Origin of the sequence: Micromonospora sp. NPDC048935 (genome assembly GCF_043197875.1) — a bacterium.
Lineage (GTDB): Bacteria > Actinomycetota > Actinomycetes > Mycobacteriales > Micromonosporaceae > Micromonospora.
Genome location: NZ_JBICTZ010000001.1, coordinates 1 through 114,102, shown reverse-complemented (window position 1 = coordinate 114,102; position 114,102 = coordinate 1). Strand labels below are relative to the sequence as shown.

Below are 114,102 nucleotides of genomic sequence, written 5' to 3'. Positions count from 1 at the left end.
CGCCCACTGCGTCGGCGCGGTCGGGCCGGTGCTGCGCGGGCGAGAGGTCACCCAGCCACTGTGGCTGGGCCGCGTGGCGGTGCCGCACGCGGCTGCCGGCGGGTCGACGATGTGCGGCGCGTCGTGGCGAGGTGGGTGCGTCGCCCGCACGCAGCAACTCGCGCAGCACCAGCGGCGGCACCGCCGCGAGGGCCAGCAACACGCTCGTCCGGTCCGGCGCGTGACCGGAGCCCAGGTGCAGGCCCGTCGCCAGCAGCAGCACCGCGGCGGGGAGCACCGACCGGGGCCAGGCCGAGGCGATCGGCTCCGGCGGCCCGCTGTCGCCGGTGCCCGCCGCGTCGGCCGCACCGACCGCGACGAGCAGCATTCCGAACACCAACGGGGGTACGGCAAGCAGGGCCACCCGCCCGGTCGGTGCGGACGGCAGCGTGGCCAGCAGCACCAACCCGCCCAGGGTGAGCAGGACCCCGCCCCGGCAGACCGCCGTCGCCGCGTGTCGCCGCGGCCCGGCGAACGCGTTGAGCGCGGCCATGCCCAGCCCGCCGAGCGCCAACGCGGCCACCAGCCGGGCCGGAACCGGCAGGCCGTCGTGAGGCAGGAGGAGCCAGCCGGCGAGGGCCGACCCGAGGGCCGGGCCGGCCGACTCGACAAGCCACCGCAGCCGGAGCCCGGTGGGCTGCCGCGTCCGGCCGGGGAGCTGGCACAGCCCGGCCCCGGCCAGGGCCGCCACGACCAGGGCCCCGACCAGCACGGCAACTGTGTGCCCGCCGCCGACCAGGGGCAGTGCGACGGCGGTGAGACCAGCCGTCACCACCGCCGCGTCGAGCAGCACGCCTGCGGCACGTGGTGATCTGTCGATGCGGTGCCGGGTGGCCAGCCGGGAGAGCCGCACCCCGGCGAGCGTGGCACCGGCGCCGGCCGCCAACGCGATCACCACCGGGGTCGGGACCAGGCCGAGAGCACCGGCGGCGAGAAGCAGCGCCACCGCCGTGGACGTGGCGGTTTCCGGTGCCGAGCGGCGGAGGACGAGGACGCGGAACGGGTACGCGAGGAGCACGGCGGTCGCCTTCGTGAGGGGGCACGGGGCGGTACGACGGTGCAGGGGCAACGGAAATCGCTGGTCCGCTGCCCAACAAATGAGAACGATCGGTGGCCGAATTGGTTACGTGTCGGTCACCCAGAGGTGACAACGACCTGTGTCACTCTACGACGTTCCGCACCCTCGGCACCGCCCGCCGCCAGCCGGATCGGCCGGGAATGGGATCATCGGAGGGTGAGTAAGCCCGACACGGTCCGCTTCCGGTACAACCAAGCCATCCTGGTCGCCGCGGTCATCGCCTTCATCGGTGCCCTGCCGCTGGCCAACGCCCGGGCCTACCTGCTGTCGGTGCTCTTGGTCCCGCTCGCGGTCGGGGTGTGGGCCTGGCGGGCCGGCACCGATGCCGACGCACGTGAGCTGCGCGTACGGGCGTTGTTCGGGCAACGCCGCATCGACTGGGACCGGGTCCTCGAGTTGACCGCCGACCAGCGCGGGCGAGCGGTCGCCCGGCTCGACGACGGCCAGCAGATCACCCTCCCGGCCGTCCGCAGCGTGGACCTGCCCCGGCTGGTCTCGGCCACCGGCCAGACGCTCCCCCACCCCGGCTGAGGCACCCGGGGCGGGTGTCAGTAGCCGTCGACGACCGCGTTGATCAGCGGCTGCCCGGCGGCGAACCGGCGAACCTGATCACCGACCAGCCGGTACGCCCGCGGCAGCAGGCCGCGCACCGACCCGGCCACGTGCGGGGTGAGCAGCACGTTCGGCATCGCCCAGAGCGGCGAGTCGGCGGGCAGCGGCTCCGGGTCGGTGACGTCCAGCGCGGCCGAGATCCGGCCGGTGCCCAGCGCGGCCACGAGTGCCTCGGTGTGCGCCACCGGCCCGCGGGCGGCGTTGACCAGCAGTGCCCCGTCCGGCATGGCGGCCAGGAAGTCCTTGTCGATCAGGCCACGCGTCTGGTCGGTGAGCGGCACCAGCACCACCACGACGTCCGCCTCGGGCAGCAGCCGGGGCAGTTCCTCGACGGCGTGCACCCCCTGCTCCGGGCGGGCCGTCCTGGCGACCAGGGTGAAGCTCACCTCGAAGGGGGCGAGCCGGTCGCGCACCGCGGTGCCGATCGAACCGGCCCCGATGATGAGCACCCGCTTGCCGGAAAGCTCGCCGGTCGGGGCGTTGCCCTGGTACGCCCAGCGCCGCTCGGCCTGGGCCCGGACGAACGCCGGGAACGCCCGCAGCTGGGCGAGGATCGCGGTGACCACCCACTCGGCGGTGGACGGGTCGTGCACGCCCCGCGCGTCGCAGAGGGTGACGCCCGGCGGCGTACGGCCGGCCCAGGCGTCCGCCCCGGCGGAGAGCAACTGCACCACGGCCAGGTCGGGCAGCTCACCCAGCAGCGCCGTCGCGTCGCCGCCGGTCAGGAACGGTGGCACCCACACGCGGACGTCGGCCACCGACGAGGGCAGTCGGTCGGCGTGCTCCAGGACCTCCACCGTCACGTCCGGGGGCAGCTCGCCCATCAGGTTGAGGCCGGCCTGGTTCGGGATCCATACCTTCACGTCAGCCGACGATAGTCCCCGTCGCCGCGGCGGGCGCGGGCGCGGGCGCGAACGGGCGTCCCGGGGGATGGCGCGTGGGGCCGGGGCGGGCGAGACTCAGCACACCGATGTTCGACCCGGGCCTGGACGAGGTATAACGAACTGTCGGCGGGCCGGTCGGCCTCCGTCCCAGCAGACAGGTGCTCGATGACCGACGGCTCCTCCGCCACCCCCCGGCGTTCGATCGTCGTACCGGCGGCGCTCGGCGACCCGGCGCGGCTGCGCGCGCTCGCCGACACCGGGCTCGACGCCACCCCGGACGAGGCGTTCGACCGGTTCGCCCGGCTGGTCAGCGACCTGCTGGACGTACCTGTCGCGCTGGTTTCCCTGGTCTCCGCCGACCGGCAGTTCTTTCCGGGCGCGTTCGGGTTGCCGGAGCCCTGGTCGGAGCGCCGGCAGACCCCGTTGAGCCACTCCTTCTGCCAGCACGTGGTGGACGTGGAGGTGCCGATGGTGCTGCCCGACGCCCGGCTCTACCCCCGGGTTCGGGACAATCTGGCCATCGACGACCTCGGCGTGGTCGCGTACGCCGGGATGCCGCTGACGGACCTCTCCGGGCGGGTGCTCGGTTCGCTCTGCGCCATCGACAGCAAGCCCCGCGCGTGGACCGCCGCGCAACTGCGGACACTCGCCGACCTGGCCGCCGCCTGCTCGTCGGAGCTGCGGCTGCGCATCGCGCTGGACGGCGCGCAGGAGGCGCGGCGGCGGGTCGTGCAGGCCAACGAGCGGCTGGAGCTGCTGGCCGGGGTGAGCGAGACTCTCGCCGGCACGCTGGACGTGGGCACCGCGCTGCGCCGGCTCGCCGCCGCCATGGTGCCGCTGCTCGCCGACTGGTGCCTGCTCACCCTGATCGGCCCGACCGGGCTGCCCCGCGAGGTGGTCTCGGTGCACCGCGATCCGGCCCGGGCGGCCGACATCGACCGCTTCGGTGAGTTGCTGCGTACCGGGCTGGGCCCGGACTCGATCATCCGGACGGTGCTGCGCACCGGCCAGCCCCGGCTCGGCGGCGTCGCGTCCCTGGCCGACGTGGCGAGGGGCACCACCGACCCGGAGATGTCGTCGATCGCCGCCCGCCTGGGCATCGCGTCCTACCTGAGCGTGCCGGTGCGGGGCGTCGGCGGCACCGTGCTGGGCGCGATCACCCTGGTCAACGACCCCAAGCGGCAGCAGTTCGACGACCGCGACCTGCTCACCGCTGTGGAGATCGGCCGCCGGGCCGGCCAGGCCGTCGGCAACAGCTCGATGTACGGCGAGCAGCGACACGTCGCCGAGGTGCTGCAACACAGCATGTTGCCGCGGCTGCCGGTGGTGGCGGAGTTGGAGCTGGCGGCCCGCTACCAGCCGGCGGCCGACCGGGTGCAGGTGGGCGGTGACTGGTACGACGCCTTCATCCAGCCCGACGGCGACCTGATCGCGGCGATCGGGGACGTGGCCGGGCACGACATCGAGGCGGCGGCGACCATGGGCCAGTTGCGCAACCTGGTGCGCGGCAACGCCTTCGGCCGGCCGGACACGGTCGGGGCGCTGATGAACAACCTCGACGGCGCGATCCGCGGCCTGCGACTGCCGATCGCCGCCACCGCGACGCTTGTCCGGATCTGTCCGCAGCACGCCGACGCCCACCAGGTGACCTGGTCCAACGCCGGGCACCCGCCGGCCCTGGTGGTCCGGGTCGGTGGGGCGGTCGAGGTCCTGGAGGCGACACCGGAGCCACTGCTCGGCCTGGCCCGGCCGTCCCCGCGGACCAGCCGGTCGACAAGCCTGGCCACCGGCGACACCCTGCTGCTGTACACCGACGGGCTGATCGAGCGGCGGGATCGATCCATCGACGAGGGGTTGGCCGAGCTGGTGGTCCGGCTGACCGACACCGACACGCTGCCCCTCGACAAACTGTGTGACCTGCTGCTCGCCTCGATCCGCCACCGTGAGGACGACACCGCGCTGCTGGCCGTACGGGCAAAGTGAGCGGTGTACCGGCCCGGGTCGCCGGCACCTGTCGGATCCGACGGGCCCGACCGGGCCGTCCGGCCGGCTACCCTGGGCCGGGTGAGAGCCCGTCCCTCGTACCCTCGCGTCCGTAGCCTCCGGGTGGCCCTCGCCGCATCCTGCGCGGCCCTGCTGTTCACGGCGGGTTGCAGCTTCGGCGAACCGGAGCCCGACCCGGCCGGCGAACCGCCCAACCTGCCCACCCCGTCCGCGTCGGCGAGCCCCGGCGGCGCCGGCCAGCAGGCGGTGGCGACGGTTCTCGCGAAGGGTCTGCGGGTGCCGTGGGCCATCGCCTTCCTGCCGAACGGCGCGGCGCTTGTCACCGAACGGGACAACGGCCGGATCCTCCAGGTCGGGCCCGAGTCCGGGCCGGACGGGCTGCGGGTCCGCCCGGTGCAGACGATCGCCGACGTGGCGGCGGCCGGCGAGGGCGGCCTGCTCGGCATCGCCGTCTCCCCCGACTACGCGCGAGACCGGACGCTCTTCGTCTACTACACGGCCGAGCAGGACAACCGGGTGGCCCGCCTGCAACTCGGCGGGCAGCCCACCCCGATCCTCACCGGCATCCCCAAGGCCAATGTGCACAACGGCGGCGGGTTGGGCTTCGGCCCGGACGGGCAGCTCTACGTCAGCACGGGTGACGCCGGCCAGCGTCCCCTCTCCCAGGACGTGAAGAGCCTCGGCGGCAAGATCCTCCGCATCACCCGGGACGGCAAGCCCGCGCCGGGCAACCCGTACCCCGGTTCGCCGGTCTGGTCCCAGGGCCACCGCAACGTCCAGGGCTTCACCTGGGACGCCGCCAAGCGGATGTACGCCGTCGAGTTCGGTCAGAACACCTGGGACGAGATCAACCAGATCACCAAGGGCGGTAACTACGGTTGGCCGGAGGTCGAGGGGCGGGCCGGCGACCGGCGGTTCACCGACCCGATCACGCAGTGGGCGACCTCGGACGCGTCCTGCTCGGGCCTGGCCGCCACGGACCGGCTGCTGGTCACCGGCTGCCTGCGCGGCAAGCGCCTCTGGGTGATGGAGCTGACCGACACCGGCACGCTGCTCGGTCAGCCCAGCGAATTGCTCACCAACCGGTACGGCCGACTGCGCGCGGTGGCCGCGGCACCGGACGGCTCACTCTGGGTGAGCACCTCCAACCATGACGGACGCGGCGATCCTGCCGGCGACGACGACCGCCTCCTGCGGGTGGTCCTCGCGGGTGGCGACGGCGGCCGCAGCTGATATTCGTCACCATCCGTTCAGGTTTACCAAGATCTTCCAACGGGCAGGTCAGAATTTCAGCATGGACGGGCAGCGCGACGAGCAGCACGACGACGCCGGTGACCGGGACGTCCCGGTGACCGACGGCGATCCGCCACGCCCGAGACGCTCACTTGTCGGCCCCGCCGGCCCGCTGCGCCGCATCGCTCTGGTGGTCGCCGTCCTCGCCGTCGCCCTCGCCGGGGCGGTGCTCGGGGTGCTGGCCGGCGGTCAGGTGGACACCGACATCGGGCCGTTCCGGGCCAACCTCAGCATCTCCCCCGCCCGCGACGGCGGCACCACCGTCGACATACCGCCACTCGGCGCACTGCTGCTCGACAGCCACGACGGGCCGACCCACCTCACCGTGCGGCTGGGCGCCCTTGACCAGGGACGCACCGAGGCGCTGATCGACGACCCGGCCAGCATCAGCCGGGCCAGCCAGAGCGCCGTGGAGGACGTCCGCTCCGGTGTGATGCGTCTCGGCCTGCGAGCCCTCGGCGCGTCGGTGCTGGTCACCCTGGTCCTGGCCGGGCTGATCTTCCGCAACGTCCGCCGGACCGCCTGGGCGGGTGGGCTCGCGCTGCTGGTCACCGCCGGGAGCCTCGGCACGGCGGCGGCCACCGTACGGCCCCAGGCGATCGAGGAGCCACGCTACGAGGGTCTGCTGGTCAACGCACCAGCCATCGTCGGCGACGCCCGCCGGATCGCCAACGACTACACGAAGTACGCCGAGCAGTTGCAACGCCTGGTCGGCAACGTCAGCCAGCTCTACACCACCGTCTCGGCGCTTCCGCTGCTGGAGCCGACCCCGGGCACCACGCGGGTGCTGCACGTCTCCGACATGCACCTCAACCCGACCGGCTGGCAACTGATCCGGACGGTGGTGGAGCAGTTCGGCATCGACGCGGTGATCGACACCGGCGACATCACCGACTGGGGCAGCGAGCCGGAGGCGTCCTTCGTCGGGTCGATCGGCCTGCTGAAGAAGCCGTACGTCTTCATCCGGGGTAACCACGACTCCGGCAAGACCGCCGCCGCGGTGGCCCGTCAACCCAACGCGATAGTCCTGAACAACTCGACGACGACAGTCGCCGGGCTGACCATCGCCGGCATCGGCGACCCCCGCTTCACCCCGGACAAGAACACCTCACCCGCCGGCAGTGGCCTGACCCAGCAGGTGGCCGACCAGGTGATCGGCGTCGGCGACCAACTCGCGACCACCGTGCGCCAGTCACCCCGACCGGTCAACATCGCGCTGGTGCACGACCCGGCGTCGGCCGGGCCGCTCTCCGGCACCTGCCCACTGGTGCTGGCCGGGCACACCCACGCCCAGCAGGTCTCCAAGCTGCCGCAGGCCCCCGGGCAGCAGCCCACCACGCTGATGGTGGAGGGGTCCACCGGCGGCGCCGGGCTGCGCGGCCTGGAGGGTGAGAAGCCGACCCCGCTGTCGATGAGCGTGCTCTACTTCGACCAGCAGAAGATGCTCCAGGCGTACGACAGCATCACCGTGGGCGGCACCGGGCAGGCCCAGGTCAATCTGGAACGGCACCTGGTGGAGAACCCCACCGGCGTGTCCCCCTCGCCCACCGTCAGCCCGACGGGCTGACGGCTGACGGCTGGCGGCTGGCGGCTGGCGGCTGGCGGCTGGCGGCTGGCGGCTGGCGGCTGGCGGCTGGCGCGGCGTCGGAGGGCGACCGCCGCCCCTCACGTGCGACAGAAAGTAACCAGGAACGAACCCCCACCACCCCTGCTTTTCCCCTTTGCTCTGCAGCCAAATCTGCACCAGTCACTGTCGGTGCGCCCCTCACGGCATCACGAGACAGAGCAACGGTCAGTTCGCGCTGTTCAGACCGGGTGGTGCATCGGCGGCAGCAGAGCAAAGGCGGGAGGCGGCGTGGTGTGAGTGACCGGGGCGATCACAGCGAGTGGTGAACGGATTCCTTCCTGTGCGACTCACTCAGTGTGATACCGCTCCCCGTCGCGGTCAGCGCAGGGCGATGGCCGCCAGGGCCGCGTTGACGATGCTGCCGGGCAGCAGGTCGTGCAGCTCGTACAGCTCGGCGACGGTGCCGGACTGGCCGAACTCGTCCACGCCGAGCGGCACCGCCGGCGCGCCGACCGCCGATCCGAGCCAGGCCATCGCGTGCGACGCGGCGTCGTGCACGGTCACCACCGGCACCCGGTCGGCGAACGCGGACCGCAGCGCGCCCGGCACACTGGGCACGGTGGCCGTCCGTACGCCCTGCCGCAGGGTGCGCTGCCAGGCCCGGTAGAGCCGGTCGAGACTCGTCACGTCGACCACGTGTGCGGCGATGCCCTCGTCGGCCAGCTCCGCGGCGGCGGCCAGCACCTCGGGCAGCACCGCGCCGGAGGCGGCCAGTTGCACCACCGGGGCGTCGGCCAGGTGCGGGTACGCCTGGTGCGCGTCGACCAGCCGGTACGCCCCGGCGACGACCTGCCGGCGCAGCACCGCGTCGCCGAGCCGGGCCCGGGCCGCCTCGAACGGCGCCTGGTCCAGCGGCCGGGTGCTCAACCGGAAGTAGTACGCGCCGTCCTCGGCGGGTGCGGCGGTTGCCGCCGGGGTCGACCCACCGGCGATCTGACCGAGCGCGTCGCAGAGCAGCCAGTCCAGGCTGGCGCCGTACGCCGGCTCGACGAACGTCACCCCGGGCAGCTCCAGGCCGACCGACGCGGTGATGGTGGACTGGTGGGCGCCACCCTCCGGGGCCAGGGTGATGCCGGACGGGGTGCCGGCCACCACGAACCGTGAGCCGGAGTAGGTGCCGTACAGGAACGCGTCGAGGCCGCGCAGCACGAACGGGTCGTAGACCGTGCCCACCGGCAGCAGCGGCTGCCCGGACAGGTCCCAGGACAGCCCGAGCTGGCCGAGCAGCAGGAACAGGTTCATCTCCGAGATGCCCAGTTCGATGTGCTGCCCAGCGGGGCTCTCGGTCCAGCGCAGCATCCGGTCCTCGGTCCAGGAACGCTGCTCGGTGGGGGCGAACACCCCGGTCTTGTTGATGAACCCGGCGAGATTGGTGGAGGTGGCCACGTCCGGGGCGGTGGTGACCAGGTAGCGGCCCACCTCCCGGTCCCGCGCCAGGTCCACGAGCACCCGACCGAAGACCTCCTGCGTGGAGATCGGCTTGGTTGCGCGTACTCCAGTGCTTTCCGGGACGGTGACCCCCAGCGCGCGCTGGCGGGGCGCGCGGGACAGCGCCTCCCGGCGGGCGCCGGCCCGGATCCCGGCCGGTGACGCCGGGTCCAGGCGGTCCCACTCGGTCTCCGGGGTCAACCCGTGCGCGGCGCGCAGCGTGTCGACCTGCTCGGTGCTGAGCAACGCGGAATGGTTGCGCGGGTTGCCGGCGATGGGCAGACCCCAACCCTTCACGGTGTACGCGAAGACGACGCTGGGCCGGTCGGTGACCGCGTCGCACTGGGCGTACGCGTCGAGCATCGCCTGAAGGTCGTGCCCGCCCAGGTCGGTGACGAGCGGGCCCAGTTCCTCGTCGTCGACCCCGGCGATCAACTCGTCGATACCGGCCGGCGCGCCGTCGAGGAACTGCTTGCGCAGCAGCGGGCCGGTCAACCCGAACAGCGACTGGTACTGCTCGTTGGGCATCGCGTCGATCCAGTCGCGCAGCGCCCCGCCACCCGGCCGGGCGTACGCCTCGGCGAGCCGACGGCCGTACTTGACCTCCACGACGTGCCAGCCGGCCGCCTCGAACTGACCCCGCCACTGGTTGATCCGGACGCCGGGAACCACCCGGTCCAGCGACTGGCGGTTGAAGTCGACAAGCCACATGACGTTACCCAGCCCGGTGGTCGCCGGGTCGGCGACGGCCTCCCAGATGTTGCCCTCGTCCAGCTCGGCGTCGCCGATCAACGCCACGAACCGGGAGTGCGGGCGGGCACCGAAGTGCGCGTCGACGTAGCGCCGGGTGGCGGCGGCGAAGAGTGGCGCCGCCGCGCCCAGCCCGACCGAACCGGTGGAGAAGTCCACAGCGTCCGGGTCCTTGGTGCGCGACGGGTACGACTGGAGGCCGCCACGGGCGCGCAGCCGGGGCAGGTAGGAGCGGTCCAGGTTGCCCAGCAGGTACTGGATGGCGTGGAACACCGGGGACGCGTGCGGCTTCACGGCGACCCGGTCCTCGGCGTCCAGGTGCGCGAACCAGAGCGCGGTCATGGCCGTGACCAGGGAGGCGCTGGACGCCTGGTGACCACCGACCTTCACACCGTCGCCGGTCGCCCGGTCGTGGTTGGCGGCGTCCACGATCCGGGTGGCGAGCCAGAGCACCCGCCGCTGGATCTCGTCGAGGACATCGAGGTCGTGCTGGGTCACGGTGGCTCCATTCGGGCGTCGCCGTTGACGCCCTCGCGAGGGGTGCGGGGTTGGTGTGCCGGTCAGCCCTGGACGCCGAGGCGCTCCAGGATCAGCTCCCGCAGGGTCTTCGCGTCGGCCTGGCCACGGGTGGTCTTCATGACCGCGCCGACCAGCGCGCCGACCGCCGCGACCTTGCCACTGCGGATCTTGTCGGCGATGCCGGGGTTCGCGGCGATCGCCTCGTCCACGGCGGCGGTCAGCGCGCCGGTGTCCGACACGACCTCCAGGCCCCGGCTGGTCATGATCTCGGTGGGCGAACCCTCGCCGTCGACCACGCCCTCCAACACCGTGCGGGCCATCTTGTCGTTGAGCTTGCCGGCGTCGACAAGCCCCTGAAGCTCGGCGACCTGGGCGGGGGTGGCACCGATCTCGGCCAGCTCCACGCCACTCTCGTTGGCCCGGCGGGACAGCTCACCCAGCCACCACTTGCGGGCCGCGGCCGGGGTCGTGCCCGCCGCCACGGTGGCCTCGATCAGCTCGACCGCGCCGGCGTTCAGCACCGACTGCATGTCCAGGTCCGACAGACCCCACTGCTCCTGGAGCCGACGCCGGTGCACCCGGGGCAGCTCCGGCAGGGCGGCCTTCAACTCGGCGACCCAGGCCGGATCCGGGGCGATCGGCACCAGATCCGGCTCGGGGAAGTACCGGTAGTCGGTGGCCGTCTCCTTCGAGCGACCCGGGGTGGTGTCACCGGTGTCCTCGTGGAAGTGGCGCGTCTCCTGGGTGATCCGGCCACCCGCGTCGAGCACCGACGCCTGGCGCAGCATCTCCGAGCGGACCGCCCGCTCCACCGACCGCAGCGAGTTGACGTTCTTGGTCTCGGTACGGGTGCCCCACTCCGCGCCCGGCCGGTTGAGCGAGGTGTTCACGTCGCAGCGCAGCGAACCCTCCTCCATCCGCACGTCGGAGACGCCGAGGGTGCGGATCACGTCGCGCAGCTCGGCGACGTACGCCTTGGCCACGTCGGGGGCGAGCGCACCGGTGCCCGTGATCGGCTTGGTGACGATCTCGACCAGCGGGATGCCGGCCCGGTTGTAGTCGACGAGTGACTCGGTCGCGCCGTGGATGCGGCCGGTGGCACCGCCGACGTGCAGCGTCTTGCCGGTGTCCTCCTCAAGGTGCACCCGCTCGATCTCGATCCGTACCGTCTCGCCGCCCACCTCGACGTCCAGGTAACCGTCGACGCAGATCGGCTCGTCGTACTGGCTGATCTGGAAGTTCTTCGGCATGTCCGGGTAGAAGTAGTTCTTTCGGGCGAACCGGCACCACTGCGCGATCGAGCAGTTCAGCGCCAGGCCGATCCGGATGATCGCCTCGATGGCCGCCTTGTTGGCCACCGGCAGCGAACCGGGCAGACCCAGGCACACCGGGCAGACCCGGGTGTTCGGCTCGCCACCGAAGTCGGTCGGGCAACCGCAGAACATCTTGGTGTTCGTGCCCAGCTCGACGTGGGTCTCCAGGCCGATCACCGGTTCGAAGCGCGCAACGACCTCGTCGTACGCGGGCAGTGTCGTGGTCATGAGACGCTCCAGGCGCGATCCGGACAGAACCCGTCCAGCCTAATGGGGTTGCCGGGCCGCGCTTCGCCCGGGTTTCGAGAACACCCTGCGACGGGCCCCCGCCCGGCGTGCCGGGACGGCGATCCGGGTAGGTATCGACTATGACGAACACGGGGGACTATCTGACGGAGGATCAGCGGGCCCGGTTGATCGCGGAGGCCCGGCGGCGCTCAAGCCGGCTGACCAAGGCCGCGGTGGTGCTGTTGGTGGTCACGGTCCCGGTCGCGTTCGTCGTCGGGCTGCTGATCGCCGACAGGGAGCGGGGTGCTGGCGGCCTGCTGATCCGGCTGCTACTTCTCCTCGTACCTGCGGCGGTGGGCGTCGCCATCGCACTGCTGGTGAACGCGTGGATGACGAGAAACCCGTCCATGTCGGGCGGCACCGACCCGACCAGCCTGCGGCGGGTGAAGGCGGCACTGCGTCACGGGCGGACCACTGACCCGCGGGTCGACGCGCTAGCCCGCAAGGAGGCGGAGCAGCAGATACGCCGACGGTGGCTGCCCTGGGCCATCGGTGTGGCTCTGGTGATGCAGGTGCTACTCGCAATTGGCACCGATCGAACGTCCACCCGATGGACATCCGGACTGGGGGCGGTGGCCTGGGCGGCGCTGCTCTGCCAGCACTGGCGCACCACCCAACGGGCCCGCCGCTATCTCACCGGCCCCACCTTCGGTCAGGCTGAGCGGTAACCCAGCCGGATCAGCGCGTCGCGGGTGTCAGCCCACCACCGCTGGTACGCGGGCACAGCCTGCAGACGAGCCAGCGAGACCAACTCACCAAGCTGGCCGTAGTGGTCGGTAGTCGAGCGGCTCACTCGCTGCATCACGCCGTTCAGCACGCTCTTCGGATCTGCCACTCGCTCCACCAGTCGCGGCTGTGCAGGCAGTCCCATCTCGGCATCAGTCCACCTGACTCCGAGCGCACCACGCAGCGCGTCACCATCCGCGAGAAGCCACGCCTCGGTCTCGCGCACCGGAACCACTGTTACCAGTTGCTCCGCCCGCTCCCCCCACACCTCACGCAGCGGTCGCAGCCACTCCGCATCAGTCCGCTCAGCGTTGGCGCCCTGATCGTGATGAAAGAAGATCAGGGAGAAGCTTGCCGGATTCTGCTCAACGAGCCCGATGACGTCAGCTATAGAGCACGGGCCTCTTCGGTCGCGTAACGGCTGAACGTCAGCGACCTCGACCGCGTCCTCAAATTCGGTCAAGCAGATCTCGGTCAACGCCCTGGCCAGCAACCTGGGAAGAAACTGGTCATCGGTGACGCCCTCGGAGACCAACGCGGAGGTCAGGTAACGCATCAGTTGTCCAACTCCGCCATGACCTCGAACTCGGCGATTTCTCTCGGGCTCACCACACTCCCGACATCCAACGCGTCGTCGATCGTGAGCTGCTGCGCCCCTGCAATCGCTCGCCACCGGCTGACCCGACTACGGGCTTGGCCGCGTTGCACGCGACTGACGACGTCCATGAAGACCGCGTCCGTTCGCAGCCGGGCGTGGGCGGGCTCCAACGCTCGCAGGATCGCCGGCGAGTGACTGCTCAGGATGAGCTGAGTCAGAGCGGCGCCCTCGGTTCTAGCGTCGATGGCCCGATCGACGAGATTCCGGAGATACCTGACGAACTGCGCGAGCCGTTGCGGAAAAATGCCGTTCTCAGGCTCTTCGAAGCAAATAAGACCGGCGCCCCTGGGGTCGTACAGCGCCGCCAGGAGGGCGATCGCCCGCAGTGTTCCGTCCGAGGCCACCCTGGCCGAGAACGGTGCTTCCTCCCGAGTCAGCACCTCCACCTGCCGCTGCCGGCGGGCCTCGTCCTCAGCAAGGCGCACCCGGATGACACCCGGAATGACGGCGGCCAAGTCAGCGGAGAGGTCGTTCAGCGCCCCCTCCGGCCTGTCGTCATTGCCGGTCTCGTCCGCCAACCGCCGCAACGTGTTGGCGAGGTGGCCTCCGTTGGCTGCGAGGCCGTCGGGGTCGTCGTAAGAATCAGGGGCACGGAGCGCGCTGGGATCCAGGTGCAGCAGACGCCACGACTGCATCTCCCGCTTGAGCGCGTACAACAGGGGGAAGTCTGTGGCCGTGGTCAGGCTGGACAGGACGGTGGCGGTGGCAGCCGTCGCGGGAAGCCGACGCTTACGCCCCTGATTGCCCTGCTGCCTGATGCTGAAGACGGGCCTGTTCTGCTCATCCTGCTCCGTCTCCAACGGATCGGCACCGGTGCGGTAGGCCGCCAACCGCTTACGCTGCTCGGCGTCGAACCGGGCGACCCAGGTATCGTCCGCCCGCCGGATTCTCCGAACCGCCTCACGGACGACGTACGGCCGCTGCGTGCCGCTGTGGCCGGTCGACCTGAGTTCAAGCGTCAGCTCATAACGAAGCCGCGAATGGTTGACTTCGGCCGTGTCACCAAACGCATCGGTAACCGATCTGTCCAGCAGCACTTCCACGGCAAACGACATCACCTCGACCGAGGATCCGTCGGTGTGCTTGTGGAACAGATCCACGATGTCGCCACGCATGTGCTGGGCGGCCTCAAGAACCGGGTCGCCGGCCAGTCGACCGAGGAACTGAATGGCGTCGAACAAGTTCGACTTGCCTGCCGCATTCCGTCCAATGATCACAAGGAAGGGCGGGATGTCCAACGAGAAATCACGGAAAGACTTGAACCCGTCAATCTCGATCCGCGTCAGCATCCCGCCCGCCCTCAGAGCGCCGGCGGGGTGAACGTGCCGACGGCGGACTCCAGCGCGGCGGCGACCCGGTACATCCGGTCGTCGGCCAGCGTCGGGGCCATCACCTGAAGGCCGACGGGCAGCCCGTCGGACAGGCCACAGGGCACCGAGATGCCCGGCCCGCCGTACAGGTTCGTCGGAATGGTGAACAGGTCGGCCAGGTACATCTGGTACGGGTCGGCGGTGCGGGCACCGATCGGGAAGGCCGTGAACGGGGTGGTCGGCGAGATCAGCGCGTCGACCCGCTCGAACGCGGCGGTGAAGTCCCGGGTGATGAGCGTCCGGACCTTCTGCGCCTGCCCGTAGTACGCGTCGTAGTAACCCGACGACAGCGCGTACGTGCCGATCATGATGCGGCGCTTGACCTCCGGGCCGAAGCCGGCCTCCCGGGTCAACGACATGACCTCCTCCAGCGACCGGTTGCCGTCGTCGCCGACCCGCAGGCCGAACCGGACGCCGTCGAACCGGGCCAGGTTGGAGGAGCACTCGCTCGGGGCGATCAGGTAGTACGCCGGCAGCGCGTACGCGAACGTCGGGCAGGAGACCTCGACGACCTCGGCACCCATCTTGGTCAGCGCGTCCACCGACTCGCGGAACGCGGCCATCACGCCCGGCTCCGCGCCCTCGCCGACGAACTCGCTCACGATGCCGAGCCGTACCCCGGTCAGGTCGCCTGTCGCGCCGAGCTTCGCCGCGGCCACCACGTCCGGCACCGGCTGCGGGATAGAGGTGGAGTCCCGCGGGTCGTGCCCACCGATCACCTGGTGCAGCAGGGCCGCGTCGAGCACCGTACGGGCACACGGCCCGGGGGTGTCCAGCGACGAGGAGAAGGCGACAAGCCCGTACCGGGAGGTGCCGCCGTAGGTGGGCTTCGCACCCACGGTGCCGGTGACCGCGCCGGGCTGGCGGATCGAGCCACCGGTGTCCGAGCCGATCGCCAGCGGCGCCTCGTACGCGGCCAGCGCGGCAGCGCTGCCACCACCCGAGCCACCCGGGATCCGGCTCAGGTCCCACGGGTTGTGCGTCGGGCCGTACGCCGAGTATTCGGTGGAGGAGCCCATCGCGAACTCGTCCATGTTGGTCTTGCCGAGCATCACCGTGCCGGCCTCACGCAGCCGCTGCACGATCGTCGCGTCGTACGGCGGACGCCAGCCCTCCAGGATCTTCGACCCCACCGTGGTCGGCACGCCCCGGGTGGCGAGCACGTCCTTGACCGCGACCGGCACACCCGCGAGCGGGCCCAGCTCCTCGCCGGCGGCCCGGCGCTCGTCCACCGCACGGGCCGCGGCGAGCGCGCCGTCGCTGTCGACGTGCAGGAAGGCGTGCACCCGCTCGTCGACCGCGGCGATCCGGTCCAGGTGCGCCTGGGTCACCTCGACAGCGGAGGTCTCCCCGCCGGCCACCAGGGCGGCGATCTCCGTCGCGGTCATTCTCGTCAGATCGCTCATGCCGTCACTCCGCTTCGCTCCGCGACGCCATGAGGCACCACAGCGCTGCACTGCCGATTCGCTCGCTCGCGCTCGCTCATGAGGCCACGTCCTCGCTCAGGATCCGCGGGACGCGGAACCGCTGGTCCTCCGCGTCGGGCGCGCCGGACAGCGCCTCCTGCGGGGTCAGACACGGCGTGACCACGTCCTCGCGGAAGATGTTGGTCAACGGCACCGAGTGCGAGGTCGGCGGAATGTCCGCGGCGGCGACCTCGCCGACCTGGGCAACCGCCTGGAGGATCACGTCGAGCTGGCCGGCGAACGTGTCCAGCTCCTCCTCGGTGACGGCGAGCCGCGACAGGCGCGCCAGGTGCGCGACCTCCTCGCGGGAGATGGCGGCCATCCGTGCCCCCTTCTGATGTCCTGCTGGTCGGGCGGTGTGCCGGCCGCGCGACGACTGGAGCGTGACGCGCGGTGACCGGAGCGAGTCTATTGTTCCGCTCCGGTGCCGCGTCCCCGGACTCCCCCTCCCGTCGGCCCCGTGCCGGGTCAGCGGGTGGGGCGGCGCGTGACGTCGGCCGGCGGGTGCCCGCCGGTCGGGCGCACCGGCCGGTACCGGGCCAGCCAGGTGGCCAGCTCCGCGGCGGGCATGGGCCGGGCGTAGAACCAGCCCTGCGCCGCGTCGCAACCGGCGGCGTGCAACATCCGCCAGGTCCGCTCGTCCTCGACGCCCTCGGCCACCACCCGCAACCCCAGAGCGCCGGCCAACTCGATCATCGACCGGACGATCGCCGCGTCGTCGGCGTCGTCGGCCATGCCGAGGACGAACGACCGGTCCACCTTCACCTCGGACAGCGGCAGCCGGCGCAGGTGCTGCAATGACGAGTAGCCGGTGCCGAAGTCGTCGAGCGCGATGCCCACCCCGATCCGGTGCAGTTGGGAGATGGTCGCCAACACCCGGCGCGGGTCAGCCATCAACGCGCCTTCGGTGATCTCCACCTGTAGCCGCTCGGCCGGCACCCCGTAGCGGGCCAACCGATCGGCGATCTGGTCGGCGATCTCGCCGGTGTGCAGGTCACGCACGCTCACGTTCAGCGCCGCGCGCAGGCCGATGCCGGCCGCCGACCACTTGGCGAGCTGCTCCACCACGTCGTCGACCACCCGACGGGTGAGCAGCCGCATCACGGCGCTCTGCTCGGCGACCCGGATGAGCTCCTCCGGGTCGACCATGCCCCGCCGCGGGTGCCGCCACCGCAGCAGGGCCTCGACACCGACCACCTCGCCGGTCGCGATGGCGATCTGCGGCTGGTAATACATGGTGATTTCCCCGGCGTCGTCGGCCGGCCCACCGTCCGCGTGCGCCCACCCCGTCGGTTCGAGCGGTCGCCCCGGTGCGCCCGGCCCGGTGTCCCGCCGCGACCCGAGACCGCCGTTGCCCATCGCGGCGACCGCGCTTCCGTGCGGCGACCGCCTGTCGTTGCCGAGCCCGGCGCGTCGATCCCCGGCCGGGCCCGGCCGGTTGCCGACCGTGGCGCGGGTGTTGCGGCCCCGGATCGGGTCGGCACCGGTGGCGATCCGTTTGATCAGCTCGTCGGCGTGCGCCAACTCGGCGCCGCCGCGTCGACGGCGCCCCCACCGTCGACCGGGCGGCGGTGCCGTCACGATCGCCGGCGCCGGGTCCGCGTGTGGCGCGGCCTCGGCCCCGGTGGGCAGCGCCGCCCCGTCACCGCCGCGCACCTCGGCCGTCGCATCGAGGGGTACGCCGACCGTCCGCTCCGCGCCAACCTCATCCGGTACGGAGTGCCGGCCGTTCCCGTCGCCCCGCCCGCCCTGCCCGGCCCGCTCGCTCTGCTCAACCTGCCCGGCCCGCTCGCCCTGCCCGGCCCGCTCGCCCTGCTCAGCCTGCCTGGCCCGCTCGCCCTGCTCAGCCTGGTCGACCCGCTCGCCCTGCTCGGCCGGCGTGGCCGGGTCGGCGTCGGACGGCTCGACGACCGGTGGGCCGGACTCCAGCACCCGGCGCAAATCGGCGAGGAGGCCGAGACGCTCGGCGGAGTTGTGGTCCGATTCGGGGGCGTAGACGGCCACTGTGTCGTTGCGGTGCTTGGCGTCGTACATCGCCACGTCGGCGTGGCGCATCAAGGTGGCGAAGTCCTCCCCATGCTCGGGGAAGAGGGCGATGCCGATCGACCCGCCCACGTCCAACGGAAGCCCGTCGAGCGGCACCGGCTCGGCCAACGCCTGGACCACCTGGTCGGCCAACTCCCGCGCCTGAGCGACGTCGGACAGCCCGGTCATCACGATGGCGAACTCGTCGCCGCCGAGCCGAGCGATCATCTGGGGTCGGGGCCGCAGGTCGGTGAGCCGCGCGCTCACCTCGACCAGCAGCCGGTCGCCCACCGCGTGCCCGAGGGCGTCATTGACGTTCTTGAAACGGTCCAGGTCGATCAGCAGCAGCGCCAACTGCCCGTCGGGTCCGCCGCGGGCCGTCCGCTCGGCATGCAGGTGCACCTGCTCCGCCACCTCGACCAACAGGGCCTTGCGGTTGGGCAGGCCGGTCAGCGGGTCGGCGGCGGCGAGGTGCTGCTGTTCGACGGTCAGCCGGGCCATCCGGTAGACGGCGAAGAGCGGCACCAGCACCAGCGGGATCAGCGCCGCGCTGACCCGCGCGGCGGCGACCAGCACCGGGGCGAGCAGCAGCAGCGAACCGGTGGAGAGCAACTCGAAGCCGAGCCCTTGCCGGAGGGTGGGCCACCACCGGTCGCCGAAGCGCAGCCGCACCGCCCAGCTGACCAACACGTAGTTGACGACGAACCAGGCCAGCGTCGTGCCACCGACGGCGGCCACGTCGGTCCAGTGCAACCGTCCGCCGGAGAAGATGGTGCCCGGCCCGAGCAGAATCACCCCGTACGCGGCGGCGAGCGCGCACGCGTACTGCCCGACGTTGAACGCCGTCCGCCACGCCGCGTGCCGCATCCGCCAGCCCGAGACGACGACACCCACCGCCTGCACCGCCACCGCCGGGCCGAGGCCCCAACCCAGCAGGATCGCGAAGGTGAAGCAGGTGGAGGGGAACACCGCCGAAGTTTGCCGGCGCCCCGGCGGGACGAACGGGCGGGCGTCGCACACCACGGCGAGCGCGGCCATCGTCCAGAACGCCACCGGCAGCCCGGACACCTCACCGGGCAGCGTCGCTAGTGGAACGGCGGCGGTCAGCGCGGCCACCACCAGGATGCCGGTGACGAAGGCAGCGAACGGCGCCACTCGCCCCGGGGGCAGCGAGTTGCGTGGATCGGCGACCTCCACCACACCTCCCGACCGGCCGTCGACGTGCCGGTGCGCGCGTCGTGACCCAATGAAACGCCCTCGGCCCCCGGTTTCCCGGTATGACAGTCACGAATCGGTCGTAGTCGTAATTAAGTTGGTATACGCGACCTGTCGCCGCACCGCGCGCCCACGGGTCAGCCGCCCGGTTGAGCGACCTCCCGTGCGGCATCCGGACCCGCGTCGAGCAGGAGCTGGAACCCTGCCTCGTCCAGCACCGGCACCTTGAGGCTGACCGCCTTGTCGGCCTTGGAGCCGGGGTTGTCCCCCACGACGACGAAGCTCGTCTTCTTGGAGACCGACCCGCTGACCTTGCCGCCCCTGGTCTCCACCGCCTCGACGGCCTGGTCCCGCGAGAAGCCGGCGAGCGTGCCGGTCACCACCACGGTCAACCCCTGCAACGGGCGCGGCCCCTCGTCGACCACGTCCTCCGCCATCCGTACGCCGGCCTCGGCCCACTTGCGGACGACCTCGCGGTGCCAGTCCACCGCGAACCACTCCCGGAGGCTCGCCGCGATGGTCGGCCCGACCCCGTCGACCGAGGACAGCTCCTCCTCCGTGGCCGCCTCGATGGCGTCCATCGAGCGGAAGTGCCGGGCGAGCGCCCGAGCCGCGGTGGGGCCGACGTGCCGGATGGAGAGCGCCACCAGCACCCGCCACAACTCGCGCTGTCGGGCGACCACGAGATTGTCCAACAACTTGGTCGCGTTGCTGCCGAGGGTGCCGTCCTTGTTGACGAAGAACGGGGACCGGGACAGCTGCTCGGCGTCGAGCTGGAAGAGATCGCCCTCGTCGGTGATGATCTGCGCGTCCAGTAGTGCTCCCGCGCCCTTGTAGCCGAGCACCTCGATGTCGAACGCACCCCGGCCGGCCAGGTGGAACACCCGCTCCCGCAGCTGCGCCGGGCAGCTGTGGGTGTTGGGGCAACGAATGTCGACGTCGCTCTCCTTGGCGGGGGCGAGTGGCGTGCCGCAGGACGGACAGGTGGTGGGCATCACGAACGCCCGCGCGTCGGCGGGACGCAGGTCGACCACCGGGCCGAGCACCTCGGGGATCACGTCCCCCGCCTTGCGCACCACCACCGTGTCGCCGATCAACACGCCCTTGCGTTCCACCTCGCTGGCGTTGTGCAGGGTGGCCTGGGCCACCGTCGAGCCCGCCACGTGCACCGGCTCCAGCACCGCGAACGGCGTGACCCGCCCGGTGCGCCCGACACCGACCTCGATGTCGAGCAGCTTGGTGGTGACCTCCTCCGGCGGGTATTTGAAGGCGATCGCCCAGCGCGGGGCGCGGCTAGTCGAACCGAGCCGGCCCTGGATGGAGACCGGGTCGACCTTGACCACCACCCCGTCGATCTCGTGCTCGACGTCGTGCCGGTGCTCGGCGTAGTGCGCGATGTATTCCGCCACACCGGCCAGATCCGGGACGACCCGCCACCGATCGCTGGTCGGCAACCCCCACGACTTCAGCGCCGCGTACGACTCGGACTGGGCCGTGGGCTGGAACCCCCGGCGGGCGCCGATGCCGTGCACGACCAGGCGCAGCGGCCGGGAGGCGGTGACCCGCGGGTCCTTCTGCCGCAGGCTGCCGGCGGCGGCGTTGCGCGGGTTGGCGAACGGTGCCCGGCCCTGCTCGACCAGGCTTGCGTTGAGATCGGCGAAGGCGGCGATCGGGAAGTAGATCTCGCCCCGGACCTCCAGCAGCCCCGGGACGTCTGGGAACTCGGCGGAGGCGGCCAGCTCGCTGGGCACGTCCCGGATGCTGCGTACGTTGGCGGTGACGTCCTCACCTGTGCGACCGTCACCCCGGGTGGCGGCCCGGACCAGCCTGCCCTTCTCATAGGTCAGGTTGATGGCCAGCCCGTCGACCTTCAGCTCGCACAGGTAGGGCACCGGGCCGCCCGCGTCCCGTTCGACCCGCTCGGCCCAGGCCGCCAACTCCTCGTCGGCGAAGGCGTTGTCGAGCGACAGCATCCGCTCGGCATGGGTGACCGGGGTGAAGTCGGTGGAGAACGTGCCGCCCACCCGCTGGGTCGGCGAATCGGGCGTGCGCAGCGCCGGGAACTCCGCCTCCAGCGCCTCCAACTCGCGCAGCTGCCGGTCGAACTCGGCGTCGGCGATGGTCGGCGCGTCCAACACGTAGTAGCGGTATTGATGCTCGGTCAGCTCCTGACTGAGCGTGGCGTGCCGTTCCCGGGCCTGCGGCGTCGGCTCAGCCCCGGCCGCCGCCTCCTGCTCCGGGCTGACCTGCTGACCGATCTGCTCCTCGGACACACCGCCACCTTCGGACACGCCTGCGACCTCCCTGATCACGCTACTCCGGCACGGTATCGGGCCGGTGGGACAATCCGTTGCCCGCCCGCGCCCGCTGCGATGTTCCTCGCCGCCGCGTTCCGTGATCAGTCGATGCCCAGTGGTTCTCGACGGGCCGATCCCACTACTCGGCGTCAAATGATCAAGGGGTGTCCGCCGGGTGCGGCGGGGCGTCCGGGCAGCCGCGGTGTGGTGGGCGGGCGGCACGGGCGGAGGCGTGCGAGGATCGCCGAACGGTGCGGCCCGCGAGCCGCCAGGCGGCGGAGATGCCTCCGCCGGTGGGCAGGAGGTAACGCGATGCGCGAGGCACTGCTCTGGGCGGTGGCGATCCTGCTGGCCGTGGGTGCGGGTTGGGCATGGAACAGCTGGCGAAACCGGGTTTCCACCCGCCCCTCGGGCACCCGACCGGATCGCCGTGCCACGGCCGGCACCGGTGGTCGTCGGCCCACCCCACCTCGGCCGCGCGGCACCGACCGGCCGGGCGCCAAGCCTCGCTCACGCGACACCGACCGGCGGGACGCCCCGGCACCGGGCGAGATCTGGTGGGCCGACGTGCCGTACGCCGATGGCAGCGGCTCGAAGGTACGGCCCTGCCTGGTGCTGCGGGCGGACTCCCGAGGAGCCGACGTCCTGAAGATCACCAGCCAGGACAAGAGTGACCGGGACGACCACGTGCGGATCCCCACCCGGGAGTGGGATCCCGGCGCGGAGCACGACAGCTACCTCAGCCTGACCGAGCCGATCCGACTCGACTCGGCCGCGTTCGCCGACCACGCCGGCCGCTGCGACGCCGACCTGTGGCGCAAGGTCCGCAGCCTGCGTCACCTGCCCACCCCCTGACCAGCCCCACTGCCCTGTCGGCGCAACCGCCCGACGATCCCACCCGTCACCCGGACCGTCCCGGCGAGCCCCCTACCCCGTCGCCCTGGCCACAGACGGCGTGATCGACTCGGCTTCCTGCAAAGCGCGGCATCCGACACCACGGGACACCCCGACTTCCAGAAACGCGAGTGGATCACGCCCGCGAAGCGGGGCGGCCCAGGCCCGGCGGCCCACGTCAGGCCGGCCGAGCACGGCAAGCCGGGCCAGGCCAGGCAGGCCGGGCCAGGCAGGCCGGGCCAGGCAGGCCGGGCCAGGCAGGCCGGGCCAGGCAGGCCGGGCCAGGCAGGCCGGACCGAGCAGCGCAGGGCACGCAGGCAGCAGGCAGGCAGGCAGGTGAGGGTCAGTCCCAGGCGGCGCCGAGGGTGGTGAGTTGGTCCGCGTACTCGATGCGGTCCGTCCATCCGGTCGGCCAGGCGGCCATGCCGGCGGCCGCGCCCACGAAGGCGCCGGCCAGGGCGGCGATCGAGTCGGAGTCGCCGGCGGTGGTCGCGCCCCGGGCCAGTGCCGCCACCGGGTCGTCGGCGTGCCGAATGGCGCAGAGCAGCGCGGTGGCCAGCGCCTCCTCGGCGACCCAGCCCTCCCCGGTGGCCCGGCACGGGTCGCCGCCGTCGTCCGGCTGGCTCAGGGCGGTCGTCAGTCGGCCCAGCGCCGCCAGGCACTCGTCCCAGCCTGGGGCGATGAAGTCGGCTGGAGAAGACAAGCCGGCGCGCTGCCAGAGATCACCCAGCCACCGCTCCCGGTAGACCAGTCGCTGGGCGAGCGCCCGCTCGGTGAGCAGCGCGGGTAGCTCGGGCAGTGTGGCGCCCGCGCGCAGCACGAAGACCGCGTACGCGGTCAGCTCGCTGGCGGCCAGCCCGGTCGGGTGGCCGTGGGTCAACCCGGCCTGCAACTGGGCCAACCCGGCCAGGGTGTCCAGGTCGACGTCGAGCAGCCCGACCGGGGTGACCCGCATGTTGGCCCCGCACCCCTTCGACCCCGGCACGGTCGCCTCCTGCCAGCGCAGCCCACGGCTCAGCTCCGCGCAGGCTCGCAGGCAGGTCATGCCCGGGGCACGGTTGTTGTCCGGGCTGACCGCCCAGGCCAGGAAGCGCCGCCGCAGTAGCGGCTCCACCGCCTCCGGGGTGAGCGAGGGCGCCTCGTGCAGCGCCCAGCCCACCGCGAGTGCCATCTGGGTGTCGTCGGTGACAAGTGCCGGCTCGCCGGACAGCTCACGTGGGCCGGCCGGGCCGTACCGGTGCTCGATCTCGGCGACGGTCAGGAACTCGGTCGGCTTGCCGAGCGCGTCGCCGTAGGCGAGGCCGAAGAGTGAACCGGAGGCGCGCAGCGCGGAGGTGGGGATCACGGCGGCCATGATGCCCGGCCGCCGCAACCCACGCCGGCTCAGTCCCAGCAGAGGCAGAACGGGTGGCCGACCGGGTCGGCGTAGACCCGGAAACCCTCGCCCCCGCCCGGCAGCCGCCGAGCCCCGAGCGCGAGCGCCGCCTTCTCCGCGCTCTCGATGTCGTCCACCGTCACGTCGAGGTGGAACTGCTGTGGCCGCTCCGGGTCCGGCCAGGCCGGTGGCCGCAGGTCGGGTGCCTGCTGGAAGGCCACACGCGGCTGGTGGCCGGGCGGACCGCCCAGCACCACCCAGTCGGACTCCGTCTCACTCTCGGCGATGCGCATGCCGAGCAGCTCGGCGTAGAACTCCGCCAGCGCCCGGGGATCCGGGCAATCGATCACCACTGAACGCAGCTGTCCAATCATGACCGTCATCCTGCCCACCCGGTACGACAGGAAAACTCAATCCTCGGCGAGCCGCCGACCGGCGTCCCGACAGGCCGCGAGCACCGCCCGGGCGTACTCCGGGGTGGCACCGGCGAGACCGCAGGCCGGGGTGAGCACCACCTGCTCGGCCAACTGCCGACGAGGAAAGCCGAGGCGGTCCCACACCTGGCGTACCCGATCGGCGATCTGCGCGGAGGTCGGCGCGCCACCGGCCGACGGCGGCCGGGTCGGCGCGGCCCCGGCCAGCAGCCCGAGGCCGGCGTCGATCGCCTCGCCCAGCGGGTCGAGCTTGGTGACCAGGTCGAGGTCGAGGGCGACCGCGACGGCGCCGGTGGAGCGGATCAGCTCCAGCGGCACGTCCGGGGCGCAGCAGTGCACGAGCGTCGGCACTCCGACCGCGTCCACGACCGCGCGCAGCAGCGCGGCCGCGTCCACCGAATCGACCGCCCGGTACGCGCCCAGGCCGCTCTCGGTCGGCACCCGCCCGGCCAGCACCGTCGGCAGTGACGGCTCGTCCAGTTGGAGCAGCACCGACGCCCGGGGCAGGCGCCGGGCCACCGCCGCGACGTGCGCGCGCAGCCCTTCGGCGAGGGAGCCGGTCAGGTCACGGACCGCGCCGGGGTCACGCAGCAGGCGGCCACCGATCGGTAGCTCCAGGGACGCGGCGAGCGTCAGCGGGCCGGCGGCCTGCACCTTGATCGGGCCGTCGTACTCCTCGGCCTGCTCGGCGAGCTGGTCCAGGTCGCGTTCCATGAGGTCGGCGGCCCGGCGCAGGTCACGCCCCGGGCGGGGGGCGACCCGCCAGCGGCCGGCGTACACCTCGACGGGCAGCTCGACAAGCAGCCCGGCGCTACGGCCGATGAGGTCGGCGCCGGGGCCACGGGCCGGCAACTCGGCCAGGTGGGGCAGCTCGGGAAGCTCCCCGAGGACCACCCGCTGTGCCTCGCCGATGTCGGTGCCGGGCAGCGAACCAATTCCGGTTGCCGCACCGGCCGGCCAGGGCCACGCCTGATCTGTCACGGCCGAAGGCTATCCCGCGAACCCCCGTGCCGCTCCGTCAGGCGGTGATCGTCGCCGAGCCGAGGACCACGTCGCCGGCCGGGTCAGGCCGGTACGCGACCACGGCCTGACCGGCGGCGACACCGCGGACCGGCCGGCGCAGCTCGGCGTGCAGCAGGTCACCGTCGAGGGCGACGGTCGCCGGGACCACGTCGCCGTGCGCACGCAGCTGCACCTCGCACTCGATCGGCGCGTCCGGGCGCGCACCGCCGGTCCAGACTGGGCGAACGCCACGCACCTCGGACACCTCCAGCGCCTCGGCGGTGCCAACAGTCACCGTGTTGGTCTTCGGCGTGATGGAGAGCACGTAGCGCGGCCGCCCGTCCGGGGCGGGCCGGTCCAGGTGCAGCCCGCGGCGCTGCCCCACCGTGTACGCGTACGCGCCGCGGTGACTGCCGACCACCGCACCGGTGCTCGCGTCGACCACGTCGCCGGGCGCCTCGCCGAGCCGACCGGCCAGGAAGCCGCGGGTGTCGCCGTCGGCGATGAAGCAGATGTCGTGCGAGTCCGGCTTGTCGGCCACCGCCAGGCCACGCTCGGCGGCCTCCGCACGGACCTGCGCCTTCGTCGAGTCGCCGAGCGGGAAGATCGACCGGTCCAGTTGCTCGCGGGTGAGCACGGCCAGCACGTACGACTGGTCCTTGGCGATGTCGACGCTGCGCCGCAGCAGCCCGTCCGGGCCGAGGCGGGCGTGGTGCCCGGTGACCACCGCGTCGAAGCCCAGGGCCACCGCCCGGTCCAGCACCGCCGCAAACTTGATCTTCTCGTTGCAGCGCAGGCAGGGATTCGGTGTACGGCCGGCGGCATATTCGGCGACGAAGTCGTCCACCACGTCCTCGTGGAAGCGGTCGGCCATGTCCCAGACGTAGAACGGGATGCCGATCACGTCGGCGGCCCGTCGCGCGTCCCGGGAGTCTTCCAGGGTGCAGCAGCCGCGCGCCCCGGTCCGGTAGGTCTGTGGATTGCGCGCCAGCGCCAGGTGTACGCCTGTCACGTCATGCCCGGCCGCCACCGCCCGCGCCGCCGCCACGGCCGAGTCAACCCCGCCCGACATAGCCGCCAGAACCCTCACCAGCGCACTCCCTTCCCCATCCCCACAACAACCCTATCCACCAGCCCCGAAAACCCACCGGCCCCGGCCCCGCCCCGCCCACCACCTCGCGCGATCTTGCACTTTCTGCCCCGGCAAAAGTTGCATAAAGGGCAATTTGGCGACAGAAACTGCAAGATCGCGGGGATAGAGGCGCGAGGGCGGGGCGGGGGCGGGGGTCAGCTAGCGGGGGGTGCGGAGGGCTGCGGCTCGGCGGGCTCGGTCCACCGCCGCGGGGAGGGCCGCGATGAGGGCGTCGACGTCGGCCTGGGTGCTCGTGTGGCCGAGGGAGAAACGCAGCGAGGAGCGGGCGCGGTCGTCGTCGGCGCCCATCGCCAGCAGCACGTGTGAGGGTTGGGCCACGCCCGCGGAGCAGGCCGACCCGGTGGAGCAGGCGATGCCCTGGGCGTCGAGCAGCAGCAGCAGGGCGTCGCCCTCGCAGCCCGGGAAGGAGAAGTGCGCGTTGCCGGGCAGCCGGTCGGTCGGGTCGCCGTTGTAGACCACCTCGGGCACCGCCCGACGAACCCGTTCGATCAGGTCGTCGCGGAGCGCGGCCACCCGGGCCGCGTACTCCTGTTGGCCCTTCACCGCGCTCTCGACGGCGACCGCGAAGGCGACGATGCCGGCGGTGTCCAGGGTGCCGGAGCGGACGTCGCGTTCCTGGCCGCCGCCGTGCAGCAGCGGCGTGGCCGCCACGTCCCGGGCGAGCAGCAGCGCGCCCACCCCGGTCGGGCCGCCCAACTTGTGCCCGGTGAGGGTCAGCGCGGCGACACCGCTGGCGGCGAAGTCGACGGGCACCTGACCGACCGCCTGGACGGCGTCGGTGTGGAACAGCACACCGTGCTCGGCCGCGACGGCGGCCAACTCGGCGACCGGCTGGACGGTGCCCACCTCGTTGTTCGCCCACATCGCGGTGACCACCGCCACCCGGTCGGCGTGCGCGGCCAGCTCGGCGCGCAGGTCCTCCGGGTCGAGCCGACCGGCGGCGTCCACCGGCAACCAGCCGACCTCGGCTCCCTCGTGCTCGACGAGCCAGTCCACCGCGTCCAGCACCGCGTGGTGCTCGACGGCGCTGGACACCACCCGACCGCGTTGCGGGGCGGCTCCCCGGCGGGCCCAGAAGATGCCCTTGACCGCGAGGTTGTCGCTCTCCGTGCCACCACCGGTGAAGATCACCTCGGATGGCCGCGCGCCCAGCACCGCGGCCACCTTCTCGCGGGACTCCTCGACCCGGCGGCGGGCACGGCGACCCGCCGCGTGCAGGGAGGACGCGTTGCCGACCTCGCGGGCGGTAGCGACGTACGCCTCCAGTGCCTCATCGAGCATCGGAGTCGTCGCCGCGTGATCCAGGTAAGCCATCACCACTCAGCCTACGGCCGACACCGTGGAGCCCGGATGGCGGAGGGGACCCGGCCCGGTCAGGCGGGCACCGCGGTCACGACGATGTTGTCTCGGTACCTGCGCGCCCTGGCGTCGAACGGCCCGCCACAGGTGATCAATGTCAGTCGCGGCTTGCCGTCCCGGGCGAAGTACCGGTCCAACGGAATCCTGGTCTTCGCGTACTCCTCCCGGGCGACGACCCGGTACCGCCGCGCCGCGCCGTCGCTGCCGGTCGCGGTCAGCGTGTCGCCCTGGTCCAGCTCACGGAGCCGGAAGAACGCCCCCCTGCCCTGCCTGGCGCTGTCCACGTGCCCGGCGATGACCACCGAGCCCGCGGGGGCCTCCAGGCCGGGTCCGTAGCGGTACCACCCGATCTGTTCGACGCTCGGCGGCACCTCGAACTCGTTCGTCCGCTCGTTGATGCCCACCGCGACGACGGTGGCGGTGACGTCGATCTCCGGGATCACCAGTCGTACCGGCGCGATGATCGCCGTGACCGCCGGCAACTCACCGGCGGTCACCGGGACCGACGGAACGCTGGCGGTGGTCGCCGGGGCGCTGGCCAACGCGCTCGCCTCCTCGGCGCCCACGTTCCCGGCCGGCTGGGAGCCGCACGCCACCACCGCGGCGGCGGTGAGCGCGGCAACGCCGGCGGCCAGGGCCGCCAGCGCGCCGCGGTCGCGCACCGTCACCTACGACCGGACCGCGCGGTCGCCATCCGCACCCCACCAAGAAACAGCAGGAGTACGCCGGCACCGGTGAGCGTGTACCACCACGTGCCCAGGCCCGTGCCGGCCTGACCGCCGTCACCGCTCGGCACGCCGCCCGGAGCGGAGTGCAGGCCGGTGATGGTCTGCGCCACCACACCGAGGGTCTTGCCCTCGGCGGAGCCGATCGCGTAGACGATCGTCGCGGTGCCCTCCCCGAGGTTGAGGTCGGCCGGGCCGATGGCCACGGTGTCGGTGCCGGCCAGCACCACGTCCGCCTTCACGCTGCCCGCGTCGAGGTCGCCCTTGGCCTCCTCGGGGTTGGTCAGGCCCTCGAAGACCGGGGTGCCGCCGGCGCGTACGTCCACGGACGGCGCGGCGGCGGTGTGCCGGACGATCAGCCGGGCCTTGCCGGCGTCGACCTTCGAGACGTCGTTCACGAACGGGGTGATCTTCGGCTTGCCGGCGGCGTCCAGGTGGGCCGCGATGCTGATGTTCGCGCCGCCCGGCACCGCCGCGTCGTCGACCTTGAGGATCGCGCTGCCGATCGGCTCGCCCGGCTTGGTAAGCGCGATGTCGTAGTCGCCCTTCTCCAGGGTCAGCGGGCCGGCGACGTCGCCGGGCTTGAAGTTGTCGAGCGTCTTCTTGCCGTTGACGTAGACGTCGACCGGGGTGTCCGGGATGCCGTGCACCACGGAGACCTTCGACGTGGCGGCGTACGCGGGGGTGGCGGTGAGTGCGCCAACTCCGGCGAAGGCCAGCGCGGCGACCGCGCCACCCGCCGCGACCCGCCGCAGGGATGGGAACTGCATGTCTGCCTCCTGGTGATTGGTGCTGATTCGTCAGGCCCGGTGTGCAGAACGGGTTACGCCGTCGCCCCGACGGGTGGATGCGACACCGACGCACTTTTCTTTTTCGGCCCCACCTGCATCCGAACCGGGGTCGCGAGGCGAAGAGCTGCTGAGATGACATCGACCGGGAGAGTGGGGCGGAGACTGTGGCAGCTACAGTCGGGCATGCCCCGTCGAAGGCGAGCCGCCCGATGACGGCCCTGCACGAGGAACCGGACCCTCCGGTGGACGACCTCGCACTCCGCTTCCGCGCGGGCGACGACGTGGCGCTCCGCGAGGCGTACGACCGGTACGGTCGGGCCGTGTTCCACCTGGCCACCTCCATGCTGGCCAACCGCGCCGACGCCGAGGACGTCACCCAGGCCACGTTCGTCGCCGCCTGGCTGGGTCGCGACACCTTCGACCCGGCCAAGGGATCGCTTGTCGGTTGGCTGCTCGGCATCGGCCGGCGCAAGGTGATCGACCGGATGCGCGCCTCGGCCCGGGAGACCCGGGTGGTGGAGACGGTTCGGCAGTTGCCCGAGCCGGCGCGGGCCGAGCCGGATCCGGACCGCGTGGTGGACCGGCTGGTGATCGCCGACGAGTTGGCCCGTCTCCCGGACGACCAGCGCCGGATGCTGGAGTTGGCCTTCTACGACGACCTGACCCACCAGCAGATAGCCACGGTGACGGGGGTGCCGTTGGGCACCGTGAAGAGTCACATCCGGCGCGGCATGGCGAGCTTGAAACGCAGATGGGAGGTGGACGGTGCAGCACCTGGCCCACGACCGGCTGGTCTTTCTGGCGCTCGGTGAGAGCGAGGCGGACAACGGGGAGAGCACCCACCTCGGCACCTGCGCGCACTGCCGGGCGGAGATGACGACCCTGCGGCAGATCGCCGGGCTCGGCGTGGAGACGCAGGGCCTCGTCGACCTACCCGACCCGCCGGAGCACGTCTGGCAGGGCATCCTGGCCCAGGTCAGCACGGCGGAGACCGGACAGTCGGTGACCGAGATCCACCGACCGCCGGTGCCGGAACAGGCCCCCGGCACGTCGGCAGAGCCGACCACCAACACCGTGGCGAAGCCGACCACCAACACCGTGCCGGAGCCGACGGTCACCCGGCTGGACTCGGCTCGCCGGTCGCGGCGGGGCCGTGGCTGGTCCCGTTGGGCGGCCACCGCGGTGACCGCTGCCGCCGCCGCGGCGGTCGGTGTGGTGGGCACGGTCTCGGTGCTCCGGCCGGACGACCCGGCGCCCGCACCGAAGCCGGTGGTGGTGGCGAGCGCCCCGCTGGCGGCGTACGGGTCGACGCCCCCGGCGGCCAGGGGCGACGCCCGGGTGCTGCGCGACGGCCAACTACATCTGCATGTGGCGAATCTCCCGCGCGTCCCGGGGTACTACGAGGTCTGGCTGATCAATCCGACGACGATGGAGATGTTCTCGGTGGGCACCCTGGGTGGCGGCCAGGACGCCCTGCTACCCCTGCCCCCGAATGTCGACCTCAAGAGCTACTCGGTGGTCGACGTCTCCGCGGAACGATTCGACAACAACACCCGCCACTCCGGCGACAGCCTCCTGAGGGGCGCCCTGACGGGCTGATCGGCGGGCCGGCTCAGCTCCCCGGCCCGCCGATCAGCTCCCCACGAAAAAGTGGCCGCCCGTGCGAACAGGCGGCCACTTTCTGTCACAGCGTCACTTGCGCTTGCGGATCTCCTCGGCGGCCTGCGGGACGATCTTGAACAGGTCGCCCACCACGCCGAAGTCGGCCAGCTCGAAGATCGGCGCCTCGCCGTCCTTGTTGACCGCGACGATGGTCTTCGAGGTCTGCATGCCGGCCCGGTGCTGGATGGCACCGGAGATGCCGAGCGCGACGTAGAGCTGCGGGGAGACCGTCTTGCCGGTCTGGCCCACCTGGAACTGGTGCGGGTAGAAGCCGGAGTCGACCGCCGCGCGGGACGCGCCGACGGCGCCGCCGAGCAGGTCGGCCAGTTCCTCGACCAGCTTGAAGTTGTCGGCGTTGCCGACACCGCGACCGCCGGAGACGACCACACCTGCCTCGGTCAGCTCGGGGCGGGAGCCCTTCTGCTCGGCGACCCGCTCGACGACCCTGGCCAGCTTGTCGGTGTCGGTGACCGACACGGTGAGCTGCTCGATCGCCGGGGTGGCCGCCGCCGGGGTGGGGGTGACCGAGTTGGGCCGGACGGTGACCAGCGGCAGGCCCTTGGTGACCTTGGACTTGACGATGGTGGAGCCGGCGAAGGCGATCTGGGTCGCGGTGCCGTCGGTGGCCAGGCCGACCACGTCGGTCAGGATGCCGTTGTCCAGCTTGACGGCGAGGCGGGCGGCGATCTCCTTGCCCTCCTGGGCCGAGGCCAGCAGCACGGCGGCCGGCTGCACGCGCGTGACCAGCTCGGCCAGCACGGTGGCCTTGGGGGCCACCAGGTAGCCGTCGATCTCGTCACCCTCGGCGGCGTAGATCTTCTCCGCGCCGTACTCGCCCAGCTTGCCGCTCAGCGCCTCGGCGGCCCCGGCGCCGCCGAGCACCACCGCGCTCGGGGTGCCCAGCTCGCGGGCGAGGGTGAGCATCTCCAGGGTGACCTTCTTGACGCCGAATTCCTTGGTGGCTTCGACGACGACGAGAACCTCAGACATGTCCAGACCCGCTCTCACACGAACTTTTCGGTGGCGAGGAACTCGACCAGCTTGACGCCGCCCTCGCCCTCATCGGTGATCTTGGCGCCGCCGGAGCGTGGCGGGCGCCTGGTGTGCTCGACGACGGCGCTGGTGGCCCCGTCGAAGCCCACCTCGGCGGGCGCGACGCCGAGGTCGGCCAGGGAGAACGTCTGCACCGGCTTCTTCTTGGCGGCCATGATGCCCTTGAAGGAGGGGTAGCGCGGCTCGTTGATCGTGTCCCAGACGGAGACGACGGCCGGGGTGGCGGCGGTGACCACCTCGTAGCCCTCCTCGGTCTGCCGCTCCACGGTCAGCGTGCTGCCGTCGACGGTCAGCTTGCGGGCACCGGTGAGCGCGGCGACACCGAGCCGCTCGGCGATCATGTGCGGCATGACCTGGACCCGACCGTCGGTGGACTCGGCGCCGCAGATCACCAGGTCGGCGTTCAGCTGACCGAGCGCGGCGGCGAGCACCTTCGAGGTGGCGACTGCGCAGGAACCGTGCAGGGCGTCGTCCAGCACGTGCACGGCCTTGTCCGGGCCCATGGAGAGCGCCTTGCGGATCGACTCGGTCGCCCGGTCCGGACCCATGGTCAGGATGGTGACCTCACCGCCGTGCGCCTCCTTGATCTTCAGCGCCTCCTCGATGGCATACTCGTCCATCTCGTTGATCACGTTGTTCGCCGAACCGCGGTCGACGGTGTTGTCGTCATTGCGCAGGTTGCGGTCCGCGCCCGAATCAGGCACCTGCTTGACGAGTACGACGATATTCATCGCGCTTCGACGACCCTCCTGTGTGGTGATGCGATTCGCTCGCCCGGTCTGGGGCGCAGCGTCGCGCGTCGGTCGACGCCAGGTCAACCGCGGGCTGTTGTGCAGTTGCCCACGGCGCAATGTTACCTGTCGGTAGCTTGCGCTCCCCGGGGCACTCAGAGTGACACAGCTCACCGACGGGCAGACGGTCAGGCCGGGTCGGCCAACGCATTCCGGATCTGGTCGATGGCCGCCGCCTCGGCGGGCGCCACCCCGGCGTGCGCCCGGGCCACCCGGTCCGCCGCGCCCAACACCACCGAGCGGTACGCCTCCACGTCCTGCGGTGACTTCTCGCGCAGGATCCGCACCGCGTGCCGCAGCGCCGGCAGCACCACCGACTCGATCTCCAACTGCGAGTCGCGGGGCAGCCGGGGAAGCGGGCCGGTGGTGAGTGCCTCCTTGACCGTCCCGCTGGCACTGGCGAGTGCGCTGGACGCGGCGACGCTCTCCCGGATCACCCCCAGCACCCCCGGGTCGGCGTTGGACACCAGGAAGACGGCACCGAAGGCACCGGTCTTGAGGATCGACCGCTCCTCGTCCGTCAGCCGCTGCTCCATGATCACGGAGTGTAGACGTACGGGGTGGTGGTGGTGACCGCGACGAGGCCGAGCCGTTGCAGGATCGGCCGGCTGTCCTCGGAACAGTCCACCTGCACGAGTGTCCGACCCCGCTGCTCGGCCAGCCGGGCCCGGTAGTTGACCAGCGCCCGGTAGATGCCCTTTCGCCGCCACTGCGGCAGGGTCGAACCACCCCAGAGCGTGGCGAAGCCGGTGTTCGCCAGGTACCGCACCCAGCCGGCGCTCACCACCGTGTCGTCCACCTCGGCCACCACCACGGTGATCGAGGTCGGGTCGGCGTCGATCTCCTTGGCCAGGCCCGTCACGAGGTGCGAGCGGTCCTCCTGCCAGACCTCCTCCTCCATGGCGGCGATCCGCTCCAGGTCCTCCCGAGAGGTCACCTCACGCAGGCGTACCCCCTCGGGAACCACCGGGAGCGCGGCGGCCAGCGGCGCGATCGGCCCGACCACGACGGTCTCCCGGTCCTCCGGCACGAAGCCGGCGGCGCGCAGGCGGTCCGCCAGGTCCGCCGGCTCGTCGTGCTCGTTGAGCTTCCACTCGACCGACATGCCCCGCTCGCGGAAGAACCGCACCTGCCGGGCGATCAGCTCGTCCAGCGCGGCACCGGTCAACCCACCCAGGTCGCGGTAGGTGAGGAACCCACCGGCGTCGAGCCCGATGATCCGGACCAGCGGCCCGTCCCGCTCTACCGTCACCCCGGCCGGAACCGGGTCGGGGATCTCCGGGCGGATCTGGTTGTCGTAGGCGTCGCGCAGCGTCTTCACGTCGAGATCAGTCACCGGGTCAGGCTAAGCCGGATGGGAAACGGATATTCTCCACATCGTGTGGGCGGCGATCAGGCGATGGTTCGACCCGGCGGAGCTGGGTTCGGTCGGTGAGACGCCGGACTACCGCTTCTCGCTGGCCAACGAACGGACCTTCCTCGCCTGGCTACGCACCGGGTTGGCGCTGGTCGGCGGCGGGCTGGCCGCCGCGCAGTTCCTGCCGCCCCTGCCGATGAGCCACCTGCGGGAGGCGATCGCCGTCGCGCTGCTCCTGCTAGGCGGTGCCGTCGCGGTCCGCGCCGTGGACCACTGGGCGCGTACCGAGCGGGCCATCCGGCTCGGTCAGGAGCTGCCCGCGTCCCGGTTTCCCGCCATCCTGGCCCTGGCCGTGGGTGCCGGGGCGGTGCTGCTGGTGATCGCCGTCCTGACCCGGGGGATCGGCGGGCGGTGAACACCGGACGCGACGCCGGGCTGCAACCCGAGCGCACCCGGCTGGCCTGGCGGCGCACCCTGCTCACGGTGACGGTGGTGACCGTGCTCGCCGTGCGGTTGGCGTCGACCGGCGGCCCGACCGGGGCGGTGCTCGCCGGCGTCATCGTGCTGGTGTGGGGCGTCCTGCTGGTGCTCTGCTGGCCCCGCGGCACCGGCGTCGGCCCGGCCCGCACCGGCGGCCGGACACTGCCCCTGGTCGCGGTGGGCACCGTGGGGATCGCGCTACTGGGAGTGCTGCTGGTGCTCGGCGGACTGTGGTGACGGGACTCCGTGCGCCATGATGGGTGGATGGCCCGGCTGTACGTTCTCCTCTTCCTGGTGCAGATTGTCCTCGCCGTCTGCGCGCTGATCAGTTGCCTCTCCGCCGAGGAGGGTCAGATTCGCGCCCTGCCCCGGATCGCCTGGGTGCTGATCATCCTGTTCTTCCCGCTGGTCGGCTCGATCGCCTGGTTCGTCGCCGGCCGGGAGCCCAGCGCCGGCCCCCGCAGGGGCTGGTCGGGCGGCACCGGCTCCGCCGAGCGCAAGCGCCCCCGGCCGGTCGCGCCCGACGACGACCCGGAGTTTCTCCGGTCCGTGCAGGACCGCGCCAAGCAGCAGGACGAGGAGCTCTTCCGCCGTTGGGAGGAGGACCTGCGCCGGCGCGAGGACAACCTGCGCCGGCCCGACGGTGAGCCACCCCGCGAGGGTGACCGGCCGGAGGTGTGAGCGTCGGCGCGGTCGCGTCGGCGTCGGCGTCGGCGCGGTGACTCACACCCGACGCTTGAGCGCGCGCACCGCCCACGGCGCGAAGATCACCGCGATGCCGGCGCCCCAGAGCAGCGTCTGTAGCACCGGCCCGGCCACCGGCCCGCTGACCAGGAGCCCGCGCAGCGCGTCGGCCACCACGGTCACCGGGTTCACCTCCACCCAGCTCTGCAACCAGCCCGGCATCCGGTCGGTGGGTACGAAGATGTTGCTGGTGAACGTCAGCGGGAAGATCACCATGAACCCGAAGATCTGCACCTTGTCCGGCTCGCTCACCAGCACGCCGACCAGCACCGAGATCCACGACGCGGCCAACGTGAACGCCAGCAGCAGCGCGAACGCCCCGACCACCCCGAGCAGCCCGTTGCCGACCCGGAAACCCAGGATCGACCCGACGCCCAGCAGCAGCGCGATCGACCAGGCCTGCTTGACGGTGTCGGCGAGGATCCGGCCGGCCAACGGCGCCCACCGGGCGATGGGCAGCGCCCGGAGACGGTCGAACACGCCCTTGGTGAGGTCGTTGTTGAGCCCGAACCCGGTCGTCATCGTGGCGAACAGCGCGTTCTGCACCATGATGCCGGGCAGCATGAAGGTGAGGTATTCGCCTGACGATCCGGCGATGGCGGTGCCGAAGACGTACGTGAACAGCAGCACGAACATCACCGGCTGGATGCTGAGGTCGAGCAGCTCCATCGGGTTGTGCTTGATCTGCACCAGGCTGCGCCACGCCAGCGTGAGGGTGTGGCGCAGCCCCGCGGCCGGGCTGAGCCGGCGGGCCGGTGCCAGCGGAGCGGGGAGGGTGACGGCGGTCATGCCGGAGTCCTTTCCAGGTCGGTGTCGGCCGGGGCGTCCTCGGCCCGGTGGCCGGTGAGGGAGAGGAAGACCTCGTCCAGGCTGGCGCCGCGCAGTGCCAGCTCGGCGACCGCGATCTCGGCGGCGTCGAGGCGGCCGACCACGGCGGGCAGGACACCCGGGCCGTTCACGGCGACGGTGACGGAGTTCTGGGCCACCTCCGGGGTCACACCGGACACCTCGCCGACGATGGCGGTCACAGTGCCCAGGTCGGTGCCGTCGGCCGGCCGCACCGTGAGGGTCTGACCACCGGTCTTGGCCTTCAGCTCCTCCGGCGTGCCCTGGGCGATCACCCGGCCGTGGTCGACCACGGCGATCTCACCGGCGAGCTGGTCGGCCTCCTCCAGATACTGGGTGGTGAGCAGCACCGTCACGCCGTCGGAGACCAGGGTGCGGACGATGTCCCACAGGTCGTTGCGGCTGCGCGGGTCGAGCCCGGTGGTCGGCTCGTCGAGGAAGAGCACCTGTGGCCGACCGACCAGGCTGGCGGCCAGGTCCAGCCGGCGACGCATGCCTCCGGAGAAGGTCTTGGCGGCCCGGTCCGCGGCGTCGCTGAGCGCGAAGTCGGCGAGGAGTTGGCGGGCACGCTGCCGGGCGTCGGCCCGGCTCAGCCCGAGCAGTCGACCGATCAGCAGCAGATTCTCCGCACCGGTGAGCGTTTCGTCGACCGAGGCGTACTGGCCGGTGAGACCGATCAGCTGCCGCACCTGGTGCGCGTCGCGCACGACGTCGAAGCCGCCCACCGTGGCGCGCCCCTCGTCGGCGGCCAGCAGGGTGGCGAGCACCCGCACGGCGGTGGTCTTGCCGGCGCCGTTCGGCCCGAGCAGGCCGAAGACGGTGCCGGTCGGCACCTCCAGGTCAACTCCGGCGAGGGCGGTGGTGGTGCCGAAACGCCGCACCAGGCCCTCGGCCCGGATCGCGTAGTCCATCCCAACTCCTGTCGTCGTCAGTGGGACACCACTGTGGGCGACAGGTCTGACATCCCGCCGTTCCCGCGCTGACGTTACGACGTCACGGGCTGAGATTCCGCTGATTTAGCTGCGGACAGACGCGACCGCCGTCGCCCGTGGGGGGCGACGGCGGCGGGTGCGTCTCAGGCCAGGTTCGACGACCGGGGGTACGCGTCGGTCGGGTCGGTGAGCACGTTGACCAGGTACGGCACTCCGGCGTCGAACGCCCGTTGCAGGGCCGGGCCCAGGTCGGCGGCCTTCGCGACCGTCTCCCCCGCCCCGCCGAGCGCGCTGACCACCGTGTCGTAGCGCAGCTCGGGTTGCAGGTCGGCGGCCACGTCGTAGCCGTACATGGCCCGCATCGGGTGCTTCTCCAGACCCCAGATGCCGTTGTTGCCGACGACGATCACCACCGGCAGCTTCTGGCGGACCAGCGACTCGACGTCCATCAGCGAGAAGCCCGCGGCACCGTCGCCCATCAGCACGCAGATCTGCCGATCGGGGTGGCTGACCCGGGCACCCATCGCGTAGCCCATGCCGGTGCCCAGGCAGCCGTACGGGCCCGGGTCCAGCCAGGTGCCGGGCTGGGCCGGCTCCAGGTAGCGCCCGGCGTACGACACGAAGTCGCCGCCGTCGCCGATGGTGATCGCGTCCGGGGCCAGCACCCGACGCAGTTCGCCGTAGATCCGGGCGGGGCGGATCGGGTCGGTCTCGGCGGCCATCTCGGCGGCGTCGCGGGCCTTCGCCGCGTCCTCGGCCACGCGCAGGTCGGCGATCCAGTCGGTGTGGTCGGCCTGGTCTCCGGAGTGATCGGCAAGCGCCGAGAGGATCAGGCGCAGGTCGCCGGCGGGTGCGGCGGCCGGCTGCACGTGCGTCGCCCGCTGGCTGGGCGCGTCGACGATGTGCACCACCTTGGCGTCGCCGAAGTCGCCGAAGCTGAGCCGGAAGTCCAGTGGGGTGCCGACCACGACGACCACGTCGGCGCCGGACAGGGCGGCCCGGCGGGCCTTGGCGAACGCGAGCGGGTGCGTCGGCGGGAGCGAGCCGCGGCCCATGCCGTTGGTGAAGACCGGCACCTGCAACGCCTCGGCCGCCTCGCGCAGGGCGGCGACCGCGTCGCCCGCGTACACGTCGGAGCCGGCGATGATGACCGGTCGCTGTGCCCCGGCGATGAGCATCGCGGCGTGGCCGACCTCCTCCGGGTCCGGTACGACGGGGTCGACGCCCACCACCGCGGGCAGGTCGACCTCGGCGACCGAGAACACCGTCTCCAACGGGAAGTCGAGGAAGGCCGGGCCACGGTGCGGGGTGAGGGCGGCGGTGAGCGCGGAGCCCACCGCACGCGGGATGTCGTCGGTGCTGAACACGGTCTCGGCGTGCTTGGTGACCGGGGCGACCAGCGGCAGGTGGTCCATCTCCTGGAGGCTGCCCGAGCCCCAGCGGAACGCGGGCGCGCGCCCACCGAGCACCAGCACCGGCGAGGCGTTGAAGAAGGCGCTGGTCATGCCGGAGATGCCGTTGGTGACACCGGGCCCGGCGGTGAGCACGGCGAGGCCGGGGCGGCGTTGCAACTTGGCCACCGCCTCCGCGGCGAAGACGGCGGACTGCTCGTGGCGGACGTCGTAGATCGGGAAGCCGGTCTTGTACGCGGCGTCGTAGAGCGGGAAGACGTGCCCGCCGGAGAGCGTGAACATCTCCCGTACGCCGTGCGCGCGTAGGGCCGCGAGCGCCAACTCACCGCCGTGACCCTCGATCCGCTCCGTCATCGCCGCTCCTTCTCGTCGCTCATGACCGAAGCCACACGCTACTGGCCGGTAGGCACAATGTGAACAATTCTCGGCTCGCCGTTGGGGCCGACGGTCCGAACCGCCGGCCCCGCCCCGTCAACGGCCGGTGAAGTCCGGCTTGCGCTTCTCGACGAAGGCCGTCATGCCCTCGCGCCGGTCGTCGGTGGCGAACAGCGCCGCGAAGAGCTGCGTCTCCCAGGCCAGGCCCGAGGTCAGGTCCATGTCCAGGCCGCCGTCGACCGCCAGCTTCGCCGCGCGCAGCGCCTGCGGGGGCCCGGCCAGGTACGGAGTGACGAGCGCGACGGCCGTGTCGTACACCTCGGCGGCCGGGACGACCCGGTCGGCCAGGCCGATGCGCAGCGCCTCCTGCGCGTCCACCATCCGCCCGGACATGATCAGATCCTTGGCGCGGGCCGGGCCGACCAGGCGGGCCAGCCGCTGGGTGCCGCCCGCACCGGGGATGATGCCCAGCTTGATCTCCGGTTGGCCGAGCTTGGCGTCCTCGGCGACCACCCGCCAGTCACAGGCCAACGCCAGCTCGCAGCCGCCACCGAGCGCGTACCCGGTGATCGCGGCGACCACCGGCTTGGGGATCCGGGAGATTGCGCCGAGCGCGCTGGACAGGTCCGGGGCCCGCTCGACCATGTCCACGTAGGACATGTCGGCCATCTGCTTGATGTCGGCACCGGCGGCGAAGACCTTCTCCCCGCCGTACACGATGACGGCGCGGACCTCGGGGTCGGCGGTGGCCGCCGTGGCGGCGACGCGCAACTCCTCCTGCACCTGGGTGTTGAGCGCGTTCATCGGCGGCCGCTCCAGCCGGATCGTGCCGATGCCGCCCGTGGTCTCCAGCCGAACGAACTCGCCCACGCTGCCTCACTTCCTCGTTGAAGTCGCGTGCCAACCTTACGACCCCGCTCGTTGGGGTATGTAGTGTGGTGTCAGCCTCCGGGCAGGAGTGAAGCCATGGTCACGTACTACGACGACAGGTCGGTGCAGGTCACCTCCACCACCTTCCGGGTCGACGGCCGCAGCTACGCGTTGACCGACATCACCATGATCTGGCACCGCCGCGGCACCCGTTCCTGGCGCGTCCTGGTGGGGCGCGGCGCGATCGGCGCCGCACTGGCCGGTCCGCTGGTCGCGGCGGCGCTCGGCATCGCCCTGGCCGTCTGGCTGCACCGCTCGCCCACCGTGACGATCGCGATCGTCGGTGCGTCGGTGCTGGTCGGGCTGGCCGTCGGGCCGGTCGCCGACTTCCTCTTCGAACACCTCGACCGCTCGTACACCCGAGGCAGCCGCCAGCTGGAGATCTGGGCCCGCTGGCGCGGTCAGCCGGTGCGGCTGCTGCGCACCGGCGACGCGTTGCGCTTCGGTCAGATCTACCGGGCGGTGCAGCGCGCGGTCGAGCACAGCCAACCGGCCCGCCCCGGCACCCGACGCTAGCGACCCAGGCGAGCCCGGGTCGCCGACGGCCCGGACGCCAGCCACCCTCGTGCGGCGCCCTCGGAGCTGATGTCACAGGCGGATCGGGCGGGCGGAAGAAGCCCGCGACGTCGTCGACGAGTCAGCTCCCGAGGACGGCCGCCCACCCTCCACCCGGATGCCCGCCGAAACACCTACGGACTGTCGACGGGTTGCCTACGGGTGGTTAGGCTTAGTGATGACCCTCTATTACCGGGACGACGCGGTGCAGGTGACCTCCGAGTCGATCCGGGCCGGTGGTCACGTGATCGCCCTGTCCGACGTGACGTTCGTGTGGCACGCACGGGGGCAGAGGACCCTCGCCGTGCACGGCCGGGTGCTGGGTCGCGGTGTCCTGGTCCTGCTGCTGTCGCTGCCGCCGCTTGTCGCGGTGGTCTGCGTCCTCTCGCTGGCCTGGTCGGCACAGGACCGGGGCAACTGGCAGTTGGCCCTGCTCATCCTCGCCGCCTGCGCGGTGGGGGCGCTGGTGTCGCTGCCGTTCCTGGAGATCCCCCTGGGCTGGCTGGACCGCTCCTACGAGCGCGGCAGTCATGTGCACGAGCTGTGGGTGCAGCACCACGGCCGGGAGGATCTGCTGGTGCGCACCCCGGACGCGCTACGGTTCGGGCAGATCTACCGGGCCGTGCAGCGCGCCATCGAACAGCAGGGGGACCATCGATGATCAGCACTGCGCCGATGCCGTCGAGCGGTTGCGGCGCGGCCGACGCACACTTGGTCCCATGGCGATTCCCCTCCCCACACCGACCGCCGTTGTCGGCCTGACCCGCTTCGCTCTCGACCAGGCGCTCGGCTCGGCCGCCTCGATGGCCGCCGTGCCCGCCCGCGCGTTCGCGGTGCTGGACGGGGTGGAGGCGCTGCTGGCCCGGATCAACGGCGTGGTGGACCGGATCGAGACGACCCTGGACCGGACCGATCAGGTGCTCAGCGATGCCGAGGCGGCGGTCCGCGAGGTGGCGGTCATCAGCACCGCCGCGACCACCGCCATCGACACGGCCACCGAGGTGGCGACGGCCGCCGCCGTGGTGGTCGCCGAAGCCGACCGGGTGTCCCGGTCGGCCGGCTCGGTGGTCGCCCAGGCCGACACGGTGGCCGGCCGGGCCGCCGCCACCGTGGGCACCGCGGCGGAGGCCGCCGCCACCGCCGCCGAGCTACTGGCGGCGTACGAGCCGGCGTTGCGCCGGGCCGCGCCGATGGCGCGCAAGTTCGTCGAGGAGCTGAGCCACGAGGAGATCAGCGCCGCGATCCACCTGATCGACGAGTTGCCCAAGCTCAGGGAGCACCTGACGGCCGACATCCTGCCGATCCTCGCCACCCTGGATCGGGTCGGGCCGGACCTGCACGACCTGCTCGACGTGACCCGCGACCTCAAGCTCGCCGTGGCCGGCATCCCCGGCTTGGGCATGCTGCGCCGGCGCGGCGAGAAGCTCGCCGACGAGCCCGTCGGCTGAGCCCTCCCCCGCGTGCGTCGGGGGATCAGCACTCGCAGGTGATCGTCCCGGCTGGAGCGGTCAGGTCGTCGACCGGGCGCCGGGTCAGCCCGGTCCCCGTCACCACCGGCAGCCCCTCCCGCACCCAGTACTCGAACCCGCCGAGCATCTCCTTCACCGGGTAGCCGAGCCGGGCGAACTCCAGCGCCGCCCGGGTCGCGCCGTTGCAGCCCGGACCCCAGCAGTAGGTCACCACCGCCGAGCCCGGCGGGATCAGGTCCGCCGCCCGGCTCGCGATCTCGGCGGTGGGCAGGTGCACCGCGCCGGGAAGGTGCCCCTGCGCCCAGGCGGCCGCGCCCCGGGAGTCGACGACGAACAACCCCGGGGTACGGGCCGACAGGTCGGCGTGCACATCGCTGACGTCGGTCTCGACGCGGAGCCGGTTGTGGAAGTGGGCGACGGCGGCGGCCGGATCGGCCGGCGGAACGGCGAAGGTGAAGGTCATGCACCGATCCTCGCCGGCACGCCACCTCGGGACGAGTGGCGCGAACGACTTCCTGCGCTAACATCCCGCCATGCCGACCCGCGCCGACACCACCGGTTCGCGTCCGCTGCCGACGCCCCGCCGGCCGGCGACCACGCACCGCGTCGCCGTTCTCGCGTACCCGGGGATGTCGGTGTTCGAGACCGGCATCGTCACCGAGGTCTTCGGGCTGGCCCGACCCGAGTTCGACGTCGACTGGTACGACCTGGTGGTCTGCGCCGAGCGGCCGGGGCCGGTGCCGGTGGTCGGCGGGGCCAGCCTGCACACCCCGTACGGCCTGGCGGAGCTTGCGGAGGCACGGACGGTGATCGTGCCCGGCGTGCCGGACGTGACGGGTGACCCGTCACCCGAGCTGGTGACCGCGCTGCGCCGGGCGCACCGGGGCGGTGCCCGCATCATGTCGATCTGCTCGGGCGCGTTCGCGCTGGCCGGGGCGGGGCTGCTGGACGGTCGACGGGCCACCACCCACTGGCGGTACGCGGAGCTGCTGGCGCGGCGTTACCCGCGGGTCGCGGTGGACCCGGACGTGCTCTATCTCGACGACGGTGACCTGCTCACCAGCGCCGGAAGCGCCGCCGGGCTGGATCTCTGCGTGCATGTGGTCCGACGCGACCATGGTGCGGCGATCGCCAACGCGGTCGCCCGACGGCTGGTGATCCCCCCGCACCGCGACGGAGGGCAGGCCCAGTTCGTCGAGGCACCGGTGCCCGCCGACCCGGAGGACGACCGGATCGCCGGCAGCATCGACTGGGCCCTCGCCCATCTCGCCGAACCGCTGAGTGTGGCCCAGCTCGCTGGTTGGGCGCACATGTCGTCCCGCACCTACCTGCGGCACTTCGCGCGGGCCACCGGGACCAGCCCGATCCGTTGGCTGATCGAGCAGCGGGTCCGCGCCAGCCTCACCCTGCTGGAGGAGACGGACGCCCCGGTCGAGCAGGTCGCCCGTTCCGTGGGCTTCGATACGCCGGTCACCTACCGCCACCATTTCGGCCGGGTCATGCTGACCTCGCCGTCGGCGTACCGCCGGGCCTTCCGCACCGGCACCGACCAGCCGGCGTAGCGCGGGACGCGCTCAGACCGGCGTAGCGCGGGACGCGCTCAGACCGGCGTAGCGCGGGACGCGCTCAGACCGGCGCGTACAGCTCGTCGATCTCGGCGCGTTGCGGTAGCGCCACCGAGGCACCGAGCTTGCGGACGCAGGCCGCGCCGGCCGCCGACGCCCAGCGCACGGCGTCGACCAGGTCGCGCCCCTCGCCCCACCCGACGGCCAGCGCGGCGGTGAACGCGTCACCCGCGGCGGTGGAGTCGACCACGCCGACACGTACCGCCGGCACGTGCACGTGGGTGCCGTCCCGGTCGACGTACCAGGCGCCCTCTCCACCCAGGGTGAGCACGGCCCGGGGGGTCAGGTCGAGCAGCGCCCGGGGGTTTTCGCGGCCCCGGCCGGCCAGGGCCTGTGCCTCGCCCTCGTTGACGACGAGCACGTCCACCGCGGCGAGCAGCTCGGGCGGGAGGTCCCGGGCCGGGGCGGCGTTCAGGATGACCCGGGTGCCGGCGGCGCGGGCGGCGACTGCGGCGGCCGTCACGGTGCGCACCGGGATCTCCAGTTGGGCGACCAGGACGTCCGCGGCGCGCACCGTGGACAGCTCCTCCTCGGTGAGGTCGACAAGGGCGTCGTTGGCGCCGGGGGTCACCATGATGGCGTTCTCACCCTGGGCGTTGACCATGACCAACGCGACGCCGGAGGTGCCGTAGACCACGCGTAGCTGGCTGGTGTCCACGCCGGCCGCGGTGATGCGGGCCTTCAGGGTGACGCCGAAGGCGTCCGAGCCGATCGCGCCGAGGAAGGCGCAGGAGGCGCCGGCCCGGACGGCGGCGATGGCCTGGTTGGCGCCCTTGCCGCCGGGCACCATCACGAAGTCGGTGCCGAGCGTGGTCTCACCGACCCGGGGCAGCGCGGGCGCCATCGCCACCAGGTCCATGTTGGCGCTGCCCACCACGGCGACCCGGGTCTGCGGCACTGTCGTCTCCGCCCTGTCCTGAGGCTCAGGCGGCCCGCGCGGTGTAACGGTCGCCCGACCGTTCGACAACCAGTGGCAGGCCGAAGGTCTTGGAGAGGTTGTCGCCGGTCAACGTCTCGGCGAGCAGACCCTGGGCGACCACCCCGCCCTCGCGCAGCAGCAGCGCGTGGGTGAACCCCGGCGGGATCTCCTCCACGTGGTGGGTGACGAGCACCATCGCCGGCGCGTCCGGGTCGTGGGCCAGCTCGGCCAGTCGGGCGACCAGGTCTTCCCGACCACCCAGGTCGAGCCCGGCGGCGGGCTCGTCGAGCAGCAGCAACTCCGGGTCGGTCATCAGGGCACGGGCGATCTGCACCCGCTTGCGCTCACCCTCGGAGAGGGTGCCGTAGCGGCGTTCGGCGAGGCCACCGACACCGAGCTGGCTCAGCAGTGCCCGCGCCCGTGCCTCGTCGCCACGGTCGTAGTTCTCCCGCCAGCGGCCGACCACCGACCAGGCGGCGGTCACCACCACGTCGCTGACCCGCTCGTCGGCGGGCAGCCGCTCGGCGAGCGCGGCGGTGGTGAGCCCGATCCGGGTACGCAGCTCGTTGACGTCGGTGCGGCCGATCCGCTCGCCGAGCACGTGTGCGACACCTGTGCTCGGGTGCAGCCGGCCCGAGGCGAGGTTGAGCAGGGTGGTCTTGCCGGCGCCGTTGGAGCCGAGCACCACCCACCGCTCGTCCAACTCGACGCGCCAGGTCAGGTCCTGTAGGAGGGCGGTGCCGGACCGGCGTACACCGACGCCGGCCAGGCTGACCACCAGATCCGGGTCCACAGGCGCAGCGTCGGGGATCAGGTCACCAGTCACCGCACCATCCAACCACGCAGCGACGAGGCGCCCCCCATGGGCGGCGCCTCGGCCATAGGGTGAAGCGCCGTGTCGTTGATCACCACACCCGGAGGACGGCTGATGCCCCGTCGAGGTACGGAGCCGCGCGGATGAGCGCGGTCATCGAGATCGAGGGTCTACGCAAGACCTTCCACAGCCTGCGCAACGGGCGGCGGGTGGCGGTGGACGGGTTCGACCTGCTGGTCGAGGCGGGCCAGGTCCACGGTTTCCTGGGGCCCAACGGCTCCGGCAAGACCACCACCCTGCGAGCGCTGCTCGGGCTGGTGCGCGCCGACGGCGGACGGATGACCGTGCTCGGCCAACCGTCGCCGGAACTGCTGCCCCGGGTGGCGGGCCAGGTCGGCGCGATCGTCGAGAGCCCGCAGTTCTTCGGCAACTTCACCGGGTACCGCACGCTGCGCCTGTTGGCCCGTGCCGGCGGGGTGCCGGTCTCGCGGGTGGACGAGGCACTGGATCTGGTGGGCCTGCGCGACCGGGGCGACGAGCGGGTGAAGGGCTACTCGCTGGGCATGAAGCAGCGCCTCGCGGTGGCGTCCGCCCTGTTGAAGGACCCCCGGTTGCTGATCCTGGACGAGCCGGCGAACGGTCTGGACCCGGCGGGGATCCGGGAGATGCGGGACCTGATGCGGTCGCTGGCGGCCAGCGGGGTGACGGTGCTGGTGTCCAGTCACATCCTGGGTGAGATCCAGTTGATCTGCGACCACGTCACGATCATTTCGGGAGGGCGTCGGGTGGCGGCCGGCCGGGTGGACGAGGTGCTGGCCGGCCACGACCGCCACGAGTTCCTGGTGCGGGTGGCCGAGCCCGAGCGCGCCGTGGAGGTGCTGCACGCGGCCGGGCTGACGGCGGTCGTCGACGGCGAGGCCCTGGTGGTGAGCGGGGTGAGCGACTCGACGGTGGTCAGTCGGACGCTCGGCGAGCAGGGGTTGTGGGTGGGCGAGTTGACGCCGCTTCGGCCGGATCTGGAGAGCGTCTTCCTGGAGCTGACGGGTGCGAACGCACAGCCGTCGGTGCCCCGGCAGGTCGACGGCTCGGCGCTGCCGGACGGCGAGCAGGGCGCAGCGGTGATTGACCTCGATCGGGGAGTGGACGCGTGAACCTGGTTCGTGCCGAGTTGGAGCGACTGTCGAGTCGTCGCTTCGTGCAGCTCATGGTCGTCCTGTTGGCGCTGGCGTTCGCCGTGACCGCGGCGACCACCCTGGCCGGTTCCCACAAGCCGAGCGCGAGCGAGCTGAACTCGGCGCGGCAGCAGGCCGCCGAGGCGCGGCAGAGCATGGAGGCCGCCTACCAGCAGTGCCTGGCGCGACAGAACGGCACGCTTCCGCAGGCCGACATGGACCAGTACTTCCCCCGGGAGTGCTCGGAGATCGACCCGGTCCGGCAGGAGCGGCTGCCGATCGCCGCCGACTTCCTGCCGGGGGTGTTCAGCTTCGCCCAGCAGGCGCAGCCACTGCTCTACTTCCTCATCGCGTTCCTGGTGCTGTTCGGTTTCCTGGTCGGGGCCTCCTACATCGGCGCTGACCTGAACTCCGGCGGCGTGGTGAACCTGCTGCTCTGGCGGCCACGCCGGTTGACGGTGCTCGGGGCCAAGTTGGGCACCCTGCTCGGCACGGTGCTGGTCCTGGCCCTCCTGGCGTCGGTTGCCTACCTGGCCACGTTCTGGGTGATCGGGCAGACCGCCGGGTTGCCGGGCCGGTTGGACGGGGACTTCTGGAGTTCCCTCGGTGCGGTGCACGGCCGTGGCCTGGTGCTGGTGTTGCTGGCCTCCGCGTTGGGCTTCGCGATCGCCACGCTGGGTCGGCACACGTCTGCGGCGCTGGGGGCGGCCGCCGCGTACGGGGTGGTGTGGGAGTTGGGGGCCCGGCTGGTCCTGGAGATCGTCGATGCCCGCCGACCGGATCAGCTGATGCTCTCCAGCCACATCGGGGCGTGGCTCACCGGCGAGGCCGAGTTCTGGGATCCGAAGCCGTGTGCCGGCACCGCCTACTGCGACAGCACCTACAGCCTGACCTGGGGCCCGGCCCTGCTGGTGCTTCTCGTGCTGACCGGCGGGCTGACCGCCGCGGCGTTCGCCGTGTTCCGTCGCCGCGACCTGCTCTGAGTCGCGGACCGCCGGGCTGCCCGCCTCGTCGCGCGCGGCCCGGCGGGCCGGCGGTCTGTCCGCGGCCGGCAGCCGCGCCACCCACGCCAGGTCAGCCAGACACGGCAGCCGGGCCGGGCTGCCGCCCGACCGGGTGACAAGAGCTTGCAACCTGCCAGGCTGCGGTGAAATATTCCTTCACATGACCGCCGCAGCGGGCTCAGCCGACGGTGGAGCCGAACACCTCGTCGCGTACCGCGTCCAGGGCGGTGCGCAGCGCGCCGTGCAGGATCGGCTCCTCGGTCAGCCCGGTGGGCACCACCCGTGGTCGGACCAGGGTGATCGCCGCGACCTCGTGCTGCACCCGCTCGGCGAGGGCGGCGCCGCCGGCCTGGCCCACCTCGCCGGCGAGCACGACCAACGGCGGGTCGAGGACCACGCAGGTGCTGGCCACGCCGAGCGCGAGCCGGCGGGCCAGCTCGTCGAGCATCGGGCCCCCCTCGGCACCGGCCGCGACGGCCGCGCGCACCGCCTCGGCGGCGTCGGTGTCCGGGTAGCCGTGCTCGCGGGCCACCGCGCGCACCGAATCCGCGCCGACGAGCTGCTGGAAGGCGGGTTTGGCGCGGCGGGAGACGTCTCGCGGAATGGGCGCGCCCGGTACCGGCAGGTAGCCGATCTCACCGGCCGCGCCGCTGCTGCCGTGGTGCAACCGCCCACCCAGCATGATCGCCAGGCCCACGCCGGCACCCACCCAGACCAGCACGAAGTCCGCCAACCCCTGGGCGGCGCCGGACTGCGCCTCGGCCACCGCGGCCAGGTTGACGTCGTTCTCGAAGACCACCGGGGTGTGCAGGTCGTCCCGCAGGGCGGCGAGCAGACCGCTGTGCCAGCGCGGCAGGTTGAAGGCGAAGGTGATGTCGCCGGTGCCGGGGTCGACCAGGCCCGGGGTGCCGAGCACGATCCGCCGTACGCTGCTCAGCTGCGCGTGGGCGCTGCTGGCGGCCTGCACCACGGCGTTGTGCACGACGCCCACCGGGTCGTCGGTGTCCCGGGTCGACTGCTCCACCCGGCCGATGACCGCACCGGTGATGTCGGCACACGCCGCCACCACCCGGTCCGGCCCGACGTCCACGCCGACCACGTGCGCGCTGCCCGGGCTGACCGCGTAGAGCTGGGCGTTCGGCCCCCGCCCGCCGGCCTGCTCGCCGACCCGCGTGACGAGACCGCGCTCCTCCAGCCGCTCGACCAGCTGCGAGGCGGTGACCTTCGACAGCCCGGTCAGCTCGCCGAGCCGGGCCCGGGTCAGCGGGCCGCGTTCGAGGAGCAGTTCCAGTGCCGCACGGTCGTTGAGCGCCCGCAACAGGCGGGGGGTGCCGGGCAGCCGGGTCGCACTCATGACACGTCCTCTAGTTTTAGTAAACTTTGCTAACTGTAAACCGACCTGCGAACGGGTAGCCGTAGCGTATCGGCCACCCGGAGGCGGGGCGCTCCGCCGATTCGGCAGGGCGACCACCACCACCGGTACGACGTTTCGTACCCGCTGGGGCACCGAAGGGGGAGATCACGTGGGGCTGGATCCAGGACTGCGCCGGCTGGCGCTGGGCACGCTGCTCGCCGCGTACCCGGGACCGGTCCCGCCGGACTGGGCGGTCGACCTGCTGGCCGACGGGCTGGCCGGGCACACCCTGTTCGGGACCAACGTGCACGACCCCGCCCAGGTGGCGGCGAGCACCGCGGCGCTGCGCGCCGGCCGCCCGGATGCGCTGATCGCCATCGACGAGGAGGGTGGCGACGTGACCCGGCTGGCGCACGCCACCGGCAGCCCGTACCCCGGAAACGCCGCCCTCGGCGCGATCGGCGACGTGGCGCTCACCCGACGCGTCTACCGGTCGATCGGCGCCGAACTGGCGGCGCTCGGCATCACCGTCAACCTCGCCCCGACCGTCGACGTCAACACCGCCGACGAGAACCCGGTGATCGGCACCCGGTCCTTCGGCGCGGATCCGGTGCGGGTGGCCGCCCACTCGGCCGCCGCCGTGACCGGGTTGCAGGCCGCCGGCGTGGCCGCCTGCGCGAAGCACTTCCCCGGGCACGGCGCCACGGTCACCGACTCGCACCACGAACTGCCCACCGTGGACGCTCCGCTGAGCCTGCTCCGCCAGCGGGACCTGCCGCCGTTCGCGGCGGTCGTCGCCGCCGGTGCGCGCGCCGTGATGACCGCGCACATCCGGGTGCCGTCGCTGACCGGCGCCGATCCGGCCACCTTCAGCCGGGCCGTCCTGGTCGACCTGCTCCGCACCGACCTCGGCTTCACCGGCGCCGTGATCACCGACGCGTTGGAGATGAAGGGCGCGGCGGTGGCGGCCGGCGGGGTCGGGCCGGCCGCGGTCCGCGCCCTGGCGGCCGGGGCCGACCTGCTCTGCATCGGCGCGCGGGTCGACGCCGCGCTTGTCGAGCGGGTGGCCGCCGAGATCGTCGACGCCCTCACCGACGGCCGGCTGGCGACCGCCCGGGTCGAGCAGGCCGCCGGCCGCGCCGCCGACCTCGCCGCCTGGACCCGGGCCGCCGGCGGGTCGCCGGTCACCGGCGACACCGAGCTGGGGTACGCGGCGGCGCGGCGCGCCCTCCGGGTGGACGGCGTGCTCACCGGCCTGGACCGACCACTTGTGGTGCAGTTGCACACCGAGTCGACGATCGCCGAGGGTCGGGTGCCGTGGGGCCTCGGTCCCCACCTGGACGGGGTGCCGGAGATCCGCGTGATCGCCACCGAGACCGGCCCGGCGGAGCTGCGCGGGCTGGCCGGTGACCGACCCATCGTGCTGGTGGGGCGGCACCTGCACCGGCTGCCCGGCGGCCCGGAGCTGGTCACCGCGCTGGCCGCCCAGCATCCGGTGACGGTGGTGGAGATGGGCTGGCCGGCACAGTGGCGCCCGGCGGGCGTGCGCGCCTTCGTCACCACGTACGGCGCGAGCCACGCCAACGGCCGGGCCGCGGCCGAGGCCCTCGGTCTGGCCGGCTGAGCCACGGCGCTCTCCGGCTGAGCCACGGCGCTCTCCGGCTGAGCCACGGCGTTCTCCGGCTGAGCCACGGCGGCCCGGCCGGACGACGCGCTCCAGCAGCACAGTGTCCACAGTCACGTGCCGCCCGTTCTTGAACATGTTCAACATCCACCCTAGGCTGACGACGTCGATAGTTGAACACGTTCAAGAAGGGCGTCCACGTGGACATCAAGGTCTGGATGTACGTGATCTACCTGGCGGTCAGCATCGGTCTGACCATGTGGGTGGCTCGGGCGCTGTCGCGCAACGGGCTGGTCTTCCTGGAGGAGGTGTTCGCCGAGGAACGACTCGCCCGAGCGGTCAACAGCCTCCTGGTCGTCGGCTTCTACCTGCTCAACCTCGGCTACGTCACGGTGGCGATGAGGCACTCCGACCCGGTGCTCTCGACAAGCCAGGCCATGGAGGAACTGTCCCTCAAGATCGGCCTGGTACTGCTGGTGCTCGGCGCGCTGCACTTCTTCAACGTCTTCGCACTGGGTCGCTACCGGCGAAACCGCCTGCGCCAGCTCGCCACCCACCCCCCGATCGCCCCGATCGGCCGCCTCCCCATGCAGCCCACCCCCGCAGGGCCGCAGGTGGTCGGCGCGTACCCGGGCGGACCGCACCCGACCGGCGGGTACCCGACCGGCGCTCAGCCGGCCGGACCCCAGCCGACCAGACCGCAGCAGGCTGGCCCGCAAGCACCCGGACCACAGTCGCCCGGACCACAGTCGGCCGGACCACAGCCCGGCGCCGGCCCGGCGAACAACCCTCCGACCCGATGACCGTGCCACCCGACCACGGCGTCGGTCGGCTCCCGGATCCCACCGCTGGCTCCGGCGGTGGGATCCGGGGGTTCACCGTCCTGTTCGACGCGGCCTGCCCGCTCTGCCGCGCCGCCCGCCGCTGGTTGTCGACCCGCGCCCAGCTCGTACCCCTGGAGTTCGTGCCGGCCGGGTCGGCCGAGGCCCGGCGGCGCTTCCCCGGCCTGGACCACGACGCGACGCTGCGCGACCTCACCGTGATCGCCGACACCGGCGAGGTGTACGCGGGCGACGGCGCCTGGTTCGCCTGCCTGTGGGCGTTGGCCGACCATCGGTCCACGGCCGAGCGGCTGGCCCGGCCGCACCTGCTGCCCCTCGCCCGGCAGGCGGTGGCCACCGCCTCGGCGATCCGGGAGCGGGTCCGCGACCCGTGGGCCGAGCCGACCGACGACCTGGCGGGATACGGTGGCCCCGATGACCGAACAGCCTGCGCAGACGACCACTGCGGGTGACCCAGCCACCGCTCGGGGCGAGCAGACCCGGCAGCTGATCCGGGACACCGCGATGCGGCTGTTCCGCGAGCGTGGTTACGCCCAGACCACCATGCGGGCGATCGCGCAGGAGGCCGGGGTGGCGGTCGGCAACGCCTACTACTACTTCGGCTCCAAGGACCACCTGATCCAGGAGTTCTACGCCCAGTCCCAGGTCGCGCACCATGCGGCCGCACAGCCGGTGCTGGATCGGGAGGAGGCGTTCGGGGCCCGGCTGGCCGGAGTGCTGCACGCGGGGATCGACGTGCTGACGCCGTCGCACGGGTTCGCGGCGACCTTCTTCAAGACGGCGGCCGAGCCCACCTCCCCGCTGAGCCCCTTCTCCGCGGAGTCCTCCGGCCCCCGCCAGGCCGCCATCGACCTCTTCGACGAGGTGTTGACGGGCTCGACGGCAAAGGTCGACGCCGAGCTTCGCCCGCAACTGCCTGAGTTGCTCTGGCTCGCGTACATGGGTGTGATCCTCTACTGGGTGCACGATCGATCGCCGGGCCAAACCAAGACCCGGCAGCTGATCGACGGGGCCGTACCACTGATCGACCGGCTCGTGGCGCTGTCCCGGCTCCGGGTCCTCCGGCCGGTGACCCGCCAGGTGCTGGACCTGATTCGCACGCTCCGTCACTGACCGGCCGGCACCTGCCGACCGGCGAAGAAGCAGGTCAAGTCCACTTTTCGACACTCCGAACGGACAGCATCAGCCTTGCCCAGAGCCCGTTCTATACGTAGCGTGATCGCCACGTAGCGGCTCGCCCACGGCGGGGCCGTCACACCCGGAACCGGGGCCTGGGGAGAGGTCGCGGACCGTGGATCCGGCCCGGGATCCACGGTCCGCTCGCGCCCGTCGCCGCTCAGCGCGGATAGACCCCGTACGCGCGCCAGCCCCGGTCCGGGAAACCTGCCGCGTCGGCGACCCGGGCCGAGGCGAGATTGTCCCGCTCGTGCAGGTAGGTCGGCACCGCCCCCTCGTCGAGGACCCGTCGCGCCGCCTGCGCCACGAGTCGGCGGGCGAGGCCACACCCCCGGGCGGCCGGCGCGGTGCCGACGGCCAACTCGTGCCCGTACGCGTCGTGCCGTTTGATCCCGGCACCGGCCAGGTAGGCGCCGTCCGGGTCACGGACCACCAGCACCGGTCGGTCGAAGAGCCGCAGCCAGGGCGGCAGACCGGGGGCCGTCGAGGGGGTCCACTCCCCCACGTCGGGCAGCGGCGCGGGGGCCGTACTCCATCGGAAGCGGCCGTCGTGCACGCACCAGTCGGGCATTCCCACGGCCTGCGGCAGCGCGGCGAGGAACCGGTCCGGCGTGCGGCGGACCAGTGCACGGATCGCCGCCACCCGCTCCGGCGCCACGGAGAGCACGCCACTTCGCCCGGTGTCCACGGCGAGTGCGGGGCGCAGCCGGCCGTCCCAGGCCGGTGCGGCGCGTCGGTGCGACGCGACCACGTGCGTGCCCGGCCCGCTCGGCCACTGGCCGAGCCAGGTGGCCAGGTGTAGCTGGACCCGCCGGTCGAGCATGTGCACCTCCCCCGCCGCCCCACCCGTCGTGGATCACCGTACGCCGGGCCGCCCGGCCGGGGCGGACGATCCCTCAGGGCCGGGCGGGCACGCCCGTCTGGTGCGGCAATCGACCGTCATATCTATTTTTCAACCTGGACACCTTTGTTTGCGACGGTAGGGCAATGCCGAATGAGCCTTACCACCACCACCAGCAGGACCCCGAGCGACTCTGGCGCACCACGGGGACCGTTGGCGGCATCCTGCCCCAGCCGCGCTACCGCAACCCCCGGGCGATCGGCGGCAGCGCCCTGTCCTGGGCCGGGCTGAACAAGCTGGCCGGCGGCAGTTCCAGTCGACACCGCCTGAACACGCACTGACTCGCCGGTCGACCGGCAGCCCCCGTTCGGCGACACACCGGGGAGGTCCAGCGCGGTCTTTCGCACACCTGTCGGGTAATTTCTTGTGGTCCGGCATCCCGGCCTACGACAGGAGAAGCTCCGCGCATGGGCAAGAAGACGATCCACGTCTCCGACTTCACCGGCACGGTTCTACAGCAGGACGACGAGGTGGTGCGCGTCGTCGTGCTGGAGCACCCGGACCTGGTCGCCGGGCCCGTGCAGTTGGACGCCACCCCGAGCGAGGTCGAGCACATCGACGACGCCGCTCTCGACGTGGCGGTGGTGGAGATCCACGACCGGCACGGCGGCGGCGAGCCGCGTCGGGTGGTGTTGACGGCCAGCGAGTTCGACGCGATGGCCACCGACGTGCCGATGGCGCAACTGTTGCGGACCGCCGAGCGGGTCCGCCCACCCAAGGCACGCAAGACCGCCGAGAAGATCGACTACGGCACGCTGGAGCACGCCGGCAAGCCGCACCGCGGCCGGGTCACCGAGGAGGAGGCCCGTCTGGTCCGCGAGCGGCTCGACGAGGTCAACAAGCGCCTCGCCGACGCGGGCGTGCGCCAGATCGACCCCGCCGACCCGGAGCACGCCCTGCGCTACGGCTTTCCCGAGGTGCCCTGACCCCGGGGCCTCACTTCTGCTGCGCGGTGAAGGCGGCGAGCGCCGCGGCCAGGTCGGCCTCGACTGTCGCCTTCGTCAGGCCGAGATCGGTGAGGGCACCGGCGCCGTCCTCCTGCTCCAGCAGGGCGAGCAGGAGGTGTTCGGTGCCGATGTAGTTGTGCCCGAGGCGCAGCGCCTCCCGGAAGGTCAGCTCCAACGCCTTCTTGCCGCGCGCGTTGTACGGGATGAGGTCCGGGACCTGCTCGGCCGGCGGCGGGAGGGTGGCACCCACCTTCTCCCGCACCGCCTCGGGGGTGGCACCCCGCCCGACCATCACCTTGGCGGCCAGCCCCTCCGGCTCGGCCAGCAGGCCCAGGACCAGGTGCTCGGGGCCGATCTCGGCGTTTCCGGCGGCGCGGGCCTCCTCCTGTGAGGCCATCACCACGTTGCGGGCCCGGGGGGTGAACCGGCCGAAGGCCTCGTTCGGGTCGAGCGGCAGCCCGTCGGACGCCTTCGATACGAAGCGCTTCTGGGCCGCCTGCTTGGTGACGCCCATGCTGCGGCCGATGTCGGTCCAGGAGGCACCGGAGCGGCGTGCCTGGTCGACGAAGTGCCCGATCAGGTGGTCGGCGACCTCGCCGAGGTGGTCGGCGGCGATGACCGCGTCGGTGAGCTGGTCGAGCGCGTCGGTGTGCGCCCTCTTGATCGCCTGGATCAGGTCGTCGAGCTTGACGGTGTTGCTCATCTGGAGATGATCTGTCATGCGTCAACCATAAGTTGACGATTCCCCTGCGTCAACCCTGAGTTGACGACCGTCCGTCCGGTCGCATCGGCCCGCCCGGATACGGTGGGCTCCGGTCCGGCGGCGGGAAGGGCGGTCATGCGGCTGCACGTGGGGTGCGCGATGTGGAGCCACCGGTCGTGGCCGGGGCACCCGCTGCCGTCGGCAGAGCGCCTGCGGCACTACGCCAGCTGGTGCGACGCGGTGGAGGGCAACACGACGTTCTACGCGACCCCCGCCCGGGACACCGTGTCGTCGTGGGCCGCGCAGACGGATCCCGACTTCCGGTTCGTCCTCAAGCTTCCGAAGGTCATCACCCACGAACGCCGGCTCACCGCCGTCGGCGACCCACTGCACGCCTTCCTGGACGCGATCGAGCCGCTCGGTCCACGCGTACACGCCCTCTGGATCCAACTGCCCGGCTCGTTCGCCCCCACCGACGTCCCGACCCTGCGCCGATTCCTGGGTCAACTCCCGCAGTCGCACCGGTACGCGGTGGAGGTCCGCCACCCCGCGTTCTTCGGCGACGCCCACGCGGCCCGGCTGCTGGAGGCGACCCTCGCCGGCGCGTCCGCCGAGTGGATCCCCTTCGACACGACCGCCTTCTTCGCGAGCCCACCCACAAGCGACGCGGAGCGGGACGCCTGGACCAAGAAGCCGCGTGTGCCACTCCGGTCGCTCGCGTTGACCGACCGGCCGATCGTCCGCTACCTCGGCCGCGACGACCCGGCCCGCACCGTCGAGGGCTGGCAGCGCTGGATCGACGTCACCGTGGCCTGGCTACGGGAGGGGCGTTCGCCGACGATGTTCGTGCACACCCCGGACAACGCCGACGCGCCAGCGCTCGCGCGGCGTTTCCACGACGAGGTACGAGCACGGGTACCCGAGCTGGCCGCGCTGCCCGAGCCGATCCCGGTCGAGCCGCTGACGCTGTTCTGACCCGAGCGGTCAGCACTGCTCGCCGAGCAGGTCGTCGAGGTGGGTCGCCGTGCTGATCAGGGACAGGTGACTGAACGCCTGCGGGAAATTGCCGATCTGCGCGCCGGTCGGGGCGATCTCCTCGGCGTAGAGGCCGAGGGAGTTGCTGTAGGTGAGCATCTTCTCGAAGGTCAACCGGGCGTCGTCGAGCCGACCGGCCTGGGCGAGCGCCTGGACGTACCAGAAGGTGCACATGTTGAAGGTGCCCTCGGTGCCCGCCAGGCCGTCCGGCGAGGCCCTCGGGTCGTAGCGGTAGACCAGGCTGTCGGAGACGAGTTCGGTGTCCATCGCCCGCAGCGTCGACTCCCACATCGGGTCGGTCGGCGAGATGAAGTTCAGCCCGGGCATCGCCAGGAGCGAGGCGTCCAGGATCTCCGAACCGTAGTGCTGCACGAACGCCTGCCGCTCCTGGTTGAACCCACGGGTCATGACCTGCTCGTAGATGGCGTCGCGTTCGGCAGCCCAGCGGGCGGTGTCACCGGGGCGCCCCCGGCGTCGGGCGATGCGGATCGCGCGGTCGAGCGCGACCCAGGACAACACCCGCCCGTAGGTGAAGTCCTGCCGGCCGGACCGGGTCTCCCAGATGCCGTCCTCGGGTTGGTCCCAGTGCGCGCAGAGCCAGTCCATCAACCCGGCGGTCTTGCGCCAACCCTGGTACGGCGGGATCAGCCCGTTGCGGTCGGCGAGTTCCATCGAGAGGAGAGCCTCGCCGTAGATGTCGAGTTGCAGTTGGCCCGCCGCACCGTTTCCGATGCGTACCGGGGCCGAACCGCGATACCCCTCCAGGTGATCCAGCACCTCCTCCGGAAGGTCCGGTGAGCCGTCGATCCGGTACATGACCTGTAGCGGGATGTCACCGTCGCGGGCCGCACGAATGCGCGCGTCGAGCCAGAGCAGATACTTCTGGGCCTCGTCGGTGAAGCCCAGGCGCAGCAGCGCGTGCACCGAGAAGGACGCGTCCCGGATCCAGGTGTAGCGGTAGTCCCAGTTACGCTGCCCGCCGATCTGCTCCGGTAGCCCCGCGGTGGGTGCGGCGACGAGGGCGCCGGTCGGCGCGTACGTCATCAGTTTGAGCGTGATCGCCGACCGCTCGACCACCTCCCGCCAGCGACCCGTGTAGCGGGAACCACCCGCCCAGCGTCGCCAGTAGTCACGGGTCTGGGCGAGCAGGTCGCACGCCTCCTCGGTGGTGAGCGCCCGGGGGGCGTGCGGGCAGGCCGTCTCCAGGACCACCCCGCCGATGTCGCCCTGCCGCAGGGTGAACGACGCGGACACCCCGTCGGCGTCCCGCCGGATGTCCCTGGGGTTGAACACCCGTTCCACGTTCTTGAAGGGAGCGAGGGTGAGGGTCAGCGTCCGGCTCCGGAAGACGTCACCCTCGGGGTGCACCTCAAGGGTGTACGGATCGCGCCCGTAGTTGAACCGGGGCCGGCAGTCGAAGCGGAACCGCATGCTCCCCCGGACCATCCGGACCAGACGGATCAGCACGTGCCGGTCGGTGGTCCGTGCACCGGTGACGGGCATGAAGTCCAACAGCTCCGCGACGCCGTCGGCGCTGTGGAAGCGGGTGATCAGGATCGGCGTACCGGGCAGGTAGAGCTGTTTGCTCGCGTAGTCGACGCCGTCGGGCGACAGCTGGAAGTGGCCGCCCCGGTGGCGGTCCAACAGCGCGGCGAAGACGCTCGGGGAGTCGAAACGGGGCGCACAGAACCAGTCGACCGTGCCGTCCGTGCTGATCAGCGCCGCGGTCTGCAGGTCACCGATCAGGCCGTGTTCCTCCACCGCCGGGTAGGCCGTCGCCACGCTGCCCCCACATTCGTCGAGCCAACGGGGGCGACTACCCGCGAATCGACGGCCTACACGCGCGATTGCGGAACCGCACCTTCCGCAATCGTCGATAGCGTCGCCACCGCACACATCGATGAGAGGACACCTGATGAGCCTGCGAGGATTTGCCACACTCAACATCTGGGCGGACGACGTGGAGGCCGCCACCAGGTGGTACGCGGAATTCCTCGGCGTCGAGGCGTACTTCATGCGCCCGGGGCCCGACGGACGCCCGGCCTACACCGAGTTCCGGATCGGTGACTACCAGGCGGAACTGGGCATCATCGACCGCAGGTTCGGCCCGCCCGACGCCGCGACGGGGCCCGGGGGCGTGGTCATGCACTGGTACGTCGACGACCTCGACGCGACGGTCAGGCGTCTGCTGGCGATGGGTGCCACGGAGTACCAGCCGATCACCCCACACGGGGACGAGGGGTTCATCACCGCGTCGGTCGTCGACCCGTTCGGCAACGTGCTGGGCGTCATGAAGAACCCGCACTACGAAGAGATCCTGGCCGCGCTGAAGGGCAGCTGACGTGGAGGTGCTCGACGTGGCCCTCTGCCATGGCCGGATCGACGGTCAACGCACGACGTTGGACGACCTGCCGGTGCTCAGGGCCCGCACTCCGGAGAGCCGTGCGAAGGTGCTTGCCCGGGGGGCCGCGCGACTGACCGGGTAGTGGCGGCGGACGGTGGCCGGGCTCAGGTCCATTCGTCCCGGTCCACCGTCCGCCGCACCAACGCCGCAGCCCGGTCGATGTCCAACCCGCTGGCGATGAGTAGGTCATGGGCGGTCATGCGAAATTCACCAGCGGCAATCAGGCCCGAGTACCCCATCCGGTGGGTGTGCGGGCGGGTGAGGTCCGGCACGGCCTCCCCCTGCGCCCTGCCGACCAACTCCACGGCCGCCACGATCTGCTGGCGCGCCCTCCGCGGCTCGGCACGCGCCCGAATGGCGCATCTCAGGGTCTGTACGCTGGTGGCCAACAGGTCCACGGCCGCCGGAAACTCCTCCGGTACCGGCTCCCCGTCGATGAGGGCCTGCGTGAGCCTCCTCGCGATGGACCGGCAGCCGTGCAGACTGCGCTCCAGATGACGGACGGCCTGGGTGTAGAAGGCCAGCGAGGTGCGGTCACGCCAGCGTAGTGGCGCCAGTCGCACCACCTCCTGCGCGGCGTTCAGCCCCTCGTCGAGCGCGGTCAGCCGGGGCGTGAGGTCCCGCAGTGCGTCCAGGCACCGCTGGGCCTCGTCAAGACTGCGGAGGCGCAGCGCCGCGGCCAGGGCGTGCATGGTCGCGATGGCCGGATCGAGGACGGGTTCGGCCAACCGCCGGACTGTCCGCTGCGGATGGAGCGGCACCAGCAGCAATCCGACTCCCAGCCCGATCAGCCCTCCGACCGCGGCGTCGACGAAGCGAGGCACGGACAGTTCACGCACCGGTGGTTCCAGGGTGGCGATGAGCACCGCCGTGCCGCCGGCCTGGGTGAGCAGGGCACCACCGCCCTTGAGCAGCACCGCGACGATGATCGCCAGCACGACGACGACGCCGGTCTGCCAGGCCCCGATGCCGAACAGCGGCATGAGCACGTCACCGACGGCGAGGCCGAGAATCACCCCCACCAGCAGCTCGACGGTGCGCCGCAGGCGCGAGCCCATCGAGGCGGCCACGATGCCGACCGCCGAGGTGGGCGCGAGGACCGGGGCGGGATTGTCCAGGAACTGGTACCCCACGAACCAGGCGAGCGCCGCCGCGACGCCGGCCTGCACGGCGAGCAGGCCGAGCAGCCGCAACCGCCAGGCGCGGACGCGTACCGCGTGCCGTGCCCGCTCGCGCAGGCCGGCCATCGTTCGGGACACCCCGCTCGGGTGTGGGCCGAGATCAGCCGCCGGCTCCTGCTTCGCGGGCATTCGCGTCGGTTACCCGCAGAAGGCGGACCTATCCGGCGAACCGAGCGGGTGACCCGGTCAGTGGGCGGGATTCGGCGTGTGCGGGAGTTTGCCGAGTTGACGCCAGTTCGTCTCGGCGACCTCGACGCCGTAGTGCCTGGCGGCGGCGAGGATGTTCTGGAAGGCCAGGTCCCGGTCCGCGTCGGTGACGCCCTGCACCTGGTCGAACCGGGCGATGGCGTTGCGGACGTGACCCGCGTCGGTCATCGGTTCCTTGCGTTCACGCGGGAACGCGAAGACGGTTTCCGGCAGCTCGCGCTTGTCCTTGCTCGACAGGCCGCCGTGCTTCTCGTGGGGCTTCCAGGTCGACTTCATCACCCAGCATTACCCACTCCGGTGGCCGGCTAGCACCCCGTGACCCGATGGTGCTGCCCGCGACCGGCCGATCCCTCCCGGGTCGGGCTGGCACCGGGGCCGGGCCGTGTCGCCCGGCCCCGGTGGGTCAATCAACTACGCAGGGTCCACCGCTGGTTCGCGCCCCCGTTGCAGGCCCAGAGGATGACCTTCGTGCCGTTGGCGGTGGCAGCGCCGTTGGCATCGAGGCAGAGCCCGGACTGGGCGTTCGTGATGGTGCCGTTGGTGTTGATGTTCCACTGCTGGTTCGTGCCGCCGTGGCAGTCCCAGATGATGACCGCGGTGCCGTTGGCCGTGCCGGCCCCCGACGCGTCCAGGCACTTGTTGCCGTACACGGTCAACTGCTTGCTGGCGGTCTGGGTCCACCGCTGGTTGGCGGCGCTGGAGCAGTCCCAGAGTTGCGTCTGGGTGCCGTTGGTGGTCGAGGAGTTGGGCACCTCGACACAGCGGCTGGACTGGCCACCCACGAGTTGCCCGACGCCCGTACCGCCGCCACCGCCCTGCTGTTGCCGGACGATGAAGGTCGACTCCGCCGACCGGTTGCCCTGCGCGTCAACCACGTAGAGCCGGTACTCGCCCTGGGTCGTCGGCGCGGCGATGGACGTGGCGTTGCCGGCCGCCCTGGTCATCGTCGCCCCGGCGGTGAAGGTGGTCGTGCCGGACGGCGCCAGCCAGACCGACTTGGTGGCGTCGCCGGTGCTGCGGATCGGGATCGACGCCGTGGCAGTGGTGACGAACGTGCTGGCCGGCAGCACGTAGTTCGGCGCGGAGAAGGTGCTCGCCGGAACGATGTCCCGGTAGGCGTCCTCAAGGCCGGAGTTCGCGGCGATGCTGTAGGCCGCCGCGGGCCAGACATAGTCGGAGGAGACGAGGATGTCGGCGACCGTGCTGTTCGGCAGGTTCTTGTTCGAGACCTTGTTGATCGGGCCGTAGATCTGCGTGATGCTCAGATCGTGCTTGCGCCCGAAATCATCCGAATTGATCATCCAGGTGACGTTCTTGTCGATGCTCAGCACATTGTCACGGAACGTGATGAACGCGGATCCCTCGTCCGGGTGCAGCCCGTACTTGTGACCCGACGGAACGCCCTGGAGATAGTTGTTGGTGATCATCGTCCCGGGCTGGCTGCCGAGCGTGTAGATGGGGGCCGTGTCGCTGAGGCGCTGCACCGTGTCGATGATGTGGTTGTAACTGATGTTGTTGTTTCGCGCCGTCGTGGTGGGTCGGTTGGGCACGATCGAGCCCGATGATCCATCGAAGTTCCACCAGCCCCAGCCGAGGGTGATGCCCGACCACGGAGTTTTCTCGATCCGGTTGTGCTGGATGGTGAGGGTGTCCGCGAAGTAGGCCGAGATGGGGCTGTGCCCGTTGAACAGGACGGCGCTGTCGTAGAGATAGTTGTTCTTGATGTCGATGTTCTTCGGCAGCCCCTCGACCTGCGCGGAGTACTTCTCGCGGTTCGTCGACGTGCCGTCTCCGATGTAGACGTGCTGGGGATGGCCCACCAGGATCGCGGAGCCGGCGATGTCGTTTGTGGAGTTGCCGATCAACTGCGAGCCCTGCACGTCGTTGACCATGCTGATGCCGTCGGCACCGGTGTGCTGGATCCGGTTGCGTTGCAGGAGGATCCCGTCGGCGTTCTGCACCTGGAGAATGCCGGGAGTGACATCCACGTTGCGGTAGTAGTAGACGTGGAAGTTGCCCTTCGCGTACACCTGGGCACCGAGGTTGCCCTGCTGCGCCTGCTTGAAGGACGCGCCGGCGACGTTGAACAGGTTCCAGTCGGAGTGCTGCATCGTCAGGCCGGAGAACGTGATGTTGCGCGCGTGGCTGCTGGTCGAGGTGCCGGCGACCCGCAGCAGGGTGGTGACGTTGTTCGGCGCGTAGACGGTCGCGGTCGACATGTTGTCGGCACTGGCCTTGTAGTAGTAGACCGTCTTGGTGCCCTTGTCGAAGTAGAACTCGCCCGGCGCGTCCAGGAACTCGTAGGCGTTCATGAGCTTGTGGGTGCCGCCCACCTGGGCGTTGCCGTTGAACGAGCCCTGGGCGATCGCCGCTCCCGGCTGCTGGAACAGGGCGACCCGGTTCGCGCCGTCGGTGGTCACCTGGCGGACGCCCACGATGGCCGTGGTCCAGGTCGTGCCGGTCTCGATCTCGATGTCGTCCTGGTTGCGCGGAATGGCGGGGAAGTCGCTCTGGCTGTATTTCGCGCCGTCACACTGCGAGCCCGATTCCCAGGCCCACGCGGCCTGGTTGGCGGTGATGTTGTACGTCCCGTAGCACCCGCCCGAGCTGATCGTCTTCGACGCCATGAGGGCACGCTTGTCATTGACGTACAGCGCCCGCAGCTTGTTGGCGCGGTCCAGTGGCGCCTTCCAGATGTTGCCGCTGTGCTGGGTCCACCCCGTCACCTGGACACCACCGTCGAGAACCGGCTTCTCACCGGGGTAGGCGCCATAGCTGACCCGGAATCCGTTGGTGCCCGAGTCACTCGCGCCGAACTCGACTGTGCTGCTGATCGGATAACTCCCACCGCGCAGCAGGACGTTGATGTCGCCGGTCATGTTCGTATTCACCGTACGAACGACATCCCGTGCGCGTTGCAGGGTCTTGAATGGGGATTCGAGCGTCCCCGCGTTGGTGTCGCTGCCGTCCGGGGCGACGTAATAGGTCGCCTGAACCGCGGCCGAGGCCGGTAGCTGATTCGTCAGCACGGCCGGCACTGCGGCGGAGACGAAGACCGCGAGCGCCAACAATGACGTTCGAGCGGTGGATATGGCTGATTTCACGTGCTGTTCCTTTCACTTGCCGTCGACGGGATGCCGAATGTGGGTATCGAGCGACGAGCACGGAACAGCGACGCCACTAAGGACTGGCGGAGGGGCTGCTGCCGCCCGACCGCACTCTTTTTCCAATCGCTACGAAGCTCTCCCAGGGACTGTATGTCGAACGTGTGACGACTGCAACAGTCAATTAAGAGTGGTCAATGCGCAAAGACACTCGTACCGGGCAGAACGCCCGAGCCCCGCCCCCGGCACCGCTGGCATCGTCCGATGAATCCTCGACGAGCGATCACGCTGCCCAGCGGGCTGAGTACGAGCACTCATCCGGCCGCCGCCGCCGGCCGGCATGCTCGACGCCATGGCTCCTGCGCACCGACCCGGTCGGCCACGCCCCGGCACCCGGCGACGGCTCGGCTCCGCGCCTCTGGTCTGCGGCGTGTTGGCACTCTGCCTGGCGTCGGCCGGGTGCGCGGAGTACGGCGACGGCACCTCGATGGCACGGGACCACGCCGCGTCCGAGGCGAAGCGCCTCGACGAGAAGCTCGGCCATCGCAATCGGGTGCGCGACGCCGAGTACATCGCCGCGACCGAAGTCCTCGACCCCACCGAGGGCGGCACCTCGAACGTCCGACGTGAGCCGCTGGCCTGGTCCGGCCGAACGACAGGCGACGAGCAGGCCACCATCGACGTCCGGTTCGTGGTGACGGTGGACGAAGACCACGGTGGGACCTTCGGCAACGCCGGCCACTCCGCCGGTCAGGCCACCCGGTGCTACCGCTACCTGCTGGAGTTCGCTCGCAACACCTCATCCGAAGAGATCGACTGCCCCTCCGTGCGGACGCCTCCGGTGCCGGTCGCCAGGCCGTACCCGGCGATGCCCGACGATGCGCGCGACCGGCTCGCGGTGGCGCTGCGCACCGCCACGCCCGACACCCTCGCGGGCACCGTGCGAGCCGCCTTCCCGGAGAGGCACGTCACCGTCGACACGACCACCCACGGGAAGGCCCTCGTCGCCGTGCTGGGTGTGCCCGCCGAGCGGCAGTGTCTCCTGCTGGTCCGGACTCCCGGCGGAGCCATCGAGTCACCGGCGTACGACCCGATCTGGCTGGAACCGGGCGAGACGGGGTGCAACACCGGGTTGTACGTCTCGCCACCGCGCTAGACGAGGAGCTGTGACGCGGGCCGCGCGAGCGGCAGGGGCCGGTGGCACGAACGGGGCTGCCCCGAGACGCGGGAGCAACGGTGCCGCACGCGCTATCAGTAGCTCCCGCACCTCGCACAGCCAACCCGCGAGAGAACAGTTCTTCATCACATAAGTGCATACTCTCGTCGGTACCGTGAGTGTTGTTACGATCCGCGGATGGCTGACGAATTCGACGTCGTGGTGCTCGGCGCCGGTCCCGGTGGTTACGTGGCCGCCATCCGTGCTGCTCAACTTGGTTTGCGCACGGCCGTGGTGGAAGAGAAATACTGGGGCGGGGTGTGCCTCAACGTGGGGTGCATTCCGTCGAAGGCACTTCTCCGCAATGCCGAGCTGGCCCACCTGTTCACGCGCGAGGCCAAGACATTCGGCATCAGCTCGACCGGCGAGGTGACCTTCGATTTCGGGGCCGCGCACGCACGCAGCCGCAAGGTCGCCGACGGCCGGGTCAAAGGCGTGCACTATTTGATGAAGAAGAACCGCATCACCGAGATCAACGGCCGGGGCACGTTCACCGGAGCTGACACGCTGCGCGTCGACGGTCCGGACGGCAGCCGGGCGGTGTCGTTCCGGCACTGCATCATCGCCACCGGTGCCACCCCACGGCTGCTGCCCGGCACCCGGCTCAGCGAGCGCGTGGTGACCTACGAGGAGCAGATCCTGAGTGCCGAGCTGCCCGAGCGAATCGTCATCGCGGGCGCGGGTGCCATCGGGGTCGAGTTCGCGTACGTGCTGCACAACTACGGTGTGCAGGTGAGCATCGTCGAGTTCCTCGATCGGATGCTCCCGCTGGAGGACCCGGAGGTGTCGGCCGAGCTGCGGCGGCACTACCGCCGGCTCGGCGTGGACGTGCTCACGGGCACGCGGGTGGAGCAGATCGAGGAGACCGGCGTCGGGGTGCGGGTCACCGTCTCCCGTGGTGGCGAGCAGCAGGTCATTGAGGCCGACAGGGTTCTCCAGGCCATCGGCTTCACGCCCAACGTCGACGGGTACGGCCTGGACGAGCTGGGCGTCGCGCTCACCCCCCGAGGCGCGATCGAGGTGGACGGCCGCTGCCGCACGAACGTGCCGAACGTCTACGCCATCGGCGACGTCACCGCCAAGCTCATGCTCGCCCACAACGCCGAGGCCATGGGTATCGTGGCGGCCGAGACCATCGCCGGCGCCGAGACCATGGAAATCGACTACGCCATGGTCCCGCGGGCCACCTACTGCCAGCCGCAGGTCGCCAGCTTCGGCTACACCGAGGACGAGGCCCGCAAGCGCGGCTACACCGTGAACGCCGCGAAGTTCCCCTTCACGGCCAACGGCAAGGCCCACGGCCTGGGCGACTCCAGTGGCTTCGTCAAGATCCTCAGCGACGACGCCACCGGCGAGCTGCTCGGCGCCCACCTGATCGGCCCGGATGTGACCGAGCTGCTACCCGAACTCACCCTGGCCCGGCAGTGGGAGCTGCGCGTCACCGAGGTGGCCCGCAACATCCACGCCCATCCGACCCTCGGTGAGGCCGTCAAGGAAGCCATTCACGGCCTGGCCGGCCACATGATCAACATGTAGCGCCGATCGTTGATGTGCCTCCGGGCACTCGAACCCCGCATCCGCAGATCGACAGGTCGGCAATGCGTCCCTCGCTTACGTCCGGCGGGGCGGCGTGATACAAGGCAGTCATGTCTGGAGCGGAGCTATCCACGGCGTTACGGGTTTTGGGCGCCATCGCCAAACCCGCGACCGACAAGCTGAAGCGCCAGGAGGGCGTGGTCGCGGTCCTGCACAAGCTGGGCATGGCACCGGACGCGCCGCCGCCTGACTTCGCGGGCGTCTACACCTACACCGTGGTCGAGTACTGCTACGGCAAGCCAGAGCCGGTCCTCCGGCTGTTCCAGAACCAGTACGTACGCGAGGCGTTCGAGCGGTCCTTTGTGACTGGCGACCCAGCTCACCTCGACCGCGAGGTCGCCGAGATCCTCCAGTGGAACGAGGAGACCGGCGCGCTCGGCCGTCTCGACTACAACCTGGCCCGTGAGGTCACCGGCTTCTCGATGGTTTTCAACCGGCTGGTCGACCGCACCCGCACCGCCGCCGAGACCAGAATGGAGCTCGGGGTCAACGACATCCAGGAGACCCTCGCCGGGCTGGTCCGGCGAATTGATCGAATGGGCACCCGCGAGGAGATCCTGCGGCAGGAGGGCGGGGCGATCACCTCGATCCGGCACCTGGCCAACGAGTTGCGCGAGTGGTTCGCCGCGGTGGAATACCGCATCCTGCGGGAGGTCGAGTCCGGCCCGACGGAGTTCGTCTGGCTGGTGCGGGTGCCAGCCCGCCGCGGGTACGACACCGCTGTCGTCCTCGGCAAGAGTGGCGAGCTCAGCGCCCCGGACGTCACCCGCGCCGCCGGGTTGGTGACGGCACACCACGCGTCCGAGGGCTGGGTGGTCGTGCCCCAGCGGATCAGCAAGGCCGCCCGCGCTGTCGACGAGCAGCTCGACCAGGTCTACTGCTACACCCTCGACGAGCTGATCGATGAGAGCGCCGACTTCGAGCCGTACCTGAAATGGCTTGAGCGCGAGGTCCGCGACCGTCAGATCGAGGAGCGGTTCGTGCCACCGTCCTGCGTGAAGGACGAGCCCGACCGGGGCAGCGGCCGGATCGCCGCCCGAAGCGTCTACTCGTGGCGCGAGGGCGGGCTTGGCGAATACGTGCGATCTTGGTTGGACGACGACACCAAGGAGCACCTGTCGATCCTCGGCGAGTTCGGCATGGGCAAGAGCTGGTTCAGCCTCCACTTCGCCTGGACGATCGCGCAGGAGTGGCGGGCGGCCAAGGCATCCGGCCGAAAACGGCCGCGTCTGCCGCTGGTGATCCCGCTGCGCGACTACGCCAAGGCGGTCAGCCTTGAGTCGCTGTTCAGCGAGTTCTTCTTTCGCAAGCACGAGATCCTGCCCGGCGGCTACGGCGTCTTCGAGGCGTTGAACCGGATGGGTCGACTGCTGCTGATCTTCGACGGCTTCGACGAGATGGCCGCCCGGGTCGACCGCCAGGCGATGATCAACAATTTTTGGGAGCTGGCGCGGGCTGTCGTTCCCGGTTCGAAGGTGTTGCTCACCTGCCGCACCGAACACTTCCCCGAGGCGCGCGAGGGCCGCGACGTGCTCAGCGCCCGGCTGGCCGCCTCGACGCAGGCCCTGACCGGCGAGCCGCCACAGTTCGAGGTGGTCGAGCTTGAGCCATTCGACGACGATCAGGTGGACGAACTGCTCGACAAGCTGACAAGCGGCCCGGCGAAGGACGCCATCCTGCAGAATCAGGACCTGGTCGACCTCATCCGACGCCCGGTCATGGCAGACCTCGTGCTCTCCGCGCTGCCGGTCATCGAGCGCGGTGCGAAGGTCGACATCTCCCGCGTCTATCTGTACGCGGTGCAGCACAAGATCGATGCTGACATCCGGGCCGAGCGTACGTTCACGTCGCTGGCCGACAAGGTCTACTTTCTGTGCGAGCTGTCCGCGTACATGCTCAAAGAGTCGATCCTCAGCATCAACTACCGTGCGATTCCCGACCACATCCGCGCGTGCTTCGGTCCCGCCGTCCAGGAACAACGCGACCTGGACCACTGGCACTACGACATGCTCGGGCAGACCATGCTGGTCCGGAACTCGGAGGGCGACTACTCCCCGGCCCATCGCTCTCTGCTCGAGTTCTTCGCCGCATACCGGATGGCGGCCAAGCTCGGCGTGATGAACGAGGACTTCATGGCCCTGATCGGGTCGGTACGGCCTACGGGCGAGCCGAGGTTCACGTGGTCCGAGCTGCCGTCCATCCCGGCGGACGAGCGCGCCGCCGCGATCGGATGGCGCCCAGAGGGCCTCCAGCAGCTCGTCGACTCCGCTGTCAGTGTCGACACTCCCGCCGTCTTCGACCTGATGAGCCCCATGCTGACCACGAACCCGATCGAGTCGCTCGTCGAGTACCTGCGGTGCACTGCGGAACTGTCCGACAACAACGAGAGCCTGCTAAGCGCGAACCTCATCGAGATCATTGCCCGGATCAACCCGAACGCGCTGCGCGGCCGACAGCTCGACGGCGTCGACCTGCGGTTCGCACAGCTGGATCGGATCAACGCGGGGATGAGCCTGGCCGGCTGCTCGCTGCGCGGAGCCAGGCTTGACTACGCCGACCTGGAGGACGTGGACCTGGCTGGCGCGGATCTGACCGGCGCCCGTCTTGCCACTGCCGACTACCTTGGCTTCGAACGCGGCGCCGTGAATTCCCTCGGCAGCCGCGGCGACCTGCCGGTCGTCTGCTTCACCCGGGACAACCGGATCTACCTGTGGAGGCTGTCCGGCGATCCCGAGCTGATCTTGCAAGCGCCGGACAAGGTGGACGGCGGCGTGATGTTCGACGACGGCAAGACGCTCGTCGTCCACCGGGACGACACGACGGCGTCGCGGCTCGCCAGCGTCCTACACGATCCGGCGACCGGCACGGTCTCGCACCATCCGATCCGCGGGGTCACCGGCGACGCGTGGCAGGTCGGCGACAAGCGCTATCTGCTGGAGCTGCACCCGCGCGAGAACGGCGAGTTGCTGACGCTGCGCGACATCGACGCGGACGTGCTGACCGCCGAGATTTTCCTTGAAGCGGCGAATGTGACCTTCGAGGTGAACGGGGTCGGCCGGGTGTTCGGCCTCAACGTGCTGAGCGGCGACCAGGACGAGATCCTTCCGACATCCGAGGCCGAAATCTTCGAGCTGATCATCGGCGCGGGCCGAGACCTCCGCTACGAACCGCACCGCACGCTGCGGGTCCCCACGGCCGACGCGGACAACATTCAGCTCTACAGTGAGAGTGGCGTCGGCGTGATATCAGTCAGCGACGACGGTCTGCACCTGATGCTGCTCGACGTCGACACGAGCAGCGTGCGCCTGATCGACTTCGTGGACCCGTCCGCGAAACCCTTCAACCGGAGCCTCGACTACCCGGCTCGCAACCTGCGCGCGTTCAAGCTGAGCCGGCACGGCAACGTCGCCGCCGTCCCGTACGCCGGCGGCATTCGCGTGTTCCGCGTCGACGAGCCTGCCCGGCCGATCCTGGAGATCGACCCCAACCGCCATGCCACGAGCTTCACCTTCACCGACCGGGGCCTTCTGGCCGTCGCCGACGCCTACGGCGGCCTCAGTGCCTATGACCTGGCCACCTGCGCTGAGGTCGCCACGGCGAACCTGAGCACCAAGGTCCGTGGTGCGATCTTCCGGGAAGCCGCCGGTCTGCCGCTGGCCGTCCGCGACCACCTCGTCCGCAACGGCGCAATCGTCGAATAGTCGTGCGTTCTCAGCCTCCTGCACCAGCACGCCGACCCGTGCCGTGGTGACCTCGCGTAGACCGCCGCCAACCGAGGGCTGGCCGCCGCCAGCGCCAGCCACGACAACGTCGTCATCGACTCACTCCCCCACACACTCGCTGGCGTCCATCGGCGAATATGCGCAAGCCCGCGGCCTCGCCGCCACGGCGGCGCAGTTCCTGGAACCACGGCTCGCCACACCCACTCCGCAGCTGCTGCCGGTCTACGGCAGCCTGCACCTCGTCTACACGCTGGTAGCTGGGCTCAGATCAGCCGACTCGCGTAGCCGGCCGCGACCAGGCGCTCGAACGCCGTCCGCACCTCGTCCGGAATCTCCTGCGGGATCGCGAACCCGCGCTCCGCGTACACCTCGATCCGCTGCGTGTCGCCTACCAGCATGTCCACCACCCGCCGCGAGTCGCCGATGCTGGCCACGTAGTCGTCCAGTTCGAGTGGGTTCGACGCGCAGACCACATCGACCTCCGGCCACATCAGCTTGCAGGTGGCGTAGGCCCGACGCTGTTGGTAGGGCCGCGACATGATCAGCACCGACCGCACCGGGATCCGGTGCTCGGTCAGGAGCTGACGCGAGTACTCCAGGTTCTGGGCGGTGTTCGTGGCACGCGGCTCCACGAGAATCGCTTCCGCGGATACGCCCTGCTCGATGGCGTACTCGCGGTAGTGCACTGCTTCTCCACGGGGGAACCGCTCGACGGTCGTTGGGGCGTTCGCGCCGGTGAACACGATCCTTGGGAACAGGCCCTCGTGAAACAGGCGCGTCGCGATGACGGCCACGCCGAGATCGTGACTGCCCAACCCGATCCCCACGTCGCACGGGCGCAACTCGTGGCGCATGTCGTGGTAGCGCCACAGCGTCTCCACATCGGCCCGGATCGCGTCGGGAATCGCGTCGGTAGGCGCCGCTACACGTCGGTTCATCAGCACCTACCAGGTCCGGTCCGCGCTGGGTTCCCTCATGCCGCCAGCGTAGGGGTCGCAGGGCAGCAGGGAGCGGCTGCCTCCAGCAGCAGGCTGAGCCGTCATTACCAGGAGGTTGACGGCGACCAAGGGTCCCGGAGGGGATCACCAGACCCGCCCCGACCCTGCACGAAGAAGACCCCGACCGGTGTGAACCACCAGGTCAGGGCCTATCTCTTTGGTGCGCCGCCAGGGACTCGAACCCCGAACCCGCGGATTAAGAGTCCGCTGCTCTGCCAGTTGAGCTAGCGGCGCTCGCCGGCAACGGGATGAGACGTTAACACCGCCGCGGGCGGGCGCGTCGCCGACCCCTCTCGCGTGGGGTCAACCGAAGCCGCAGCCTCCAGTCGCCGCACGGTCGGCTCCGAAAGTTTCACCGGCCGATGCGGGCCGCGGCTACCTCGCTACCGGCTCCTCTCCCTGCCTGACCACCTCCGAAAGGCATTGACACACACCTATGCGTTGCTTACAGTCACCAAACATTCACCGAAAATTTACCGGAAGTCCTGGTGACCAGGAGGAACCCTAGCGATGTCGCAGCTGGTCCTGTTCGCGATCGACATCTGCGCGGTGGCGCTGCTCGTCTTCGGGCTCTACTTCCCGCGGCACCGCCGGCGCGACCTGGTCGTCGCCTACCTGGGGGTCAACGTCGGCGTCCTCGCCGTAGCGAGCGCACTGAGCGCCAGCGACGTCGGTGCGGGGCTGGGGCTGGGGCTGGCGCTGTTCGGGGTGCTCTCCATCATCCGGCTCCGCTCGACGGAACTCGACCAACACGAGGTCGCGTACTACTTCTCCGCTCTCGCGCTCGGCATCCTCGGTGCGCTCAGCACCACCTCGGTCTGGCTCAGCGGTGGCCTGATGGCGCTCATCGTCGCGGTGATGTTCGTCGGCGACCACCGGCGGCTGCTCCGGCACTACCGACACCAGATCATGGTGCTCGACTCGGCCGTCACCGACCAGGTCGCCCTCGTCGCCCAGCTGGAGCAACTGCTCAACGCCCGGGTGCACACCGCCACCGTCCAGCGGCTCGACATGGTCAACGAGACGACGATCGTGGACGTTCGCTACTCGGTCGCCGGCCGCAGCGGAACGGCCCGGACCACCAAGCCGGCACGGGCCGGAGCGGTCCGATGAACCAGTCGCCGCTGGCGGCGCTCGCCCCGATCGCACTCGCCGAGCTGGTCGAGCGGGCCGCCCTGCAGTGCCGGGTGGACCGCAAGTACGTCCTCGCGGTGGACGAGGTGCCGCACCTGTTGGACCAGCTCGGCCCGTACGCCCGGGTGCTGGACATCGACGGGCAACGCGCCTTCGCGTACGAGTCGGTGTACTTCGACACACCGTGCCTGGCCAGCTACCACTGCGCGGCGTACCGGCGGCGGAGGCGCTTCAAGGTTCGGACCCGCACCTACCTCGACTCCGCGCAGTGTTGGCTGGAGGTGAAGATCAGCGGTGCGCGGGGGCTGGTCACCAAGCACCGGCTGCCGTACCTCGCCGAGGACCGCCACACGGTCCGGTCCGGGCGCGGCTTCGTGGACGAGGCGCTCGTCCGGGAGTCGATCTGGCCCGACCTCGTCACCAGCCCGCTTGAGCCGGTGCTGACCACCAACTACCGCCGCAGCACGCTGCTGCTGCCGGCGACCGCGAGTCGGGTCACCATCGACACCGGGCTCAGCTGGCACGACGGCGACCGCACCCTGCGACTGCCCGGCATCGCCGTGGTCGAGACCAAGACCAGGTCGGCTGCCTCGCTCGTCGACCGGATGCTGTGGCAGCAGGGGATCCGACCCGTGCGCATCTCGAAGTACGCCACCGGACTCGCGGCGCTGCGCCTGGACCTGCCCGACGTGCCGTGGCGACGGACGCTGCGCCGCCACTTCCGCGCCAGCCCACTCCTGGTGGGTCCGGCGTCGACCGCTCCCATCCGATCAGAACAGGAGGCATCGTGCGCCTGACCGTTCGCAGCACCCGTGTTCCGGCTGCCTTCCGGGCCGCCGGGATCACCGCCGCCACCATCCTCGTCGCGGGCCTCCTCGTGGTGACGTCACCATCGGCGGGCGCCGAGCCGCTCACCGGCGCCCATCCGGTGGCCGGTCCGCCCGCCGGCCCCGACGCCGCACGCTCGTCCACCGGTTGGACCGGCACCGGCCCGGGCAGCGACACGGCAGCCGCCGACGCCCTCGCCGCGGCGACCGCTGCGGACGAGCTGACCGGCGACATCACCTTCTCCGTTCCCAGTGGCACCTTCCAGGGGGAGGTGGCGGTGACGCTGAGCAGCACGGTCAGCGGCGCGCAGATCCGCTACACCACGAACGGTGCGCTGCCCACGGCCCAGTCACCGCTCTACTCGGGCTCGGCGTTGCGCTTCACCCGTACCACCCAGCTACGCGCGCAGGCGTTCGTCGGTCAGACACCAACGGGTGCGCCCGGCACCGCCATGTACGCCGCGCAGAACGTCACCACCGCCCACGACCTGCCGGTGGTGCTCATCGACTCGTACGGTGCCGGTCGGCCCGACCGCGAGTACCTCGACGCCACCGCCATGATCTTCGAACCGGCCGGCGGCGGCACCACCTCGCTGGCGGCCACCCCGACGGTCAGCACCCGGGCGGGGTTCCGCCTGCGCGGCAACTCGTCGGCGACATTCGAGAAGACGCCGTTCCGCCTCGAATTCTGGGACAACGCGGACGACGACACCGACTACCCGGTGCTGGGCATGCCCGCCGACTCCGACTGGGCGTTGCGCGGCCCGTTCACCGACAAGGCGCTGATCCGGGAGGCGCTCGTCTACGACCTCGGAAGGGAGATGGGGCTGCCCGCTCCGCGCTACGCGTTCGCCGAGTTCTACCTCAACACCGACGCGGCCCCGGTGGGCGCCGGTGACTACCTGGGCGTCTACATGATCGTGGAGACGATCAAGAACTCCAAGGACCGCCTCGACCTCAAACAGTTGGACTCCGACGACGTGACCCTGCCGAAGATCCAGGGCGGGTACATCTGGAAATTCGAGTGGATGGCCGCCGAGGAGCCGACGCTACCGTGCACCGGCCCGGCCGCCACCTGCTGGAACTACCTGGAGGTGGTCGACCCGTCGCCGCTGCAACCGCAACAGCGCGACTGGCTGCGCGGTCACCTCCAGGAGTTCAACGACGTGCTGCACGCGTCGAACTTCGCCGACCCGACCACCGGCTACCACAAATACATCGACGTCGACTCGTTCATCGACCTCATGATCATTAATGAGCTGAGCCGGGAGATGGACGCGTACGTCCGTAGCTCCCACTTCTACAAGGACCGGGACAGCAAGATCTTCGCCGGTCCGCTGTGGGACTTCGACCTGAGCTTCGGTGTCGGTGGATTCTTCAACAACGACCAGGTGTCGGGCTGGCAGTACCAGCAGACCCGGCAGCCGTCGGCCAACGACTGGTTCGCCCGGTTGCTACAGGATCCCGCGTTCGTCAACCAGGCCCGGTCGCGCTGGCAGACGCTACGACGCGGTCTGCTCTCCGACACCGCGCTCCAGGCTCGGATCAACGCTCTGGCCAGCCCCCTGACCAACGCGGCACAGCGCAACTTCCAACGCTGGCCCAACCTGACGTCGCCGACGGTCAGCTTCTTCCGTACGCCGACCTCGCCCACCTGGCAGGGCCAGGTGCAGGTCATGCGGGACTGGATGCTGCGCCGCGCGGCCTGGTTGGACTCCACCGCCGGCTGGGGCGGGTCCGTCACCACGCCGCCGCCGTCGCCCACCACCCCGCCACCATCCCCGACGACCCCACCACCGTCACCCACCACCCCGCCACCGTCCCCGACCACGCCGCCACCGTCCCCGACCACGCCGCCGCCGTCGGCCGGCTGCACCGCCACGTACACGGTGACGAGTCAGTGGACCGGTGGGTTCCAGGGCGAGGTACGTGTCACCGCGGGGACGTCGGCGATCAGCGGTTGGACCGTGACGTGGACCTTCGCCAACGGGCAGAACGTCACCCAGGCGTGGAACGCGACAGTCACGAGTCAGGAATCCGCCGTCACCGCCCGCAACGTCTCCTACAACGGTGCCCTCGGCGCGGGCGCCAGCACCACGTTCGGTTTCCTCGGCTCGTCCACCGGCACCCCCGCCGCACCCGCGTTGACCTGTAGCGCGGCGCGCTGACACCGTACGGAACGGCCCAGGGCCGGTCGCGACGACCGGCCCTGAGCCAGGAAGGCCCGGGCCGGGACGACGATCGTCCCGGCCCGGGCTCCGGTCACCTGATGGAGAAGTCGGCGAGCCGCAGCGGCGAGTCGAACACCAGGTACACGTCGTGGGTGCCGGCCGCGCGGGCCAACTCGGCACTGACGCTGACGTACCGGTAGTCGTCGCCGGTGCTGGGCACGGTCGCCGTGCCGAGTAGTCGACCGGTGGGCGAGTCCAGACGCACCTGGATCGTGCCGGCGGCCGCGCCGGCCTTGGCGACCTTCGCGGTGACGGTGTGGGCACCCGGACGCAGGGCCGAACCGGCGAACGCGATCCACTGGCCCGCCGCGGTGGCGCCAACGGCCGTACCCTGGGCCTTCGTCTCGTCCACAAGCCGAACCCCGGCGTACCTGTCGAAGTTCTCCGCCCGGGTGGTCCGGGACAGGTCCCGGGCCGGAACCGTCTCACCGCGCACCCGCACCGCGGCCCGGGCCCGGATGTCCTCGGCGGACGCGCCCACCATCAGGTCGTGGGTGGACGATTCGACCACCCACCGGCTGCGGGTCACGTCCCAGTGCGCCAGGTCGGCGACGGGCACCCGAAACGTCACGGTCCTGGTCTGCCCGGGTGCGAGCTGCACCCGCTGGAACGCCTTGAGCGCACGGTTCGGGGTCTTGACCCGCGAGGTGCGCTGGTGGGTGTAGAGCTGTACCACTTCGGCCCCGGCCCGGCTGCCGGTGTTCGTCACGTCGACGCTGACCGTGATGGTGCCGTCGGCCGCGACCGGCCGGTCGCCGGTGCGCGCCTGGCCGTACCGGAACCGGGAGTACGACAGCCCGTGGCCGAACGGGTAGAGCGGCTTCGCGGTGCTGTACAGGTAGGTCTGCCCGGACGAGATGATGTCGTACTCCAGCAGGTCAGGCGGCAGTTGCCCGTCGGAGCGGTACCAGGTCTGGGTGAGCCGGCCGGACGGGTTGCGGTCACCGAACAGGACGTCGGCCACGGCGTGCCCGGTCTCGGCACCCGCGTGGGTGGTCCACACGATCGCCGGGACGTGCTCCTGTTCCCACGTCGTGGTGACCGGGTAACTGGTCTGGAGCACCAACACGGTACGCGGGTTGGCCCTGACCACGGCCTTGACCAGCGCCTCCTGGCCGGCGCTCAGGGCCGTGGAGGTGCGGTCGTGCGCCTCACGTCCGTTGATGAACGGGTTGCTGCCCACGACCAGCACGGCGGTGTCGGCCGCCTTGGCCGCCGCCACGGCCCGGTCGATTCCGCTGCTGATCACCTCGCGGCTGAAGTGGGTCGCGGCGGCCGGGGTGGACGCGCCGAGCTTGAGCGCACCGTCGTCGCCGACCGTGACGTACTTCTCGGGGGCGAACCAGCTCTCCTTGGTCTCGTAGCCGACGTAGCGCAGCACCACGCTGCCGCCGTCCTGGGGCTCCAGCTTGAACTGCTGCTGGACGTACCAGCCGTTCGGTTGCGCGTCGCGGGTGACGAACGGCCCCCAGTTGTAGCCGAGGTAGCGACCGTTGGCGGCGTTGCGCAGCGTCACCACGTCCTGACCCCAGTCCACCACGTCGAACTGGGCTTCGGGCGATGCCGTGGTGCCGGTGGCGGCGACCGGATCGGCGTCGGTGGTGCCGGTGGCCGTGACGTACCGGCCGGTCGCCGGGTCCTTCAGGGCGATCCGGTCGGCCCCGTCGAGCGCGTTGACGCTTGCGGAGTTGCCCAGCCGCTCGCGGATCCCGTCGAACGCCGTCACCTCGTACGGCAGGTCGCCGCCGTACCAGTCGGTGTAGAGGGTGTCGGCCAGCGGACCGAGCACTGCCACCTTGCGGGTCCGGGTCGGGTCCAGCGGAAGTGCCTGTCGGGAGTTCTTCAGCAGCACCATCGCCTCGCCGGCGGCCTGCCGGGCCAGCCGCTGGTGTTCCGGGCTGTTGATGACGTCCGGGGTGATGCCCCCGTAGCGACCACCGCCCGGGTCGAACTCACCCAGTCGGAACCGCACGTTCAGGATCTCCCGGATCCGGGCGTCGATGTCCGCCTCGGTCAGCAGGCCGGTCGCCAGCGCCTGCTTGATGGCCGTCACCGTCGGTTGGGCGTTGGTGTCGTCGGTGATGAAGCTGTTGAGGCCGGCCTTGATGATCGCGGCGTTGGCCTCGGCCTGGGTGGCGTAGTAGCCCTGGGAGGCGACGAGGTTGTTCGGCGCCCAGGCGTCGGTGACGTTCATCAGCGGCTGGTCGGTCCAGCCGCGTACCACCGTGGCCAGGTCCGGATCCACGGTCGCGGGCCGCCCGTTGATCAGGTTGTACGCGGCCATCACCCCGGTTGCCGCGTCGGCGGCGAGAGCCGGCTTGAACGCGGCCCGCTCGTACTCGTTGAGCACCCGAGGCGGCACGTTCGACGAGGTGACGTCGCGCCGGATCTCGTTGTTGTAGGCCAGGTAGTGCTTGAGGGTCGGAGCACTCTTCAGGTGGTTCGGGTCGCCGCCGGTCATGCCCGAGCCGTACGCGGTGGAGATCGCGGCGGTGAGCATCGGGTCCTCGGAGTAGCCCTCCTCGTTGCGGCCCCAGCGGGGGTCGCGCAGCAGGTTGACCACCGGCGCCCAGAGGTTGAGACCCCACACCCGGGGGTTCTGCGCGTGGTAGCCGCGCGCCTCGTCGCCGACGGCGGAGCCGACCCGGTTGATCAGGTCGGTGTTCCAGGTGCTCGCCATGCCGACCGGTTGGGGGAAGGACGTGCCGCGGGCCTTGACGACAGCACCGTTGTTGTCGATGTCTGTCGACCAGGCCACCCCGTGCAGGGCTTCGGTGCCGGTCTTGAACAGGCCGATGCCCAACCGGGGAACAGCCGGCTGGTACTGGTGCAGCCACGAGATCTTCTCGTCCAGGGTGAGCCGCCCGAGCAGGTCGTCGACGCGGGCGTTCACCGGCAGGTGCGGATCTCGGAACGGGTAGGTGGGCTCGGCGAGGGCGGTGCCGGGAACGGCCGGTAGGGCCAGCAGGACGAGCGCGAGCACGGCGATTCCGCGCCGAAGGCGCTTGTTCCCCATTTGCTTCTCCTCATGTCGTACGACAGACGCCCAGTGGGCGCCCCGACCGGCGTGGCCAGGCTCGACACCCGGCTGACGGGCCTGAACGACGAATCGTCGAAGCGCTTCGACGACCCGGCCGCACCACCACGGCCATGATTGTTGTGATCCGCGCAACTATAGATGTCCACAAATGAGCGGGCAATACCCCGGCCAATCCACCCCGGCGCACTGCCCCGAGCCCTCGCGGGTCTCGGCGAGGCAGCCATTCCCTCGCCCAGGGCCGCCGCGGCTCACTGCGACGGGCACGAACGCATTCGACGGTGCTGTTAGCATCGCCGCGGTGTGCGTGACCCGATCAGCCATGAGATCCGGTGCAATCCATGCCCTCTGACGGACAGGATCCGTACACTCTCCTCGGCGTGACACGCGATTCGTCGGTCGCGGAGATTCGGGAGCGCTACCTCGTTCTCGTGCAGATCTGGCATCCGGACCGGCATCAGTCGAGCCCGGAGAGTGTCCGCGCCGAGGTGACCCGGCAGATGCAGCGGATCAACGCGGCGTACAAGCACCTGACCGACGCCCATGAGCGTGAGGGCCGTGCACGCCAGGCCCGAGAGCGGCAGGACCGCGAACGACAGAACCGAGAGCGGCAGGCCCGTGCACGCCAGGACCGCGAACGCGAAGCCCGCGAACGCGAAGCCCGCGAACGGCAGGATCCCGAGCGTCTGCGTAAGGAACGTCAGGATCGTGAACGCGAGACCCGCGAACGCGAGCACCCCAGGGCACGGTGGACGCACCCTCGATGCGACGGCGCGAGCCAGCGGCAGGGTTCACCGTGGGACACGGCGACCAGCGCTCATCCCGTGGCGATCACCCTGCGGTACGGCGAAATCGGCTACACCCTTCGCGCCTATCTCGACGACCAGCGAACCGAGGCAGCCTTCCCCGGCACCCAGGGTCACCTCCTCCTGTTCAGATCCGTCGCTTCGATGCGCACGTATCTGGCCCGGGTCGAGGCACATGAGCTGTCCGGCGTTCCGGGCTGGGAGAGCCTTCTGGACCGGATCGGTGACACTTCCTTCGAGCCCGACGACGAACACTTCTACGAGTTCGACCTCATCCTGCACAGCCTGCGCTTCCCGCCAGCGCAGTGGGTGCCGGCACTGTTCATCGCCCACCGGGACGTCGTTGGCGAGATCGCGGAGGCGTTCCGCCTCGACGACGTGCTGAACCTGCTGGCCGCGGGCTCACCCCTGGATCAGCTCGACAATCTGTTCCGGATCGCGGACCGGCCGCTGGCCGGGTGGGCCGCACGCCGCCACCTCGCGTCTCAGCAAGGAGCGCAGGCCAGCACGGTGTGGCGAAAAGCGATCCGCGAGGTCGAGGAACGCGTCCGCTGGCTACGGTGAAGCGCACGGACGAATCGCTATCCACCGCCGGCACTGCGGACCTCGACCGGACCGCGCATCCGCTACCGCGGCGGCGGGTCGGCCTGGGATGGTTGGTCGGCCTCCACTACACACCGAAAGGCCGATTGACGGCCGAGCTGCGTCAATTACCTTGAGCGCAAGGTTCGATATCATTCGCGGACCAGAGCCGAATCCGGCGTCTTGTTCCGCCCTGCGAGCTGGGAAGTGTTTGCGATTGTGCGAGATTCACCTGACCTGCCCTGACCCAGCATCCAGGCCGACGTCAGCGACGAGGCGGCAGAGGCCCGGATCGCCTGTACGGTAAGGGTTCGCGCACGAGCAGTCAGGCATGCCCGGCCTTGGCGGCTCCCTTGTGCTCAAGATTTCAGCAAACCTCGCGACTCCTCGTTGACGCACTCCGGTGCAGCTCCGAGAGTTGGTCACAGAGGCGCACCTTGACACCGCCGGGCGAGGCCAGCGGGTGCGCCTGGTCGACAATTCGGGGAAGATCAGCAGATGGAGCCCGACCTTTACGGTAGGCCACCGGCACCTGAAGGCACGGCCACACCAATGGAGTTCGTCGGCGCGCTGCGGCAGTTGCGCCTCTGGTCCGGGCTGACCTATCGACAACTGGCGGCCAAAGCCACCGCCTCCGGGGATGCGCTTCCGTTCGGCACGATCGCCTCGGTGCTGAGCCGGACCAGTCTGCCGAGACGCGAATTCGTGGTGACGTTCGCGCGGGCCTGCGGCCTGGACGAGGCGTCGATCGCCCGTTGGGTGCGGGAGCGCAACGCGCTGGCGGTCAACGCCACGCAGGTGGTGGGCGGTGGGGCCCGTGACGAGGGCGCCGACCTGGCGGCCGCCGAGCCGGCCTGGCCGTCACCGGCCATGCTTCCACCGGACATCGCCGACTTCACCGGGCGCGCCGCCGAGGTCACAGCGCTGACCCAACGGTTGACCGACGAACGCAACGAAGGCAACGCACCCGCCGCCCTGCCGGTGACCACCATCGCCGGGATGGGCGGGGTGGGCAAGACCGCACTCGCGACGCACGTCGCGCACCTGGTCCGGGCCGCGTACCCGGATGGTCAGCTCTGGGCCAACCTGACGAACGCCGATGCCAGCCCGGTGGACCCGGCCGAGGTGCTGGCCCGGTTCCTGCGGGCACTCGGCATGCCGTACCGCGCCATCCCGGCCTCCCCGGCGGAACGCGCCGAGGCGTACCGGACCCGGACGGCCAACCGCAAGGTCCTGGTGGTGTTGGACAACGCGGTCTCCGAGGGGCAGGTCCGGTCCCTCCTGCCCGGGGCCGCTCCGTGTGCCGTGCTGGTCACCAGTCGCGCGCGGATGACCGCGATCGAGGGCTCCCGGCGGATCGACCTGGACGTCCTCTCCGCCACCGAGGCTGTCGAGTTCCTGGCCCGGCTCGCCGACGACGAACGGGTGGTGGGCGAGCCCACGGCGGCCGCCGACCTGGTGAAGCTGTGCGGATACCTGCCCCTCGCGGTGCGCATCGCGGGGGCGCGACTGGCCGCGCGGCCGACCTGGCAGCTCGCGCATCTCGTCGAGCAGCTCGACGACGAACAGCGGCGCCTGGACTGGCTGGTCACGGGCGATCTGACGGTGCGCGCCTCGCTGGCCATCAGCTACCGCGGCCTGACACCGGAGGCGCAGCGGCTGTTTCGGCTGCTCGGCCTCTTCGACGTACCGGACTTCTCCGCGACCCTGGCCGCCGCGGTGCTCGGGTGCCCCCCGGAGCGTTCGGTCGAGCACACCGAGGCGCTTGTCGACGCCCAACTCCTTGTCGTGGACGGGCTCGACGCCGCCGGGCAGACCCGATACCGGTTCCACGACCTGACCAGGCTCTTCGCCGCCAGGTGCGCCGAGCTGGAGGTCGAGCCCGACGAGCGGGCGCAGGCGGTGCAGCGCGGGCTGGGCGGCTGGCTCGCACTGGCACGGCGGATGGCCAGGTGGATCCCGGGTCCCTGCTACGCGCCGATCAGTGGCCGGGCACCGCACACGGCACTCGACTGGGCAGACGACTACGCCGAGCGCGTCGCCGCCGCGGACTGGTTCGACGCCGAGTGCGCCGCCCTCCAGGCCGGGGTCCGCCAGGCGTGCCGGCTCGGCCTGGACGACCTGGCGTTCGACCTGGCCGGCTGTCTGGAGAAATACTTCGACCTGCGCGGCAGGTACACCGAGTGGACAAGCCTCAACACCGAGGCGATGGCGGTCTGCCGCAACGCCGGCAACCGGTTGGGCGAGGCGGTCATGCTGCGCGGCCTGCTCGACGTGACCACCTGGATCACCGACGATCGCGACGGTGACGCGATGGCCCGCTCCAGCATCCAGGCCCGCAATCTCCTGGAGATGTTCACCGCCCTCGGGCACGACGCGGGGTCCTCCGACGCCGCCGTCATGTACTCGTGGGCACTGAGCGCCGGCGGCGCCTACCCCGAGGCGACAGCGATGGCGACCCGTGCGCTGAGCCTCGCCGAACGGTCGGACCACCTCGGCGGTCAGGCACGGAGCAACCTCGCCTTGGCAATGGCCTACTACGAGCAGCAGCACGTCGACCTCGCGATCGGTCATGCCCTCGCCGCGCTGGAGAACGCACGCGCGTTGGGCAACATGCGCTGGGTCGCCACCGGCCTGCAGTACCTCGGGATCGCGTACCGGCAGCTCGGTGACCACGAGACCAGCGAGCGGATGCTCGACGAGTCCCTGTCCATCTCCCGGGCGCACCGCGATCACTACCCGGAGGTGCTGACCGTCCTCGCCCTGGCCCGCCTCTACCTGGAACGCGGCGACGGCACCGCCCGGGAGACGGCCGAGGCCGCTCTGACGCTCAGTCGCCGCTACCACATGAGGCACCATCTCGCCGAGGCGTACGCGATCCTCGGCGAGATCGAGCTGCGCGACGGCAGGCCGGCCCACGCGATCCGTCACCTGGAGGCATCCGTCGCCATCTGGCGGACCCGCGGGTGGCACTCGTTCCAGGCGGCTGCGCTGACGACCCTCGGAAAGGCGTACCTCCACGTCGACGCGTACGCCGCCCACCGGGCATTCGTCGACGCGCAGGCGCTCTACGCCCAACTCGGCAACACCGACAAGGTCGCCGAACTGGGGCTGCTTGCCGCCAGCGCGACGGACCCTGCGAGCACCGCGAACCGCAGCCGCGCCTGAGCAAGATGAACACGACGGCTCGGCTGCTCCAGGCGTACACCCGGTTGGGTCTGCCCAACGCCCTCGACTCGGACGACGTGTTGTCCGCGAACCTGTTCGGGCAGTACCAGATCCCGGTGAACATGCCGGCGGATGCCAAGGTGAGCAACGCCTACGCCCGGGCGGGCGACACCTACGCGGCGTGCGGAAGCCCGCCGTGCGCGCTCGACCCCAGCCGCCCGCTCCGCGACCAGGTCAGCCTCAAGCTGCCCTGCGAGCCCGCCGTCGACGCCTCGGACCTGCCCGGTGACCCGCTCGGCGGCTGCCTGGTCACCAGCGCGCGCTCCCGCGCGTCGACGCTCATGCAGCGGTACGAGGTGTGGGCGGACCAGATGACCGCCGGGCTGCACCGCGAACGGGTGCCGTGGATGAACGACACCATCATGGGCCTGCGCATCGCCACCCGCCGGCACCGCGCCGGTCCTTCGTCGGTGCCTTCGAGCATTTCCGCGCACAATTGCCCACCTCCCTGTTCCTCGGAAAAAGGCGACCGGAGCATGTGGACAGAAGTTGTTACACTGCCTCGGCCTACCCCCGAGGAGAGACACTGAGATGATGAAATCGTCAAGGGTCGCGTCCGTGCTCGCGCTCTCCATCGCAATCGCTGCTGCCTCGCCGGTTCCTGCCTACGCTGCGACGGACCGGAGCGGGGCGGAACGACTGAACATCCCGAACAGCAGTGCGTGCCGAGCGGGTCGCACGGTCCTGGAAGGCATGGTGGCGGGGCCGGGTGGCCAGCTCTACATCATCTTCTCGAAGGGAAGCGCCGGGGAACCGGTCCTGTCCCGATGGCTGCGCGACGGCTCGACCTGGGACGGCGCCAGCTGGACCTGCGCCGGGGCACCCACCCCCATGCCCCAGCTCGGCCACGGTAACGACCTCGCCTACAACGCGAACTACCTGGGTCGGGGGCCGGCCCTGATCGCCACCCAGGGAAGTCAGTCGGCATTTCCGAGCGACGATGTGACGATCGTGCACCTGAACGCCAACGGGTCTGTCGGCACGACCGAGGTGGTCCAGTTGCCGATCGGAAACATCAGTGGCCTCTGCTACAGCGCGACGGCGGCCGGCGGCGCCGGCAAATATGCAGCCCGACGGTTGGGTAAATTGTGGACCCATCCCGGTGCCGGTTCGTTGACGAGTGGCTGGACGCTGGTGAAGAGCAACCTGACGAGTCACGATAATCGTTCCGACCAGGGCATCGACTGCTCGGAAAACTACATCTGGAACACCAGGTCGATCAACACCTCCACGCCCGACACCGGATGGAACTGGGTGTACCAGTACAACTGGTCCGGGGGCGATGTGGAGAGCGACATCGGCATTCCGGGTAACAACCTGACCGACGAGATCGAAGACATCACCCACGTGGGGAGCGACTTCTTCGTCGCCGTCAACCGAAACGGCGGGAGCCCCGACTCGGTGAAGGTGTTCACCGAGTAGCCGCTGGTTCTGCGTCCTGGCGGGTCGGGACAGGCCCCGGGCCGCGGGTCTGGCTACGGCGTTGGCCCCCGGGGTGTCGGGTTGGGGTCGTGGACTGCCGGGAATCCCTGCCGGAGTGCGACGGTGGCGAGGGCCCGGTGTTCTGGGCCGACCTGGGCGGTCTCGGAGAGGTCGACCTCGCTGTTGTTGCCCCCGTGTTCGAGGTGTGGCTGCGTTGCGGGTTCGCCCTGCCCCCCGACCCGCAGCCGGACGGCTGCGGCGATGGCCTCGACGGCTTCCTCCAGCGCGACGGGGGGCCATCCACGGCCCCACCGACGACTCAGGGGACATAGCCGACCGGCTATGTCCCCTGAGTTATGCTGGTGCGCCGCCAGGGACTCGAACCCCGAACCCGCGGATTAAGAGTCCGCTGCTCTGCCAGTTGAGCTAGCGGCGCTCGTTCGGCAACGGAGAAAACATTAGCACCCCCGCAAGGCGGGCTCCAATCCGGTTACCCAGGTCCCCCCTTCGGTCGAGCTTTGCGGGCGAAAACCACCAAACCGGCCAGCTCGCTCAACTCGGGGGCGTGGGTTGCGGCGGTGATGCGGCACGATGTCCGCCAGGTACGCGAGAACAGAGGTGGGGATGACACGGTTCACGCGAGCCGGGGCGGTGGTGGGCGCTCTGACCCTGGCGGCGTCGCTGGCACTGACCGGGTGCGGCGACAAGCAGAAGGAGCCGACATTCGTCGGCGGGACGCCGACGGCAGACGCGGGCGCCGCATCTGGCTCGTCCGCGCCCTCGACGGCGGCCACGCCGAGCGCGCCGAGCGGGCCGACGCTTGCGCTGAGCCCGGCCGACGGCGCGAACAACCGGCCGGTGAGCACGGAGATCAGCGCGAAACTCCCGGACGGCGGCAAGGTTTCCGCGGTCACCCTGACCGCGGCCGGCGGGGGCACGGTGGAGGGCAAGCTGCGCACCGACGGTTCCGCCTGGGTGCCGTCCGCCCCGCTGAAGTTCGGCACCCGCTACACCGCAACGGTGACGGCGAGCGCGGCCGACGGCACGAGCAGCCAGGGCACCAGCACCTTCACCACGATGGCCAAGCCGAAGTCGACAATCGGGTCCGGCCTGTACCTCTTCGACGACAAGAGCTACGGCGTGGCCATGCCGGTGGTCACCGAGTTCCACCCGGGCATCCCGAAGAAGGACCGGGCGGCGGTGCAGAAGCGGATGTTCGTCCGTACCGACCCGCCGCAGCCCGGGGCCTGGCACTGGGTCGACAACGGTACGCAGGCGTACTACCGGGCGCCCGAGTACTGGAAGCCCGGCACGACCATCTCGGTGCGGATCGCGCTGGCCGGGGTGCCGCTGAGCAACGGCAAGTACGGCGACATGGACCGTAAGGCCACCGCCAAGATCGGCCGGTCGTTGGTGATGAAGGTCGACAACGCCAACAAGAAGATGACCGTGTACGAGGACGGGGCGCTGGTGCGCACCATTCCGGTGAGCCTCGGGAAGAAGAGCACACCGTCGTCCAGCGGCACGATGGTCGTGATGGAGAAGAAGGAAGCCACGGTCTTCGACACCCGCGACGACCCGGACCCGGCCAACCGCTACGTCACCGACATCCAGTACGCCCAGCGGATCACCTGGGGTGGCGAGTACATCCACGCCGCGCCCTGGTCGGAGCACGTGCAGGGGCGACAGAACGTCTCGCACGGCTGCGTGAACGTGTCGACGGCCAACGCCCGGTGGCTGTTCGAGAAGACGCGGATCGGTGACCCGATCACGGTGAAGGGCACCGAGCGGAAGATCACCGCCGGCAACGGCTGGACGGCGTGGAGCCTGAGCTGGTCGGCGTTCATCAAGGGCAGCGCACTACCCGTGCCCAGTGGTGGTGCCGGCCCGGCTCTCTGAGCCCTGTCGGCCCTCTCGCGCCGGCCCTGCCGATGGCCGGGCCGGCGCGTACCCTTGCACTCCGGCGAGGCGACGATGCCGCGGCGACTCCAGCGCCCCCCGCGTGGAGACGAGCTACGCTCACGAAACGCCGGATAGTAGCAAAAAACCGGCAGGATGATCGGCGTGTTTCGGTTCACCCTCGGCAACCGGGGCCGGCTCTGGCGCGTCAGTAGGAGACGATGGGGCAGCGACCACGACTGTGAGGGAATCATGCGAGCTAGCCAGGATCAGCTGATCAGGCGCCGTGGGCGACGTCGCGTGTTCGCGGCGGGGTTCCTCGCCGTGGCGCTGGCCTTCACCGCCGCCTGCACCGACGGCGACGGCGGCAAGCCGTCCTCGTGGCACGGCGGCAGCGAGAGCCCGGCACCGAAGGCCGCGGCGACGATCAGCGAGCCGGTGGCCGACGCCAAGGACGTGCCGGCCTCGACCGGCATCACCTTCACCACGAAGGACGCCGTGAAGACCGCCGTCGAGCTCAAGGGCGCGGACGGCAAGGCGGTCGAGGGCGCGCTCGCCGCGGATGGCAAGACGTGGCTGCCGGCCGACACGTTGGCGTACGGCACGAGCTACACGGCGACCGTGACCGCCATCGGCGACGATGATCGTCCGGCCACCGCGACCAGCACCTTCACCACCATGGCCAAGCCCGACAACCAGGTCCGGGTGAGCAGCTTCCTCGGCGACAACCAGGTGGTCGGTGTCGCAATGCCGCTGATCGTGAAGTTCAGCCGGGACATCCCGGAGGACTACCGCGACGACGTGCAGCGCCGGATGACGGTGACCTCGACGCCGGCCCAGGAGGGCATCTGGCACTGGGTCAGCCCCACCGAGATCCGCTACCGGCCGAAGCAGTTCTGGAAGACCGGCAGCAAGGTCTCCTACCGGGTGCGGGCCGGCGGCCTGCCGATGGGCGAGGGCTGGTACGGCCGCGCCGACCTCGCCGTGGACATCAAGATCGGCCCTTCACTGGTCATGACGGTGGACAACAAGACCAAGCGGATGACGGTGACCCGCAACGGCGCGGTGATCAAGACCATCCCGGTCAGCCTGGGCAAGAAGAGCACCCCGTCGTCCAGCGGCACCATGGTCGTGATCGAGAAGCTGCGCAAGACGGTCTTCGACACGTTCGAGGAGCTGGGCCCGGAGGAGGGCTACCGCACCAAGATTGACTTCGCGCAGCGTCTCACCTGGGGCGGCGAGTTCATCCACGCGGCACCCTGGTCCGAGGGCCAGCAGGGCAGCGTGAACGTCTCCCACGGTTGCGTGAACGTGTCGATGGCCAACGGCAACTGGCTGTTCAACAACACGCAGGTCGGCGATCCGATCACGGTCAAGGGCACCGAAACCAGGCTGAAGAACGGCAACGGCTGGACCGACTGGAACATGAGCTGGGACGAGTACGTCAAGGGCAGCGCCCTCCCGTACGAGCCGCCCGCCGATCCGGACACCGCCCCGACCCCGGACGGCTCCGGCACCCCGTCCCCCACGCCGACCGCCTGAGCCCCACGAGGAAGCCCTCTCCGACGGAGAGGGCTTCCTCCCCTACCTGTCCCCTATGACGACTCAGGCCCCCTCCGAAGAGGGGGCCTGAGCAGCACAACCAACTGGGTGACTGATGGGAATTGAACCCACGACAACCGGGACCACAACCCGGTGCTCTGCCAACTGAGCTACAGCCACCATGCCGCCGTCGCCCGGTCGATCGCCCCGGGCGGGGTGCGGACCAATAATAGCCACACCGCCGCGCATCACGTCTAGCGGGTTCCCTGCTCGCCGGGCTCAGAGTTCGGCGGCGATCGCCTTGGCGGTCTCGACGTCCGGCCCGGGCAGCGGGACGAAGACCGTGCGCCGGTAGTACTCCAACTCCCGGATGCTCTCCCGGATGTCGGCGAGCGCCCGGTGCGCGAGGCCCTTCTGCGGCTGGCCGAAGTACACGCGGGGGTACCAGCGACGGCAGAGTTCCTTGATCGACGAGACGTCGATCATCCGGTAGTGCAGGTGCGCGTCGAGGCGCGGCATGTCCCGGGCGATGAAGCCCCGGTCGGTGGCGATCGAGTTGCCGCACAGCGGTGCCGTCCGCGGGTCCTTGACGAAGGTGCGGACGTACTCCAGGACCAGGTCCTCCGCCTCGGCGAGGGTGACCGCCGAACGGCGGACCTCGTCGGTGAGACCGGACTTGGCGTGCATCGTCCGCACGACCTCCGGCATCCCCTCCAGCGCCGTCTCGTCCGCGTGGATCACCACGTCGACGCCATCACCGAGCACGTTGAGGTCAGGATCGGTGACCAGTGCCGCAACCTCGATCAGTTTGTCCCTGCCAAGGTCCAACCCGGTCATCTCACAGTCGATCCAGACGAGGAGATCAGCCACCGGCACAGCCTACGCGCAGCCCATGGGACGTGGCTGCGCGCTCTCGGCGGGCCAGCCCGCTAGGGTTTCGGGGTGCCAGCAGAACCCGTCGCACCGCCCGCCGTCACCGACGACGATCCCGGCGGCCGTACGGTCCGTCGCCTGGTCGCGGTGGTGGCCGTCTTCGCCGTGCTGCCAGCGCTCTACCTGCGGGGTCTGAACCACAAATTCCTCGATCTCAAGATCTACATGTCGGCGGTCGACTGGTGGCGCGCGGGCCACCCGCTCTACGACTACGTCCAGCCCGACCGGGTGCAGGGCGAGTTGTACTTCACCTACCCGCCGTTCAGCGCGCTGCTGCTGTGGCCGTTCGGCCTGTTGCGGCTCGGCGTCACCGTGGCGATCTTCACGGTGCTCACCGTGCTGGCCGTGGTGCTGACCACCCGCTGGCTGGTGCTGCCGGTCATCGCCCGGCACGGCCTACCGCGAACGTTCACCCTGATCCTCGCCGTCCTGCTGGTGCTGGCCGTGGAGAGCACCCGCGAAACGATCACCTTCGGGCAGATCAACATGCTGCTGGTCGTGCTGATCCTGGCCGACCTCCTGTTCGCCGTACCGCAGGCGCGTCGCTGGGCCGGGGTCGGCGTGGGGCTGGCGACGGCGCTCAAGCTCTTCCCCGGCATCTTCATCGTGTACCTGCTGGCCACCCGGCGGTGGCGGGCCGCCGCGGTGGCGAGTGCGACAGCGGCGGCGGCGACCCTGCTCGCGGCGGCGATCGCCCCGAGCGACTCGTGGCGGTTCTGGACGCAGGAGTTGTGGACCACCGACCGGGTCGGGCGCACCGACATCGTCGGCAACCAGTCGTTGTTCGGCCTGCTCAGTCGGTTCACCGCACCGGAGAAGCCGGACCGACTGCTCTGGCTGCTGGTGGTCATCGCGGTCGCCGGCTACGGGCTGTGGCGGGCCGCCCGCGCGGCGCGGGCCGGTGACGCGTTGACGGGCCTGACGTTGACCGGGTTGGTCGGTTCCCTGGCCAGCCCGATCACCTGGACCCACCACATCTACTGGTTCGTGCCGGCGGTGGTGCTGCTCGCCGACGCGGCGTTGAGCGCCGACCGCCCGGACGAGGTACGCCGCCGTCGGTGGTCGGCCGGGCTCGCGCTGGGCATCACCCCCGTGATCATCTACGGCGTGGTGACGTTCCAGAAATGGGGCGCGGGATCGATCCGTACGCACGACCCGATGGACTTCGTGGTGCAGAACACGTACGTGCTGCTCAGCCTGCTGCTACTGGTGGCGCTGCCGGTGCGCTCGGGCCGCCGCTCACGCACCGACCAACCGCACCTTGAGGAAAAATCGCACCAAATGGACAGATCTACCCAGTAGTCGCTACCGACGCTAATCTGGGCTCATCTACCTCAAGCACCGCTCGGGTAGCACCGATCCCCCGGTGAGGGTGGCCCTCCGCGTCGGCAGCGTGGAGGGCCACCCGCCGTTTCGTCGGCTGCCACCGGTCGGGCCCCGCCGGCCGGCGGCCACGCGAGGCTCAGCGTCGCCGCCGCCGGTCGAGGCGCCGGGGCCTGTTCCTCCCGGTCGTCGAGCATGGCCGACCGGGCTGCGCCGATCGACGCCCGACGCCGCTCCCCCGCACCCGAGCCGACCATGGTGAGCTGCCGTACGGCCGGAAACGGCGAGGTCGCCCGGGGGGCCTCGGCCCCCAGGCCACTCAGCGAGGTGACCCCGAGCCGACCGGCGAGCACCGGCACCTGATCCGGCTCCACCACGAAGATCACCTCGCGCGGGCGTAGCGGTCGCAGCAGGAGCAGCAGAGCGCACACCACCAGCAGGACACCGGCGGCCAGCAGACCTCCGGTGGCCGGGCCGATCCACCCCGCCCGCAACTCGGCCCGCAGGTCCAGGGACAGGTCGGCGCGGCCGTCGGGGCGCATCAGCACCAGGCTCATGGGCTCACCGGCGAGGTCGTCCGCACTCCACTGGAGTGAACCGATGCCCTGACGCACCCAGGACGGCCGACCCGGCGAGCCGACCGGCACCACGGCGGCCGGATCGACCGGGCCGCCGGCAACGGCACCGGCCGGGTCCAGCCGGACCGGCAGCGGGCCCTGGGCCAGCGCCACCCGGCGGACCACGTCGTGCGGCACCGGCTCCAGCCAGGTCCGCACCTCGGCGGTGGGCGCGAGCCCGACAAAGGCCGGGCCATCCGAGGTGCGGGCGTCCAGACGCAGCCGGGTCTGCCCGGTACGCGCGAACGGCGCCTCCTGGCGCAGCAGGTGGTCGAGGTCGGTGACCACCACCGCGTGACCGGGCGTGCGGACCGTCTCGAAGCGGGCGGCGAAGGCCCCACCGGGGTCGACGTGTCGGGTCACCAACCACAACGCGCCACCGGCGATCAGCGCCGGAATCCCCAAGACCAACAGCAGCACACCGACGATCGCCCGCACGACACGCATTCGCACCGTCTCCCTCCGTAGCCAGATACCCGGCCGACCTTACCGACGTAGGTGCCGTGATCAGGGGATATCCACGGCACGGTCAGATCCGGCTACGGAAACTGCACTGGCCCGCCGGATGATCTCCGGCGGGCCAGTGTGCGGGACGGGTCAGGACTTGGCGACCGGCTCCCGACGGGTCCGGGAGAATGCCAGACCGCCCAGCGCCAGACCAGCCAGGCCGGCGACAAGGCCGGCCACACCGAGGCCGACCGCGAGCCCGTTGCCCTCGTCGTCATCGTCGCCGTCGGGCGACGCAACGGCTGCGGCGCCCGGCGTGGCCGAACTCGCCGGCGCCCCGGCGGCGGCCAGGGCGAGCACCGGCGCCGGGTGCTCCGGCTCCTCACCGCCGGCCCCCGGCGGGTCGATCCAGCGCGAGATCTCGCCGTCCGAGTACGTCTGCAGAACCTTGAAGACCATCGAGTCGACCTTCGGCAGCGGCCCCAGCGAGACGGGGAACTCCTGGAACTGGCCGGGCTTCACCGCCGCGTCGCCGGTGGCCGTCCACGTGATCTTGGAAATCGCCTCGGTGAGCTGGCTGCCGTGCACCTCGATCGGCGGGTCCACCTTGCGCTTCTCGGTCGCCACCGTCCAGCCGGGCACCGGCATGGTCGACACCGAGCCGACCGGCGCGTTCTCCGGAAGCGTCACCTCCAACTTGGTGGTCGAGGCGCTGTCACTCTCGTTGGGCACCCGGAACGCCACCCGGGCGTACCCGCCCTGGGCCGCCTCCTTCGGGTTGACCGTGACGTGCGCGGACGCCGGTCCGGCGAAGCCGAGCACAGCGGTGGCGGCGGCGGTGAACGCCAGGGCGGCGGCAGCGCCTGCGGTACGCCGGAATCGGATCATGGGTTTTGCGAACCTCTCTAACGGATGGGCACGGTGGCGGTCACCGTGGCCTGGTCGATGTCTGTGGTTCGAGCGGTGATCTTGATTTGCCAGTCGCCGGCGGCCGGCAGGCTGATGTCGCCGTAGGCGTGACTGTCCGTCAACGGCAGCAACGGGACATCGATCGGTTCGATCCCGGCCGAGGGCAGCGCGGCGGTCGCCTTCCACTCCACCACCGGCAGCGGCTGGTCGTCCTTGCCGTACGCGTACAGGTGCACCGAGTTGTTGCCCCGCTCGGCCGGGCTCACCTCGACCTGCATGGAGAAGAGCGGGCTGGACAGCCTGGTGCTGAAGAGGCCGGCCTCGGTGCTGGACGGCCCGGCCACCGCGGTGCGGGCGGGCGTGGTCTGCACGAGCGTGGCGGACAGGCCCAGCACCACCACGGTGACGGCCAACTCCACCCAGACCGCCCGGCGTACCGGTGCCGGGCGCTGCGCGGCGATGCGCCGACGCACCAGGTGCCGGGAGTACGCGGCCACGGCGATCACCAGCGCGAACAGCCCGATCTTGGCCAGCAGCAACCGCCCGTACGTGGTGTCGAACAGCGCCTGCGGGGTGGCCACCTCGATCAGCGCCTGGACGGTGCCGGCCAGCAGCAGCGCCGAGACGGCGAGCGCCGCCCAGCGCGACCAGATGGGCAGGATGGCGCCCAACTCCCGTTCGTCGGCCTGGCGCAGCAGGAACCCGCCGAGCATCAGCAGACCACCCAGCCAGACCGCCATGCTGCCCAGGTGGACCGCATCGACCACCACGGAGACCGCCGGTGCCGGCGAGGCCGCCGGGTGCCCGGCCAGCGGCCAGGTCAGCAGGGCGGCGCCACCGAGCACGGCCAGGATGATCGCGTCGGCCCGACCGGCCGGGCGGGCCAACAGCGGCCGGAGCAGGAAGGCGGAGGCTGCCAGCAGGCCGAGTCGGATCAGGTGGGCGGCACCGAAGGCGCTGCCGAACACGCTGCCGAACCCCTCGCCGGTCACCTCGAAGAGACCACCGCCGGCCGTGTAGGGCACCTGCAACCACAGGTCGGCGAGGGTGGCGACGGCCACCAGGCCGAGGCCGATCCAGGCCAGCCGGGCCGGGCCCCGGCGAGGAAGCCGACGCGGCCACAGCGCGGCGAGCACCAACGCGGGCCCGACCAGCAGCACCAGGCCGGCGTAACCGAGGAAGCGAGCCACCTTCACCGCCGTGCCCACCACCGGGTTGGCGCGGCTGTCCGTGCCGGAGTCGACGGGGGGCGTCGAGGGCGCACCGACCGAGTAGGTGAACGCCCCGGACACCGGGTGACTGTCGGCGGAGATCACCCGGAAGCTGACCAGGTAGGTGCCGCGCCCACCGGCCGGGTCCACCGGGATGCTCACGGCCCCGCCGTCGAAGGACGGCTCGCCCCGGTCGGCGCGGGAACCGTCCGGCGCGATGACCCTGATCTTGCCGGGAACCTTGCGGACCGACTCACTGAAGCGGAGGGTCACCTCGGACGGCGCGCTCGACACCACGGCGGCGGCGGCCGGACTGCTGCTCTCCAGCACCGCATGGGCGCTGGCCGGGGTGGCTGGCGCGATCAACAGGGCGACGACGGTGACCAGAAGGCCGGCGGCGGCAGCCAGCCGGGCGATCCAGCGGCGGGGGGCGACAATCATGCCAGCCATGGTCGCCGACAGGTGTGGATATCGGCGACCCGAGTCGGGCAAAGGGCTCAACTCTACTCAGCCGCCCGTGCCGCGCGGGAGGGATCGCGTGTCATGCGAAGGTAGTCGGCTCGCGCGGGGAAAAAGTTCCCGACGTGGTGCAGACCATCCGGGAGCCGAAGGACCGTGACGCTCCGTCGGGTGCCGCGTAACGTGGTCTGTCGTGATCCCCGTCCCGCGTGACACCGGTAACGCCGGCCCGGCAGAGCCGGGCGGTGCGGCTGTCCGGGACCCGGCGACCGAGTGGGCGCTGAGCGCGCGCGACGGTGATCCGAGGGCCCAGGCGGCGCTCGTCCGGCTGACCCAGATGGAGGTGTGGCGGTTCGCCGCCGCGCTTGTCGACACGGACAGCGCCGACGACCTGACCCAGGAGACGTACCTGCGGGCGTTTCGGGCCCTGCCCGCGTTCGAGGGTCGCTCCAGCGCCCGCACCTGGCTGCTCGGCATCGCCCGGCGGGCCTGCGCCGACCACCTGCGCACGGTGATCCGCCGCCGCCGGCTCGACGAACGGCTGGCCGCGAACGCGTACACCGACCACCCGCACCCGGACCCGGCCGGCCAGTTCGGCGCCGCGGACCTGGTCCGCCGGCTCGGCGCCGAGCGGCGCGCCGCGTTCGTGCTCACCCAACTGCTCGGCCTGTCGTACGCCGAGGCGGCCGCCGTCGAAGGGGTGCCGGTGGGCACCATCCGTTCCCGGGTCGCTCGGGCCCGCGACGAGCTGGTCGAGGCGGTCGGCGACGCCCTGGCCGGCTGAGCGGGGAACTTCCGGCGGAGACGGGACGACAAATGAGCGTGACTGCACCTCCCCACGGGGTCGGCCGTTGGCCTGTCGTCCGGCCCTGGCTCGGCACTGCGGCACGGCTCGGCCTCGCCGCCGTCTGGCTCGTCGCCGGCGCGTCGAAGGTCGGCGATCTCGCCGCCTCCGGGCGAGCCGTCAACGCCTACCAGGTGCTGCCGTACGACGTGGCGACGGTGCTCGGCGCGGCCCTGCCCTTCGTCGAGTTGGCGCTGGGCGTGCTGCTGCTGCTCGGGCTGGCCACCCGCCTCGTCGCCGGGGTGTCGGCCGCGCTGCTGGTGGTCTTCGTCGCGGGGATCGCCTCGGCCTGGGCACGAGGGCTGGCCATCGACTGCGGCTGCTTCGGCAGCGGCGGGCAACTGGCCGAGGGGCAGGCACCCAGTTACCTCCCGGAGATCCTCCGGGACCTGGGATTCTTGGTACTGGCCGGATTTCTGCTGGTCTGGCCACGTACGCCGGTATCGGTGGACGGGTGGCTGTCCGGCGAACCCGCTGTGGAGGACGAGGATGAGTAGTCGCAAGGGGAAGCGGGACGCCGCCCGGGTGGTCCGCGAGCAGCTCGCCCGCGAGCGGCGGCGTCGCCGCACGATCTGGGTCTCCGCCGCGGCGGTCGTCGTCCTGGTCATCGCCGGTGTCGTCGGCTGGGTCGTCTGGTCCAACCAGCGCTCCGACACGTTCACCACCCCGCCCGGCGCCAACGCGGCCGGCACCGGCATCGTCACCGGCGGCGGGCCGGTCACCGTCGACGTCTACGAGGACTTCATCTGCCCGGCCTGCCACCAGTTCGAGCAGACCAGCGGGGCGACCCTGGAGCAGTTGGTGACCGACAACAGGGCGAAGGTGGTCTACCACCCGGTCGCGTACCTCAACCGCTTCTCCACCACCGACTACTCCAGCCGCTCGTCGGCCGCCTCCGGCTGCGCCGCCGCCGGAGGAAAGTTCCGGGAGTACGCCAAGGCGCTGTTCGCGAAGCAGCCACCGGAGGGCAGCGCCGGGCTCAGCAACGACGAGCTGATCGACGTCGGCGCCGGTGTGGGGCTCGACCGGGGTTCGTTCGGCGGCTGCGTCAAGGACGGCACGTACCGGACGTGGACCGACCACGTCACCGACGAGGCCAGCCGGAGCAAGGTCACCGGCACGCCGACCATCATGGTCAACGGCCAGCCCCTGGAGAACCCCACCCCGGACGCCCTCAACGCGGCGGTGGCGGCGGCCGGCAAGTGATCCGTACCCTGCTGGCTCGCGCCGGCCTGGTCGCCACCGCGGCCTTCGCGGCGACGCTGCTCACCGCGGCGCCCGCCGCCGCGCACGGCGCGGACGCGCCGGACGGCACCGACTACCGCACCCGGACCACCGGGGTCACACCGCAGCGGCCAGGGCTGGAGGTACGCGTCGTCGAGGCGGGCGCCCGACTGGAGCTGACCAACGACACCGGTCGCGCCATCGAGGTCATCGGCTACTCCGGCGAGCCGTACCTGCGGGTCGGCCCGGACGGGGTCTTCGAGAACAGCCGCTCCCCGGCCACCTACCTCAACCGCACCATCGCCGGGGACACCACGCTCCCGGCCGAGGCCGACCCGGCCGCCCCGCCGACCTGGCGGCGGATCGCCGACGGGAGCACGGTGCGCTGGCACGACCAGCGCGCGCTGTGGCAGGAGTCGGCGCCCCCCGCGCAGGTACGTGCCGCACCGGACCAGGAGCACCGGGTCCGGGACTGGACGATCCCCCTGCGGGACGGCGCCGACCCCGTGACGATCGGCGGGACGCTGGACTGGGTGCCGCCACCGGACGCGTACACCTGGTGGGCGGTGACCATCGTGGGGCTGCTCGCGGTGGGCGCGCTCGGCCTGGTCGCCGCAGCCGCCCCCGCCGGCGGTCGCGCGTTGTCCGCGTTGGGCGCCCTGCTGCTGGTGGGCGGCGCGCTGGCCGTCGGATACCCGGTGGGGCGGGAGTTGGACGCGGGCGCCCACGGTGTGGGCGGGATGCTGGTCGGGCTGCTGTCCGGGCAGATCTGGTCGTTGCTCACCGGCCTGGGTGCGATCGCCGCCGGCTGGTACGCGCTGAGCCGCCGACCGGCCGCCGACTTCGTGGTGGCGCTGGCCGGGGCCTGCCTGGCGCTCTTCGCCGGTGTGGCCAACGCGGCAGTGTTCGCCCGCTCCGTCGCCCCGGTCCCCTGGCCACCCGAGATCGCCCGGGTCATGGTCGCGTTGGTGCTGATCACCGGCACCGGCGCCACGCTAGCCGGCGTCCTCCGCCTCCACGCCGCCCCCAAAACCCCAACCCCAACCCACCCCTAACCTCACCCCGCCCTCACCCCGCCCCGCCCCGCGATCTTGCACTTTGTGTCGCCGGTATGTGGTTTTCTGCGGCATATGTGGCGGCAGAAAGTGCAAGATCGCGGAGGGTGGGGGTTACGGGGGTGGGGTGAAGCCTTGGGGGAGTTCCAGGCGGTGTTGGGTTAGCAGGGGGGTGTTGTTCAGCAGGGTGTTGGTGGGGGCGTCGGCGGCGATCCGGCCGCCGTCGAGGATCACCGATCGTTCACACAGCTCCGCCGCGTACGGCAGGTCGTGCGTGACCATCAGCAGCGTCACCGGCAGGCCGCGCAGGATCTCGGCCAGCTCGCGACGGGCGGCCGGGTCCAGGTTCGAGGACGGCTCGTCGAGCACCAGGATCTCCGGGTGCATGGCCAACACGGTGGCCACCGCCACCCGGCGGCGCTGCCCGAAGGAGAGGTGCTGCGGGGCCCGGTCGCGGTGCGCGCCCATCCCCACCGCGTCCAGCGCCTCGTCCACCCGGGCGGCCAACTCGGCACCGCGCAGACCCAGGTTCGCCGGTCCGAACGCCACGTCCTCCGCCACCGTGGGCAGGAACAGCTGGTCGTCCGGGTCCTGGAAGACGATGCCCACCCGGCGGCGCACCTCGGCCAGGGTGGCCCGATCCGGCGTCACGGTGAGCCCGCCGACGCTCACGCTGCCCTCGGTCGGGGTGAGGATGCCGTTGAGGTGCAGCACCAGCGTGGTCTTGCCGGCGCCGTTGGGCCCGAGCAGCGCCACCCGGTCGCCACGCGGCACGGCCAGGTCCACCCCGTGCAGGGCGACGTGCCCGTCCGGGTACGCGTAGCGAACGCCCCGAACGTCCAGCGAGAGAGCGGTCTGCACGACACCGATCATGACAGCACGACGGCGGTGGCGGCGATGGAGGCCGCCAACACCGGCACCGTCGCCGCGACCAGCCACTGACCGGCGCTCGCGGCACCGTCGCCCTGCCACACGGCGGGCATCCGCCCGGTGTAGCCCCGCGACAGCATCGCCAGGTAGACCCGCTCGCCGCGCTCGAAGGCACGCAGGAACAGCGCCCCGATCCCGGCGGCGAAGCCGCGCAACTGCCACAGGAAGCGCGGGTCGTCGCCCCGGGAGATCCGGGCCACCCGCATCCGCCGCGCTTCACCCACCAGCACGTCGAGGTAGCGCAGCATGAACGTGGCGATCTGGGTGAGCACCTGCGGGCAGTGCAGCCGGTCCAACCCCACGATCAGGTCCCGGGTGGTGGTGGTCGCGGCGAGCAGCAGCGAGGCGAGCACACCCAGGGTGCCCTTGGCCAGGATGTTCCACGCGCCGTGCAGCCCATCCTCGGACAGGCGCAGGCCCAGCACCTCGACCCGGTCGCCAGCGCCGAGGAACGGCAGCGCCACGGCGAACAGCACGAACGGCAGCTCGATGAGCGCCCGGCTGAGCAGCCACCGCGGCCCCACCCGGGCCAGCGCCGCCACCGCCGCCACCAGCACGGCGTACGCGCCGAAGGCCCAGAACGCGTCGCGTGGGGTGGCCACCACGGCGAGGGTGAAGACCACCATCGCCACGATCTTGACCTCGGGCGGGAGCCGGTGCACCGGCGAGTCCGTCTCGCGGTACAGCACATGCCCGTGACCGGCGCCCATTCCGCTTACTCCCTGCTCAACTGACGCGGGACGTCGCCGCGTCGTCCCCGGCGGGCGTCGTGGCGTCCCCGCCGGTCGACGTGGTGCCGGTCGACGTGGTGCCGGTCGACGTGGTGCCGCCGCCGGTTGGCCTGGTGCCGCCGTCGGTTGGCGTGGTGCCCCTGCGGCGCAGCAGCCAGAAACCGCCGACGCCGATCGCGAAGGTGACGAGCACGCCGAGCACGCCGGAGAGGCCGGTGGAGACGAAGCTGTTCTGCACGCCCCGCACGCCGTAGTCGGCGAGCGGGCTGTCGGCGAACTCGTGGTCCCGGGCCTGTTGAGCCGGGCAACTGCCGCCGACGATGTTGTCGTCGGCGTCGACCGTGCAGCCCTTGAGCAGGGACGAGTCCAGCCCGTCCGGGTGGGACGAGGCGTAGTTGCTCACCACCCCGGCGAGCAGCAGTGCGACCAGCAGGCCACCGGCCAGGAAGGCCCAGGAGCGGTTCTTCATCGGACACCTCCGGCGACCGGGACAGCGGGGGCGGCGGGTGCGCGCAGCGAGCGCAGCGCGTACACCAGGTCGGGTCGCACCTTCGCGACGGTGAGGACGGTGGTCGCGGTGATCAGGCCCTCGCCGAGCCCGATCAGCAGGTGGACGCCGGCCATCGTGCCGGCCAGGCCCGTCAGGTTGCTCCCCAGATCGGTGGTGCCGCCCAGCCAGTACTCAAGAACGAAGCCCTGTGACGCGACCACCACGCTGAGCGTCGCGGCGACGAACGCGGTCACGGCCAGGCCGGCCGGCGTACGGGGCAGCACCCGCAGCAACAGCGCGATCAGCAGGTATGCCGCGGCGGTGCCGAGCAGCGCCATGTTCGTGATGTTGAGGCCGAGCATCGCCACGCCGCCGTCACCGAAGATCAGTGCCTGCACCACCAGCACCACTGACACGCAGAGCGCGCCGACCCACGGGCCGACGAGCATGGCGGCGAGGGCCCCGCCGAGCAGGTGGCCACTCACCCCGGCCGTGAAGATCGGGAAGTTGAGCATCTGGACGGCGAAGATGAACGCGGCCACCAGGCCCGCCATCGGGGCCAGCCGGTCGTCCAGGTCACGCCGGCCGCGCAGGACGCAGAAGGTGAGCGCGGCCAGCGCGAGCGCAGCGAAGATCGCTGCCACCGGACCGTCGATGATCCCGTTCGAGATGTGCATCGCCAGTGTTTCCACGCGACCTCCCACACGTCAGCGGGCCCGACCGGACCAGCGTGCGTCAGCCTATTTCCCAACACTCGTTGTTGCCAGACTCTGGCAACAACGCGAGGTGTTGATCACCTTTAGGGCCGGCCGGACCCTGCGGCGGTCCGCCACCCAGGTGATCGACTCGCCTTCCTGAAATCCGGGCTGTCCGCCTGATGATCGACTCGCCTTCCTGAAATCCGGGGCATCCCCGGCCCTCGGATGCCCCGGATTTCCGAAAGCCGAGTCGATCATCAGCCAGCGATGCCGACCTGCCCTCGCCGCCAGCGACAGCGCCCACCCGACACGCCCACACCACCCACGCCCACCCGACCCGCCCGACCCACCCACGCCACCGGCGACAGCGCCCACCCGACACGCTCACGCCGCCCACGCCCACACGACACGCCCGACCCGCCCACGCCACCGGCGACAACGCCCACCCGACCGCGCCCGCCGCCAACAACCCCACCCCACCCCACCCGCGCCCGCCGCCCGCCGCCACCCCACCCGCGCCCGCGCCCGCGCCCGCGCCCGCCGCCAACGACCACCCCCCACCTGACCCGCGCGCCCCGCCGGTGACAGCGCCCGCCCGACCCAGCCCACGCCGCCAACGACAGCAGGAGCCCGGGCTGGCGCTCGGCCCGGCGGCGGTATCGTCGGGCCATGACCACGCCCGACCGCCTCTCCCCCGGTGACCCCGCGCCCGAGTTCACCCTCGCCACCGACACCGGTAACCAGCTCTCCCTCGCCGACCTGCGAGGTCGCCGGGTGGTCCTGTACGCCTACCCGGCGGCGATGACCCCCGGCTGCACCAAGCAGGCCTGCGACTTCCGCGACTCGCTCGCCTCGCTCCAGGCCGCCGGTTACGAGGTCGTCGGCATCTCCCCGGACAAGCCGGAGAAGCTGGCGAAGTTCCGCGAGCGCGACGCGATCACCTTCCCGCTGGTGTCGGACCCGGACCGGGCGGTGCTGACCGCCTACGGCGCGTACGGCGAGAAGCAGTCGTACGGCAAGACCGTCACCGGCGTGATCCGCTCGACGTTCGTGATCGACGCCGACGGCAAGATCGAGCGAGCGCTCTACAACGTCAAGGCCACCGGGCACGTCGCGAAGCTCCGCCGCGACCTCGGCCTGGACTGAGTCGGAGAGCCGCGACGGGGGCCCGACCAGCCGCCGGGAGGCCGGGCTCGACACCGCCGAAGCCGGACGTTCTAGACTCAGCGGGTTGGCGGGAGTGGCGTAACGGCAGCCGCGATAGGTTTAGGTCCTATTGTCCGAAAGGGCGTAGGGGTTCGAGTCCCCTCTCCCGCACAGGTCAACGAGCACCACAGGTCACCGAGCACCGCAGGTCACCGGCACCACAGGTCACCGAGCACCGGGCGCCGGGCACCACAGGCCCCGACGCCGGCTGTCGGTCGCGTCACTGTCGAGGGTCGTGGGTCTGGTCGGCGGGTCAGGATGGCGAGCGTGAGTCTGCGCTTCGACCTCGACCCCGACCTGACCCCGCAGTTGCGCGCCGAGATCGTCGCGCTCTGGGCGGACGCCACCAACGCAGGTGGCGCGGTCGGCTTCGTCCCGCCGGTGACCGTCGCCGACGTCCACGTGCTCGCCGACCCGACCTTCGCCGGCATCGCCGACGGACCGGACCGCCTGCTCGTCGGATACTCCGGCGACCGACTGGTGGCCCTGCTCGTCTTCAGTGACAACCGTTTCCCGCTCAAGGCGCACTGGTGTGTGTTGAAGCGGGTGATGGTCCACCCGGACGCCCAGGGCACCGGCTACGGATCGGCGCTGATGGCCGAGGCCGCCCGGCTGGGCAGGCGGTTCGGCCACGAGGCACTGCACGTGACGGTGCGCGACGGGTTGGGGTTGGACAGGTTCTACGCCCGCCTCGGCTACCGGGAGATCGGCCGGTTGCCGGGCGCGTTGCGGGTGGCGCCCGATGACGACCGGGACGAGATCCTGATGTGGCTCGACCTGACGTCCGGCGACTGAGCGGTCAGCCCGCGCACCAGACTGAGCGCTCAGCCCGCGCACCAGACTGAGCGCTCAACCGCGCACCAAACTGAGCGGTCAGCCCGCGCACCAACGGGCGTTCGCCGCGACCGGCTGGGTGCTCGGCGTACCGGTGACCGGCGCGCTCGCCTGCGCCACCTCGGCCGGGCGGCGGGCCGGAGTCGGCGTACCGGCTGGTCGTTTGCCGGGCGGCCGGGCCGACGCGGACGGGCGCGGGGTGGCCGCCGCGCCGGCGGGCCCGTACATCCGGACCGCGCTGTTCTGCACCTGGCCGGGTGCCATCCGGATGCCGCCGACGGTGGCGCGGTTTCCGTACACGTCGCTGACGCGGATGGTGAACGGCCCGGCGCCGGCGCCGGAGGGGATCAGCCAGTAGTTGTAGTCCTGCCGGGCGGCCGGGCGCCACGGATCGCTGTCACCCTGCCGGACCTCGACGGACCGCAACGGGTTGCCGTGGTTTCCGACGCGGACGGCGAACCAGAACTGCGACGCGCCCTCCTTGATCCGGAAGGTGAGCGGACCGGGCAGCGGTGGATTGACCACCGCGCGGTAGGTGACCGGGACGAGACCCTGGACCGGCTCGGCGATCCGGGCGAACGCCTCGCGGGACAGATCGAGATGCCCGGGTGCACACTCCGGGCACTGATCCATGATGAGCACTCGGACGGTGCCCTTCGGACCGGTCACGTCGAGGAAGCCACCGCAGGCGGCGGCAGCGGAATATTCGGTCGGGCCGAGCGCGACGTAGAGGCGGTTGGCCGGGGCGGCGGGGTTCGAGCAGTTGCCGCCACCGCCGTTCGAGTCGTAGAAGGTGGCCTTGCCGCTGTGGGTGGCGGTGCCGGTGGGCGGCGCGGCGGCGAGCGTCCGGCCGGCGGCACAGGCCGGGGCGGAGCCCGACCGCAGGGTCAGGGTGAGCCCCAGTGCCGCCGCGACAACCGTGACGCCGGTGGCGACCAGCCAGGGCGTCGAGCGCGACGACGACCGGGGCCGGACCTCGGGAGCCCGATCCAGGTCGATGTCGATGTCGACAACGCTTACGTCCGTCACGACGGCGATGCTGCCGGACCCGGGCGTGGGCCGACAAGCCGGCTAAGCCAAAGCTAAGACAGCGTCGACGGACGGTGATCGGCGCGTTCCGGTCGAGGGTCGCGGGTGACCGGTCAGGGCGCGAGGACGAGCGCGGCCCCCACGGCAAGTGGTCCACTGTCGAGTGGCACCAGGTTCAGTCCGAAGAGGATCTTCTGCTGGACGTTGCGGTGGCGGCCGAGGGTGCGCAGCGGCTCCTTCGTGCGTACCCCCGTTTCCTGGTCGGTCGTGGTCACCACGCAGCGGGCGCACGGCCCGGCGGCGCGAAACCGCAGGTCACCGATGCGCAGCGATCGACCCACCCAGTCGTCCTCGGCCCAGGCCGGTGCCCCGTCGACGACCAGGTTGGGTCGGAACCGGGTCATCGGCACCGGCTCCTCCTTTGCCTCGGCCAGCCATTCGTTGAGGACGTCGAGGGAGGCGGTGTTCGTCAGCAGCAGCGGGTAGGCGTCGGCGAAGCTGACCTCGTCGCCGGTGTCGTGGTCGCGGTCCTCGGCGGCCAGGTGGCGGGTCGGCCGGGCCAGCCAGACCAGCCGGACCGGTCGGCCGAGCAGCGCACCGAGCCAGTCGTCGGCCGCTCGACCGGCCGGCAGAGCCGGGACCGGGATGGTGCGGTGGCGGAAGGTGCGCACGGCGACCGGATCGCCAGCGGTCGGCTCGGGCACGTCGAGGTCGGGCCGCCCGTCGGCGCGCAGCGTCAGACCGCCGGGGTGAAGGGTGGCGTGCAGGCCAACCAGCCGGGCGGTGTCCCGCTGGGTGACGCCGACGCCGTCGGCGTCGACGACCATCCAGCGCCGGTCGCCGGCCAGGCCCCACGGCCGCACGAACGCGCCGTCGTGGTCGAGCCGGTGACAACCCTTGACCGGGTACGTGTGGATCGACGTCAATCGCACCTGACTACCACCCTTCGCCGCTGCCGTCGCGCGGGTGCCAGTGGTCGGCGACCGGAGCGGATGGCGTGCGGGCGTCGGTCCGGCGCGGTTGCGTGGCGTCCATCGCTGCTTCATAGCAGGTTCCGGCCAACGATCGTCGGAAAAGTTCCGGTCGGGACGCGGAACGCTTGACCCGGACGGGGGTACATGCCGGTAACCCGGAATCAGTAGCATCGCGGCATGCAGTATCGCCAAGAGTACGCGGAGCCTGAGACCCAGTTCATCGCGCCGCAGCAACCATCGGAGCCAACGAAGAAGGCGCGACGGAGGCGTCCCCGGTGGCAAAAGGTCGCTTTGATCACCTTCGTGGTCCTGGCGTTGCTCGGCGGTGGCGGGATGATCGCCGGAGGTTTGTACTTCCGTTCCATCAACTCCGGCATCGAACGCGTCGACGCCTTCGACGGTGTGCCGGAGGCCGACCGCCCGCAGGTTGGCGAGAATGCCCAGGGCGCCATGAACATCATGATTCTCGGCAGCGACTCACGCGATCCGGGCAACGAGTCCGGCTCCCGCACCGACACCATCATCGTGGCCCACCTCCCGAAGGACCGGTCCAGCGCCCAGCTCATCTCGATCCCCCGGGACACCTGGGTCAGCGTGCCGAAGTCCCCGTCCGGCCGCGGCGGCAAGGACGCGAAGATCAACGCATCGTTCGCGTGGGGTGGCGTGCCGCTGCTGGTGCAGACGGTGGAGAAGTTCACCGGCGTGCGGATCGACCACGTGACGATCGTCGACTTCAGCGGTTTCAAGGAGATCGTGGACGCCCTCGGCGGCATCACCGTGGACGTGGAGAAGGGCTTCACCACGCTGTACGCGCTCAACGGCAGCCGGACCTTCAAAGCCGGGCGGCAGAAGATGGACGGGGCGGCCGCACTGGACTACGCCCGCGAACGGCACGCCTTCGCCGACGGTGACTTCGCCCGGATCAGGCACCAGCAGCAGGTGATCAAGGCGATCCTGGACAAGGCGGCGTCCGGCGGAACGCTCGCCAACCCGGCCAAACTCAACTCCTTCGTCAAGGCGACGGCGGACGCGGTCGCCGTGGACAAGAAGTTGAACCTGATTGATCTCGCCTCCGAGATGCGTGACCTGCGCAGCGGCAACCTGACGTTCCTGACCTGCCCGGTGAAGGGCACCGGCACGATGGGCACCGAGAGCGTCGTGCTCGCCGACAAGGAGAAGGCAGCCAAGGTCTTCGACGCGGTCCGCAACGACAACGTTCCGGGCATCCTCTCCGCCGCAAAGTAGGAGGAGGAACTGACTTGCCGGCTATGGTGACTCGACCCGGTCGATCGTAGAGTTCGGTCGCCCTTATGGTCGGGATGCGCGACCGAGGGCACTCACGGGGAGGTCCACTAGTGCCAGGCCAGCCGGCGACCAGCCATTCCTCCACGCCGTCAGTCGGCGGGGAGGAAATTGACCTGCCGGGCGACGGGGCCCGCCTCCACGGCGGCGCCCCACCTGTGCCCCAGACCAGGGCGCCGGTGGTTCGGGCGCAGGCCAAGGTGGCGACGCCCGGCCTGGGCACCACGGCCGTCCTGCCGTACGCGCGGTCCCGCACCTCGTCGCGGACCCGGTGGCTGCGGGCCTGGATGATGATCGCGCCCGTCGACGCCATCGCGCTCGTCGCCCCGCTGCTGCTGACCCAGAGCTACTGGCGCGGGACGATGGCCAACGCGGCCCTGACCGTGGCCCTCTTCGCGGCCGGCGGCCTCTACCGGCCGCGCCGGCACGTGAGCATCCTCGACGAGCTGCCGAGCCTCTGCGGGCGCCTGCTGGCCGCCGCCTCGGTGGTGGCCATCATCGCGGCCGAACGCCACGCCTCGGTGGCGTACGTCGGCGGGTTCATGCGCGGCGTCGCGCTGTCGGCGTTGCTCGTGATCCTCGGGCGCGCGGCCAGCAGGTCGTTCACGGTTCTTTCCCGCAAGCGTCGTTGGGCGGAGCACAACGCGCTCGTCGTCGGCGGCGGCCCGATCGGCCTCGAGATCGCCCGGTTGCTGCGCCGCTACCCGCAGTACGGCCTGCGGTACGCCGGCTGCGTCGACGTCGCGTCGCGCCAGGGCAACGGTGCGCTGCCGCTGAGCGGGTCGATGTCGGACCTCGAACACCTCGTCCGGCTGACGGAGTGCGAGGTCCTGATCATCGCCGACCCGGACTGCGACGAGACCACGCTCATGGAAACCCTGTTGCAGCCGCGCAGCTCCCGCTGCGACCTCTGGGCCGTGCCGCGCCTGTGGGGCTCACGCTCGCACAGCGGTTACCCCGACCACATCGGCGCGTTCCCGATCGTCAAGATCGGCGACATCACGCTGACCGGCCCGCGGTGGGCCATCAAGCGCGCATCGGACATGCTGTTCGCCGGGGTCGCGCTCCTGCTGTTGAGCCCGGTCCTGCTGCTCTGCGCCCTCGCCACGTTCATCGACGGTGGCAAGGGAATCTTCTTCTACCAGGAGCGGATCGGCCGGTACGGCAAGCCGTTCAACGTCATCAAGTTCCGCTCGATGCGTCCCGTGAACGAGCAGGAGTCCCAGACCAACTGGTCCATCGCGCACGACAACCGGGTCGGCCCGATCGGCCGGTTCATGCGCCGGACGTCGCTGGACGAGCTGCCCCAGTTGTGGAACATCCTGCGCGGCGACATGAGCGTGGTCGGGCCGCGGCCGGAACGGCCGTACTTCGTGGAGAAGTTCTCGGCCGAATACCCGAACTACGCGGCACGCCACCGCGTCCCCGTCGGGCTCACCGGGCTCGCGCAGGTCAGCGGCCTGCGCGGCGACACCCCGATCTCCGACCGGGCCCGGTTCGACAACTACTACATCGAGAACTGGTCGCTGTGGTTGGACGTCAAGGTGGTGCTCCGCACCGTCTCGGAGGTCTTCCGCGCCGGAGGCCGCTGACCGAAGACACAACCGCCGCGGGTGGTGGCGCCGACGATCTCGACACGTCGGCACCACCACCCGCGGCGTTGTCAGCTCATGCGGTGGGTGCGCTCTTGAGGGGTTCCCACCAGGTGCGGTTGTCGCGGTACCAGGTGACGGTGTCGGCGAGGCCGGCGTCGAGGGTGATGCTGGGGGTGTAGCCGAGTTCTTGGTGGATCTTGGTGATGTCGAGGGAGTAGCGGCGGTCGTGGCCCTTGCGGTCGGTGACGGGTACGACGCGGTCCCAGTCGGCGTCGCAGGCGTCGAGGAGTCGGCCGGTGAGGTCCTTGTTCGTCAGTTCGGTGCCGCCGCCGATGTTGTAGACCTCGCCGGCGCGGCCTTTCTGTTGGACCAGGGCGATGCCGCGGCAGTGGTCGTGGACGTGTAGCCAGTCGCGGATGTTGCCGCCGTCGCCGTAGAGGGGGACGGTCTGGCCGTCGAGGAGGTTGGTGACGAACAGGGGGATGACTTTCTCGGGGTACTGGTAGGGGCCGTAGTTGTTGGAGCAGCGGGTGACGACGACGTCCATGCCGTGGGTGCGGTGGTAGGACAGGGCGAGCAGGTCGGAGCCGGCCTTGGAGGCCGAGTAGGGGGAGTTCGGTGCGAGGGGCCAGGTTTCGGTCCAGGAGCCTTCGTCGATGGAGCCGTAGACCTCGTCGGTGGAGACGTGCACGAAGCGGTTGGTGCGGTGGCGTAGGGCGGCGTCGAGCAGGGTCTGGGTGCCCAGGACGTTGGTGGTGACGAAGGGGGCGGCGCCGGCGATGGAGCGGTCGACGTGTGATTCGGCGGCGAAGTGCACGATCACGTCGTGCTCGGCGACGACCTCGTCGACGATGGCCGGGTCGCAGATGTCGCCCTGGACGAAGCGCAGTCGGGGGTCGTCGCGGACCGGGTCGAGGTTGGCCAGGTTGCCCGAGTAGGTCAGTTTGTCGAGCACGGTCACGACCGCCGGCTCGATCGGGGGTACGCCGTCGGCGCTGCCGAGGGGCTTGCCCAGCAGCAGGCGAACGTACTCCGACCCGATGAATCCGGCTCCGCCGGTGACGAGGATCCTCACGGGTCCGAGAGTCTACGCCGGCCGACTGGCAGGGACCGCAGGTGTTTCGGCATTATCGGTTAGGGCCACCTGGGCGATTGCAGGTGTAGCGGCATTCGGGTAGAAAGTGCCAGCGAAGTACGACTCGTCGTGCCCGCACGTATCGCATCTATGGGGGGCGAGTGAACGGCGTGTCGCTGGTCAACACCGCTCGGCCATCGCCGGATCCCGGCACGAAACCATCGCCCGGACGCCGCGCGCTGGGCCTGCTGCGACGGCTCATCGCACCCGAACGTCTCTACATCGGCGCGCTCGGTCTGACCGGGCTGGCGGCGGTCCTGTCGGTGGCGCTGCCGCCCGCCGAGCGCGGTGAACTCTCCGCGAACATGGTGAGCGCGACGCTTGGCGCGGCCGTCGGTGGCCTGTCCCTGGACACCTTCCTGCTGTCCCGTCCGGGCGGCTGGGTCTTCTCCCGGGGGCGCCCCTGGGTCCTCGCGATGCTGGCGGCCTCGGTGCTGCTCTCCGTCGTCGCCGCCTCGGTGCTCACCACGGTGGCCGGGATCGGCAGCTACCTGGTCGGCATGGGATCCGCGGCCGGTCTGACGATCTTCAACACGGTCTCGTCGATCGCGCTGCGCCAGAAGAGCTTCATGGTCGTCTACGCGATGCGCGCGGCGAGCGGCGCGGTCCTGGTCGGTGGCTACGTGGCGCTGTACTTCGCCGGCTACCTGGACGGCGGCCTGTGGAGCATGGTGTGGCTCGTCGTCCAGTGGGTCAGCGCGCTGTCCGTGTGTGCCCTGGTGCTGGGGATGCTCCGGCGGATCGGGCCGGCACCACGGCCGGAGGCGACCGCGCTGGACTACCGCGCCGACCTGGCCGCCGTCGGCAACCTGCACCTGGGGATCTTCGCCCAGATGATGACGCTGCGGTTCAACCAGATCCTGGTGGCCAGGTTCGTCGGCGCCGGTCCCCTCGGCGTGTACGCGCTGGCCGTCGCCGCGCTGGAGTTCGCGCAGGCCGGTGCCGTGGTGCGGGCGCAGCGGATCCTGGCCAGCCGGGACGGCAACGACGGGCCCGACCCCACCCGGTCCGTGGTCACCGCGGCACTGCCGGTGGCCCTGGCCGCCGTCCTCGGGCTCGGTGTGCTGGGCTTCCTCCAGCCCGAGTACCGGCACGCCTGGATTCTCGGCCTCGTCCTGCTGCCCGGTTCACTGGCCACCGCGGCCGGCAAGAGCTGGAGTGCCCTACTGCTGAAGAGGCGGGGCGAGCGGGCCACGACGGTGGTCGCACTGATCACCCTCGGGTTCGCGATCCCCGCGTACTTTGCGATCATCCCGTGGGCGGGTGTGATCGGGGCCGCGATCGCCTCGACGCTCGCCTACGCCGTACACGCCTTCGCCTCCAGAGCGAGCCTGCGACGAGCGCAGTCGCCGAGTAATGGGACGGTTTGACATGGATGTCTCGATTGTTGTCCTCGCCTGGGAGGACTTTGAGCGCACGCGCGCCTGCGTCCTGTCGCTGCCGGCAGAGGCAGAGATCGTCGTCGTCGACAACGGCAGCTCGGCGCACATCCAGGAGTCGTTGAGCGCGTTCTGCGCCGAACAGGGTGTCCAGTACGTCCAGTCCGGCTCCAACCTGGGGTACGCGCGGGGGATGAACCTCGGCGTGCGGCACACCAGCCGGGCGAACGTGATCCTCTCCAACAACGACATCATCGTGCACGAAGACGCGGTGACCCGCCTGGTGGCCGCCCTCGACGACCCGAAGGTGGGCGCGGCCTTCCCGGGCGTGGTCACCCCGTCGGGTGTCTCGCAGACCGAGGGCGGACGGTTCCTCGGGCTGGGTGTGGGTTTCGCCCACGCCACCGGGCTGAGCCTGGTGCTGCCGAACCTGCGCATCGTCGCGCCGCCGGAGAAGGCGGACTGGCTGACCGGGCCCTTCGTCGCCATGCGCCGGAGCACCTTCGACGCGATCGGCGGCGTCGACGAGACGTCGTTCTTCTACTCCGAGGACATGCGGCTCTGCTGGGCCGTCCGGCAGCAGGGCCTGCGGCTGGCGTACGTGCCGGAGGCCGTGATCATGCACGAGGACGACGCGACCGCGAAGCGGCGCTGGTCCGAGGAGGAGATCTCCGAGCGCCGCACCCGCGAGTTCATCCGGGCGAGCAAGGACATGGGTGGCCGGCGCGGTCGCATCGCCACGACGGCGTACGTGGGCGGGGTGCTGCTGCGCGCCGCGGTGGGCGGGAACCCGGTTCGCCGCGCCATCGCGAAGGGCGCCGTCGAGGGGCTGCGTACCTCGTGAAGGTGTTGTTCGTCTGCACCACTGGTGGTTCCGGGCGGCGGCAGCTCGGTGGTGCCGAGCGCATCCTGACGGAGATCATCCCGGCGCACGCACGAACGGGTCTGGACGTCGTCGCCGCCACCTCGGACGACGAGGTGGGCCACGCGCTGCGCGAGGCCGGGGTGCCGTGGATCGGGCTCAGCGCGACGAGCCGGATCGACCTCGGCTACGCCCGGGAGATCCGTCGCCTCGTCAACGAGGTGCAGCCGGACGTGGTCTGCGCCCACCTGTTGTCCGCCGCCATGCACTCGCGGGCGGCGCTGAGCATGGGTGGCCGGCGGACGCCGCTCGTCGTCACCCTGCACAACAGCCTCTGGCAGTACCGGGACACCGCCGGGTCGTTCCAGCAGAAGGCGCTCATCCAGTCCAACATCACGCTGGACCTGGCGATGCGTCGGGTACGTCCGCACGCGACGGTGGCGGTGTCCGAGTTCGAGGCAGCCGAGCTGCGCGAGCGTGGCGGCGTCAAGAACATCCACCTGATCCCCAACCCGTTGCCCGCCACCTGGCCCAGCCCGAAGCCCGCGCACACGCCGGAGCCCGGTCGTCGGCCGGTCGTCGGCTATCTCGGCCGGTTGGAGAAGGAGAAGGGAGCTGACCTCCTACCCGAGATCGCCTCCCTCCTCCCCGAGCTGGACTTCAAGGTCGCCGGGGCCGGCTCGATGGCGATCGCCGCCCGGCCCAACCTCGAACTCGTCGGCCGGGTCACGGCCGCGGACTTCCTCCAGGAGATCGACTGCCTGCTGGTGCCGTCCCGGGTCGAGTCGTTCGGGCTCAGCGCGTTGGAGGCGCTGTCCCTGGGCGTACCCGTGGTGCACACCGGGGCCGGTGGCCTGGCCGAGGTGACCCGGCACGCGACGGGCACCCTGGCGTTCCAGGCGGATCTCGTGCCCGCCGCGCTCGCCGGCGCCATCCGGGAGGCGGTCGCCCGCCGTGCCGTCGACGAGGGGCAGCGGGTGGCCGAGTGGTACGCCCAGGAGTACGCCTTCGACAGGTGTGTGCAGCGGTGGCAGAGCCTGTACAGGTCTCTGCTGTGACGGATCTGCCGTCGTCCCGTGATCCGCGAACAGTGAGGGAGGTGTCCCGGTGACAGAGACGTTGACGATCGTCACGGTGCTCTACCGGTCCAGCGACATGCTCGCCGAGACGCTCCCGACCTGGGTACGCGCCGCCGAGGGGCTGCCGGTGAAGTTCATCTTCGCCGACAACTGGCCGGAGGACGAGTGCGCGAAGGTCATCGCCGACGCTCTGGACGACGAGCGGTACGAGTACCTGCCCGACTCGTCGAACCCGGGGTTCGCGGCGGGCTGCAACCGGGCTGTCGCGGCGGTGCGGACAAGCCACGTGCTGCTGCTCAACCCGGACGTCTGGTTGCCGGAGGACGCGCTGGTCCGTCTGTTCGCCAGCATCGCGGCGGACCCGCAGAACCCGATCGCGGTGGGTCTCGCCATGCACGGCGGTGAGTTCGTCGGCATCGACCTGCATCCGGTCTCGCTGTTCATCGACCGGGCGGCGACGGTGCCGCGCGGGCCACTGGGCCCGTCCGGCGGCGCCGCCGTGTTCCCCACCGCGCTCTTCCACCGTTTCGGCGGGTTCTACGAGCACCTGTTCGCCTGGGGTGAGGACGCCGACCTCGCCTTCCGCATGTACGCCGAGGGTCTGCGGACCCGACGGTTGGACTTCATGCTCCCGCACGCCGGTGGTCACAGTGTCGAGGGCGACAACAAGCTCCAGGGGTTCCGGGCGTTCCTCCTGGCCCGCAATCGACTCCTGGTCGCCGCGCGGACCTTCACCTGGCCGCTGATGCTCGTCGCGATACCGGTCCTCGCCCTGGCCCACCTGGCGCTTGCCGCCCGGCGTGCCCGTCAGGGTCTGCTCCGCCCCTTCCTGCGTGGCGTGGGACGTGGCCTGGTGGAGGGGCCCGCCGCCCGTCGGCAGTGGAAGGGCAGGCGGTTCGGTTTCGCATCCCTGATCAGCTATCTGAGAGTTCGGAGCGTGTGATGGCAGGAACGCCGTGGAGCGTCGTGACGGTCACCTACAACTCCGCCGACACGCTCCGGCGGTGCTGGGGCGGTGCCAAGCCGTACGAGTGGATCGTCGTCGACAACGACTCCGCTGACGACTCGGTCGCCGTGGCGGAGGAGTTGGGCGCCCGGGTGATCCGGCTGCCGGAGAACGTCGGCTTCTCCAGGGCCAACAACGTCGGTGTCCGTCAGGCGGCCGGTGCGTACGTGCTGTTCGCCAACCCCGACCTGGAGGTCGAACCGGCCGGGCTCGCCACGATGCAGCGCCACCTGGACGCGCACGGCGGCCTTGTCGCTCCCCAACTGCTCGCGACCGACGGCACCCCCCAACCCAACGGCCGTGGCTTCCCGTACGCCACCGCGAAGTTGGGCAACCGGAAGATCTGGCCGCTGTCGCGGATGCACGCCAACTACCGGGTGGTGGCCAACCCCGGCGAGGCCGTCTACGTGGCCTGGGCGATGGGCGCGGCGGTCGCGGCCCGCACCGCGGACTTCGTCGCGATGGGCGGGTGGAACGAGTCGTTCTTCCTCTACTACGAGGACCACGAGCTGGGGCTGCGGGCGTGGCGGCACGACATGCCCGTGGTGCTGCTCGGCGACGTGCGGTGGACCCACCACTGGGCCCGTGCGACCAACTCGTTCCAGTGGTCGCGGGCGCACACCCTGGAGTTGCAGAGCGCCCGGACCTTCTTCGGCCTGTTCCCCGAGTTCGTGCTCGGGTTGCCGACGGCCGCCCGGCGCAACCCGCAGGCGGCACGCCTGATCGGCAGGTCGGTGCCGACGCAGCGCGGTGCGGCCGAGTCCCTGCCCACGTCGGCCCGGCAGGCCGGGGCCAGCTGACGCCGCGTTCGCGGTGCCGCCGGGCCTCGACCGGCCCGGCGCGTTGGTGTCCGCCCGTCGGGTCGACGCCTGCCGTTCCGTACTCGTGATGGGGAGCGACGTGGTCGTACAGCGGGAACGCGAGGACGTGGACCGTCCGGTCTCGTCGGCGACGCCGAGGCGACGCCGACCCGTCCCGGCGGACTGGATCGCCGTCGCCGTGCTGCTGGCCCTGTTCCCGGTGGTGCACGACGTCAGGACGATGCTCACGGCCGGGTACTGGCTCGACGAGGCATGGGTGGCGCTGTCGGTACGGCTGCCGCTGAGCGACCTGCCGGCGGCGACCTCGTCCACCCCGCTCGGGTGGAGTCTCCTGCTGCGACTGGTGCCGGACACCGACTACCTGCGCGTGGTGCCGCTGGCGTTCCACGGGCTCACCGTCGTCGCCGCGTACGCGCTCGGACGGTTGCCGCGGTGGCCGACGCGGCGGCTCGGCATCGTCGCGGGTCTCGCCTGTGCGGCTGTGGTCCTGCTCCTGCCGGCCCAACAGATCCGGCACGACCTCAAGCAGTACACGGCCGACGCCGCGATCACGCTGGTGCTGGTGGCGCTGGGTGCCTGGACGGAGCAGACCTGGTCGCGCGGGCGACTCGGCGTGATCGCGGCGGTGGCCGCCACCGGCATCGTGTTCAGCCACGTGACGGCGATCGCCACCCCGTGCGTGTTCGGTGGCCTGCTGCTGGTGACCGCGCTGCGGCGGCAGTGGGCGCGGTTGCGGGACGTGGCCGTGGCGGCGTTCGGCGCGATGACAGTCATCGTCGTCTTCTACTTCGGCGTCTCGGCGCGCGGCAACAACGACAGGATGCGGGAGTACTGGACCGACAGTTTTCCCAGCCTGGCCGAGCTGCCCGGCTACCTCGACCGGCAGGTGCACGGCCTGGCACCGATGGTGGGCGCGCCCGCTCTGGTGATCGGCGGCCTGTTCCTGGCCGGTGTCGGCACCCTCGCCTGGCGGGCCCGCCCGGCCGCGGCGGTCGCGCTCCTGCTGCTGCCGGTGGGGGTGACGACGCTTGGTGTCGCCCGGTTCTACCCGCTGCTGGAACTGCGGACCTCGCACTTCCTGCTCGTCGTGACAGGCGCGGTCGCCGGCCTCGGGGTCGTCGGCCTGGCCTACGGTGGGGCCGCGCTCGTCCGCCGCGCGGTCCCCCGCGTGCCGGCGACGGCGCTGACCGCGGCGGCCTGCGCGGTGTTGCTCGCGTGGTACGGCCTCCACAACGGACGCTGGTACCGGTTCGACGGCGACGAACCGGGGCTCTACTACACGGCCATTGCGGTCACCGACATCCGTTCGGCGACCCAGTTCGTGGCGACGCACCGGTCCGCCAACGACGTCATCGTGATGAACGAACTGGCGTGGTACGGCTTCGCGTTCTACTCGCCGCAGGACCAGGTCGAGTTGGTCGTCTCGCACAGCAACACCGTCGGCTGGTGGATCCGGATGCCCACACGGTCGGACGTCGTCGTGATCTCCGACCACCAGACGGCAGCCCTGCGCGCCAGCCTCGACCAGGCGCTCGCGCTCGCCGAGCAGCGCGGCGGCGGGCGGGTGTGGCTGATCCGCTCCCACGCGATGGCGGAGGCGGATGCCTGGCAGCAGGTGCTCGCCGGCTACCGGGTCGAGCAGGCGAGCGGCGGCGTGGAGCCGGTCGTACTGATCAGCAGGGGCTGACCACAACCCGCGTGGGTTCGGGTGGAGCCGGGGGGGGGGGGGGGGGGGGCCCCGCGCGGGGGGCGCCCCCCCCCCGGGGGGGCGGGGGGGGGGGGGGGGGGAACGAGCGGGGAGCGCCGGTGCAGGGCCCGCGCGGGGT

101 protein-coding genes and 4 tRNA genes (1 of these 105 only partly in view) are annotated in these 114,102 nt (G+C 71.2%); 54 read left to right on the top strand and 51 right to left on the bottom strand.

Annotation, left to right across the window (positions count from 1 at the left end):
- Positions 1-1,057 carry the beginning of an EAL domain-containing protein gene (locus tag ACGFIW_RS00525; protein ID WP_393310143.1) on the bottom strand. It extends 1,334 nt beyond the left edge of the window, so the window shows 1,057 of its 2,391 coding nt (coding positions 1-1,057); its start codon is at positions 1,055-1,057; the stop codon falls past the left edge of the window.
- A gap of 216 nt (positions 1,058-1,273) precedes the next feature.
- Here ACGFIW_RS00525 and ACGFIW_RS00520 point away from each other — a divergent pair, with 216 nt between their 5' ends.
- On the top strand, positions 1,274-1,648 hold the full coding sequence (locus ACGFIW_RS00520) for a PH domain-containing protein (RefSeq protein ID WP_393310141.1): 375 nt from the start codon (positions 1,274-1,276) through the stop codon (positions 1,646-1,648).
- A 17-nt stretch (positions 1,649-1,665) separates the two neighbouring features.
- Here the strand turns inward: ACGFIW_RS00520 and ACGFIW_RS00515 are convergent, their stop codons facing one another.
- Positions 1,666-2,592 (bottom strand): 2-hydroxyacid dehydrogenase, encoded by a 927-nt coding sequence (locus ACGFIW_RS00515; RefSeq protein ID WP_393310139.1) that lies wholly within the window; start codon positions 2,590-2,592, stop codon positions 1,666-1,668.
- Between the two features lie 186 nt (positions 2,593-2,778).
- Here ACGFIW_RS00515 and ACGFIW_RS00510 point away from each other — a divergent pair, with 186 nt between their 5' ends.
- From ACGFIW_RS00510 to ACGFIW_RS00500, 3 genes are all read left to right on the top strand, one after another.
- Positions 2,779-4,596, top strand: a complete 1,818-nt coding sequence (locus ACGFIW_RS00510) for a SpoIIE family protein phosphatase (protein WP_393310137.1) — start codon at positions 2,779-2,781, stop codon at positions 4,594-4,596.
- A gap of 81 nt (positions 4,597-4,677) precedes the next feature.
- Positions 4,678-5,850, top strand: coding sequence for a PQQ-dependent sugar dehydrogenase (locus ACGFIW_RS00505; protein ID WP_393310135.1), 1,173 nt, complete (start codon positions 4,678-4,680; stop codon positions 5,848-5,850).
- A 61-nt stretch (positions 5,851-5,911) separates the two neighbouring features.
- Positions 5,912-7,477 (top strand): metallophosphoesterase, encoded by a 1,566-nt coding sequence (locus ACGFIW_RS00500; protein ID WP_393310133.1) that lies wholly within the window; start codon positions 5,912-5,914, stop codon positions 7,475-7,477.
- A gap of 378 nt (positions 7,478-7,855) precedes the next feature.
- Here the strand turns inward: ACGFIW_RS00500 and ACGFIW_RS00495 are convergent, their stop codons facing one another.
- Together ACGFIW_RS00495 and gatB are read right to left on the bottom strand one after the other, a co-directional pair.
- Complete coding sequence (locus tag ACGFIW_RS00495; protein WP_393310131.1) at positions 7,856-10,213, bottom strand: pyruvate dehydrogenase; 2,358 nt, start codon at positions 10,211-10,213, stop codon at positions 7,856-7,858.
- A gap of 62 nt (positions 10,214-10,275) precedes the next feature.
- Positions 10,276-11,775 carry an Asp-tRNA(Asn)/Glu-tRNA(Gln) amidotransferase subunit GatB gene (gatB, locus tag ACGFIW_RS00490; protein ID WP_393310129.1) on the bottom strand — a complete coding sequence of 500 codons (1,500 nt, stop codon included), beginning with the start codon at positions 11,773-11,775 and terminating at the stop codon, positions 10,276-10,278.
- A gap of 140 nt (positions 11,776-11,915) precedes the next feature.
- On the opposite strand from gatB, the gene ACGFIW_RS00485 reads away from it, so the two are divergent.
- Positions 11,916-12,503, top strand: coding sequence for a hypothetical protein (locus ACGFIW_RS00485; RefSeq protein WP_393310127.1), 588 nt, complete (start codon positions 11,916-11,918; stop codon positions 12,501-12,503).
- Here the strand turns inward: ACGFIW_RS00485 and ACGFIW_RS00480 are convergent.
- The 6 genes from ACGFIW_RS00480 to ligA all read right to left on the bottom strand — a co-directional run bounded on the left by ACGFIW_RS00480 (position 12,488) and on the right by ligA (position 21,568).
- Positions 12,488-13,117 (bottom strand): DUF4276 family protein, encoded by a 630-nt coding sequence (locus tag ACGFIW_RS00480; protein WP_393310125.1) that lies wholly within the window; start codon positions 13,115-13,117, stop codon positions 12,488-12,490. The two genes, ACGFIW_RS00485 and ACGFIW_RS00480, sit on opposite strands and share 16 nt — an antisense overlap.
- Positions 13,117-14,508 carry an AAA family ATPase gene (locus tag ACGFIW_RS00475; RefSeq protein WP_393310123.1) on the bottom strand — a complete coding sequence of 464 codons (1,392 nt, stop codon included), beginning with the start codon at positions 14,506-14,508 and terminating at the stop codon, positions 13,117-13,119. Before ACGFIW_RS00475 ends, ACGFIW_RS00480 begins: the two co-directional genes overlap by 1 nt.
- An 11-nt stretch (positions 14,509-14,519) precedes the next feature.
- Positions 14,520-15,995 carry an Asp-tRNA(Asn)/Glu-tRNA(Gln) amidotransferase subunit GatA gene (gatA, locus tag ACGFIW_RS00470; protein ID WP_393310121.1) on the bottom strand — a complete coding sequence of 492 codons (1,476 nt, stop codon included), beginning with the start codon at positions 15,993-15,995 and terminating at the stop codon, positions 14,520-14,522.
- A 76-nt stretch (positions 15,996-16,071) separates the two neighbouring features.
- Positions 16,072-16,377: an Asp-tRNA(Asn)/Glu-tRNA(Gln) amidotransferase subunit GatC gene (gene gatC / locus ACGFIW_RS00465; RefSeq protein WP_053659512.1), complete on the bottom strand. Its 306-nt coding sequence runs from the start codon at positions 16,375-16,377 to the stop codon at positions 16,072-16,074.
- A gap of 146 nt (positions 16,378-16,523) precedes the next feature.
- Positions 16,524-19,277, bottom strand: coding sequence for an EAL domain-containing protein (locus ACGFIW_RS00460; protein WP_393310119.1), 2,754 nt, complete (start codon positions 19,275-19,277; stop codon positions 16,524-16,526).
- A gap of 155 nt (positions 19,278-19,432) precedes the next feature.
- The gene (gene ligA / locus ACGFIW_RS00455) at positions 19,433-21,568 is read right to left on the bottom strand and encodes an NAD-dependent DNA ligase LigA (protein ID WP_393310117.1); all 2,136 of its coding nucleotides are present in this window, start codon (positions 21,566-21,568) and stop codon (positions 19,433-19,435) included.
- 336 nt (positions 21,569-21,904) lie between these two features.
- On the opposite strand from ligA, the gene ACGFIW_RS00450 reads away from it, so the two are divergent.
- A complete protein-coding gene (locus ACGFIW_RS00450) occupies positions 21,905-22,447 on the top strand; it encodes a type II toxin-antitoxin system PemK/MazF family toxin (RefSeq protein ID WP_393310115.1) in 543 nt (180 codons plus the stop codon).
- 382 nt (positions 22,448-22,829) lie between these two features.
- Here ACGFIW_RS00450 and ACGFIW_RS00445 read toward each other — a convergent pair whose 3' ends face one another.
- The 7 genes from ACGFIW_RS00445 to ACGFIW_RS00415 all read right to left on the bottom strand — a co-directional run bounded on the left by ACGFIW_RS00445 (position 22,830) and on the right by ACGFIW_RS00415 (position 29,304).
- The gene (locus ACGFIW_RS00445; protein WP_393310113.1) at positions 22,830-23,840 is read right to left on the bottom strand and encodes an ADP-ribosylglycohydrolase family protein; all 1,011 of its coding nucleotides are present in this window, start codon (positions 23,838-23,840) and stop codon (positions 22,830-22,832) included.
- Positions 23,841-23,869: 29 nt separating this feature from the next.
- Entirely contained in the window at positions 23,870-24,235 is a 366-nt protein-coding gene (locus ACGFIW_RS00440) for a VOC family protein (RefSeq protein WP_393310111.1), read from the bottom strand.
- 36 nt (positions 24,236-24,271) lie between these two features.
- Positions 24,272-25,276: a methionine synthase gene (locus ACGFIW_RS00435; RefSeq protein WP_393310109.1), complete on the bottom strand. Its 1,005-nt coding sequence runs from the start codon at positions 25,274-25,276 to the stop codon at positions 24,272-24,274.
- Between the two features lie 37 nt (positions 25,277-25,313).
- Positions 25,314-26,387 (bottom strand): tRNA 2-thiouridine(34) synthase MnmA, encoded by a 1,074-nt coding sequence (mnmA, locus tag ACGFIW_RS00430; protein ID WP_393310107.1) that lies wholly within the window; start codon positions 26,385-26,387, stop codon positions 25,314-25,316.
- 201 nt (positions 26,388-26,588) lie between these two features.
- Positions 26,589-27,764, bottom strand: coding sequence for a cysteine desulfurase family protein (locus ACGFIW_RS00425; protein ID WP_393310105.1), 1,176 nt, complete (start codon positions 27,762-27,764; stop codon positions 26,589-26,591).
- A 59-nt stretch (positions 27,765-27,823) separates the two neighbouring features.
- Positions 27,824-28,477, bottom strand: coding sequence for a class F sortase (locus ACGFIW_RS00420; RefSeq protein WP_393310103.1), 654 nt, complete (start codon positions 28,475-28,477; stop codon positions 27,824-27,826).
- Positions 28,474-29,304, bottom strand: coding sequence for a DUF4397 domain-containing protein (locus ACGFIW_RS00415; protein ID WP_393310101.1), 831 nt, complete (start codon positions 29,302-29,304; stop codon positions 28,474-28,476). Before ACGFIW_RS00415 ends, ACGFIW_RS00420 begins: the two co-directional genes overlap by 4 nt.
- Before the next feature lie 230 nt (positions 29,305-29,534).
- On the opposite strand from ACGFIW_RS00415, the gene ACGFIW_RS00410 reads away from it, so the two are divergent.
- Both ACGFIW_RS00410 and ACGFIW_RS00405 read left to right on the top strand, forming a co-directional pair.
- Positions 29,535-30,137 carry an RNA polymerase sigma factor gene (locus ACGFIW_RS00410; RefSeq protein ID WP_393310099.1) on the top strand — a complete coding sequence of 201 codons (603 nt, stop codon included), beginning with the start codon at positions 29,535-29,537 and terminating at the stop codon, positions 30,135-30,137.
- Positions 30,091-30,924, top strand: coding sequence for an anti-sigma factor (locus tag ACGFIW_RS00405; RefSeq protein WP_393310097.1), 834 nt, complete (start codon positions 30,091-30,093; stop codon positions 30,922-30,924). Before ACGFIW_RS00410 ends, ACGFIW_RS00405 begins: the two co-directional genes overlap by 47 nt.
- 93 nt (positions 30,925-31,017) lie before the next feature.
- On the opposite strand, the gene ACGFIW_RS00400 is transcribed toward ACGFIW_RS00405, so the two are convergent.
- The 4 genes from ACGFIW_RS00400 to ACGFIW_RS00385 all read right to left on the bottom strand — a co-directional run bounded on the left by ACGFIW_RS00400 (position 31,018) and on the right by ACGFIW_RS00385 (position 34,167).
- Positions 31,018-31,977, bottom strand: coding sequence for an electron transfer flavoprotein subunit alpha/FixB family protein (locus ACGFIW_RS00400; protein ID WP_393310095.1), 960 nt, complete (start codon positions 31,975-31,977; stop codon positions 31,018-31,020).
- A gap of 14 nt (positions 31,978-31,991) precedes the next feature.
- Positions 31,992-32,771, bottom strand: coding sequence for an electron transfer flavoprotein subunit beta/FixA family protein (locus ACGFIW_RS00395; protein WP_393310093.1), 780 nt, complete (start codon positions 32,769-32,771; stop codon positions 31,992-31,994).
- A 188-nt stretch (positions 32,772-32,959) separates the two neighbouring features.
- Positions 32,960-33,373 carry a hypothetical protein gene (locus ACGFIW_RS00390; RefSeq protein WP_393310091.1) on the bottom strand — a complete coding sequence of 138 codons (414 nt, stop codon included), beginning with the start codon at positions 33,371-33,373 and terminating at the stop codon, positions 32,960-32,962.
- On the bottom strand, positions 33,370-34,167 hold the full coding sequence (locus ACGFIW_RS00385) for a GNAT family N-acetyltransferase (protein WP_393310089.1): 798 nt from the start codon (positions 34,165-34,167) through the stop codon (positions 33,370-33,372). The genes ACGFIW_RS00390 and ACGFIW_RS00385 overlap by 4 nt, the downstream gene beginning before the upstream one ends.
- A gap of 43 nt (positions 34,168-34,210) precedes the next feature.
- On the opposite strand from ACGFIW_RS00385, the gene ACGFIW_RS00380 reads away from it, so the two are divergent.
- The 3 genes from ACGFIW_RS00380 to ACGFIW_RS00370 are packed head-to-tail and all read left to right on the top strand — an operon-like array spanning position 34,211 to position 35,349.
- Positions 34,211-34,603, top strand: coding sequence for a YidH family protein (locus ACGFIW_RS00380; protein WP_393310087.1), 393 nt, complete (start codon positions 34,211-34,213; stop codon positions 34,601-34,603).
- Positions 34,600-34,905 (top strand): DUF202 domain-containing protein, encoded by a 306-nt coding sequence (locus ACGFIW_RS00375; protein WP_393310085.1) that lies wholly within the window; start codon positions 34,600-34,602, stop codon positions 34,903-34,905. The genes ACGFIW_RS00380 and ACGFIW_RS00375 overlap by 4 nt, the downstream gene beginning before the upstream one ends.
- A 27-nt stretch (positions 34,906-34,932) precedes the next feature.
- Positions 34,933-35,349, top strand: coding sequence for a PLDc N-terminal domain-containing protein (locus ACGFIW_RS00370; RefSeq protein WP_393310083.1), 417 nt, complete (start codon positions 34,933-34,935; stop codon positions 35,347-35,349).
- Positions 35,350-35,391: 42 nt separating this feature from the next.
- Here the strand turns inward: ACGFIW_RS00370 and ACGFIW_RS00365 are convergent, their stop codons facing one another.
- From ACGFIW_RS00365 to ACGFIW_RS00350, 4 genes are all read right to left on the bottom strand, one after another.
- Positions 35,392-36,201 carry an ABC transporter permease gene (locus ACGFIW_RS00365; RefSeq protein ID WP_393310081.1) on the bottom strand — a complete coding sequence of 270 codons (810 nt, stop codon included), beginning with the start codon at positions 36,199-36,201 and terminating at the stop codon, positions 35,392-35,394.
- Positions 36,198-37,169, bottom strand: a complete 972-nt coding sequence (locus ACGFIW_RS00360; RefSeq protein WP_393310079.1) for an ATP-binding cassette domain-containing protein — start codon at positions 37,167-37,169, stop codon at positions 36,198-36,200. Before ACGFIW_RS00360 ends, ACGFIW_RS00365 begins: the two co-directional genes overlap by 4 nt.
- Before the next feature lie 164 nt (positions 37,170-37,333).
- Positions 37,334-38,956 (bottom strand): acetolactate synthase, encoded by a 1,623-nt coding sequence (locus tag ACGFIW_RS00355; RefSeq protein WP_393310077.1) that lies wholly within the window; start codon positions 38,954-38,956, stop codon positions 37,334-37,336.
- 117 nt (positions 38,957-39,073) lie between these two features.
- Positions 39,074-39,847, bottom strand: a complete 774-nt coding sequence (locus ACGFIW_RS00350; protein WP_393310075.1) for an enoyl-CoA hydratase/isomerase family protein — start codon at positions 39,845-39,847, stop codon at positions 39,074-39,076.
- A gap of 96 nt (positions 39,848-39,943) precedes the next feature.
- On the opposite strand from ACGFIW_RS00350, the gene ACGFIW_RS00345 reads away from it, so the two are divergent.
- The 3 genes from ACGFIW_RS00345 to ACGFIW_RS00335 all read left to right on the top strand — a co-directional run bounded on the left by ACGFIW_RS00345 (position 39,944) and on the right by ACGFIW_RS00335 (position 41,910).
- Positions 39,944-40,423 carry a DUF6232 family protein gene (locus tag ACGFIW_RS00345; RefSeq protein ID WP_393310073.1) on the top strand — a complete coding sequence of 160 codons (480 nt, stop codon included), beginning with the start codon at positions 39,944-39,946 and terminating at the stop codon, positions 40,421-40,423.
- 217 nt (positions 40,424-40,640) lie between these two features.
- A complete protein-coding gene (locus tag ACGFIW_RS00340; protein WP_393310071.1) occupies positions 40,641-41,123 on the top strand; it encodes a DUF6232 family protein in 483 nt (160 codons plus the stop codon).
- 58 nt (positions 41,124-41,181) lie between these two features.
- Positions 41,182-41,910: a hypothetical protein gene (locus ACGFIW_RS00335; RefSeq protein WP_393310069.1), complete on the top strand. Its 729-nt coding sequence runs from the start codon at positions 41,182-41,184 to the stop codon at positions 41,908-41,910.
- A gap of 25 nt (positions 41,911-41,935) precedes the next feature.
- Here the strand turns inward: ACGFIW_RS00335 and ACGFIW_RS00330 are convergent, their stop codons facing one another.
- Positions 41,936-42,394 carry a rhodanese-like domain-containing protein gene (locus ACGFIW_RS00330; protein ID WP_393310067.1) on the bottom strand — a complete coding sequence of 153 codons (459 nt, stop codon included), beginning with the start codon at positions 42,392-42,394 and terminating at the stop codon, positions 41,936-41,938.
- 70 nt (positions 42,395-42,464) lie between these two features.
- On the opposite strand from ACGFIW_RS00330, the gene ftrA reads away from it, so the two are divergent.
- Positions 42,465-43,493 (top strand): transcriptional regulator FtrA, encoded by a 1,029-nt coding sequence (gene ftrA / locus ACGFIW_RS00325; protein WP_393310065.1) that lies wholly within the window; start codon positions 42,465-42,467, stop codon positions 43,491-43,493.
- Positions 43,494-43,557: 64 nt separating this feature from the next.
- Here ftrA and ACGFIW_RS00320 read toward each other — a convergent pair whose 3' ends face one another.
- Entirely contained in the window at positions 43,558-44,454 is an 897-nt protein-coding gene (locus ACGFIW_RS00320) for a ribokinase (protein ID WP_393310063.1), read from the bottom strand.
- Positions 44,455-44,479: 25 nt separating this feature from the next.
- Positions 44,480-45,301 carry an ABC transporter ATP-binding protein gene (locus ACGFIW_RS00315; protein WP_393310061.1) on the bottom strand — a complete coding sequence of 274 codons (822 nt, stop codon included), beginning with the start codon at positions 45,299-45,301 and terminating at the stop codon, positions 44,480-44,482.
- A gap of 131 nt (positions 45,302-45,432) precedes the next feature.
- On the opposite strand from ACGFIW_RS00315, the gene ACGFIW_RS00310 reads away from it, so the two are divergent.
- Positions 45,433-46,440, top strand: a complete 1,008-nt coding sequence (locus ACGFIW_RS00310) for an ABC transporter ATP-binding protein (RefSeq protein WP_393310059.1) — start codon at positions 45,433-45,435, stop codon at positions 46,438-46,440.
- A complete protein-coding gene (locus ACGFIW_RS00305) occupies positions 46,437-47,444 on the top strand; it encodes an ABC transporter permease subunit (protein WP_393310057.1) in 1,008 nt (335 codons plus the stop codon). Before ACGFIW_RS00310 ends, ACGFIW_RS00305 begins: the two co-directional genes overlap by 4 nt.
- Before the next feature lie 199 nt (positions 47,445-47,643).
- On the opposite strand, the gene ACGFIW_RS00300 is transcribed toward ACGFIW_RS00305, so the two are convergent.
- Complete coding sequence (locus ACGFIW_RS00300; RefSeq protein WP_393310055.1) at positions 47,644-48,819, bottom strand: ROK family protein; 1,176 nt, start codon at positions 48,817-48,819, stop codon at positions 47,644-47,646.
- Positions 48,820-48,988: 169 nt separating this feature from the next.
- Between ACGFIW_RS00300 and ACGFIW_RS00295 the strand changes: the two genes are divergently transcribed.
- The 4 genes from ACGFIW_RS00295 (at position 48,989) to ACGFIW_RS00280 (ending at position 52,398) form a co-directional block, all read left to right on the top strand.
- Positions 48,989-50,443: a glycoside hydrolase family 3 N-terminal domain-containing protein gene (locus tag ACGFIW_RS00295; RefSeq protein ID WP_393310053.1), complete on the top strand. Its 1,455-nt coding sequence runs from the start codon at positions 48,989-48,991 to the stop codon at positions 50,441-50,443.
- A gap of 173 nt (positions 50,444-50,616) precedes the next feature.
- Positions 50,617-51,246, top strand: coding sequence for a hypothetical protein (locus ACGFIW_RS00290; protein WP_393310051.1), 630 nt, complete (start codon positions 50,617-50,619; stop codon positions 51,244-51,246).
- Complete coding sequence (locus ACGFIW_RS00285; RefSeq protein WP_393310049.1) at positions 51,243-51,737, top strand: thiol-disulfide oxidoreductase DCC family protein; 495 nt, start codon at positions 51,243-51,245, stop codon at positions 51,735-51,737. The genes ACGFIW_RS00290 and ACGFIW_RS00285 overlap by 4 nt, the downstream gene beginning before the upstream one ends.
- Positions 51,700-52,398 (top strand): TetR family transcriptional regulator, encoded by a 699-nt coding sequence (locus ACGFIW_RS00280; RefSeq protein ID WP_393310047.1) that lies wholly within the window; start codon positions 51,700-51,702, stop codon positions 52,396-52,398. The genes ACGFIW_RS00285 and ACGFIW_RS00280 overlap by 38 nt, the downstream gene beginning before the upstream one ends.
- 223 nt (positions 52,399-52,621) lie before the next feature.
- Here ACGFIW_RS00280 and ACGFIW_RS00275 read toward each other — a convergent pair whose 3' ends face one another.
- Positions 52,622-53,284, bottom strand: coding sequence for a GNAT family N-acetyltransferase (locus tag ACGFIW_RS00275; protein WP_393310045.1), 663 nt, complete (start codon positions 53,282-53,284; stop codon positions 52,622-52,624).
- Between the two features lie 164 nt (positions 53,285-53,448).
- On the opposite strand from ACGFIW_RS00275, the gene ACGFIW_RS00270 reads away from it, so the two are divergent.
- Together ACGFIW_RS00270 and ACGFIW_RS00265 are read left to right on the top strand one after the other, a co-directional pair.
- Positions 53,449-53,643: a DNA repair protein gene (locus ACGFIW_RS00270; RefSeq protein WP_393310043.1), complete on the top strand. Its 195-nt coding sequence runs from the start codon at positions 53,449-53,451 to the stop codon at positions 53,641-53,643.
- A gap of 126 nt (positions 53,644-53,769) precedes the next feature.
- Entirely contained in the window at positions 53,770-54,288 is a 519-nt protein-coding gene (locus ACGFIW_RS00265; protein WP_393310041.1) for a hypothetical protein, read from the top strand.
- A gap of 10 nt (positions 54,289-54,298) precedes the next feature.
- Here the strand turns inward: ACGFIW_RS00265 and ACGFIW_RS00260 are convergent, their stop codons facing one another.
- Positions 54,299-55,030: a Clp protease N-terminal domain-containing protein gene (locus ACGFIW_RS00260; RefSeq protein WP_393310039.1), complete on the bottom strand. Its 732-nt coding sequence runs from the start codon at positions 55,028-55,030 to the stop codon at positions 54,299-54,301.
- 141 nt (positions 55,031-55,171) lie between these two features.
- Between ACGFIW_RS00260 and ACGFIW_RS00255 the strand changes: the two genes are divergently transcribed.
- Positions 55,172-55,987: a DUF72 domain-containing protein gene (locus tag ACGFIW_RS00255; protein ID WP_393311203.1), complete on the top strand. Its 816-nt coding sequence runs from the start codon at positions 55,172-55,174 to the stop codon at positions 55,985-55,987.
- Between the two features lie 9 nt (positions 55,988-55,996).
- Here ACGFIW_RS00255 and ACGFIW_RS00250 read toward each other — a convergent pair whose 3' ends face one another.
- Positions 55,997-57,829, bottom strand: a complete 1,833-nt coding sequence (locus ACGFIW_RS00250) for a glycoside hydrolase family 15 protein (RefSeq protein ID WP_393310037.1) — start codon at positions 57,827-57,829, stop codon at positions 55,997-55,999.
- Positions 57,830-57,962: 133 nt separating this feature from the next.
- Here ACGFIW_RS00250 and ACGFIW_RS00245 point away from each other — a divergent pair, with 133 nt between their 5' ends.
- Both ACGFIW_RS00245 and ACGFIW_RS00240 read left to right on the top strand, forming a co-directional pair.
- Positions 57,963-58,388 carry a VOC family protein gene (locus ACGFIW_RS00245; protein WP_393310035.1) on the top strand — a complete coding sequence of 142 codons (426 nt, stop codon included), beginning with the start codon at positions 57,963-57,965 and terminating at the stop codon, positions 58,386-58,388.
- Between the two features lies 1 nt (position 58,389).
- Entirely contained in the window at positions 58,390-58,533 is a 144-nt protein-coding gene (locus ACGFIW_RS00240) for a hypothetical protein (RefSeq protein ID WP_393310033.1), read from the top strand.
- Between the two features lie 22 nt (positions 58,534-58,555).
- Here ACGFIW_RS00240 and ACGFIW_RS00235 read toward each other — a convergent pair whose 3' ends face one another.
- From ACGFIW_RS00235 to ACGFIW_RS00225, 3 genes are all read right to left on the bottom strand, one after another.
- Positions 58,556-59,761 carry an aromatic acid exporter family protein gene (locus ACGFIW_RS00235; protein ID WP_393310031.1) on the bottom strand — a complete coding sequence of 402 codons (1,206 nt, stop codon included), beginning with the start codon at positions 59,759-59,761 and terminating at the stop codon, positions 58,556-58,558.
- Between the two features lie 57 nt (positions 59,762-59,818).
- Positions 59,819-60,115, bottom strand: a complete 297-nt coding sequence (locus ACGFIW_RS00230; protein ID WP_393310029.1) for a DUF6582 domain-containing protein — start codon at positions 60,113-60,115, stop codon at positions 59,819-59,821.
- Between the two features lie 131 nt (positions 60,116-60,246).
- Positions 60,247-62,943, bottom strand: coding sequence for an RICIN domain-containing protein (locus ACGFIW_RS00225; protein ID WP_393310028.1), 2,697 nt, complete (start codon positions 62,941-62,943; stop codon positions 60,247-60,249).
- A gap of 352 nt (positions 62,944-63,295) precedes the next feature.
- Here ACGFIW_RS00225 and ACGFIW_RS00220 point away from each other — a divergent pair, with 352 nt between their 5' ends.
- From ACGFIW_RS00220 to ACGFIW_RS00210, 3 genes are all read left to right on the top strand, one after another.
- A complete protein-coding gene (locus tag ACGFIW_RS00220; protein ID WP_393310026.1) occupies positions 63,296-64,099 on the top strand; it encodes a hypothetical protein in 804 nt (267 codons plus the stop codon).
- A 198-nt stretch (positions 64,100-64,297) separates the two neighbouring features.
- Positions 64,298-65,695: a dihydrolipoyl dehydrogenase gene (lpdA, locus tag ACGFIW_RS00215; protein WP_393310024.1), complete on the top strand. Its 1,398-nt coding sequence runs from the start codon at positions 64,298-64,300 to the stop codon at positions 65,693-65,695.
- 110 nt (positions 65,696-65,805) lie between these two features.
- Positions 65,806-69,456, top strand: coding sequence for an NACHT domain-containing protein (locus tag ACGFIW_RS00210; RefSeq protein ID WP_393310022.1), 3,651 nt, complete (start codon positions 65,806-65,808; stop codon positions 69,454-69,456).
- A gap of 284 nt (positions 69,457-69,740) precedes the next feature.
- Here ACGFIW_RS00210 and ACGFIW_RS00205 read toward each other — a convergent pair whose 3' ends face one another.
- Positions 69,741-70,421, bottom strand: coding sequence for a YdcF family protein (locus tag ACGFIW_RS00205; protein ID WP_393310020.1), 681 nt, complete (start codon positions 70,419-70,421; stop codon positions 69,741-69,743).
- A gap of 212 nt (positions 70,422-70,633) precedes the next feature.
- Positions 70,634-70,709: transfer RNA gene (locus ACGFIW_RS00200), tRNA-Lys, on the bottom strand.
- A gap of 276 nt (positions 70,710-70,985) precedes the next feature.
- Here ACGFIW_RS00200 and ACGFIW_RS00195 point away from each other — a divergent pair.
- Genes ACGFIW_RS00195 through ACGFIW_RS00185 form a run of 3 tightly spaced genes read left to right on the top strand, consistent with a single transcriptional unit; the run spans position 70,986 to position 74,604 of the window.
- Positions 70,986-71,588: a DUF4956 domain-containing protein gene (locus tag ACGFIW_RS00195; RefSeq protein ID WP_393310018.1), complete on the top strand. Its 603-nt coding sequence runs from the start codon at positions 70,986-70,988 to the stop codon at positions 71,586-71,588.
- Positions 71,585-72,406 carry a polyphosphate polymerase domain-containing protein gene (locus tag ACGFIW_RS00190; protein WP_393310016.1) on the top strand — a complete coding sequence of 274 codons (822 nt, stop codon included), beginning with the start codon at positions 71,585-71,587 and terminating at the stop codon, positions 72,404-72,406. Before ACGFIW_RS00195 ends, ACGFIW_RS00190 begins: the two co-directional genes overlap by 4 nt.
- Positions 72,397-74,604, top strand: a complete 2,208-nt coding sequence (locus ACGFIW_RS00185; RefSeq protein ID WP_393310014.1) for a CotH kinase family protein — start codon at positions 72,397-72,399, stop codon at positions 74,602-74,604. The genes ACGFIW_RS00190 and ACGFIW_RS00185 overlap by 10 nt, the downstream gene beginning before the upstream one ends.
- 94 nt (positions 74,605-74,698) lie before the next feature.
- Here the strand turns inward: ACGFIW_RS00185 and ACGFIW_RS00180 are convergent, their stop codons facing one another.
- The gene (locus tag ACGFIW_RS00180) at positions 74,699-77,683 is read right to left on the bottom strand and encodes a glycoside hydrolase family 3 C-terminal domain-containing protein (protein ID WP_393310012.1); all 2,985 of its coding nucleotides are present in this window, start codon (positions 77,681-77,683) and stop codon (positions 74,699-74,701) included.
- A gap of 362 nt (positions 77,684-78,045) precedes the next feature.
- Here ACGFIW_RS00180 and ACGFIW_RS00175 point away from each other — a divergent pair, with 362 nt between their 5' ends.
- The 4 genes from ACGFIW_RS00175 to ACGFIW_RS00160 all read left to right on the top strand — a co-directional run bounded on the left by ACGFIW_RS00175 (position 78,046) and on the right by ACGFIW_RS00160 (position 83,742).
- On the top strand, positions 78,046-79,074 hold the full coding sequence (locus ACGFIW_RS00175; RefSeq protein WP_393310010.1) for a DnaJ domain-containing protein: 1,029 nt from the start codon (positions 78,046-78,048) through the stop codon (positions 79,072-79,074).
- A 516-nt stretch (positions 79,075-79,590) separates the two neighbouring features.
- Entirely contained in the window at positions 79,591-82,260 is a 2,670-nt protein-coding gene (locus tag ACGFIW_RS00170) for an ATP-binding protein (RefSeq protein WP_393310008.1), read from the top strand.
- A 5-nt stretch (positions 82,261-82,265) separates the two neighbouring features.
- Positions 82,266-82,850 carry a hypothetical protein gene (locus ACGFIW_RS00165; protein WP_393310006.1) on the top strand — a complete coding sequence of 195 codons (585 nt, stop codon included), beginning with the start codon at positions 82,266-82,268 and terminating at the stop codon, positions 82,848-82,850.
- Positions 82,851-82,878: 28 nt separating this feature from the next.
- Entirely contained in the window at positions 82,879-83,742 is an 864-nt protein-coding gene (locus ACGFIW_RS00160; RefSeq protein ID WP_393310004.1) for a hypothetical protein, read from the top strand.
- A 360-nt stretch (positions 83,743-84,102) separates the two neighbouring features.
- Here ACGFIW_RS00160 and ACGFIW_RS00155 read toward each other — a convergent pair.
- Positions 84,103-84,178: transfer RNA gene (locus ACGFIW_RS00155), tRNA-Lys, on the bottom strand.
- Between the two features lie 188 nt (positions 84,179-84,366).
- Here ACGFIW_RS00155 and ACGFIW_RS00150 point away from each other — a divergent pair.
- Complete coding sequence (locus ACGFIW_RS00150) at positions 84,367-85,641, top strand: Ig-like domain-containing protein (protein ID WP_393310002.1); 1,275 nt, start codon at positions 84,367-84,369, stop codon at positions 85,639-85,641.
- 252 nt (positions 85,642-85,893) lie between these two features.
- Complete coding sequence (locus ACGFIW_RS00145) at positions 85,894-87,183, top strand: Ig-like domain-containing protein (protein WP_393310000.1); 1,290 nt, start codon at positions 85,894-85,896, stop codon at positions 87,181-87,183.
- A gap of 107 nt (positions 87,184-87,290) precedes the next feature.
- Here the strand turns inward: ACGFIW_RS00145 and ACGFIW_RS00140 are convergent.
- Positions 87,291-87,363: transfer RNA gene (locus tag ACGFIW_RS00140), tRNA-His, on the bottom strand.
- Between the two features lie 99 nt (positions 87,364-87,462).
- On the bottom strand, positions 87,463-88,059 hold the full coding sequence (gene orn / locus ACGFIW_RS00135; RefSeq protein WP_393309998.1) for an oligoribonuclease: 597 nt from the start codon (positions 88,057-88,059) through the stop codon (positions 87,463-87,465).
- Between the two features lie 66 nt (positions 88,060-88,125).
- Between orn and ACGFIW_RS00130 the strand changes: the two genes are divergently transcribed.
- Positions 88,126-89,418 carry a glycosyltransferase 87 family protein gene (locus tag ACGFIW_RS00130; RefSeq protein ID WP_393309995.1) on the top strand — a complete coding sequence of 431 codons (1,293 nt, stop codon included), beginning with the start codon at positions 88,126-88,128 and terminating at the stop codon, positions 89,416-89,418.
- Positions 89,419-89,450: 32 nt separating this feature from the next.
- Here ACGFIW_RS00130 and ACGFIW_RS00125 read toward each other — a convergent pair whose 3' ends face one another.
- The 3 genes from ACGFIW_RS00125 to ACGFIW_RS00115 form a co-directional block, all read right to left on the bottom strand.
- Positions 89,451-90,503 (bottom strand): hypothetical protein, encoded by a 1,053-nt coding sequence (locus tag ACGFIW_RS00125; protein ID WP_393311202.1) that lies wholly within the window; start codon positions 90,501-90,503, stop codon positions 89,451-89,453.
- 150 nt (positions 90,504-90,653) lie between these two features.
- Positions 90,654-91,391 carry a YcnI family protein gene (locus ACGFIW_RS00120; protein ID WP_393309993.1) on the bottom strand — a complete coding sequence of 246 codons (738 nt, stop codon included), beginning with the start codon at positions 91,389-91,391 and terminating at the stop codon, positions 90,654-90,656.
- 17 nt (positions 91,392-91,408) lie between these two features.
- Positions 91,409-93,073, bottom strand: coding sequence for a copper resistance protein CopC (locus tag ACGFIW_RS00115; RefSeq protein ID WP_393309991.1), 1,665 nt, complete (start codon positions 93,071-93,073; stop codon positions 91,409-91,411).
- 202 nt (positions 93,074-93,275) lie between these two features.
- Here ACGFIW_RS00115 and ACGFIW_RS00110 point away from each other — a divergent pair, with 202 nt between their 5' ends.
- Genes ACGFIW_RS00110 through ACGFIW_RS00095 form a run of 4 tightly spaced genes read left to right on the top strand, consistent with a single transcriptional unit; the run spans position 93,276 to position 96,205 of the window.
- Positions 93,276-93,866, top strand: coding sequence for a sigma-70 family RNA polymerase sigma factor (locus ACGFIW_RS00110; RefSeq protein WP_393309989.1), 591 nt, complete (start codon positions 93,276-93,278; stop codon positions 93,864-93,866).
- Positions 93,867-93,898: 32 nt separating this feature from the next.
- Positions 93,899-94,423 carry a MauE/DoxX family redox-associated membrane protein gene (locus ACGFIW_RS00105; RefSeq protein ID WP_393309987.1) on the top strand — a complete coding sequence of 175 codons (525 nt, stop codon included), beginning with the start codon at positions 93,899-93,901 and terminating at the stop codon, positions 94,421-94,423.
- Positions 94,416-95,132, top strand: a complete 717-nt coding sequence (locus ACGFIW_RS00100; protein ID WP_393309985.1) for a DsbA family protein — start codon at positions 94,416-94,418, stop codon at positions 95,130-95,132. Before ACGFIW_RS00105 ends, ACGFIW_RS00100 begins: the two co-directional genes overlap by 8 nt.
- Complete coding sequence (locus ACGFIW_RS00095) at positions 95,129-96,205, top strand: hypothetical protein (RefSeq protein WP_393309983.1); 1,077 nt, start codon at positions 95,129-95,131, stop codon at positions 96,203-96,205. Before ACGFIW_RS00100 ends, ACGFIW_RS00095 begins: the two co-directional genes overlap by 4 nt.
- 114 nt (positions 96,206-96,319) lie before the next feature.
- Here ACGFIW_RS00095 and ACGFIW_RS00090 read toward each other — a convergent pair whose 3' ends face one another.
- Genes ACGFIW_RS00090 through ACGFIW_RS00075 form a run of 4 tightly spaced genes read right to left on the bottom strand, consistent with a single transcriptional unit; the run spans position 96,320 to position 99,048 of the window.
- The gene (locus ACGFIW_RS00090; protein ID WP_393309981.1) at positions 96,320-97,078 is read right to left on the bottom strand and encodes an energy-coupling factor ABC transporter ATP-binding protein; all 759 of its coding nucleotides are present in this window, start codon (positions 97,076-97,078) and stop codon (positions 96,320-96,322) included.
- Positions 97,075-97,845, bottom strand: a complete 771-nt coding sequence (cbiQ, locus tag ACGFIW_RS00085; protein WP_393309979.1) for a cobalt ECF transporter T component CbiQ — start codon at positions 97,843-97,845, stop codon at positions 97,075-97,077. The genes ACGFIW_RS00090 and cbiQ overlap by 4 nt, the downstream gene beginning before the upstream one ends.
- Before the next feature lie 16 nt (positions 97,846-97,861).
- Positions 97,862-98,335, bottom strand: coding sequence for a PDGLE domain-containing protein (locus ACGFIW_RS00080; protein ID WP_393309977.1), 474 nt, complete (start codon positions 98,333-98,335; stop codon positions 97,862-97,864).
- Positions 98,332-99,048 (bottom strand): energy-coupling factor ABC transporter permease, encoded by a 717-nt coding sequence (locus ACGFIW_RS00075; RefSeq protein WP_357558536.1) that lies wholly within the window; start codon positions 99,046-99,048, stop codon positions 98,332-98,334. Before ACGFIW_RS00075 ends, ACGFIW_RS00080 begins: the two co-directional genes overlap by 4 nt.
- Positions 99,049-99,723: 675 nt before the next feature.
- Here ACGFIW_RS00075 and bcp point away from each other — a divergent pair.
- From bcp to ACGFIW_RS00060, 3 genes are all read left to right on the top strand, one after another.
- Positions 99,724-100,200, top strand: a complete 477-nt coding sequence (gene bcp, locus ACGFIW_RS00070; RefSeq protein ID WP_393309974.1) for a thioredoxin-dependent thiol peroxidase — start codon at positions 99,724-99,726, stop codon at positions 100,198-100,200.
- Positions 100,201-100,288: 88 nt separating this feature from the next.
- Positions 100,289-100,371 (top strand) — tRNA-Leu (locus ACGFIW_RS00065).
- A gap of 156 nt (positions 100,372-100,527) precedes the next feature.
- Positions 100,528-101,055: a GNAT family N-acetyltransferase gene (locus ACGFIW_RS00060; RefSeq protein ID WP_393309972.1), complete on the top strand. Its 528-nt coding sequence runs from the start codon at positions 100,528-100,530 to the stop codon at positions 101,053-101,055.
- 78 nt (positions 101,056-101,133) lie between these two features.
- On the opposite strand, the gene ACGFIW_RS00055 is transcribed toward ACGFIW_RS00060, so the two are convergent.
- Positions 101,134-102,123, bottom strand: a complete 990-nt coding sequence (locus tag ACGFIW_RS00055) for an expansin EXLX1 family cellulose-binding protein (protein WP_393309970.1) — start codon at positions 102,121-102,123, stop codon at positions 101,134-101,136.
- A gap of 113 nt (positions 102,124-102,236) precedes the next feature.
- Entirely contained in the window at positions 102,237-103,055 is an 819-nt protein-coding gene (locus ACGFIW_RS00050; RefSeq protein ID WP_393309968.1) for an MOSC domain-containing protein, read from the bottom strand.
- Positions 103,056-103,274: 219 nt separating this feature from the next.
- Between ACGFIW_RS00050 and ACGFIW_RS00045 the strand changes: the two genes are divergently transcribed.
- A complete protein-coding gene (locus ACGFIW_RS00045) occupies positions 103,275-104,342 on the top strand; it encodes an LCP family protein (RefSeq protein WP_393309966.1) in 1,068 nt (355 codons plus the stop codon).
- Between the two features lie 74 nt (positions 104,343-104,416).
- The gene (locus ACGFIW_RS00040; RefSeq protein ID WP_393309964.1) at positions 104,417-105,991 is read left to right on the top strand and encodes a sugar transferase; all 1,575 of its coding nucleotides are present in this window, start codon (positions 104,417-104,419) and stop codon (positions 105,989-105,991) included.
- A gap of 76 nt (positions 105,992-106,067) precedes the next feature.
- Here the strand turns inward: ACGFIW_RS00040 and rfbB are convergent, their stop codons facing one another.
- Positions 106,068-107,069: a dTDP-glucose 4,6-dehydratase gene (gene rfbB, locus ACGFIW_RS00035; RefSeq protein ID WP_393309962.1), complete on the bottom strand. Its 1,002-nt coding sequence runs from the start codon at positions 107,067-107,069 to the stop codon at positions 106,068-106,070.
- Between the two features lie 161 nt (positions 107,070-107,230).
- Between rfbB and ACGFIW_RS00030 the strand changes: the two genes are divergently transcribed.
- From ACGFIW_RS00030 to ACGFIW_RS00005, 6 genes are all read left to right on the top strand, one after another.
- Positions 107,231-108,499 carry a hypothetical protein gene (locus ACGFIW_RS00030; protein WP_393309960.1) on the top strand — a complete coding sequence of 423 codons (1,269 nt, stop codon included), beginning with the start codon at positions 107,231-107,233 and terminating at the stop codon, positions 108,497-108,499.
- 1 nt (position 108,500) lies between these two features.
- Positions 108,501-109,352 carry a glycosyltransferase gene (locus tag ACGFIW_RS00025; protein WP_393309958.1) on the top strand — a complete coding sequence of 284 codons (852 nt, stop codon included), beginning with the start codon at positions 108,501-108,503 and terminating at the stop codon, positions 109,350-109,352.
- Positions 109,349-110,428, top strand: coding sequence for a glycosyltransferase family 4 protein (locus ACGFIW_RS00020; RefSeq protein ID WP_393309956.1), 1,080 nt, complete (start codon positions 109,349-109,351; stop codon positions 110,426-110,428). Before ACGFIW_RS00025 ends, ACGFIW_RS00020 begins: the two co-directional genes overlap by 4 nt.
- Before the next feature lie 49 nt (positions 110,429-110,477).
- The gene (locus ACGFIW_RS00015; protein ID WP_393309954.1) at positions 110,478-111,392 is read left to right on the top strand and encodes a glycosyltransferase family 2 protein; all 915 of its coding nucleotides are present in this window, start codon (positions 110,478-110,480) and stop codon (positions 111,390-111,392) included.
- Positions 111,392-112,255 (top strand): glycosyltransferase, encoded by an 864-nt coding sequence (locus tag ACGFIW_RS00010; RefSeq protein WP_393309952.1) that lies wholly within the window; start codon positions 111,392-111,394, stop codon positions 112,253-112,255. Before ACGFIW_RS00015 ends, ACGFIW_RS00010 begins: the two co-directional genes overlap by 1 nt.
- A gap of 88 nt (positions 112,256-112,343) precedes the next feature.
- The gene (locus ACGFIW_RS00005; protein ID WP_393309950.1) at positions 112,344-113,963 is read left to right on the top strand and encodes a hypothetical protein; all 1,620 of its coding nucleotides are present in this window, start codon (positions 112,344-112,346) and stop codon (positions 113,961-113,963) included.
- Positions 113,964-114,102 lie beyond the last annotated feature (139 nt).

Excerpts from the sequence above, each read along its gene's own strand:
- ACGFIW_RS00510 (WP_393310137.1), top strand. The coding sequence starts at position 2,779 with ATGACCGACGGCTCCTCCGCCACCCCCCGGCGTTCGATCGTCGTACCG.
- ACGFIW_RS00500 (WP_393310133.1), top strand. The coding sequence starts at position 5,912 with ATGGACGGGCAGCGCGACGAGCAGCACGACGACGCCGGTGACCGGGAC.
- gatB (WP_393310129.1), bottom strand. The coding sequence starts at position 11,775 with ATGACCACGACACTGCCCGCGTACGACGAGGTCGTTGCGCGCTTCGAA.
- ACGFIW_RS00485 (WP_393310127.1), top strand. The coding sequence starts at position 11,916 with ATGACGAACACGGGGGACTATCTGACGGAGGATCAGCGGGCCCGGTTG.
- ACGFIW_RS00480 (WP_393310125.1), bottom strand. The coding sequence starts at position 13,117 with ATGCGTTACCTGACCTCCGCGTTGGTCTCCGAGGGCGTCACCGATGAC.
- ACGFIW_RS00475 (WP_393310123.1), bottom strand. The coding sequence starts at position 14,508 with ATGCTGACGCGGATCGAGATTGACGGGTTCAAGTCTTTCCGTGATTTC.
- gatA (WP_393310121.1), bottom strand. The coding sequence starts at position 15,995 with ATGAGCGATCTGACGAGAATGACCGCGACGGAGATCGCCGCCCTGGTG.
- gatC (WP_053659512.1), bottom strand. The coding sequence starts at position 16,377 with ATGGCCGCCATCTCCCGCGAGGAGGTCGCGCACCTGGCGCGCCTGTCG.
- ACGFIW_RS00450 (WP_393310115.1), top strand. The coding sequence starts at position 21,905 with ATGCGCGAGGCACTGCTCTGGGCGGTGGCGATCCTGCTGGCCGTGGGT.
- ACGFIW_RS00445 (WP_393310113.1), bottom strand. The coding sequence starts at position 23,840 with ATGGCCGCCGTGATCCCCACCTCCGCGCTGCGCGCCTCCGGTTCACTC.
- ACGFIW_RS00440 (WP_393310111.1), bottom strand. The coding sequence starts at position 24,235 with ATGATTGGACAGCTGCGTTCAGTGGTGATCGATTGCCCGGATCCCCGG.
- ACGFIW_RS00425 (WP_393310105.1), bottom strand. The coding sequence starts at position 27,764 with ATGGCTTACCTGGATCACGCGGCGACGACTCCGATGCTCGATGAGGCA.
- ACGFIW_RS00415 (WP_393310101.1), bottom strand. The coding sequence starts at position 29,304 with ATGCAGTTCCCATCCCTGCGGCGGGTCGCGGCGGGTGGCGCGGTCGCC.
- ACGFIW_RS00410 (WP_393310099.1), top strand. The coding sequence starts at position 29,535 with ATGACGGCCCTGCACGAGGAACCGGACCCTCCGGTGGACGACCTCGCA.
- ACGFIW_RS00400 (WP_393310095.1), bottom strand. The coding sequence starts at position 31,977 with ATGTCTGAGGTTCTCGTCGTCGTCGAAGCCACCAAGGAATTCGGCGTC.
- ACGFIW_RS00395 (WP_393310093.1), bottom strand. The coding sequence starts at position 32,771 with ATGAATATCGTCGTACTCGTCAAGCAGGTGCCTGATTCGGGCGCGGAC.
- ACGFIW_RS00370 (WP_393310083.1), top strand. The coding sequence starts at position 34,933 with ATGGCCCGGCTGTACGTTCTCCTCTTCCTGGTGCAGATTGTCCTCGCC.
- ACGFIW_RS00365 (WP_393310081.1), bottom strand. The coding sequence starts at position 36,201 with ATGACCGCCGTCACCCTCCCCGCTCCGCTGGCACCGGCCCGCCGGCTC.
- ACGFIW_RS00360 (WP_393310079.1), bottom strand. The coding sequence starts at position 37,169 with ATGGACTACGCGATCCGGGCCGAGGGCCTGGTGCGGCGTTTCGGCACC.
- ACGFIW_RS00355 (WP_393310077.1), bottom strand. The coding sequence starts at position 38,956 with ATGACGGAGCGGATCGAGGGTCACGGCGGTGAGTTGGCGCTCGCGGCC.
- ACGFIW_RS00345 (WP_393310073.1), top strand. The coding sequence starts at position 39,944 with ATGGTCACGTACTACGACGACAGGTCGGTGCAGGTCACCTCCACCACC.
- ACGFIW_RS00340 (WP_393310071.1), top strand. The coding sequence starts at position 40,641 with ATGACCCTCTATTACCGGGACGACGCGGTGCAGGTGACCTCCGAGTCG.
- ACGFIW_RS00335 (WP_393310069.1), top strand. The coding sequence starts at position 41,182 with ATGGCGATTCCCCTCCCCACACCGACCGCCGTTGTCGGCCTGACCCGC.
- ACGFIW_RS00330 (WP_393310067.1), bottom strand. The coding sequence starts at position 42,394 with ATGACCTTCACCTTCGCCGTTCCGCCGGCCGATCCGGCCGCCGCCGTC.
- ftrA (WP_393310065.1), top strand. The coding sequence starts at position 42,465 with ATGCCGACCCGCGCCGACACCACCGGTTCGCGTCCGCTGCCGACGCCC.
- ACGFIW_RS00310 (WP_393310059.1), top strand. The coding sequence starts at position 45,433 with ATGAGCGCGGTCATCGAGATCGAGGGTCTACGCAAGACCTTCCACAGC.
- ACGFIW_RS00300 (WP_393310055.1), bottom strand. The coding sequence starts at position 48,819 with ATGAGTGCGACCCGGCTGCCCGGCACCCCCCGCCTGTTGCGGGCGCTC.
- ACGFIW_RS00285 (WP_393310049.1), top strand. The coding sequence starts at position 51,243 with ATGACCGTGCCACCCGACCACGGCGTCGGTCGGCTCCCGGATCCCACC.
- ACGFIW_RS00280 (WP_393310047.1), top strand. The coding sequence starts at position 51,700 with ATGACCGAACAGCCTGCGCAGACGACCACTGCGGGTGACCCAGCCACC.
- ACGFIW_RS00275 (WP_393310045.1), bottom strand. The coding sequence starts at position 53,284 with ATGCTCGACCGGCGGGTCCAGCTACACCTGGCCACCTGGCTCGGCCAG.
- ACGFIW_RS00270 (WP_393310043.1), top strand. The coding sequence starts at position 53,449 with ATGCCGAATGAGCCTTACCACCACCACCAGCAGGACCCCGAGCGACTC.
- ACGFIW_RS00265 (WP_393310041.1), top strand. The coding sequence starts at position 53,770 with ATGGGCAAGAAGACGATCCACGTCTCCGACTTCACCGGCACGGTTCTA.
- ACGFIW_RS00260 (WP_393310039.1), bottom strand. The coding sequence starts at position 55,030 with ATGACAGATCATCTCCAGATGAGCAACACCGTCAAGCTCGACGACCTG.
- ACGFIW_RS00255 (WP_393311203.1), top strand. The coding sequence starts at position 55,172 with ATGTGGAGCCACCGGTCGTGGCCGGGGCACCCGCTGCCGTCGGCAGAG.
- ACGFIW_RS00245 (WP_393310035.1), top strand. The coding sequence starts at position 57,963 with ATGAGCCTGCGAGGATTTGCCACACTCAACATCTGGGCGGACGACGTG.
- ACGFIW_RS00235 (WP_393310031.1), bottom strand. The coding sequence starts at position 59,761 with ATGCCCGCGAAGCAGGAGCCGGCGGCTGATCTCGGCCCACACCCGAGC.
- ACGFIW_RS00230 (WP_393310029.1), bottom strand. The coding sequence starts at position 60,115 with ATGAAGTCGACCTGGAAGCCCCACGAGAAGCACGGCGGCCTGTCGAGC.
- ACGFIW_RS00220 (WP_393310026.1), top strand. The coding sequence starts at position 63,296 with ATGGCTCCTGCGCACCGACCCGGTCGGCCACGCCCCGGCACCCGGCGA.
- lpdA (WP_393310024.1), top strand. The coding sequence starts at position 64,298 with ATGGCTGACGAATTCGACGTCGTGGTGCTCGGCGCCGGTCCCGGTGGT.
- ACGFIW_RS00210 (WP_393310022.1), top strand. The coding sequence starts at position 65,806 with ATGTCTGGAGCGGAGCTATCCACGGCGTTACGGGTTTTGGGCGCCATC.
- ACGFIW_RS00195 (WP_393310018.1), top strand. The coding sequence starts at position 70,986 with ATGTCGCAGCTGGTCCTGTTCGCGATCGACATCTGCGCGGTGGCGCTG.
- ACGFIW_RS00190 (WP_393310016.1), top strand. The coding sequence starts at position 71,585 with ATGAACCAGTCGCCGCTGGCGGCGCTCGCCCCGATCGCACTCGCCGAG.
- ACGFIW_RS00180 (WP_393310012.1), bottom strand. The coding sequence starts at position 77,683 with ATGGGGAACAAGCGCCTTCGGCGCGGAATCGCCGTGCTCGCGCTCGTC.
- ACGFIW_RS00175 (WP_393310010.1), top strand. The coding sequence starts at position 78,046 with ATGCCCTCTGACGGACAGGATCCGTACACTCTCCTCGGCGTGACACGC.
- ACGFIW_RS00170 (WP_393310008.1), top strand. The coding sequence starts at position 79,591 with ATGGAGCCCGACCTTTACGGTAGGCCACCGGCACCTGAAGGCACGGCC.
- ACGFIW_RS00165 (WP_393310006.1), top strand. The coding sequence starts at position 82,266 with ATGAACACGACGGCTCGGCTGCTCCAGGCGTACACCCGGTTGGGTCTG.
- ACGFIW_RS00150 (WP_393310002.1), top strand. The coding sequence starts at position 84,367 with ATGACACGGTTCACGCGAGCCGGGGCGGTGGTGGGCGCTCTGACCCTG.
- ACGFIW_RS00145 (WP_393310000.1), top strand. The coding sequence starts at position 85,894 with ATGCGAGCTAGCCAGGATCAGCTGATCAGGCGCCGTGGGCGACGTCGC.
- ACGFIW_RS00125 (WP_393311202.1), bottom strand. The coding sequence starts at position 90,503 with ATGCGTGTCGTGCGGGCGATCGTCGGTGTGCTGCTGTTGGTCTTGGGG.
- ACGFIW_RS00120 (WP_393309993.1), bottom strand. The coding sequence starts at position 91,391 with ATGATCCGATTCCGGCGTACCGCAGGCGCTGCCGCCGCCCTGGCGTTC.
- ACGFIW_RS00115 (WP_393309991.1), bottom strand. The coding sequence starts at position 93,073 with ATGGCTGGCATGATTGTCGCCCCCCGCCGCTGGATCGCCCGGCTGGCT.
- ACGFIW_RS00105 (WP_393309987.1), top strand. The coding sequence starts at position 93,899 with ATGAGCGTGACTGCACCTCCCCACGGGGTCGGCCGTTGGCCTGTCGTC.
- ACGFIW_RS00100 (WP_393309985.1), top strand. The coding sequence starts at position 94,416 with ATGAGTAGTCGCAAGGGGAAGCGGGACGCCGCCCGGGTGGTCCGCGAG.
- ACGFIW_RS00090 (WP_393309981.1), bottom strand. The coding sequence starts at position 97,078 with ATGATCGGTGTCGTGCAGACCGCTCTCTCGCTGGACGTTCGGGGCGTT.
- cbiQ (WP_393309979.1), bottom strand. The coding sequence starts at position 97,845 with ATGGGCGCCGGTCACGGGCATGTGCTGTACCGCGAGACGGACTCGCCG.
- ACGFIW_RS00080 (WP_393309977.1), bottom strand. The coding sequence starts at position 98,335 with ATGAAGAACCGCTCCTGGGCCTTCCTGGCCGGTGGCCTGCTGGTCGCA.
- bcp (WP_393309974.1), top strand. The coding sequence starts at position 99,724 with ATGACCACGCCCGACCGCCTCTCCCCCGGTGACCCCGCGCCCGAGTTC.
- ACGFIW_RS00045 (WP_393309966.1), top strand. The coding sequence starts at position 103,275 with ATGCAGTATCGCCAAGAGTACGCGGAGCCTGAGACCCAGTTCATCGCG.
- ACGFIW_RS00040 (WP_393309964.1), top strand. The coding sequence starts at position 104,417 with ATGCGCGACCGAGGGCACTCACGGGGAGGTCCACTAGTGCCAGGCCAG.
- ACGFIW_RS00025 (WP_393309958.1), top strand. The coding sequence starts at position 108,501 with ATGGATGTCTCGATTGTTGTCCTCGCCTGGGAGGACTTTGAGCGCACG.
- ACGFIW_RS00010 (WP_393309952.1), top strand. The coding sequence starts at position 111,392 with ATGGCAGGAACGCCGTGGAGCGTCGTGACGGTCACCTACAACTCCGCC.
- ACGFIW_RS00005 (WP_393309950.1), top strand. The coding sequence starts at position 112,344 with ATGGGGAGCGACGTGGTCGTACAGCGGGAACGCGAGGACGTGGACCGT.